Below are 115,343 nucleotides of genomic sequence, written 5' to 3'. Positions count from 1 at the left end.
CAGGTCTGCCCGGAACAGGTCGGCGTCGTCCCGGTCCGCCTCGTCCTCGCTGTTCTGCAACGCGGCGAAGCGTTCCACGGCCGTACCGGTGAACCGGGTGAGCTCGGGGTGGTTGCGCAGGTCGTCGGCCCCGGGGTCGGCGTCGAGCCGGTGGAAGGCGTCGGCGAAGCCCTGGAGCTCCTCCTTGACCAACACGTTCACACCATGCATGACCCGGTGGGCGATGGTGTGCAGGATGTCGGGGTCGGCTTCGGCCGTGACCGCCTGCTCGTAGTAGGGCAGGAAGGAGGCCTTGATGTCCTCGCCGTCGTTGACGAAGTCCAGCACCCGCAGGTCGCTCTGCGACTTGAGGGGGTGCGTGCGGTTGAGCCGGGACAGGGTCTGCACGGCGGCCACACCCTTGAGCGACTTCTCCACGAACATGGTGGTCAACAGAGGCTGGTCGAAGCCGGTCTGGTACTTGTCCGCCACGATGAGCAGCCGGTACTCCTTGCCGTTGCGCGCGACGGCTGCCGGGTCGTCGGCGCGGGTGGCGGCGAAGCGCTTGGGCAGCTCGCTCTCGGAGAAGCGGTTGAGCGAGGCCTCTGTGACCTCCTCGCCCGCCTTGTTCTTGAGCTTGCCGGAGAAGGCCACCAGGGCGCCGGGGTCAGGTGCTCCGCTGTCCTTGAGGTAGCTGTCCACAGCCTCGTACAGGCGCAGGGCGGCCTCGCGGGAGCGGGTGACCACCATGGCCTTGGCCCTACCTCCCATCTGCTTGCGGGTGACGGCGTTGAAGTTCTCCACGATGGTCTCGGCGTGCTGGGCGAGCGTGGAGTCGTGCAGCAGCGCGAACCGGGCCAGCTCCGACTTGGCCTTGCCGGCGTCCACCTCGGGGTCGTCGGTGTTGCCGTTGAGCAACCGGTACTGGGTGCCGTAGGTGATGTAGCTGCGCAGCGGGTCGAGGATGAAGCCCTCCTCGATGGCCTGGCGCATGGAGTAGGTGTGGAAGGGCTCGTACTTGTCGGTGGCCTCGTTGCGGACGCCGAACAGGTTGAGGGTCTTGTGCTTGGGGGTGGCGGTGAAGGCGAAGTAGGACAGGTTGGCGCTGCGGCCCCGGAAGGCCGCCGACTCGCGCAGGGCGTCCTCGGTGGACTTGGGGGCGGCCTCGGCGGCGGTCTCTTCCGTGTCGTCGTCGGTGTCCAGGCCCAGGTCACGCAGGGCCTTCTTCACGTCCTTGGCCGCCTCGCCGCTCTGGGAGGAGTGCGCCTCGTCCACGACGATCGCGAACCGGCCGCCGCGGATCTCGGTGGGCTCGCGCCGCAGGTAGTCCAGCAGGGCGGGGAAGGTCTGGAGGGTGACGACGATGATGCGCTTGGAGGAGGTGGACAGCGCCTCGGCGAGCTGGGAGGACTTGGAGCCGCCCTTGCCGCCGATCCGCCCCACCAGACCTTCGACCTGGGAGAAGTCGCCCACGGTCTCCTGGAGCTGGCGGTCCAGGACCGAACGGTCGGTGATGATGACGGTCTTGTCGAAGACGGGGGTGTTGGGTTCCAGCCCCTTGGCCACGGCGGCCGGGTCCATCAGGGCGGGGTCCGCGGGGGTGTGCAGGGAGGACAGGCGGTGGGCGAGCCAGGCGATGGTGTTGGACTTGCCGGACCCAGCCGAGTGCATGACCAGGTAGTTGTGCCCGGCGCCGTGGCGGGCGGCGTGGTCGACCAGGCTGCGCACGGCGTGCCACTGGTGGTAGCGGGGGAAGATGACGGTCTCGCGCCTGCGGCCCTTGTCGTCCTTGTCGCGCTTGACGTGGACGAAGCGCTCCAGCAGGTCGAGCCAGTTGTCGGGGTCCCAGACCTGTTCCCACAGGTAGGAGGTGCGGTAGTCGCTCTGGTCGGGTGAGGGGGGCGGGTTTCCCGCGCCGCCGGTGCGGCCGGGCCCCTCGGAGCCGGTGTTGAAGGGCAGGAAGCGGGTGCTCTTGCCCGCGAGCTTGGTGGTGAGGAAGACCAGCTCGGGGTCGACGGCGAAGTGCGCCAGGGTGCGCTTGGTGAAGAGCAGTTCGCGCGGGTCGCGATCACGGGCGTACTGGTGCTTGGCGTCGTTGACGTTCTGCCCGGTGAGGGGGTTCTTGAGCTCGGCGGTGGCGACGGGGAGACCGTTGACGAACAGCACCAGGTCCAGGGAGCGACCCTGGTCGCCGTCCTTGGCGGCGTAGCGCAACTGCCGGGTGACGGTGAGCCGGTTGGCCTCGTACTCGGCAAGGGCATTCTCAGCGATGGTGTGCGAGGGCTTGAAGTAGGCGAGTCGGAACTTCAGGCCCTCGGTGGTGACACCTTGGCGCAGAACGTGCAGGGTGCCCTCGGTGTCGATGCGCTTGGCCAGGGTCTTGGCAAAGGTGGCCTGGGCCTTGTCGCGGGAGCCGCCGCAACGGGTGACGAGTTCCTCGAAGACATCGGCCTGGGTCGCCCCGAGGAAGACGAACAGCTCCGAGGTGTCCAGGGCGAGTGCGGGATCGTAGTGGTGGTTGGCGCCCTGGGACCAGCCTCGCTCCAGCATGGAGGAGACGATGTGGTCCTCGAAGGTTCTCTCGTCGTAGACGGGGCTCATGACACATCAGCTCCTCGCGCGGTGGTGACGTCGATCTGCCCGGTGACGGCCGCCGTGATCAGGGCACGCTTGCGTTCTTCCAGGAGGTCAACTTGCCTCTCTGCAAACACCTTCATCTGATCAGCAAACACGCGGCTCTCTTCGAGCTTCTCCGAGACACTCACCTGCTCAGCCAGTGGAGCATTCGGAATCGGCCAGGCCTTGATCTCCTCAGACTTTAGGTTGACCATTGATTGGGAAGTCCCATGCGAAGCCATAGCACAAATCCCTCGAATGCGACTCCCACTGGCAACAAAAACAAGAAATCGAGGATCAATCCCTTCGGATATAGATACGCGGAATATCTTGTCGGAGAGGAGAAGCCTTTCTCGCACCCGAGGCACCAGAGCAGCCGAACCGACCAAGGATGGCGTATTGGCTCGCGTGACCAGAAAATCCCCTTCTCGAATCTCATAGCGAGCCATGCTTTTGGGATTTTCCGGGTAGAGCTTATTTTCTCCCGACCTAAATATCCCTAGCTTCACAGAGCTGACCTTAAGAACCCCCCAAGCACCTTCGGGAGCAGGGCAGTTGTCGCATTGCGGGCTCGACCCCTGCTCCACTTTACCAATGAAACGCCTAAAAGGCAAAACTCCGTATTTCCTGGAAAGCCCGTCCACCTCTAGATCAATCAAAGCCTGATGTCGCTGTACAGAGACATCAGAAACACGGATCCTTCGATCACGAATTCCATCCAGGTGGGCCACTTCAGCATCGAGAAAATCAGCAATTCGCCGCTGCTCCCGAGCGCCAGGAACCGAGACTGGAAGGTTCGCATATCGCTCTGCATTAAAATTCTGAATCGTTGAAGAGACAGCGTCAGAACGAATCAACCCCTGAAATGGAATTGACATGCAGGCGTAGTTCAGAAAACGTGGGTCCACGCCATCCGCTGGGCGAAACCGAACTAGGTAGCCAGCAAAAGTCGAATTTCGCACCCCCTCGGGAACCAAGAGCGATCTTCCCAAGGTTCCACTCCGAGAAAGAAGAATATCTCCTGGCTGAAGTCGATGACGCCGCTCCAACGGGACATCAACGTATACAGGCTCTACGTCGCTCCGCAACCCTCCATATTTATCAATGTCAGATGTCCGAATTAGGCGGGGCCCGAAATCGGAATAGCTATCCGATGCTATATTCAGACCATACTGCCCTGAATCCACGCACACATACTTGAGCCGCGTTGATACCCAGGTCACTTGGTCACCTCTCCCAGGAGTCGCTGGATCTCGGCCTCAAGCTCCTTGAGCTCCGCATCGATCTCCTCCAGCGGCCTTGGTGACGTGTACACGTAGAAGTGCCGCGTGAAGGGAATCTCGTAGCCGATCTTCGTTTTCGTGTGATCCACCCAGGCCTCGGGCAAGTGCGGCAGGACTTCCCGCTCCATGTAGGCGTCGATATCCTCGTCCAGCGGAATGTTCTCGAAGTCGCGCAAATCGGGGTCTGGTTCCGGCTCGTTTTTCTTCTTCTGTACTTCACCCTCAGGTTCGCGTATCGACACCGCGTTCCACACGGCCTTCATCACCGGAGTCGGCGGCTTGGAGACGCCTCCCTCAGCAAATGCCTTCTGCATCCGGTCGGCGAAATCGGTCCTCTTGAAGCACGGCTCACCGCCCAACAGCGACCTCAGCGCATCGATCAGCTCCGTCTTCTGTTCGTACTTGACGGTGGTCTTGCTCTTATCCAACGCGGCGGCCAATTCCACCAACGTCTCCTCAGTGACCTCGAAGCGCAGCTTCAACGGCCGCTCCACGGTGATGCGCTGGTAGCCGAAGTCCTCGTTGCGGAACACCTTCACCTTGCCGTACAGCGGGTGCTCGGGGTCCTCGGCAACCCCTAGGGCGTCCGCGTACAGCCGGGTCAGCTCGGCGATCTGCTCCTTGCCGATCTCCTTGCGCTTCTCCCCCAGGGATTTGCGCATCTTGGTCCAGTGCTCACGTGCGTCGATCAGTTTGACCTTGCCCTCATGGGCCCGGTCCTTGCGGTTCGTCAGCACCCAGAAGTAGGTGGAGATACCGGTGTTGTAGAACAACTGGTCGGGCAGGGCGACGATCGCCTCCAGCCAGTCGTTCTCCAGGATCCACCGGCGGATCTCGGACTCGCCGGACCCGGCCGCGCCGGTGAACAGCGGGGAGCCGTTGAAGACGATGGCGATACGGCTGCCGCCCCTCTTCTCCCCCTCTTCGTCGAGCTTGACCGGCTTCATCTTGGAGATCATGTGCTGGAGGAACAGCAGCGAACCGTCGTTGATGCGCGGCAGCCCGGCTTCGAAGCGGCCCGAGGAGCCCAGCTCGTGCTCGGCCTCGACCTCGTCCTTGACCTTCTTCCACTCCACACCGAACGGCGGGTTGGCCAGCATGTAGTCGAACTTGCCGTAGCGGTGCCGGTCGTCGCTGAAGGAGTTGCCGAACCGGATGTTCTCGGGGCTCTGGCCCTTGATCATCAGGTCGGACCGGCAGATCGCCCATGACTCGGGGTTGAGCTCCTGGCCGAACACCATCGCCTTGGCGTCGGGGTTGAGCGCCCTGATGTGGTCGTGCATCTCGGTGAGCATGCCGCCGGTCCCGCAGGCCGGGTCCAGGATCTCCTTGATGACGCCGGGCCCGCGCAGGGAGTCCTCGTCGGGGGCCAGCAGCAGGTTGGCCATCAGCTTGATGACCTCCCTGGGAGTGAAGTGCTCACCGGCGGTCTCGTTGGAGATCTCGGAGAACTTGCGGATGAGCTCCTCGAACACGTAGCCCATCTGCACGTTGGAGACCCGCTCCGGGCTCAGGTCCAGATCGGCGAACTTGCCCACCACCTGGTAGAGCAGACCGCTGTTGTCCAACTTCCGGATCTGGTTGGGGAACTCGTACTTCTCCAGCACCTCGTATGCGTTGTTAGAGAAGGCGTTGATGAAGTGGCCGAGGTTGTTGGCCGCCTGGGAGGGGTCGGCCGCGATGCGCTCGAAGGTGAGCGGGCTGGTGTTGTAGAAGCTGCGGCCGGACGCCTTGAGCAGGAACTCGTGGTGGACCGGCTTGTCCTTCCACTTCTCGTGGGCGGCCAGCACCTCCTTCTTCTTGGGCTCCAGGACGCAGTCCAGGCGGCGCAGCACGACGAACGGGAGGATCGCCTTGCCGTACTCGGACTGCTTGTAGTCACCACGAAGCAGGTCGGCGACCGACCAGATGAAGCTCACCAGCTCCTGATGGGTACTCGAATTCACCGAAGTCCTTCCGAAGGGGTGTGCGGCGCAGAGGTTTCGCAGCGGGGTCGGTTCAAGTCTGTCTGATTCACGGGATGTCCGTGACCTCTTCCGTGGCCGGCACGGCAGCCGGGGGCGGCGGTGCCAGCAGGCCCGCCCGCAGCCCGCTGGTGAGCCACTCGCCCAGCTCCCCGGCGGCCTCGCGGGCGCGGTCGAGCCGGGTTCGGAACTCGTGCAGTTCCCGGAACGCGGCGCCGTAACGGCGCTGCTCCGCCAACGGCAGCAGGGGCACGCCCAGTCGCCGCAGGTCCACCCGGACGATGGTCGAGCCGAGTCCGGCCCGGCGCAGGTTGTCCTCGTCCTCCAGGAACCCGGCCAGGAACCAGGGGTCGATGTGCGCGGGGTCGGGTCTGAGCAGGTGCAGGTTGGCGCCCAGCACGGATCCGGCATCGGTGTCGGAGACCACCCGGGACCGGGACGGGCCGCGCCTGGCCAGGGCCGAGGGGACGACCACGTCACCGGGCCTGACCTCCACCCGCTCCCGCGTCCGCTCCCCGTGCTCGGGATCGGGCTCGGCGGCCAGACGTGCGCTCGGCTGTCCGCCGCCCAGGACGTCGGAGAGGGTCAGTACCCGGGGACCGACCCCGTCGCCCTGTTCCTCCGCAGGGGAAGGGCCCGCCCCGGAGGACGGTGCCCGGTGCAGTACCAGGGCCCCGGAACGGGCGAGGTCGGCGACGGTGGTCATCCGCCACTCCCCCGCCTCCCGTGTGCTCCACCCCTCCCCGGGCACGGAGGAGCGGGTGTCCTCCAGGGCGCGCAGGAGTCTTCGCCGCGCCTCGCCCGCCCATCTGTGCGCTTCCTGACCGCTCACCTCGGGAGCGGCCACGGGCAGGTGGCGCTGCGGGGTCAGGTCCACGCTGTCGTCCATCAGCTCGATCGCGGGCACCGCCCGGCAGAACCCGGGCACGTCCTCGGTTCCGTCCGGCGCGTCGAGGAAGCCCTGCCAGGCCCGCACCGCGCTCCGGCGCAGCTCCTCCCACTCCACCGGCCGGCGCTCGCCTGCGTCACCGTCCCAACCGTTCGGGCCCTCCCGCTCGACACCGTCTCCGGTATCGGCGGCGGTGTCGACGAACAGCACCCGGGGCGCGGTCGGCGCCGCCGGGTCGGGCTGGTGCAGCACCCACAGGTGCAGTCCCACGTGCACGGGGGCGGCAGCGCCCACCGGTAGGGCGAGCACGGCGCGCAGGGCGCCCCGCCGCAGCAGTTCCCGGCGGACGCGCCGCCCCGAGGGGCGGGATGCGGCGGCCGGGGGCATGAGCACCACGGTCCGGCCGCCGGGGCGGGTGTGGGCCAGGCAGTGCTGGATCCAGGCCAGTTCGGATTCGGCGCGCGGCGGCACCCCGTAGACCCAGCGCTCGTCGTAGGCGAGCCGATCGGCCCCCCAGTCACGCTGGTTGAAGGGCGGGTTGCACAGCACCGCGTCGAAGTGCCGTCCGGGGAAGGCGTCAGCGGTCAACGAGTCTCCTCCGACCACCCCGCCGGGCACATCTCCGGCGGCCAGGGCCAGTCTGGCCCCTGCCATGCGCGCGGTGGAGGTCGCGAGCTCCTGGCCGTGGACCCCCGCCGCGCCCTCCAGCACGGCCGCGCGGAGCAGGGTGCCGCTGCCGCAGGCGGGGTCGAGCACCTCGGCGCCGCTCACCCCGGCCAGGTCGGCCATCAGCAGTGCCAGCGGCTCGGGTGTGACGTGCGCCTTGCCTCCCAGGGCGTCCAGGTAGGCCTCGTGCAGTTCCTCGGCGAGTTCCCGGGCCCGCTCGGGTGTCGGGGCACCGTCCCGGACGGCGCGGAGCAGATCCGCCCCCAGGGGGCTCACCGCCGCCTTTCCCCGCGCCGGTTCCGCGTCCTCCACCGCACCGGAAACCGCACCGGCCAGCGGGCCGTCGAGGGCGGTGCCGTCCCCGGAGAGAGCGAGCAGCGCCTCCTGTACGGCGGCGACCGTCTCCGCCAGGTCGCCGCCGGTCCCGACGTCCGCGCGGACCAGCTCCCAGAGCTGTTCGTACGGTGCGCGTTCGGGCAGGCGGCCGCTGTCGGCGAGCCACTCCTCCACCCCTGCGCGGTCGAAGAGGGCCCTGTTCCCGCTCCCCCCGACCGGCTGCGGAAAGTCCTCGTGGCGCCGACGCCAGTTACTGACCGTGGTCCGGCTCACCCGTGCGATCCGGGCAATGTCGGCCGCAGTGACCTGCGGTGACTCCGCCATCGAGGCCTCCTCTCGTCATGATGGAGACAGTACATCACACCAACGCACGGGTTGACAATGTTTTCATGCCTTCTCTAGATTGACTGCATCGGTGATGTTACCCAGCGCCAACGACACCCCCTGGAGTCGGCCATGTCCATGCCCCTTCCCCTGCCCTTCGAGCAGGAGGAGCCCCGGTCGGACCCCCGGAAGGTCACGCCCCGGCAACTGCTCGACATCCGGGAGAGCGAGTGGCGGCCCCGGCTGGAATCGGTCTCCCTCGTCTCCGAGGCCTCCCTCAACCAGCGCCAACTCGACCAGGCCGCCCAGGCCCTGGGGGCGGTGTTCTCCGCCCAGATGGACGTCTACCAGAGGTCGGGGCTGTCCCGGTGGCCCGCCGTCACCGCCGCCGTCACCGTCGGCGTCGCCACCAGCCGCTACTCCAGCGGCACCTTCTGGCCCCCGCTGTGGGAGACCGCCCGGGTCCCCGCGGCCCGCCAGGACAGCGGGGAGTGGGGCGACGACCTCCTCCGGTCCCTGGAGATCCTGGGAGCGGACACCTTCCCGGGCATGACCCAGAAGTACGTGGGCCCGATCCTGATGCACTCGGGCATCCCCACCTACTGCCTCGGCGACCTCTTCGACCTGCTGCTGCACCGGGCGGCCGTGGCCCCGGGCACCGACGCGCACGAACTCCACCAGTGGGCGATCGCGGGCCGGCACCGGATGAAGGACCTGGACATCCCGGCCCAGCGATTCCTCTCCTCCGGCGGGGACTACGCCCTGGAGACCATCGAACGGTGCACGCACCTGCTCGACTCGCTCCGCGAGGACCCCGACACCAGCGCCCGGGAGGCGGGACTGCCCGAGCGGTTCCAGCTGCCCGCCCTGGAGGCGCTGGAGCGCGCGGCCTCCCGCGGCGCCCTGCCCCAGCGCACGGCCGCCGACACCCCCCGTCCCCGCGCCATGCGGCCCCGGATCCGCCTGGACCCCTTCGTGCACGGCGTGCACGTCGTCCTGCCCACGGTCGGGGACGGCGACGACCTCGACGTCCTGTGGGAGGTCACCACCGACGACGGCACCCACACCGTGCGGGCCCGCCACCGCTGGGGCGCGGGCGCCGCCGAGCGGACCGTGTTCGCCCTGCCCCGACCCACCCGCGCCGTGAGCGTGGCCGCGCGGGGAACACGGGCACGCGAACAGCTGGACCTCATCGACCCCGACGACCCGCTCCTGGTCTTCGACGACTCAGGCGCCCTGGTGGGCGCGGGACAGGCCCTGCCGCCCGGACCCGTGTGGGTGCTGCACCCGAGTGCGCAACCGCTCGCCCGGGCCGAGTCCGCCGAGGACCTCGGGGAGCACGACGTGCCCTACGGATGGGAGGGGTGGACGCTGCTCCGCCTGCGCCTGCGCCGCGACGACTGGATACGCCTCGGCGACAGGCAGGAGGACGCCCGCCGCGTCCAGGGCCGCGAACGGCCCCGGCTGGAGCTCGTCGACCCGGTCACCGGAGTGACCACGGCGCACGGGGCCCCGGTCCACGCGCGGCGGCCGCACGTGGTGCTGCCCGAGGCGGAGGGCGCCCCGGTGCAGTGGCGGGTGGAGGTCCGCTCCGTGGAGGAGGGCCGCGTGCTGTCCCGGGTCCGGGCCGACTCCGGCACCCGGGTGCGGCTCTTCGAGGAGTACGACTCACCCGTCGTGGGGGCCTTCACCGTGCACGTGCGGGGGCCGCTGGGCCGTGGCCTGACCCGCCAGGTCACCCTCGCCGAGGGGTTGGCGGCACGGCACACGCCCGGGGTACGGGTACTGGAGGGGCGGGGCCTGGTCGGAGCCGAGAGCGTGCTCGACCCGATGGACGGTACCGAGGCGGAACCGTCCCGGATCTCCTTCGGACCGGCGGAGACCGCCCGCCAGGCGGTAATGCGGTCGGGGACCTCGGTGCTGCCGGTCGTGGTCGAACCCCCGCACCTGCGGGTCCTGGCCACCGGCGAGCGGGGGCCGCAGTGGCGGGCCGAACCGCTGCGGATCGACTCCGAGTCCGTGCCCGGTACGGGGGACCTGCTCCTCCGGGTGCCCGAGGGCGGGGCGCGCCCCGGTGAACTGTGCGTGATGCAGGGGGAGGAGATCGTCCAGCGGGTGCGGGCCGGTGCCACCCTCGGCCCCGGCACCCACCGCTACTCCCTCGGCCAGATCGTGGAGACGGCCCTGGCCCGGCGCCACCTCAAACTGGTCGTCGGGTACGGCACGGCAGCGGTCCCCGTGGCCCTCGTGCGGCCCCGGCGGCTGGCCGCCGGAGCCGGACTGCGCGACGGTGCCATCGAGTTCGACGGCTTCGCCGGGATCGGGGACGTCACCGCCGCCGTGTACGCGGACGGTGCGCCCTGGCGACCGCCCGTGGTGCTGCCGGTCAGCGCCGAGGGCCGCGCGATCCTCCCGGAGGAACTCCGCGAAGCGGGGGGACTGCGCGTCCTGCTGAGCATCGAGGACCCGTGGTCGATCAGCGAACACCCGCGCTGGCCCCAGCCCCGGGACCCCAACGTCCTGGTCTGCGCGGCCCCGGGGCGGCCACGGGGCTCCGACGCCGACGAGGAACTGCTGTGCGCCGCCTTCACCGAAGGCGAGGGGCTGGACGCGCTCCCGGTCTCCCACGACAACGCGGTACGCCTGTGGCGGGTACTGGGGACCTCCGAACCCCTGCTCCGATCGGGTGTGCCCGCGGCGCGGATCGAGGCCTGCGCCACCGCCCTGGGCCGCGCGCCGCTGCCGGCGCTGCTGGCCCACGGCAGGGCCGAACTGTCGGCGCGGGAGAGCGTGTGGGCGCTGATCACCGGAGGACTCGCGGCCGCCCCCGTCGGCCAGCGCGTCCCCGCCAAGCGCGCGGCCGAGCTGTGGCACCGGCTCCCCGCCGCGGCGGCGCTGGCCACCAGCGACCTGCTGCCCCTGATCGGCGCGGAGCCCGACGAGCCCGATCACGCGGAGCTCCTGGAGCAGCTGGAAGAACACTGCGGGCCCGTGGCGGCCGCCCTGCTCCGGGGCGAGGCGGACCCCGCCGCCGGTTCCGGCCGCTTCGACGCCACCACCGAACTCCTGGCCCGGATGCCCGACGAACAGGTCACCGCGATCTGGCAGGCCGCGCGCGTGGTACCGCGCGCCCTGTTGGACGAGGACTCGCGCACGCAGGCGGCCCTGGGCCTGTTCACCGAACGCAACCGGTCCGAGCTCTACCAGCTGCGCAGCAGGGCCTCCGACATCACCACGGCCGCCCTCCACCTGGTCAAACAGATCCCCGAGACCTATCGGCGCCCAGCGCTGGCCCTGTTGGAGTCCCGCCACGCCCCGGGGGCGTCCCGGTGGCGCAACCTGCCCGCCGCCTCACTCGCCCTGGCCGTGGCGGCGCGGCTGGCCGCCCGCGGCGTGGCTCCGTGCGCCTCACTCGCGCACGGCCAACAGCGGGTCTGGGGAGACCTGGCCCGCTGCGCCCCCGACCTCGTCCGTATCGACATCGTCCTGGCCGAACTCGCCCTCGCCGGGGCCGAACGCGCCCACTTCGCCAAGGAGCACAGCCGATGACCTCCCAGATCGACCCCATCGACGTGAGCGCGATGATCAGCGACGGCTACCGCCGCTACCTGCGCTCACTGCTACCGGTGCGCGACCCGGCAGTGGCCGGGGCGCTCTCGGCGCAGATCGACGGGAGCGAACTGCTCAGCAAGGGCCCCCTGCTGGAGGCCACCCCCGCCTACGAGACCGGCCGCACACCGCGCGAACTCATCGCCGAGGGGGTGCTCTCCGCCGGATTCAACTCGCCCGCCGGACCGGCCGTCCACCTGGACCGCCCGCTGTACACCCACCAGGAGGAGGCGATCCGCAAAGCCCGCCGGGGGCGCAACCTGGTGGTGGCCACCGGAACCGGGTCAGGCAAGACCGAGAGCTTCCTGCTGCCCGTCCTCAACGAACTCCAGGAGGAGCACGAACGCGGCGAACTGGGGCCGGGGGTGCGGGCCATCCTGCTCTACCCGATGAACGCGCTCGCCAACGACCAGCTCAAACGGCTACGGGAGAGCCTGCTGGCGCACAGCCCGCACATCACCTTCGGCCGCTACACCGGGGAGACCAAGGAGACCGAACGGCAGGCGCTGGACTCCTTCCGGGCCCTGCACCCCGGGCTGGAACCGCCGCCCAACGAATACCTCAGCCGCGAGCGCATGCGCAGGGAGCCCCCGCACCTGCTGCTCACCAACTACGCGATGCTGGAGTACCTGCTGCTGCGCCCCGCCGACCTGGACCTGTTCGAGGGCGAGCACGCCGGGCACTGGCGGTTCATCGCCCTGGACGAGGCACACGTGTACGACGGAGCCAAGGCCGCCGAACTGGCGATGCTGCTGCGCCGCCTGCGCGACCGCGTCGCCCCCGGACAGAACCTGCAGTGCATCGCCACCAGCGCGACCGTCGGTGACGACCCGGGCGCGGTCACCAGCTTCGCCGAGCGGCTCTTCGACGCGCCCTTCACCTGGGACGAGGGCGACCCCGAACAGCAGGACCTGATCCGCGCCACGCACCGGGACACCGTGCCCGACCTCACCTGGGGGCCGCTGTCCGCCCTCGACTACCGCACCATCCGCAACGACGACGACCCGGGCCGGGCGCTGCGGTCCGCCGCGTCCCGGCACGGCGCGGAGTCCCCCGATCCGTTCGCCCTCCTGGCCGGGGAGAAGCGCCTCCAGCACCTGCGTGTCCTGCTGGCCCGGGGCGGCCCGCGTCCCCTGGAGACCCTGGCCGAGGACCTGTTCTCGGCCGTCCCCGACACCACCGGGCCGGCCGGGGACCTGACCGCCGGGGACCGGTTGCGGGCCCTGGCCGACCTGGTGTCCCTGGCCAGCACGATCCGCGACTCCGGCGGCAACCCGCTGCTGTCCGCCCGCTACCACCTGTTCACCCGGGCCACCGACGGCGCCTTCACCTGCCTGACCGACGAGGGCCCGCACGTGTCGCTGGCCCGGCACGAGAACTGTGCGACCTGCACCGCGTCCGCCTTCGAGATCGGGGCCTGCAAACGCTGCGGCGACCTGTACCTGGTCGGCAGCATCGAGGCCGACGGGGCCGGCACCAGGCTGCTGCCGCAGAGCCCCCACCAGAAGGCCCCCGACTGGCTGCACCTGGGCAGCACGCCGATCACACTCGACGACGATGACGACACCCTGGAGACCGCCCCCAGGGTCAACCCGCAGACCCGCTACCTGTGCGCGGGCTGCGGCACGCTGTCGGACTCGCCGACCGGCGCGTGCGCGGTCTCCTGTGAACAGCGCTCCCTGCGCGAGGTCCGCCTGATCAGGGGCCGCGGCGACAAGGCCGCGCGCTGCCTGAGCTGCGGCGCGCTCGGCCGCCACACCCTGCGCCGTTTCGAGAGCGGCAACGAGGCCTCCGCCGCGGTCGTGGCGACCGCCCTGTACCAGGCGCTCCCCGAGGACGCCGACGACGAGGTGGCCGACCAGCCGGGAGGGGGACGCAAGCTCCTGATGTTCAACGACAGCCGCCAGTCGGCGGCGTTCTTCGCCCCCTACCTGGAGACCAGCTACCAGCTGTTCCAGCGCCGCCGCCTCATCCTGGACGGTGTGCGGGACATCCACGACCCCGACGACGAACTGCGTGTGGACGACCTGGTCGACGCCACCGCGCGGACGGCCAGGAACGCCGGCCAGTTCGGTCGGAAAGTCTCCAAACGCCAGCGCGCGACCACGGTCGCACCCTGGGTGATGAGCGAACTGGTCAGCACCGACGACCGGCAGTCGCTGGAGGGGCGGGGACTGCTGCGGGTCGGTCTGTCGCGGCCCGAGGGCACCCGACTGCCCAGCGCCTTCACCGACCGGCTCGGCCTGGCCGAGGACGAGGTCTGGGACCTGTTCGGGGAACTGGTACGCACCCTGCGCCAACAGGGCGCGCTGACCATGCCCGAGAACGTGGCCGCCGACGACGAGGTGTTCGCGCCGCGCCTGGGCCCCGTCTACGTGCGCCTGACCGGGTCCGACCGCGCGCGCAAGGTGATCAGCTGGCTGCCGACCTCGGGGCAGAACAGTCGGCTGAACTACCTCCGGAGACTCTTCGAACGGTTGGGGTTGCCCGAGGACCCCAAACTCCCGGCCCTGGTGCTGGAGAAGGTGTGGGAGCTGCTGCGCGGAACGCGCGACGGATGGCTCGTGCCGTCGGAGGTGCGGGTGCTCGGAACGGTCTTCCAGGTGGACCACGAGAGCCTGGAGCTGTCCCTGGTCACCCCGGAGACCGCTCCCCACCAGTGCGACAGCTGCCGCCGCCTGCACCCGGTGTCGGTGCGCGGCGTGTGCCCGACCATGAACTGCCCGGGGACCCTGCGCCCCTACGAGATCCCGGACCCCGACAAGGACACCGACCACTACCGGCACCTGTACCGGACGCTGAACCCGGTCCCGCTCTCCGCCCAGGAGCACACCGCGCAGTGGTCGGCGCGGGAGGCCGCCCGTATCCAACAGGATTTCGTCCGGGGCCGGGTGAACGCCCTGTCCTGCTCGACCACCTTCGAACTCGGCGTGGACGTGGGCGAACTCCAGTCGGTGTTCATGCGCAACATGCCGCCCACCACCGCCAACTACGTACAGCGGGCGGGCCGGGCCGGACGCCGGTCCGACTCAGCGGCCCTGGTGGTGACCTACGCGCAGCGCCGCTCCCACGACCTGTTCCGGTACCAGGAACCCGAGAAGATGATCGCCGGGCAGGTGCGCGCCCCCTACGTACCGCTCGCCAACGTACGCATCGACCGCAGGCACGCCCACTCGGTGGCGCTGGCCGCCTTCTTCCGGTACTGGTTCCAGGAGACCGGCGAGTCCTGGACGAAGGTCGGGCAGTTCTTCCTTCCCTCCGAGGAAGGGCCCGCCCCGGTCCAGCGGGTGGCGGAGTTCCTGTCCCCCGTGCCGGAACACGTCACCGAGGCGCTGCTGCGCATCCTCCCGCCGGAGATCACCGAAGCGATCGACGTGGTCGGCGGGGCCTGGGCCGAAGGACTCGCCGAACTCCTGGAGTCGTTGCGCCTGGAGGTGGACCAGGACGTGGCGGACTTCGAGCGCCGCCGGGTGGAGGCCTTCGAGGCCCGCAAGGACGGGCTGGCCGAACGCTTCGGCAAGACCATCAGGACGGTGGTGGAGCGTTCGCTCATCGGTTTCCTCGCCACCCGCAACGTGCTGCCCAAGTACGGCTTCCCTGTGGACACCGTGGAACTGCGCACCCACCACTCCGGCGAACCGGTGGGCAGGCACCTGGAACTGGCCCGGGACCGCAGCTCGGCCATCTACGAGTACGCGCCGGGCGGATCCATCATCGCGGGCGGCAAGAAGTGGACCTCGGCGGGCATCTACCGGCTCCCCGGCAGGGAACTGCACCCCCACCACTACCGGGTGTGCACCGAATGCGGCTTCTACGCCGAGTCCAAGGACCCTCTGGACGGCGTGTGCGGCTCCTGCGGCGCTCTCGCCCGGGGCGGGCGCACCAAGTACGTCATCCCGGAGTTCGGGTTCGTCGCCGACACCTCCGTGCAACCGGCGGGGACCACGCCGCCGCAGCGCTCCTGGCACGGCTTCACCAGCGTGCTCAGGCTCGCCGCCGACCCCGAGGACCACTCCTGGCCGTTGCCCGGCGGCGGTGAGGTCCTGTGCCGGGCGGGCAGCCGGGGCGAACTCGTGGCCATCTCGGACGGCCCGTCCGGGCAGGGGTACCGGATCTGCGGCTGGTGCGGCTGGGGCAGGGGAACGGCGACCGGGAAGGTGCCCGACGAGCACACCAACCCGATGAAGGGCACACCGTGCGCCGGACCGCTGTCCCACCTGTCGCTGGCGCACCGGTACGAGACCGACATCGTGGAGATCTCCTTCGGCGGCCGGCTGGACGTGGGGCGGGCCTCCGACCAGGTCCGCTACTCCCTGCTGTACTCGCTGCTCGAAGGCGCCTCCTCGGCGCTGGACATCAGCCGGGACGACATCGACGGAGCCACCTTCCGTAGGGCGGCGGGCACGATGGCGCTGGTGCTGTTCGACACGGTCCCCGGCGGTGCCGGAGGCGCGACCCGGATCGCGTCGGCGTTCCCCCGGGTCCTCGAAGCGGCACGCGCACGCGTCGGTTCCTGTGACTGCGGGGCGGAGACCTCCTGCTACGGCTGTCTGCGCAACTACCGCAACCAGCACTTCCACGACCGGTTGCGCCGTGACGCGGCGACCAGCGCCCTGGACGCCCTGCTCTGAGAGGCGACCGGCGCAGGCCGGACCAAATACGAGGGGCACCCGCCCCCGGGGCGGGTGGCAGGCCCGACCACCCGCCCCGGGCCGGAATGTCACTGCGAACCGGGGCGTTCGGTCTCCGGCGGGGCCGGGGCCGCCCGTGCGACTCCTGACGGCACGGGTGCCTCACTGGTACCGGCCCTGGACGCGTCAAGGTCGTCCGCGGTGTACAGGCGGGCCAGCAGACGGTGCACCACGGCGCGGGCATCGTCCATGCCGCTCCGCCCGCGCCAGGCCAGGATCAGCCCTCCGGCCGCGAAGGCGCGTTCAGCGGCGCGTGTGTCGCCCGGCCCCGTCGCGGGCGCCCTCCCAAGGGAGCCAAACGCTGAGAGATGGGGAATACCGGGCTACTGTTACGGCTGTCCGTACAGGGCTCCGTCTTCTCGGTTTTGCCCGGGCCTTCCCGTTCCCACCGGCCGGACACCGCTGGCCGCCTGGCGGCATGAAGCCCTAAAGACAGGTTTAGGTTTCCCTGCCGTGCCAGTTCCGAGAAGGCAAGGCGAGCGGATCATCCCCGGGGCCGCGTTCCACCCCACCGCTTCTTACGTCTCCGAGCAACTGGGAGCTGGGAAGCGCTCTTCACCTCTTCGAAGGCGGCCCTGAAACTCATACCTGTGGAAGTCTTGGCCTTCAGCGACCCCTTGGGCATCCTCAACGCCTCATTGCACACGTCCCGGGCTTTGACAGGCTGTTCGATCACCAATGACCGCGCACGGCTGAGCAGCTTGTGGAGTCTGTCCACATCCGCACCGAGTTTTCGTCCGGGAGACACCCTCGTCACTCGAACGGGGAACCTACGAGACGATCCACTCGCCCGCGGACCCGGTGGGGATGACGACAGGTCCCGAGAGCGATCCGGATCGATCTCCGCCGATCGGTCTCCCCCGACACTGGGCCGGGGGTCGTCGGTCCACCATCCGCTGCCGCTACGCCACGTCTTCTTCCTCGATTTGACCACCGGTTCCCGGCCTCTCCAAGTCGAACACCAAGCACGAGGATCCGAACCGCTCAGGCGCTCGGCCGGGTCCGCAGCAAGCTTTCGTCGCCGATCCAGAATTCCACAACCGGACCACCGGGGCCAGCCTGTATCAGACACGAATCGTCGAGAATAGCCACCAGAGCGCCGTCCCGCCCAGGACCCTCTCACCTGTCCAACCAGACATATAGCGATGTTTAATTCAAAACTGACAGAGAGGGCAGGGGCAGCCCGCGTCCACGACCGCACCCATGCGCGTGACCAGACTCCCCAGCGGGGTCAACGAGAGGTCCGCACACTCCACCAGCGATGCCCCGCCCGGGGGCGGACCTGTCGGTGTGACGTGCGCTCCCCGGGCACCGGAGCCGACCACAGCGTCGGTACCGACTCACCGTTCCGAAGCCGACGGAGGCCCCTCGCCCTGCCGAACGGGCCTCGCGCGGAAGCACCGCCAACAATCGGAGAACCACACCTGTCCCAGCAGGATCTCTGACACTCTGGTTTCTCCCCCGGCAAACGCGTCTTGCTAGGACATCTCTTTGATCAAGCGCATCACCCATGTCAAGGACTTCCGCTGTTACCAGGGTTGGCGGCAGCGTGACAACGCCATCGACTTCGCGAAACTCAACCTGATCTACGCCCCGAACGGAACGGGGAAGAGCACCTTCGCGGAGCTACTGAGCGGTGTCCCGGAGGACCAGGGGTGGTCGCACGGCATGAAAGCCAGGATCCAACCCGGTGAGGACCCCGCGCAAACAGAGAAGGTCGACGGTCCCGGGCACTTGATCTGGAACGACGTTCGGCTCTTCAACGCCGGGTACGTGCGACGCAACCTGCGCTTCGACGCCCATGACGACCAGGTCCCAGGCGCGGACGCACCCGCGCTGATGTACCTGGGTGAACCCACCATCGAGCAGAAGAGGCGCAGAGACGAGGCCCAGGCGGGGTGCGAGGAACTGGTACCGCGGCTGAAGCGCCTGGAGAAGAGCCGACGCTCGGTCGAGCGCCAACGGGAGCAGCTCTGCACCGACCTCGGGCGCAGGGCCAGCAACACGCTGGGGCCGATGAGCGACCGGTTCCACCGCGGTTTCAACAAGAGCCATGTCAAAGAGGCCCTGCGACAGCCGCGCACCGCCTCCTGGGAACTCGGGAGTACGAGGGAGCAGGACCAGAGTCTGCTCAGCGGTTCCTCCCCCGGGGAGGTCTCCCGGGTCAACAGCGGCGGGCTGTCCGCGAACGAGCTCCGGGACGAGGTCGTCTCCCTCCTACAGCACACGGTGGCCTCGCAGGTGCTCGATGAACTGCGGGGGCGGTCCGACCACGAGTCCTGGGTCCGGGAGGGCGTGTCACTGCACAGCGAACGCGGGACCTGTCTGTTCTGCGAAGGCAGGATCAGCGCCGAGCGCAGGCAGCGTCTGGACCGGCACTTCGACGAGGGGTACACCCGGCTGATGGCGGTGATCGGCTCCGCCGAACAGCAGGTGAGGCTGGTTCGCGGGCAGGCCGAGCGGTTCTCCAGCACGTTGCCGGACCGAGGGCTGTTCTTCGAGGACCTGCGCGAGGACTACGACACCGTGGCCAAGGAGGCCGAATCCGCCGTCACCACCTTCCTACAGGGCTTGGACCGGCTCGAACAGACGCTGGAACGGAAACGGGGAGCGATGTTCGCCCCGTTGGAACTGCCCTCCGACGCGTTTCCCGCAGCGGTCGACACCGTGGCTGTGAACCAGGTCATCGAGGAGCACAACCAGCGCACACAGGCGCTGGCGCTGCACCGGAAAGAGGCAGCCGACCGCGAGTTGCAGCGGATGCTGCGCGAGATCGTGGCCCCCTTCCAGCACTACCTGGAAGAAGAGGAGACGTTGGCGCGGGAGATCGGACAGTGCGCGGATCGTCTGCGAGAGCACCAGGCGGTGCTGAGTGAAGTGCCGGCGGAGGGTCAGGACCCCGAGTACTTCGTCGGCACACTGAACGAGGACATCCGCAGCCTGCTCCGACGCTCGGACCTCACTTTCGAACACCGGGAGGGGCGCTACCAGGTCCTGCGCCACAGCCGGCCCGCACACCACCTCAGCGAGGGTGAGAAGACCGCGATCGCACTCGTCTACTTCCTCCAGAGCCTGGAGGAGGATGGGCGCGACCTGGGCCGTTCCATCGTGGTGGTGGACGACCCCGTCTCCAGTCTGGACGAACAGCTCATGTTCGGCGTCTACGCGACGCTGATCAGCAGGCTGGACCCCGGGGCTGGCATGTGCCGCCAGCTCTTCGTACTCACGCACAACACCTCGTTCCTGAGGCACTGGACCAAGGACCTCCAGCGCAGGAACGCCTCCGCGACACTGCACCTGATGAAGACCGTGGGTTTCGGGGCCGAGCGCTCCCCTGCCCTGGACCCGGTGGACCCCCGGAAGAGCCGTGAGGCGGCGATCCTGGAAACGGAGTACCTCCTCCTCTTCCACAACCTCGCCTTCGGTCTCCTGGACTCGGTCGACGAGAGCTCCGTAGGAGCGGACCTGCGCCTGGTCACCTCCGCACCCAACGACGCACGCAAGCTGTTGGAGCACTTCCTGCAGTTCAGAGTGCCCAAGCAGGCTACCGACCTGACCAGCGCCATCAATCACGTGCTCGGCGGCCGGAGCGGCCTCGCCCGGGAAGTGCTCCGCTTCGTGCACAGCAGTTCCCACCGGGCCACGGACTCCGCCGGAAAACCGCTTCTGGACCCCGCCGTCCGCAGGGCGCTCACCGGGGTTTTCCACCTCGTCCGCACTGCCGACACCGCGCACTTCGAGGGTATGTGCCACCGGTTGGGCATCACCGACCGGATGGAGCAGCTGACCTCGCTGTAGCACCAGAGCAGGGACCAAGCCGCGCCCGGGCTGCCACCCCCCACGGCGGCACCGGGCGCGGTTCAGCGTGGGGAACACGTCCGGCGGCACCGGTCACGCACGTGCACGCGGAAGGCGACCGTCAGGATTCAGTCGCCCGACGACTGGTGGGCACCCTGAGGTGAAACAAGGGATTCCTGTCTCGGAACATGCCCCAGAAAACAGGACACGCGGGACCAAAGCCCCTTGAAAAATGGCACTTCTTTCCACAAAGAAGGCCATTTGCCTGATTAATTTTACGCAACAAACACCACTTGCGGACCACCTTGGGAACAGGCGATCGAATACTGCACCAAGAGACGCCTGGAGTGGTCTTGCACAGCAGTTTCACCACGAACCACCAGGCCAGTGGAAGCCCTGCCGCACCGAAGGAACAGACTTCTGACCCATCAGAACACAAGACTCACCGGATACGGAGAGCACCGCCGTGTTATTTTTTCTGAGAGCGTGCTCTCACCCCCCGATTCGAGCACGCGCGGAGGCCAGTGATGACACGCCCGTGGGAGGCAGATCCCGCAGCGGAACTGCGACGCAGGTTAGGAAAGTCCCCAGAGGATTTGGGCACCACCGATCACGTCGGCGGATGCCCCGATATCTGGGAACTCGACAACGGAGACATAGCGGTGATCGGACGCGACCTCACCGAGGTGTACACGGACCGGCTGCCCCGGGGCGCGGCCATCGCCCACGACGAGCGGCTGGTCATCCTGCCGCGTTCCACGGTACTCGCGGCGAAGGCGGACATTCCCGATGCTTGAGCAGATGCACAGCATGCCCGGGGAACGGCTGGCGCTACGCCCCTACCTGGAGGAGTTCGCCGAGCGGTTCTGGGCGGTGCGCAACGGGCCCGTCTGGAAGGTCGAACGGCAGCAGGACTTCGACCAGCCCGAGAGCGAGAGCTGGGTCGCCTTCTCCCAGGGCCGCGAGGAGGAGTCCCTCCGACTACTCGAAAGGAACCGCAGCAGCCTCCGAGGGCAGTTCTCCCGGATCGCGGCAGCGGGTTCGTCCGTACGGAGGGTTCGGGTCGTGGAGGAACCGCTCACCCGCTACCTGCACTGGGAGCTGCACTCGCTGCGGCTACGCGCCCAGTGCGGCGAACGCATCCGCGTCATCGGCCCCGAACGGGTCTCCCCGTTGGAGAACGAGCACCAGGTGCCCGAGATCGTCACCCTCGGCGACTCGGTGACCTACCGGATCCTCTACGACGAGCAGGGCGTGCTGGCAGGAGCCGTACGCTACACCGATCCCGAGATCAACGCCGGATGCCAGAGCGACATCGCCGCACTGTACAAGGGTGCCGAGGACCTGAACGCCTACTTCGACCGGGCGGTGGACCACGCGGGTGCGACCTGTGCCCGGTAGGGAACCCGACGAACACCGGCCGCGACCGGAGGAGAGCGTCCGCTCACGGATATCGGACGTCTCCGGTCGCGCCGTGCAGGCACGCGACGTCCACGGCGGCGTTCACTTCCACGGTCAGGACACCTCGTCCGGTCCGGTGCCCCGGCAGCTTCCCAGCGACGTTCCCGGTTTCGTCAACCGCACCGGTGAACTGGAGATACTCAGCCTCCACCTGTCCCACGAGGCGGGGCTGGACGAACGCGGGAGTGTACGCATCCACGTCATCGCCGGCACCGCCGGCGTGGGCAAGACCGCCCTGGCCCTGCACTGGGCACACCGTGCGCGCGAGCACTTCCCCGACGGCCAGCTCTATGTGGACCTCAGGGGCTACGGCCCGGGACTGCCCACCGGCCCCGACCAGGTCCTGGAGCGTTTCCTGCACGCACTCGGCGTTCCGGCGGACGCCATACCAACCGACACCGACAGCCGCACCACCCTGTACCGCTCGCTCCTGGCGGACCGCCGTGCGCTGATCATGCTGGACAACGCCGCCACGGCTTCCCAGGTCCGCCCCCTTCTTCCGGGGTCCTCGCAATGCACGGTCCTGGTAACCAGCCGCAGCCGCCTGTCCGGCCTGGTCGCCCGCGACGGAGCACAACGACTCACGGTGGGCACCCTGCAGATCGGGGAGGCGGTCGCGCTGCTGGAACTGGTGACCGGCCACTACCGCGGAGGCGACACGGAGGCCGATGTGGCCGAACTCGCCCACCTGTGCGGGTACCTCCCCCTGGCGCTGCGGATCGCCGCCGAACGCGCCGCGAGCCGGCCCCACATGCCACTGGCCGAACTCATCAGCGACCTGCGGGACGAGTCCGGGCTCTGGGAAGCCCTGGCCTCCGATGACGAGGAGGAGGCGGACGCGGTGCGCTCGGTCTTCGCGTGGTCCTACCGAGCCCTGCCCCGGGACTCGGCACGGCTGTTCCGTCTCCTCGCCCTGCACCCAGGCCCGGACTTCGACGTACGGGTCGCGGCCGTACTCAACGACAGCTCCCTGCGCCGTGTGCGCCAACCCCTGGACTCCCTCGTCGGCGCCCACCTCCTGGAGCAGACGGGCCCCGACCGCTACAAGTTCCACGATCTGCTCCGCTCCTACGCCCTGGACCAGGTGAGGACGGAGGAGAGCCCACAGGAGCGCAGACGGGCACTGGAAAACCTGGCGACCTGGTACCTGCGCACGGCCCACACCGCGGTCTCGGTGATGGGCACCCACCTACCGCTCCTGGAACTGCCCCACTTCTCGGACGATCGCGTCCCCTCGTTCAACGCCAACGGGGAGGCGGTCCGGTGGTACGAACAGGAGCGGTCCAACCTCCTCTCCGTCACGCAGGCCGCTGCCGAGGCGGAACTGCACACTCTGGCCTGGCAGCTGCCGGTGGTGCTGCGGCACGTGCACACCTTCCGTGCTCCGGCCCGGGAATGGACCAGCACGGCGCGCATCGGCCTGGAGTCCGCACGGCACGAGAGGGAACAGACGGCCGAGGCCGACCTGCTGGAGAGCCTGGGCATGGCCTGTGTCCAGGCGCAGCGCCCCGAGGAGGCGCTCCTGCACCACACACGGGCGTGGGAACTGAGGCGTGAGGTCGGCGACGTGCTCGCACAGGCGATGTCGCTGAACTCCATCGGCCTGACGCACCTGCGCGCCCGCCGGCTCGAAGAGGCGGCGGAACACTTCGAGCGCGCTCTGGCGCAGGTGCGCGGCCTCGGGGAGCAGGTCTGGGAGGGGATCGTCCTGGGCAACCTCGCCGCCACCGTCCTCGAACTGGGCAGGCCGGAACAGTGTGTCGAGTTCACCGACCTGGCCCTGGAGCTGCACCACAGGTCCGGCAACCAGATGAGCGCCTTCGCCTGCCTGACCACCCGGGGCAGGGCCTGGCAACTACTGGAGGAGCCGCAGGAGAACCTGCGCAGTGTGCAGGCAGCCCTCGACATCGCCCGGGAGCTGGCCAACCCCGTCCGGGAGGCCTACGCGCTCCTGGAGCTCGGTAGGGCCCAGACCCGGCTCGGTGACCTCGAGGAGGCCCTGGAGTCCTTCCACCGCGCTGCCTCCCTGCACAGGGGCATCGCCGACCGTGTGCGCGAAGCGGAGTCCTTCGAGGGTGTGGGAGAGGTCTACCGGGTCCTCGACCGCCCGGAGGAGGCCGCGAAGTTCCACCGGCAGGCGGTCGAGGGCTACCGCCGGGAGGGCCACCGTTGGCGTCTGGCGTCAGGGCTGCACCTCCTAGCGGAATCGGTACGGGCTTCGGGGGACACGGAACGGGCTCTCGGGTACTGGCAGGAGGCGTTGTCTTTGGCCTCGGAGTTCTCCGACCCCGGAGCGGCCCGTCTCCGTGAGGAGATCAGCACGCTGTCGGGGCTGACCTTCGATCCCTGAGGTGGCGTCGGCGGGATTCCCGTCCATGACCATGGTGTTGGCTTCTCCCCGTGCTTCCAGGGTCGAAGGTATCCACCGGTCGGAAGGTAAACGTCCCACGACGCCTCCCCCTGGGCCGCGTGACATGCCACTGACGGGGCAATACCCCCTCTGGACTGTTCGGGGGACCACACTGTACTGCGTTGACCGAGGTCGATTCAGGAGACTTCGTGTGTACGCACCCGGTGCGAGCGGCTATTCCGCTTCAACCCGAGACGAGCCCCGCGGCGGTCTCGGCCGGAACCGGCGTCGGTGAGGCGGTGTCCCCGCCGTGGGAGCCCGGCCTCCGCACTCGGATCCCGCGGCCCGGCGGCCCCAGCGGTGCGAGAACCGGAGGTGGAGGATGGGCGACAGCGGCTGGCCGACGGAGGCCGGCATGTTGCGTGCGGTGTTCGACAGCGTGGGCGCGGGGATGCTCGTCATCGATTCCAACGGCCGCATCACCGCCTCCAACCCCTACGCGCGACAGATCGTCGATCGTTCCCGGGAGCAGCTGCTGGGCGCGGACGTGCACGACCTGCTGCACCGCGACGCGGACGGGAACGAGGTGTCGCGCCGGGAGTGCCCCGTCCTGGGCGTGTTCGACAGCGGCCGGCCGGCCGAGGGAAGCGAGGAGTTCTACCTCGGCGGAGACGGCTCGCTCGTGCCCATCATCTGGGCGGCCACGCCCCTCCAGCACGGGGAGGGCCCGGAAAGTGTCGTCATCGTCTTCCACAACTTCAAGAAGCACCGCGACGCCAGCGAGCAGACGGCGGCGCACCTGGCGACCCTGGAGGAGCTCACCGCCCAGCTGAGCATGGTGGCGGAGGTCTCCGTCCTCCTCATCTCCTCCCCGCAGACCGGAGAGGTGTTGGACAAGCTGGTGCGGCTGCTGGTGCCGGACCTGGGCGACTGGGCGGTGATCGACCTGCTCGCGGAGGGGAACACGGAGAAGGAGATGCGACGTGTTGCCGTGCACTCCCTGGGCGACCACGGCACCGCGGAGTCGTTGAAGGGTCCGCTGCCGCCGCTGTCCCGGACCTCCCGTGCGGCACTGGCGCGCGCCGTGTACAGCAACCGGCCCGTACTGATCGACACAGGAATCCAGGCCGGCGCACCGGACGACCCGCTCGCCCTGGCGCACCGACAACTGTTCGAGCACCTGGGCGAGGGCTGCGCGGTGGTGGTGCCGATGTACACCCGCAGGGGGATCTTCGGCGCGCTGACCGTGGCCCGGACCGGACGGCAGGCCGCCTACACCGACGCCGAGGTCCTGGTGCTGAGCGACATCGCACGGCGCGCCGCGCTGGTGATCAAGAACAACTGGCTCTTCGAGCAGCAGCGCGACATGGCCGAAACTCTGCAACGCCAACTCCTGACCCCCCTGCCTCAGGTCGACCACCTGCAGTTCGCCGCCCGTTACGAACCGGCGAAGCAGACCTCCGAGGTCGGCGGGGACTGGTACGACGCCTTCCTCCTGGCCGACGGTGTCACGTGCATGGTCATCGGTGACGTGGTCGGGCACGACCTCCAGGCCGCCGCGCACATGGCCGAGGTCCGCAACATGCTGCGCGCCCTGGCCTGGGACCGCCAGGAACCCCCCAGCACGATCATGCGGCGGTTGGACGAGGTCATGACCAACACCAGCGACGCGCCCATGGCCACCGCCGTCTTCGCCCGTCTGGACGGACCCGACGGCGGCCCTTGGCACCTGCACTGGGTCAACGCCGGGCATCCCCCGCCCCTGCTCGTCACCGCCGACGGCCGCGCCCACTATCTGGGAGAGGAGCACGGCCCCCTGCTCGGTACGAGCGCCGCCCTGCACCTGGGTCTGGAGTGGCCCGACATCCGCGAGGAACTCCCCGCACGCTCCACCGTGCTCTTCTACACCGATGGCCTGGTCGAGAGTCGCGACCAGCATCTGGACACGGGACTGGACCAGCTGCGCCACCACGCCGCCGACCTGGTCGGCCTCGACCTGGAGGAATTCCTCGACGGGCTCCTCGCCCGGATGGGTCCCAGCGGTGACGACGTCGCCCTACTGGCCATGCGCCTGCCCGAGGCGGGCCAGGGCGCCGACCACGACACGGCGCCACCGCAGCACGCGCACAGCCCCGCCACCACTGATCGGGGAGCTCCCGGCTCTCGCGTCGAGGGAACCCCGGTCAGGGACACCTCCGACCCGGCATAGGACCCCTTGGACCACTGGTCGTCGGTGCGCGGTCCGCCGGAACCGTGTCCGCGTACCGGGGACCGGCCCTGCTTCACGGTGACCGGTTCCCGGGCCCGGCCGGAGGGCCGGGAAACGATCACGGGGTTGCGCTGGCGGCGGTTCAATGGACCCATGCCCTCCTACACACGTGAAGACCTCATCCAGTTGGCCGGCGCGAAGTCCTACCACCGCGGAGTCGGTTACGTCTCCCGGGTGAGGGGGGTGACCGTCGCCGGGAACACGGTGCGCGGAATCGTCTCCGGCACGGACCTCTACCGGGTGGAGCTGACGCCGCGGCGGCGCGGGTTGGAGTGGGACTGCGACTGTCCGTGGGCCGAGGACGGTAACTTCTGCAAGCACTGCGTCGCCCTGGGGCTGGTGCACCTGGAGATGGCCGAGCAGGGCACCGTCCCGCCGAAGGCCCCGAACATGCGCGCCTACCTGGGCTCGCTCGACGGCACCGCGCTGGTGGACCTGGTGCTGGAGGCCGCCGAGGCACTGCCCGAGTTGCGGCAGCGGTTGGAGTTGCGCGCGACCCTGGCGAGCGGGGGCGCGGCCGACGGCGCCGGACGGGCGATGGTCGACGGGGCCCTGCGACTCGGGGATTTCGTGGGGTACGAGGAGGCCCGCGGGTACGCGGAGCGGGTGCACGGGGTGGCCGGAGAACTGGAAAGGCTGCTGGATACGGGGGCGGCGGGCGAGGCCGAACGGCTGGCCCGGCACGCCGTCGGAGTCCTGGACGAGCACGCGGGGATGGTCGACGACTCGGCCGGGTACCTGGGCGGGGCGGGGGCCCGTCTGGTGGAGGCGCACGTGGCGGCGTGCACGGTGGCCGGGCCGGACCCGCTGGTGTTGGCGGGGTGGCTGCTGGACCTGCAGCTGGACGGGTCGGGTTGCCCCGAGCTGCTGTTGGAGACCTACGCGAACGTACTCGGCGAGGAGGGGCTGGAGCGCTACCGGCAGGACCTGTTCGAGGGCGAGCTCGGCGACGCGGCCCGGGGGTGGTCGGTCGAGTTCCTGAGGTCGGAGTACGCGCGGGTGGCCGGGGACACCGATCTGTTGGTCCGGGTGTACGCCTCCGGGGAGCACGTGCACTACCCGGGGATCGTGGCGGCGCTGGAGGAGGACGGCCGGTCCGGCGAGGCGTTGGAGTGGGCGGAGCGGGGACTGCGGGAGAGCGGGACGCATCCCGACGGGCAACTCCTGGACCACGTGGTGCGCGCCTACCGGGACGCGGGGCGCGGGGAGGATCTCCAGGCCCTGCGCTGGGAGGTCTTCGAGCGCTCCCCGACACCGCACACCTACCGGGCCCTTCGCGAGGACTCCCCACGGGACGAGTGGCCCGCCGTGCGTGAACAGGCACTGGCACTGTTGCGCCGGGCCGCGGCCAGACGACGCGCCGCGCACTTCCCGTGCACGCTGGTGGAGGTGCTGTTGGACGAGGGCGACGCCGAGGCGGTCTGGGAGGCGGCCGTGGAGCACGGCTGTGACGACGGCCAGTGGCTTCGGGTGGCCGCTCTCCGGGAGGAGGGTCACCCCGAGGACGCGATCGGGGTGTACCTGCCGCGGGTCGAAGCGAAGGTCGGGCTGACCGACACGCGCCTGTACCCGGAGGCCGCGAGGCTGGCCAGGCGGGTGCACGAGCTGTACGGAAGGCTGGGACGGGCGGACGAGGCGAGGGCGTTCGTGGCGGGGTTGCGGGCCGGGCACCGGCGCAAGCGACGGTTCCTGGCCGAGCTCGACCGAGTGGGTTTGGGGGCCTGACGCCTCGGCAGGAGCCCCGCCCACCGCCGTTCGGGTTCGGGCGCAGGTCCGGGGAGCCTCAGCACTTCCTGTACTGGCGCTCCGATCCGCACCGGCACGGCCTGTTGCGTTCGGGAGTCCACGGCCCCGGCCTCCTCGGCTTCGGCCGCACCACGGAGAGGAGGGCCCCGGGGTGTTCGATCTCCGCCGGGTGCTCGACGGTGTCCGACAGGACGTCCGCCCTCGCCTCGGGAAAGCGGGCCGGGTCGTCCGGAATCTCCTCGGGAAGGTTGGGGTCCCGAACGGTCTCCCACGACTGCGGGGCGAGCGGAGCGTGGTCGGCCGACGGACCCTCGGGGAGGGTTTCCTCCGCCGTGCCGCAACGCCGTGTCCCATCGCCCCGGAGGTGGGCGGTTCGTGTGTCCACGTGTACCCGGGGCGGCCCGGTAGCGTGGGCGCGCGAGGTGGAGCGGACTACGGGGGGTCTCGGGGTGCACGGTTTCGAGCGGCTTCCGGCCCGGATCTTCGACTTCACCTCCGGTAGCCGCCGTGACCTGTACTTCGCGGTCCTGCACGTGTTCAACGACGCCAACGAACGGTTGGAGACGGCGCTGCCTCTGGAGCAGGTCCACGGTCGGCTGGCCGGGACCGGGTTCACCGAGCCGGTGGAGGAGTCGGAGGTGGAGACCGCGCTGCGGCACCTGGAGTCGATCGGCCTCCTGGATTCCTCCCAGAGCTACACCGCGGCCTACGCCACCGCCGCCGAGTTCGAACGCAAGAACGTCCAGTACACACTGACCGCTCGGGGCGAGGCCGAGTTCGCGGGGGTCCGTCTGGTGCTGGAACGGTTGAAGGAGCGGGGCGCCCTGCAGACGGCGGTGCTGGACGCCATCGCCGACCGCCTGGACGGGCTGCACACACTGATGGGCGCCGACGACCCCGCGCAGGACAGCCGGGTGTTCACCACCCTGCAGGAGCTGGAGGGGCATCTGGACTCGCTGCGGGACAACACCAAACGGTTCAACAACGAACTCCAGCGGCTGCTGCGTTCGGGCGGAGCCGATCTGGACACCTTCCACGAGGTCAAACGGGCGACCGTGGGTTACCTGGACGCGTTCGTCGACAACCTGGAGGAGCGCGCCCGCACCATCGCCGACGCGTTGGCGCGGGTGGAGGGCCGGGGTGTGGAGGGGCTGCTGAGCCGGGCCCTGGCCGGGGCGAACCTGCCGCCGAGCGCGACCGGACGGGTCCGCGAGGACTGGTTGGCGGGCCGCCGTACCAAGTGGTCCGGGCTGCGGTTGTGGTTCGCGCCCACGGAGGACGGCCAGGAGGGGGTACGCCGACTGCACGAGGTGGCCCGGCGGGCCATCGGTTCGCTGTTGGAGACGCTGGAGCGGATCACCGAGTCGCGGCGCCGGGCCTCCAGTACGGCCGAGGACCTGCGTACGGCGGCCCGGTGGTGTGCGGCTGCGGGATCGGGCGAGGAGTCGCACGTGCTGTGGTCGGCGCTGACCGGACTCTCCCCCGCCCGGCACGCGGTGCTCGGGCACACGGACGGTGAACTGATCGCTCCGGGAACGCCGTGGGCGAAGGCCGATCCGGTTCCGGTGTCGGCCAACCTGCGCTCCTCGGGGCGTTCGGGGAGGGTCGCCCGGACCGCGCGGGTGCGCGACGTCGCAGAGACGGCACGGCGCCGGAGGGAGAAGGCCCTGGTCCAGCGGGCCGAGGCGGAGCGGGCGCTGGGGAGACTGGCCACCGACGGTCCGGTTCGACTGTCCTCGTTCGGGGAACTGGAGCACGACCTGTTCGAGCACCTGTTGTCCCTGCTCGGGCAGGCGCTGTCCGAACCGGCGCTCGGAGACGGCACCCGACGCGCCCTGACCGCGGACGGGCGGATGGAGATCGTGCTGGGTCCGCCACCGGATCGGCGTGAGGCGGTCCTGCGGACACCGCGCGGGGTGTTCAGCGGACCGGACCACGTGGTGGCGATCAGCACGCCCGGGGCCGCCGGCTGCGAGGGCACGGATCAGGGGCGGGGGATCGGATGAGTGGCCGTCTTTCGGCCCGTGACACCAACCGTGAGGTGAGGCAGGCCAGGGACGAGATGGCGTCGGGCATCCAGGCGATGCTGGCCTCCCCGCTGCTGACAAGGGAGCGGGACGAGGCCGCCTTCACCGCGGTGCGACGCAGGCGTACCGAGTTGACCGCCTGGTTCGACTACTTCTGCGGTTGGGCGTTGACCGTGGAACCCCGGCAGGGTTACGCCCGGTTGGCCAAGGTGCGTGCCACCGACTCCCACGTGGCGGTGCCGCGCCCCGCGCGTCGTGTACGCGGGACGGCTGCCCCCTTCGACCGGCGGCGTTACACGCTGTTCTTCCTGGCCGCGGCGGAGTTGACCGTGTTGAGTCGAACCACCGTCGGTCTGCTGGCCCAACGAGTGGCGCACACGTGCGCCGTGGAGGAGGGCATCGCCGAGTTCGACTCCTCGGTGCGGGCGGAACGGGCCGCGTTGGTGGACGCACTGCTCCTGTTGGAGGACTACGGGGCTCTGACCGCTGTGGACGGCAGTACCGAGTCCTATCTGGCGGGGGCGGACGCGATGGTGCTCTACCGCGCCGACACCGCTCGGCTGGCCCGGCTGCTCAGTACCCCGGTACCGCCCTCCCGGCTGGGCGGGCCCCGTCCCGATCTTTCGGAGTTGCTGGCCGAGGAACGGTACGGCCCCCGCGTGGATGATTCCGCTGACGCCGATCCGAGCCCGGGCGGCGGCCCCACCCGCAACCAGCGCCTGTTGCGTGCCCGGCACTCACTGATGCGGCGCCTGTTGGACGACCCCGTGGTGTACACGGCGGACCTGAGCACGGACGAGGCGGAGTACGCGGCGACCCTGACCGGAAGGGGCCTGTTGCGCCGGGCCGCGGAGGAGGCGGGGTTCCGGTTGGAGGAGCGGGCCGAGGGCTACCTTCTGGTGGATGCCGGGGCGCACGCCACCGAGGACGTGTTCCCGGGTGAGGGCAACGTGAAACAGACCGCCCTGTTGCTGCTCGACGTCTTGTTGGCTACAGCCGGCCCGCTGCCCCTGAGTGCTCTGACCGGTGAGGTGGAGGGGTTGTTGGCCCGAAGGCCCTCCTGGGCGCGGAGTTTTCGCGGTGAGGGCGGGGCTCTTCAGCTGGCCAGGGCCGCTCTCGGGGTTCTGGTCGGGCACGGCCTGGCCAGAGAGGCGCTGCTCGGGGAAGTAGTGGACGGGGGCCCTGCGGGTCCTGCCGACGGGGCCAGGCCCGCGCCCCGGGACGAACCGTGTTATCGGGCGTTGCCCGCGGCCCACCGCTACGCCGTGGACCGCGCCGACTTCGGAGAACAGGCACAGAGCCAGGAAGGTGGACGGGCATGACCCAGGTCCCGGTGGAGCGCACGTCCGACCGGTGGCGTCCGGTTCGCGCCGGCATTCTCAATGTCTGGCGTTACTACCAGGAGGTCTTCACCTTCCACCGGGGACGGCTGTTGTTGCGTGGCCGCAACGGGACCGGGAAGTCCAAGGCCCTGGAGTTGCTGCTGCCGTTCCTGTTGGACGCGAGCCTGCGCGCCCACCGGTTGTCGACCTTCGGCGGCAACGAGCGGGCCATGCACTGGAACATGATCGGGCACGGCTACCCGGGGGCCACCCGGGTGGGATACGTGTGGCTGGAGTTCGAACGCCCCACCGCCGAGGGCACCGAGCACCTCACCCTGGGGGCCCGGCTCCAGGCCACCCGGGACGTCTCCTCCGTGACCCCCACCTACTTCACCTCGACCGCGCGTGTGGGCGAAGAGTTGTCCCTGCTCACCCCCGAGAAGCAACCGCTGACGGTCAAACAGCTCAAGGCCGCGGTCGCCGAACCCGGGCACGGAACGGTCCACACCGGCCCGAAGGAGTACCGGGCCGCGGTCCGCGGGTTGCTCTACCCCCGCCTGGACCAGGCCCGCTACGACGCGCTCATCACCGCGCTGTTGCAGTTGCGCACCCCCAAACTCTCCGAGCGGTTGGACCCGGGGTTGCTGTCCTCCCTGCTCTCCAGCGCCCTGCCCCCGCTGGGACGGGGGGAACTGGCCGACATCGCGGGCGGGTTCGAGCGCCTGGACCGGCACCGGGAGCAGCTCGGGGACCTCGCCGGGGAGGTCGACGCGGCCAAGGCCCTGGCCGACCGCCAGCGCGTGTACGCCTCGCGAGTGCTGCGCGGTGCCGCGGCGGATCTCACCACCGCCGCCGTGGAGATGGGGCAGTGCAACGAGAACCTCCGCGAGGCCCGAACCCGGGTGGAGGCCCTCACGGCGGAACTCACCCGCCTGGACGGGAGGGAGCAGGAGCTGGAGGAACTGTCCGAAACGGTCTCCGGTGAGCTGCGGGGGCTCAGGGACAGCGAGGCCTACCGGGCCGGGAACGGGATCGAGATCCTGCGGGAGCGGGCCGGGACGGCCACGGACGAGGAGAGCAGGCTCGTCGCGGAGGCAGAGCGACGCCGGGCGTTGGCGGAGCGGTCCGACCGGTTGGCCGCGGAGAGTGCCGAGGCGGTGGCGCGGGCCGAACGGGGCGCAGCCGGGGTCCGGGCCGGTGTCGAACGCGCGGCCCAGCGTTCGGATCTGGTCGGGTTGTTCGAAGAGGCCGAGCAGGTCCTGACGGCCCAGGGGCGTGACGGGGTTCAGCAGGCCCGGCGTCTGCTGCGCGCGGCCGTCTCCCATCGGGGGGAACTGATCCGTGCGGTGCACACCTCGTTGGACAGCCTCCGAGGACTGCTGCGGCGCCGGGAGGAGCTGGAGGCGGACCTGGGGGTTCTGACGGAGGAACTCGACACGGCCGAGGAGGACGAGGCCAGGTCCGAGGCCGCTCACGAGACCCGGTTGGCGGACCTGGCCGAGGCTCTGGTGGCGTGGGCGCGTGAGTGCGCCGAACTAACCCCGGCAGACCCGGAGGAACTGGTCGAGGGGATCGACCAGGAGACGGGAGACGGGCCCCACGCGGAGGTGGCCGCCGCCCGGCAGCGTGCCGGCGAGGGGTTGGCGGCTCTGCGCCAGCGGGTCCGGCAGCGCACCGAGCACCTTCTCGAAGAGCGGGCCGGAGTGGCGGACCGAATCGCGGCGCTGGAGGCGGTGGCCGTGGTCGACCCGCCGGTTCCGCACACCCGTACCGCTGACCGGTCGGTGCTCCCCGGCGCCCCGCTGTGGCGACTGGTGGCCTTCGCCGACGGGCTCCCCGAAGCCGCCCGCGCCGGGGTGGAGGCCGCGTTGGAGGCCTCCGGTCTGCTGGACGCCTGGCTGACGCCCGACGGCTCGGTGTCCGGCGTGGCCGGTGACACGGCCCTGGACGCACGGGTACGACCGGTGGCCGGACCCAGCCTGGCCGACGTACTAATCGTGGAGGAGGATGCAGCGGTCCCGGCCGAACACGTGCGCGCGGTGTTGGCTGGGATCGCCTACACGGGCGGGGGTGCGCGCGTGCCGGAACACGACACCGGTGCCCGGGGCGGGGCACTGGGATCGGCCCCGGACGCCCCGGTCATGGCGGGTGCCGACGGCCGTTGGCGACTCGGTCACCTGCACGGCCAGTGGGGCAAGGAGCTGCCCGCGCATATCGGGGAGCAGGCGCGGAAACGCAACCGTGCCCGGTTGATCGCCGGGCTCAACGTCCGGCTGGCGGAGATCGACGATGCCCTGGCAAGCGCGGCCGAGGAGGACCGGGCCCTGGCCGAGCGGCGTCGGCGGCTCGACGCCGAGGTCGCCGCCCTGCCCTCCGACGCCTCGACACGGAGCACGGCCCGTGGACTGCGTTCGGCCCAGGACCTGGTGTCCCACCGGCGCGGAACGCTGGAGCGGCAACGTGAACGCCTGGCCGGACACGAACCCCTGGTGGCGGCGGCCGAACGGGAGCTGCGGGCGCTGGCCGCACGGCACCGGCTGCCCGCGGACGGGGAGGCCCTCAAGATCGCACGGTCGGCGCTGGGTTCCCTGGGTGAGGCCGTGGAGACCTGGTTGGACGGGCAGGTGGAGCTGTTCGAGGCAGTCGGCAGGCGGGGCCAGGCCCAGGAGACCGCCGCGGTGGCCGAGGAGGAGGCCGTTCTGGCCGCGCGGGCGGCCACGGAGTCCGCGCGGGTCGCCAGGGAGCTGAACGCACGCCTGTCCGCGATGGACGCCACCGTGGGGGTGGAGCACCGCAGGGTCCAGGAGCGCATCGCCCGGGGTGAGCGCAGGCTGAAGGAGCTGCGCGACACGCTGGGGTCGGTCCGCTCCGAGCAGCGTGTGTCCCAGGGGCGACACGGTGAGCTGCTCGCCGACGTGCGGGTGTGGGAGGAGCGGGGTACCGCCGCGGTGGTGGCCCGCGACGCCTCGGCCGACCGGTTCCGGGGACTGCTGGACACCTCCCTGTTGGCGGACTCGGGGCTGGAGCCACCCGTAGCCGACGTGTCGACGGTGCGGGGTGCCCTGGATGCGGCGAGGGCGGTCGCGGCCACATCCTCACGGACCGACCACTCCCCCGAGCGGATCAGCGGGGCGCGGGCCAAGGTGGCCGAAGCCATGCACGACGCCCGGGACACCCTGGCCCGGCGGACCTACCTGGAACTCCTGACCGACGGCGAGGTCCAACGGGTCAGCGCACTTCTCGACGGGGTACGGGTGGGGGCCCGTGGCCTGTACGAGGCCCTGGTCGAGGAGCAGCGGGTCCGGTCCGCCGACCTCACCGGGGAGGAACGTGAGCTGTTCGACCGGGTGTTGACCGGGGACACCCGACGCCACCTGGCCGAACGGCTACGGCGGGCCACCGGCCTGGTGGAGGGGATGAACGAGCGTCTGAGCCGGGTGCGGACCGCCTCACGGATCTCGGTACGGCTGCGCTGGGTGGTGGCCCCGGACGCGCCGACCGGTACCGAGCGGGCCCGTGAACTGCTCGTACGTGACCCGCGGAACCTGGGGGACGCCGACCGGAAGGCTCTGCACGACTTCTTCCGAGCGCGGATCGACGATGTGCGCGCGGAGGACTCGGCCGCGGGTTGGGAGGAGCACCTGACCCAGGTGCTGGACTACACCTCCTGGCACCGTTTCACCGTGGAACTGGACCGCGACGACGGCAGGGGCTGGCAGCGGCTGACCCGGCGCGAGCACGGCGGGCTCTCCGGCGGGGAAAAGGCGATCGCGTTGCACCTGCCGTTGTTCGCGGCGGTGGCGGCGCACTACGCCACCGACCCCGGGGCGCCCCGGTTCATCCTGTTGGACGAGGTGTTCGTGGGGGTGGACTCGACCAACCGGGGACAGATCTTCGCGCTCATGGTCGACCTGGGTCTGGATCTGGTATTGACCAGCGACCACGAGTGGTGCACCTACACCGAGCTGGACGGTATCGCCATCCACCAGCTGGTTCCGGGGGAACCGGGCGAGGACGACGACGCGGTGACGACCGTGCGATGGGTGTGGACCGGGTCGGCCCTGGAGGAGGACGAGGCGGAGGCCGACGGGATGGCCGAACCGGGGCCCGGGGAGAGGAAGTGAGTTCCCCCGAGGTGCCGGAACACCTGGGTGAGGGACCGCTGATGCCACTGTGGCGAGCGGTGCACGAGCGGCTGTCCTCCGGCGCCACGGTGCGTTCGGTGACCGTGCGGAACCTGGACGATAGGTCACAGGCGGCCCTGGCCGACCTGCTGGGACTCGCCTCCTACCCGGGCCCGCGGGTGAAGGTGCGCCTGGACCGGTTGGACGGCGCTCTGGCACCGCTGGGAGTGGACGCCCGTGCCGTGGCGAGCGCACTGGTCGGCCCGATCGACGACCGGGCCGCCGACCGGGCTCGTGCCGCCGACGAACGTGAGCGGCTCTGGACGTGGTTGGGATCCCACCCGGTGGTCACCGAGCAGCCCGCGCTGTCGCGCTGGGTGGACCTGCTCCGCGGCGACCGGACGCCCCGAGCGGACACGGAGGTGCTTCGGCGCCGTCTGGAGCAGGCTCTCGCGATTCTCGCCGCCCTTCCCCTGGCCGACGGCCGCCCGCTGCCGACTCTGGCCGCCGAGGTGACCGGGGACCCGCACGCCCTGGACGGCACCAAGGCGCTGCCCGTACTGGTCCTGCGGGCTCTGGCCGTCCTGCACGATGTCGACGCCCCCGAGAACGCACGCGAGCGCCGTGCGCTGTGGAGCGGGTTCGGAGTGGACTGCGACGCCCACTCCACCTCCGTGTTGGTTCTGGGTTTGCGCCCACGGGGGAAGCGCGCGCTTTCCGTGACCCTCCGGACATGGTCTGACGCCGGGCGGGCCGCGGTCCTCACCCTTGACCAACTGTCCGACGGGGAGGCGCTGTCGCAGCCCTGCCCCGTGGTGTTCGTGGTGGAGAACCCGTCGATCCTCGCGCACGCCCAACGCGCCCTGGGCACGCGCTGCCCTCCCCTGGTCTGTGTCTCGGGTTGGCCGAACAGTGCGGCGATCACCCTGTTGCGCAGGCTCTCCGAGGGCGGGGCCGAACTGCGCTACCACGGGGACTTCGACGGGGAGGGACTGCGTATCACCGCCCATCTCATGGCCGTGGCCGGTGTCCTCCCCTGGCGTATGGGGACCGGCGACTACCTGGCGGCGCACTCCCGGGTCCATGAAACCCCGGCGCCCGGACGGGTCACCCCCGCGCCTTGGGACCCGGATCTGGCCGCCACCATCCTCGCGAAGGGGGCCGCCGTCCACGAGGAGAGGGTCGCGGACCTCCTTCTGGAGGATCTCCGGGCCGGGGCCGTCGCTGACCGCACCGCCTGACCGACACCTCGTCGAACGTACGCGGGACGACGGGACGAGGGCCCGGCCCGCGGTCGGGACCCCCGGGCATAAGGGCCGGGGCTGTGGAGGACCGGCCCGGGTTGTCCACAGGCTCTGAGCGGGGATCGCCGATGCGGTTCATGATGGGAGGGCATCCGTTCCACCCCTCCGGGAGCCGCGATGATCACCACGTTCTTCCCCCTCGATCCGAACCCCGCCCGGCTGGAGCGTCTCGCCCGGGAACACGCCCGGCAGTTGGATCTGGACCGTGGCACGGACAGCACCGCAGTCCCGCCGCCACGGCTGGTCGTCAACTATCTGCGCCACGAGTGCACCGACTACGACCTTGACCAGAGCAGAGCGCGACACCGGGTCGCCCGCGAAGCGATCGGGCTGCGGTTCCCCTGGTTGGCCGAGGAGAGCGAACGCCAGATCGCCCAACGCGCGGCACGGGACGCCCTGGCGGAGGAGTGCCGTCAGGCAATGGCAGCGGAGGTACGACGGCGCTGGGAGGAACACCGTGCCCTGGTGGCGCGGTCGCGCGAGGTGATCAGGAGAATGCACGTGGGCCAGCGGGTGAGTTTCCGGTTCGGGCGCTACCGGTACACCGGGGTGCTCACCAGGATCGGCCGGTCGAGGGTAACGGTGGCCTACCGGGTGGCCACCGGCCGTGATCGCGACAGGGTGCGGTTGGTGCACGCCGCACTGCTCACCCCGGTGGAGGAGGATCCGGGCAGCAGACCCAACCTGCCCCGAACCGGGGTTCACGGCCGGTGTCGGCTCGTCCTCCCGCAGCGTACGGAGGTGCGGTGGGCGGGGTCGCGCGGGTGAGTTCTTTAAATTCGTGGCGCGTTGAACACCAAAAGTTGCACAATCGTCACTCTGTAGGTGCAGAGTAAGAGAATGAAGCGCTGCGATTTCTGTGAACTCCCCGTCGGCGAGGGCTGCGCCTGTGCGCTGCCCCGCGACTACATCGGTAACTGTGGGACGGGCACCCCGTTCTCCACCACGAGGCTGTCCCCTTCCGGTGACGCGATCATCATCTCCCTGCGGGGCGTGGCCCACCGGCTCGGCTGCTCGCACCAGGCCGACTCGAACGTCAGGGCCCCGCACTGGGGCTGGATCAACTATCCGGACCCGAAGCTGTGGCAGCGGATCAGCATGACTTCCCCTCTCCGGGCCACCGGGGGCAACACCAAGCGGGCTGCCACCCGCCGGTGCCGGAGCTGCGACCGCTGAGCTCCCCCGAAGCGCGGTGCCCCGGGGAACCCGGTCAGTCGCATCAGGTACAGACCTCACAGCAGTTACAGCAGGTACAGCATTCGCAGACACCGCACCAGGAGTCCCGGGGCTGGCCGGACCAGGGCCCGGGGTGGGGGTCGCGGCAGCAGAACTGACAGGTGCAGCACATGAACAGTGCGGTGGCGCAGCCCGTCAGGAGTCCCCGGTTCCGGGGCGGTTCCTGCAGGGCGGGGGTGTCGCACGCGCAGGCGGTGCAGCATCCTCCCTTGCTCCGGCCTCGGCCGGAGCCGTGGTCCCCGCCATGGCCGCCGGGTCCGTGCTGTCCGCCGTGACCGCCGCCGTCCTGGTGTCCGGGGTGTGGTGAACCGTGGTGGGGCGGTTGGTGACGTCCCCAGCCGGGACCCGGGCCGTGTTGCGGGCCGGGGTGTCCGGCGTGCGCGAAGGTGCGGGCGACGGCGCGCCGCAGTTCCCGGACCAGGAGTACCCGGACCAGGCGGTCGTCACCGAACCCGGTCTCCCGCAGTGCCAGCTCGACACCGAGGACGGCGTCCTCGCAGAGCTCCCGGGCCCGGACGGTCGGGGTGGCGGTGACGGTGAGCGGGTTCCAGGCACCGTTGGCCAGGTCCTCCTCCCGGTCCTCGACGGCGTCCAACAGGTGTGCCACACGGCCGAAGAGGCGGCCCGCCTCGCGCAGGGGTGCGACGTTGGCGGGGGCCCCGGCCAGAACTGCGGTGTGCGCGAAGGCCTCGCCGGTGGCCTCCTCGGTCGGCCGGGTCACGGTGAGCACGTCCGTGCCCTCCCTGGCGGAGAGTTCGGCCTCCCGCTGCCGGTCGACCACGGAGACCAGCGCGCCGCCCTCGAAGCCGAGCCTGTTCCCGGACGCCTGTGCACCGCTGCGCCACCGAGCGGCCACCCGTCCGGCGACGGTGCGCACACCGGGGCGGGCGTAGGGGCCGTCCCCGTCCTCGATGTGGTCGCTGATCTTGGCGGAAGCGAGCATGAGTGACACCGCGGCGGCCAGGTGCGCGCCGGAGCCGTCGGCGACCCGGGCCCCGCGCATACCGCGCAGGGGGCATCGGCCGGCCGTGCGGGTACCGGCGTGCTCCTCGGACTGGGCTGCGGTCAGGACCGACAGCACGAGGCCGTCGTAGTTGGTGGCGACCCTGGAGGCCTGGCCGTGTTCGTCGCGCAGTGCCAGGCACAGCCCGCACATGTGGGACATCCACTCCCGAGCCAGGTCCTCGGACAGGCTGTGCCGACAGGGCCGAAGGATTCCGAACACGAACCGCCACCTCTTCTCCCGGTGCGCCGGGTGCGCACTGACGGAGGTTGTGACTCCCGAACCACCGAACGGGTTCCCGGTTCATCGAACTCGTGACCGTCCAGCCGCGGTTCGGGGTCTGCGCCGTGCCGGTGCGGTTCAGCGCGCCAGTGGGGAGCCGCAGCACTTCTTGTACTTGCGGCCCGAACCGCAGGAGCACGGTTCGTTGCGTCCGGGGGTCGGCGGGGTGGAGCGCTGCCCGGGCCCGGGCCGGGCGGCGGAGTCGGCGGGCCGGGACCGCTCGGGGGCGTTGCCGCCGGGGGTGTCGCCGCTCAGGTCGGCGAGGTTCTCCACCGGGGGCAGGTAGGCGTCGGTGGAGCGGGTCGCCAGGTCGTGGGCGTCCGGGGCCATACCGAGCAGCTCACGCATCCGGGCGCGACCCAGCAGGGGCATCAGACCGAGCCGGTTGAGTTCGGCGACGGTCTCCGGGGGCTGGGCGAGGATGCCCCGGCAGACGACGTTGTAGCAGTGCAGGGCCTTGTCGTACTCGCCCCGGGCGGCGAGGTCCTCGGCGAGGAGGAGGGCCACGCCCCGGTCCAGCCCGGGGCCCGTCAGCTCTTCCAGGAGCTGGTCGGCCTCCGCGTCCCGGCCTTCGGCGCGCAGCATCCCGGCGAGCTGGTTGGTCGCGAACTGGCGGTGTCCGGCGTGGGGTGCGTGTTCGCGCAGGGCCTCGGCCAGGGTCCGTGCGGCGCTGGGGTTCCGCTCGCGGAGCGCGTCCACCGCGTCGAGGAGGATCTCGCCCGCCTCGTCCGGGAAGGAGGTCAGGTCCTTCAGGTGCTGCTCGGACAGGTCGAGGCCGCGGACGGTGTCCCACAACGGCTGCGGAACCGCGGTGGGGGCCGGGGAAGAATCGGTCATGGGACCAGGTTAGGGCGTTTTCGGTGGCTGCCGCCCGTCATGGCGGATGTGGGCGCCCCGGTGGGTCGGGGGTCACAACGCCCGGGTCGGGGCCGGCGTGTCCCCGGCCGCACCCGTACGGGGGCGCGGCCGGGGCGGGGCACAGCGGCCCTCACCCGGAAGAGGTGAGGGGGCGGGCCAGACCGGCCAGGAGTTCGAGAACGCCCTGACCGGTGCGGGCGCCGACCTCCAGTCCCGCGGCGAAGACCACGGCGAGCAGGACCAGGGCGAGGAGGACCAGGGGCCAGCGGCGTCCGCGCTCGGGGTTGGCAGCGGATTCGGCTTCGATCCAGGACTGGTCCAAGCGAGCGATCTCCCTGCGTAGTTCCTGGACCTCGGCGTGGTAGTGGTCGCGTTCGGCGCGGACCCGTTGGAGTTCGGCCCGTTCGGCTCGCACGGCCGCCCGGGCGTCGACGACGTCCTCGTGGGCGCCCGCGGGGCCGCGTTTGGCGTGCCACCGTTCCAGGCGGGAGAGGGGGAGGTCGACGTACTGGGTGGGCCAGTTGTCGTCGGGATCCTCGACTGCTTCCTCGACGTCGGGCTCGGTCTCGGTCGCGTAGTCGGAGGGCTCCTCCTCCATGGTGTCCAGGACCGGGAGGGGCGGGGCGTCGGCGGGGGTGCGGGTCTGCGGCAGGAGGGCCGGGGACTCGGGGTCTCCGGGTGGGCGGGGGTCGTGGGTCTGCGGAGGCTCGGGGGTTTCGGGGTGCTCCGGGGTTTCGTGACTCGTGCCGGGCCGGGGAGACAGTGGGGTCCCTGCGGTGGCGGCGCCGGATTCCGCCACGTCGGGTTCCGAGGGCTCCTCGTCGCATGCCTGCCGAGGGCTGCGCCTGGCCACCCCCAGGAAGGTGCGTGCGCCCACGCCCCGGAAGCCGCCGGCCGGTTCGCTCCAGGCCTCCTGGGCGGAGGTGTCCTGGGGCTGGTCCTCGGCGAAGGGGTCGGGGGCCTCCGCCAGGACGCTCCCGGCCCCGTCCTCGAACCCCGCGTCCTCGACCCCGTCCTCGGGCTCCGGTCCGTTCCCGGCCTCCGGCCCCGGTGTCCGTTCCCGCAGGAGTGCGGGCAGATCCTCAGGGAGCCCGGGCAGGTCCTCCACCGGTGCGGGTGCCTCGACGCGGGGAGCCGCCGTGGGCCGGGGTCTGGGGTCGAACCAGTCGCGGAGCAGTTCCCGGCGGTCGGCGAAGGTGGCGGCCCGCGGCACGCCCCGGGAGTGCAGGTGTTCGGCGAGCGCGTCTCCGCCCTCCTCCCGCAGGACGGTGACCAGCCCGTCGGCGATCCTGAGCTGGTCGAGCGGGGTCGGCGACAGGAAGGGGGACCCCGGGGCCGGGTTCCCGGTGGGCGGCCCGAAGGCCAGATGGGGTCCGTCCTCGGTGCCGAGGAGGGGGTCGTAGGTGGAGAAGGACCAGTGCCATCCCGCGGCGGGGAGGGCGGCGCTCGGGGTGAGGACCTCGTGCAGGGTCCGGTGCACGCCCCAGAGGAAACGCATCTGGACGGCCTGCCACAGGTCGGCGCGGTCGGGGTCCAGGGTGATGTGGATGGGCCGGTCCGGGCGTTCGAGGGCGCGGGCGAGCGCTCCGACGAGGATCGGTTCGTCGTCGATCAGGGTCTCGGTGGCGCGGCGGTCGCGGGTGCGCAGGGCGCCGGGGGCCGCGGTGCGTTCCCAGGGTTCGGGGGCGGGCAGGGCCGACATGGTGGCCCAGCCGGGTGTCGGGGGTCTGCGTGCGGCGGGGCGCGTGTTGGGGTTCTCGTGCAGGGCCAGGATCCGGGAGAACGTCAGCCCCCGGGTGGGGCCGACGATCGCCCAGGCGTGGGCTTCGTGGACGTCGCCGGGCCAGCGGTAGACGAGGGCGCTCTGGCCGTCCGGGTAGTGGCGGGCCCAGAGGGTCTCGGGGTAGGCGGCCGGTTCGGTGTCGGGCAGAGCGGCGCGGTAGTCCGCGGTGAGTGCGGGGACCAGCCGGTCGCGCCAGGAGCGCAGGACCGGCTGGTCCTGTTGCGGGAGGGAGGTCGCCGCCGGTCCGGGACCGACGCGGCCGAGCAGGGTGGGTTCTGCCCAGGCGAAGTGGATCTGATGGTGGGCACCGGGGTCCGCTTCCAACGATGTGCTCTCGGGCAAGTGCCCCTCCCACGATTGACGGATCCGCGGTGCACGTGGCCACTCTCACTGGTTCGCGGACCTGCGGCGCGCGCGACCCCTTCTGGCCGCGCGCCTTCCTAGGGAAGGTATCCGCCGGAAGCGTCAAGAAACCGTGAAAGCGGAGTTATGCGGTTGTTTGCGAGCTTTGAGAAGAAAGGGGTACCACAGGTCGGTGCGAGTCCACGGGGAGAGCTCCCCCCGGGGGCGGAGACCCCGGGGCGGGACCGTCGGCGGGCCGGAGCACGGGCAGGATCCCGGGAACGGGCAGGGCCACGGGGAGCAGGTCGTTCAGTGCGCGGCGGTGAGCCGGGCGTGCTGTTCGGCGGTGAGGGTGAGGTCGGTGGCTTCCAGCGCCTCGTCGAGCTGGGCCGTGGTGCTGACCCCGACCAGCGGGATGATCTGCGGCTCGTGGTCCATCAACCAGGCGAGGACGACCTGGTTGCGGGTGGCGCCGCTCTCCTCGGCCACCCCGTCCAGAGCGGCCAGGCGCGCGGTGGTGCCCGGGTGGTCATAGGCGTACTCCAGTGGCCGGTCGGGGCGGGTGTAGGCACCGGTCAGCAGGGGTGTGTAGGCGACCAGGGCGTACTCGCGGCCCTGGGCCCCCTCGGCGCGGACGAAGTCCAGGAGTTCGGGGGTCAGGTGCCTGTGGCCCGTGGACTCCAGGGGTGCGTCGTGGCGGGGCTGAAGGTAGCTGTAGCGGTACTGGAGCACCCGCGGCCGCGGCCAGCCCCTGGCCTGGGCGGTGGCGCGGGCCCGCTCCAGCCGCCAGGTGCGGTGGTTGCTGATGCCGAGTTCCCGGACGGTCCCCTCGGCGACGAGCTCGGCGAAGGCCCCGACGGTCTCCTCGACGGGTGTCCCCGGGTCCTCCCGGTGGGCGTACAGCAGGTCCAGGGCGTCCACGCCCAGCCGTTCTCGGCTGCGCTCGGCGGCCGTCGCCACGACCTCGGCCGAAAGCCCCTCCTGCGCCTCCAGGCCCGCTCCGGGGACGGTGGGCTGGGCGCCGACCTTGGTGGCGATGACGATCTCGTCGGTGACGCCGCGTTCGCGCCGCCAGCGGCCGAGGAAGGTCTCGCTCTCGTGCCCCTGGCCGCCCTCCACCCAGAACTGGTAGCAGTCGGCGGTGTCCACGAAGGTGCCGCCGGCCTCGACGAAGCGGTCGAGCAGGGCCGCGGATGTGGCGGCGTCGGTCGTGCTGCCGAACTTCATCGCGCCCAGGCACAGGGCGCTGACGGTGCGGCCGTTGACGGTGGTGTAACGCATCAGCTGCCCTCCCCCGCGGAGGCCGTCTCCGGGACGGGCCCGGCACCCGGTGAGGGGAGGGGCTGCTCGGCGGGAGTGGGGTTCTCGGCGAGCACACCGAGGTAGTAGTCGATCTTGTGCTGAATGGTGTGCTGCCTCTCGCGCAGTTCGGCGATGCGCGCGTCGAGGTGGTGCTGGTGGCTCTGCAGCACCTCCAGACGGTCGGGGATGGTGTGGTCACCGTCGCGGACGAGTTCGGCGAAGTCCCGCAGCCGTGCGATGGGCATGTCGGTGTCCCGCAGGCACCGGACCAGGTGAAGCAGTTCGACGTCGTCGGTGCGGTAGCGGCGGTGGCCGCTGGGCGCGCGGTCCACCTGCCGGAGCAGGCCCGCCTTCTCGTAGTAGCGCAGGGTGTCCAGGGTGAGGCCGAAACGCTCGGCGACCTCTCCGGGTGTGAAGTAGTCACTCATCCGGCAAGCATGCGACCTGGAGTGCACTCCAGGTCAAGCCCCGGGGCCCGCTCTCCGCCGGGCCGGTACGGACCCGCGCCGGTTCCGGCCGGGCGGCCCCGGTCAGGTCCCGCTGCCGCGGATGGCGCCGACGACGGCCTCGGTGAGGTCGTCGATGATCTCGGACTCGCTCACCTCCGGGTGTTCGAGCCACCACTCCCCCGCCGCCTGGACCATGCCCACGACGGCGTGCGCGGCGATCTGGGAGCGCAGGCGCCCCCGGATGCGGCGTTCGGTCAGCAGCAGGTCGGCGAGCTCCTCGCCCAGACGGCGCACCATGAGGCCCAGGTCGCTGCGGGTGCGCACGTCCTCGGAGGTGGCCCGGTCCATGAGGAACCGGTAGAGGTTGAGGTTCTGCGAGATCATCGACAGGTACGCGCCGACCGTGGCCCGGGCGCGCACGTCGAAGTCGGTGTGCTGGTACAGCTCGGAGCGGATCGCCTCGATGAGCGGGTCCACGTGGCGTCGGGCCAGCGCGCGGTAGAGGCCGCCCTTGTCGCCGAAGTGCCGGTAGAGGATGGGTTTGCTGATGCCCGCCTCGGTGGCGATGGCCAGCATGGAGGCGTCGGGGCCGTCGCGTTGGATCACCCGGTCGGCGGCGTCCAGGATGGCCCGCCGCCGTTGGGGGTCGCGGCCGCGCCCGCTCCGTCCCTGCCGGGGCGCCGGGGCTTCGTCGGAGGGCTTGCCGGAGGCGCCGTTGTCGGCTGGCACGGTCTGCTGCGTGTTTTCGAAGGCCACAAGGGTTCACCGTAGCGGAGGGTTCGGTGCGGCGGTTCCGGGCTCAGGAGCGGAGCGCGATCCAGGTCGCGCGGGCCTGGGCGAGCAGGCGGCCCGTCTCGTCGTAGAGGGCGCTGCCGGTGTGCACCTTGCGGCCGTCGACGGATTCCAGGTGGCCCATGACGATCGGGGTGGAGCCGACCGCGGGCAACTCCAGGAGCTGCGCGCTCATCCGGCCCAGGACGATGGGGCGGCCGGAGACGTCGCTGGACCAGCCACCGGGGCAGTCGAGCGCCGCCCAGACCTGGGCTGGTGCGGCCCTGCCGTCGCCGCCATCCACGGCTTCCAGGACGTCCCACGTGCAGGCGACGGTGTTGCCGACCCCGTCGGGTCCCCGGCCCGGGCGGACCGAACCCGCGAACAGGCGCAGGCCCTCGCCCTCTGCGCGTGCGGGGCCGCAGCTGTAGCAGCGCGGGAAGGGGTGGTCGGTCAGGCCCGCGTAGCGCTTCCGGGCCTGGGCGGCCTCGTCGACGGTGACCGGGCCACCGGGGATCGGGGCCTCGTCGAAGGGGGCGGTGCGGACGGCTTCGGCGACCAGGCGCGCCTTGTCCTGGGCGGTGGGGTCGACCAGCCGGAGCCCCTCCTCGGGGGTGCCCTCCACCGTCAGCGTCCGGTCCAGCGGCGGCGGGGTGCGCAGGGTGACCTGGACGGCCGGACCGCCCGGGGTGGTCAGCAGGCCGGCGAGCAGGCCTGCGCTGTAGCCTCCGTTGCCGGAGCCGTCGGGGCCGTTGAAGGCCGCCGGGATGGTGAGGGTGGGGGCGCCGTTGCCTGGTGTCATGGCTCACAGGGTAGTCGGAACGGGGTGGGTGGTTTCGGCCGCCCCGACCGGTTCTGCGGCGCGGGTGTTCAGGACGGGGCCAGTTCGGGACGGCCCAGACGGGTGAGGGTCCGAAAGAACCAGGGCCCGGCCGCCGGGCCGCCCCGTCGGACCCATTCCTCGGTGAGTGCCCGGAAGGCCCTCTCACGTGAGCGGTGGCCGCGCCGCGCCCCAGCGGCGAGGACGGCCGTGCCGGCCCCGGCCAGGGCGGGGCAGAGCGCGCGCACCAAGTCCCGGTCAGCCGTGTCCGCGGGTCGCGACCGCATCCGCAGCATGGCCGCGATGAGCAGTCGGGCGGTCGTCCAGGCCTCGGGGGCCAGTGTGCCGCCGGGCGGCTCCGCAGCCGACGGTCGGCGCTGTCGCGTGCGGCGCGGCCTGTGCGGCGATGGTTGCGGGGGCAGTAGGCCGTCCAGGGTGTACCCGCTCTCCCGGGCCCGGTCCGCCATCCATCTCCGCCGGTCCGGTCCGAAGTCGGCCATCCAGACCAGCGCGGCCCGGGCCCGCCGTTCGCGTGCCCGCGCGGTGGGGGCCACCGCCGCCCGGAACAGCGGCAGGGTGTTGTTGTCCCACACGTCCGCGGTCCGCCGGATGGTGGGCCGGTCGTAGGTGTCCGCCGCCTCGGCGATCTGGGCCACGGAGCGGTCGAGGAGGGCGCCCAGCGCTTCGGCCGCACGGGGCCGTGCGGGGCCTGCGTGCGGGGCCTCGCCTTTCCGCACCCGGGACACCGGACACGGCCGGCTACCAGCCCAGAATCTCCCGGGCGGTCTCCACCTGTTCGCGCAGTTCTCCCGCCCGCTCCTCCAGTGCCTCACGGTTCTCCTCGACCTTCGGTTCCTGGAAGGCGCGCTCCTGTGCCACGAAGACGTCGAGGTAGCCGGAGGTGTCCATGCACCCGGCGGACAGGGGCGCGTCGTCGCGCCCCAAACCTTCCCCGGCGCCCAGCGGGGCGCCCTCGTACCCGGTCTCCCGAACGCACTCCCGCCAGTCGGCTTCGGCTGCCCCGACCTCGGGCGAGTCCACCACGGCGAAGAAGGATTCGCTGTGGATCTCCTCGGCCGGCCTGTGCGTCCCGGGAAGCTCGCCCCCCTCGTCCAGATCGACGTAACCCTCGGGGCCTGGGGCCGCGGTCGCGGGGTCGATTCGCAGTCGGGCCTGGTGGCGGCAGCCGCCCTCGGGTACCGGGGCGCCGGAGGGTGTTTCGATCTCGTCACCGGTGTGGGAGAACCCGTCGACGACCGTGCGGGCCTCCTCCCGGTCGGAGCCCTCGGCGAGGAGGTAGGGCTCCCGCCGAAGGTCGTCGTCCAGAGGCACCTCGAAGCCGTACTCCTCGGCGAGGTCCGCGCGGGCCATCCCGTAGCGGCGGTACTCGTGGTGGGGGCCGAAATGGGTGAGCGTCTCCTCGCTGGTCGCCGTATCGGGGTTGACCGAGGCCTCGAAGCCGAGTTCGTTGAGGCACCGCACGACCAGAACGTCCTCGGCCCGGCTGATGGTCCACTGCTCGTAGCCGTCGAGCACGTAGTCGTAGACCGGCAGGTGGAGCCGCTCGCCGAGTTCGGGGTCCGTGACGGCGTAGGGGTCCTCCGGTTCCTCGAAACCCTCGGCCCGGGCCTCCGCCGGGCTCTGTTCGGGGGCGGGCTCCGTGTCCGGTTCCTCCGCCCCGGTGGTGCAGGCGGTGAGGAGGAGGGTCAGGACCGCCACACGGGCGAAGAGGCGGGCGGGGCCGGTACGGGAACCGGCCGGAACCCCGGTGGGGAAGGTCGTGGAACGGTCCGATCCGGGCGGGGGTGAGGACGGGGGCGGTAACCGCACTGAGCTCTCCGGAGGTGGGGGACGAGAGTGGGGCGGCGGGGCAGCGGGGCAGGGCCGGCGTGCCGGACAGGCGCAGGAACCGGCATCCGCGATGGTAACCCGTCCCGGGGCGGCGCTCCGGGCTGGTCCCGGGAAGTGGGACGGAAACAGCCGGGCCCGACCCCCGGCCCGCGGATCACGGGGGTCGGCCCGGTCCGCCTCGTGTGAGTGGTCCTCGGACACCAGGTGCGGAGGGGCCTGGGACAGGGGTCGGACACGCATCGTGTCCGACCCTCCACAGTTCCCGCGCCCTCTCCGTGCCTGTGCCGGCCGGTGCGGCACAGGCACGGAAGACGCTCACGAAAGATACGACCCGAACCGTGCCGACGTCACCGGATCGGCAAGCCCGTGATCTGGCGGCCGATGATGAGTTTTTGGATCTCGCTGGCGCCCTCGAAGATCGTGAAGATGGTGGCGTCGCGGTGCCAGCGCTCGACGGGGTACTCGCGGGTGTAGCCGTTGCCGCCGAGGATGCGCAGGGCGTTCTGGGTGACGAAGGTGGCGGTCTCGGAGGCGAACAGTTTGCTCATGGAGCCTTCGGCGTTGGCGAAGTCCTTGCCGTTGCGGGCCATCCAGGCGGCGCGCCACACGAGCAGGCGGGCGGCGTCGATGCGGGTGGCCATGTCGGCGAGCAGGAAGGCCACGCCCTGGTTGTCACCGATGGGCTTGCCGAACTGCTCGCGCTGGGTGGAGTAGTCACGGGCGTACTCGTAGGCGGCCCGGGCGGTGCCCACGGCCATGACGCCGACACTCGGACGGGAGGCCTCGAAGGTCTTCATGGCGGCCTGGCCCTTGGAGCGTTTGCCCTCGCGGGCGCGGGCGAGGCGTTCGTCGAGTTTGTCCTTGCCGCCCAGCAGGCAGGAGCCGGGGACGCGGACGTCGTCCAGGACGACCTCGGCGGTGTGCGAGGCGCGGATGCCGTGCTTGGCGAACTTCTGCCCCTGGGACAACCCCGGGGTGTTCGGCGGAACGATGAACGAGGCCTGGCCGCGGGAGCCGAACTCGGGTTCCACCGAGGCGACCACGACGTGGACGTCGGCGATGCCGCCGTTGGTGGCCCAGGTCTTGACGCCGTTGAGGACCCACTCGTCCTTGGCCTGGTCGTAGACGGCGCGGGTCCTGATCGCGGAGACGTCGGAGCCGGCGTTGGGCTCGGAGGAACAGAACGCGCCGAGTTTGACGTCGTCGGCGGTGCCGAACATCTGCGGCACCCACTCGAAGAGCTGTTCCTGGGTGCCGTTGGAGGCGACCGAGACGGCGGCCAGACCGGTACCGGTGATGGACAGGGCGATGCCCGGGTCGCCCCAGTAGAGCTCCTCGAAGGCGACGGGGATACCGAGGCCGCTCGGCTCCAGCCACTGGTTGGCGAAGAAGTCGAGCGAGTACAGCCCGATCTTGGCGGCCTCCTGGATGATCGGCCAGGGGGTCTCCTCGCGCTCGTCCCACTCGGCCCCGGCGGGGCGGATGACGTCCTTGGCGAACCCGTGGGCCCAGTCCCGGACGTCGCGGACGTCCTCGCTCAGTTCCAGGCTGAAGGCGGGTGCGGTGGCCTCACTCATGCGCTTACATCCTTTGTCGAACCCTCCGGGGGACGGAGGGGCGGCCTATGCGTGTTACCAACGGTAACAGTTTTGGGCTTCACGGTGGAAGTGGGCATCGACGTCTCGGCGACCACGGGACCAGCACATGGTGCGACGCTGCTGCGAGGCCCCGGGGGGCGCTCGCCCCGGCTCCGGGACCCAGCGGATATTGACACGCGAGCACGTCCGCTCGGATGATGCCGCTCACATCCCCACCCCCTTCCTCGGAGGCGTTCATGGCACCGCGCTACGGCGACTACCAGCTGGAGATCTACCTGAACGGCCTCGCCGGCGTCGTTCCCTCCCACCCGATGACCTTCGCCGAGCTGGAGCAGCGGGCGGCCCGGACACTGCCGCCGTGGGTGTGGTCCTACGTGGCCGGAGGCGCGGGCGACGAGCACACCCAGGACGCCAACGCCGCGGCCTTCCGACGCTGGGGCCTGTACCCGCGGATGTTCGTGGGGGCGGCCGAACGCGACACCTCCGTGGACCTGTGCGGCGTCCGGCTGCCCTCGCCGCTGATGATGGCTCCGGTGGGGGTGGTGGGGCTGTGCGCGCAGGACGGGCACGGCGATCTGGCCACGGCCGAGGCGGCTGCCAGGACCGGGGTCCCGATGATCGCCTCCACCCTGTCGCAGGAACCGATGGAGGAGGTGGCCTCGCGGTTCGGGGACACACCCGGGTTCTTCCAGCTGTACACGCCCACCGACCGGGAACTGGCGGCGAGCCTGGTCTCGCGCGCCGAGGCGGCCGGGTTCCGGGGGATCGTCGTCACCCTGGACACCTGGATCACCGGGTGGCGTCCGCGCGACCTGGCCACCGCGAACTTCCCGCAGCTGCGCGGGCACTGCCTGGCCAACTACACCTCCGACCCGGTCTTCCGCGAGCGGGTGGGGGCGAACGCCTCCCCCGAGGAGGTGGTCGCGCACTGGACCGGCATCTTCGGAAACCCGCTGACCTGGGAGGACCTTCCGTGGTTGCGGTCGTTGACGGACCTTCCGCTGTTCGTCAAGGGCATCTGCCACCCCGATGACGCGCGTCGGGCCGCGGACGGGGGCGTGGACGGCGTCTACGTGTCCAACCACGGGGGCAGGCAGGCCAACGGGGGCATCCCGGCGCTGGAGTGCCTGCCGGACGTGGCCGCCGCCACGGACCTGCCGGTCGTCTTCGACTCCGGGGTGCGGTCGGGCTCGGACGCGGTCAAGGCGCTGGCGCTGGGAGCCACCGCGGTCGCCGTGGGGCGTCCCTACGTGTACGGACTGGCGCTGGGCGGCGCGGACGGGGTGGTACACGTGCTGCGGTCGATGCTGGCCGAGGCCGATCTGCTGATGGCGGTGGACGGCTACCCGTCACTGTCCGACCTGACCCCGCGGGCGCTCAGGGAACTGCGGGGCTGAACGCCCCGGCCCCGGCGGGCGCGCCATTCCCGCCGGAGCCGGGCGGTGCCCGCCGGCTCAGTCCTGGCCGTACCCGTCCTGGCTGTGGTTGTCCAGGAACGTGTAGACGTCGTGTTCGTCCACGCCGGGGAAGGTTCCGGAGGGCAGGGCCGACAGCACGTGGGAGTGGGCGCGGGCCGAGGGCCACACGTTGCCCTCCCAGCGGGTGGCCAGCTCCGCGGGCGGGCGCACGCAGCACTCCCCGTTGGGGCAGTTGGACTTGGTGCGGTTGGTGGTCTCGCGCCCCCGGAACCAGCGGGACTCCTTGTAGGGCACGCCCAGGGTGATGGCGAAGTTGCGCTCCCGGCTGGGGTCGACGTGCGCCACGCACCAGTGGGTCCCGTTGGGCTTGTCCGTGTACTGGTAGTAGATCGAGTACCGGTCCGGCGACTGGAAGACCTGGCGCCCAGACCACTGGCGGCACATCCGCTGGCCCTCGATGGCGCCGGTGTCGTCGGTGGGGAAGACCAGCCCGTCGTTCTCGTAGGCCTTGTAGATGATGCCGGTCTCGTCGTTGCGGATGAAGTGGCAGACCAGGTCCAGGTGGCGGTGGGCCAGGTTGGTGAACCGGTGCGCGGCCATCTCGTAGGAGACGGAGTAGACGTCGCGCAGGTCCTCCACGGACAGGTCGCGGGCCTTCTTGGCCTCCTGGAGGTAGGTGACGGCGGTGCTCTCGGGGATGAGGACGGCCGCCGCGAAGTAGTTGGCCTCCACCCGCTGGCGCAGGAAGTCGCCGAAGTCGCGGGGCCGGTCGTGGCCGAGGATCACGTGGCCCAGGGTCTGGAGCAGGATCGTGCGCGGGCTGTGCATGCCCAGCGTGGTCTCGCGCTTGAGGTAGATGCGCCGGTTGATGTGGTCGGTCAGGGAGCGCACCGAACGGGGGAGGTCCTGTACGTACTTCAGGGAGAACCCGTGGTGGGTGGCGATCGAGAGGATCTGCCCCTGGGAGAGGGGGCCGGCGGTGTAGTTGACCGCGGCCAGGGTCTCGGCGGCCGCGCTCTCGATGTTCTCGAAGTAGTTGCCGCGCTCGCGCATCTGCCGCCGCAGGTCGGCGTTGGCCCGGCGGGCCTCCTCCGGGGTGGCGGTGGGCTTGGCGTGGCGCCGCTTGAGCTCGTCGTAGAGCCCCACGATGTGTTCGAGGACGTCGTTGGGGACCCGCTTGCCCACCTTCAGGTGCGGGAGGTTGAGGCCCTGGTAGAGGGGGTCCCGCTGGGCCTCCTCGACCGAGATCTCCAGCTGCGCGCGACGGCTCGGGGGCTGTTTCGACAGAAGTTCCTCGATCGACACCCCGAGGGCGGAGGCAAGGGACGTGAGCAAGGAGAGCTTGGGTTCACGTTTTCCGTTCTCCAGCAGCGAGAGCTGCGAGGGCGCCCGCCCCACGCGTTCGCCCAGGTCAGACAGGGTCATCCCGCGCGTCTTGCGCAGGTGTCGGAGCCTCTGACCAAAGGTGACGAGATCCAGGTCACCTGTCAAAGACGGTATTTCTTCAGCACCAAAGTACGCCATGGCTTCATCTTACGGAAAGAATCGATGATCTTCACACGATTTTGAGTGGAAAACTCTTGGATCTTCGCTAAGAATCATAGTTACCGGCGGGGAACTTACCGCTCAGGGATCACCCCCTGACCCTGGAAGGCCTCCCTCGACCGGTGCGAACACCTTGGGGACTACACGTAAGGCGGGAACGAACATGAGCACCAGCGCTCGACGTCAGGAAGCCAGCGCCGAACTCCAGCGCGACTGGGAGACCAACCCGCGGTGGGCCGGTATCGAGCGCACCTACTCCGCTGACGACGTCGTCAAGCTGCGCGGTTCGGTCACCGAGGAGCACACTCTGGCCCGCCGGGGCGCCGAGCGTCTGTGGGACCTGCTCCACACCGAGGACTACGTCAACAGCCTCGGCGCGCTGACCGGTAACCAGGCGGTCCAGCAGGTCCGCGCCGGCCTGAAGGCCATCTACCTCTCCGGGTGGCAGGTCGCGGCCGACGCCAACCTCTCCGGCAGCACCTACCCGGACCAGAGCCTCTACCCGGCCAACTCGGTCCCGGCCGTCGTCCGCCGCATCAACAACGCGCTCATGCGCGCCGACCAGATCACCTGGTCCGAGGGTGACGACACCGCCCCCGAGTGGCTGGCCCCGATCGTGGCCGACGCCGAGGCCGGCTTCGGTGGCGTCCTGAACGCCTACGAGCTCATGAAGGGCATGATCGCCTCGGGCGCCGCGGGCGTCCACTGGGAGGACCAGCTCGCCTCCGAGAAGAAGTGCGGCCACCTGGGCGGCAAGGTCCTCATCCCGACCAGCCAGCACGTCAAGACCCTGAACGCCGCCCGCCTCGCCGCGGACGTCGCCGGTGTCCCCTCCCTGGTCATCGCGCGGACCGACGCCCAGGCCGCGACCCTGATCACCAGCGACATCGACGAGCGCGACCAGGCCTTCACCACCGGTGAGCGCACCGCCGAGGGCTTCTACCGCTTCCGCAACGGTGTCGACGCCTGCGTCGCCCGCGGCCTGGCCTACGCCCCGCACTCCGACCTGCTCTGGATGGAGACCGCGACCCCGGACCTGGAGGTCGCCCGCAGCTTCGCCGAGCGCATCAAGGCCGAGTACCCGGACCAGATGCTGGCCTACAACTGCTCGCCGTCCTTCAACTGGAAGCGTCACCTCGACGACGCGACCATCGCGAAGTTCCAGCGCGAGCTGGGCCACATGGGCTACAAGTTCCAGTTCATCACCCTGGCCGGCTTCCACTCGCTCAACCACTCGATGTTCGACCTGGCCAAGGGCTACGCCAAGAACGGCATGACGTCCTACGTCGAGCTCCAGGAGGCCGAGTTCGCGTCCGAGGCCGACGGCTACACCGCCACCCGCCACCAGCGCGAGGTCGGCACCGGCTACTTCGACGCGATCAGCACGACCATCTCCCCCGAGGGCAGCACCACCGCCCTCACCGGCTCCACCGAAGAAGACCAGTTCTCAGCGGCTCACTGACCCTGGTCTTCGTTCCCCAGAGGTCGTCCCTCCCCGCTTTCGTGGCTGGGGCGGGGCGGGACGACCTCGCCCCCTAGCCGTCGGCCATGCGCGATCCGTGTCACACGCGCATGGCCGGCGGCTTTTCCGTGTGCTTTTCCTCCGATTCGCGGCCTCCCCGTCCATGGCGGTGCGACGCGCGTATACGGTGTCTCCAGCAACGGGTAACGAAACAGTCAAGTCCGCCTCGCACCAGGCCTCTCCGGCCGTCGTCGCGAGGCACGGGGGCTCTCCAGCCGACTGACCCGGGGCGTACACCCGCCGACCACACGGAGCTGACGTGAAACTCGAAGACATCAGCAGGGCGACTCTGGCCACGACCCGCCGCGTAGTGGCCTCGGGCGCGATCGCCGCGGTCGCCGTGTTCGGCGTCGCCGCCTGTGAGGGCACCGACGACCTCGAACAGGAAGTCAGGGACGGCGTCGAGGAGGAGATCGAGAACGGCATCGACGACCTGGAACAGGATGTCAGGGACGGCGTCGAGGAAGGCGTCGACGACGCCCTCGGCGGCGGCGAGGACAACTAGTCCGCGAGCCCGGGGCGGTGGCGCGTGGTCACCGCCCCGGCCCTGGTCGGCAGCGCATAGATTCGACGGGTGAGCGACAGAACCCACGGTGACCCGCGTGAATCGGCCCCTTCTCCCGTCGGGGGCGCACCCGCGGCGACCGCAGCCCCGAACCGCCTCCCCGACCGCACCCTGCTGCGCTGGGAGGTGCTGTGCGTACTCGCCCTCTCCCTGGGCGCCGCCGCGGTGTCGGCGACCATCTCCTTCCTCGGCGTGCTCACCGCACCCGAGTCGATGGCCGACCAGACCGCCAGCCTCATCCGGTCCCGCGCCGAGAACCGCCCCTGGCTCGACCTGTCCTTCCAGTTGTACGCGGTGGTCTTCGCGCTCGCTCCGGTCGCGCTGGTGGTGTACCTGCTGCACCGGACCGGCGAGTCGGCGCGCACGATCGGCTTCGACGTGCGCAGACCCGGTTTCGACACCTGGAGCGGGGTGGCCCTGGCCGCGCTGGTCGGCGCCGGCGGACTGGTCGTGTACCTGGTCTCCTGGCAGCTCGGGCTGACCCGCACCATCGTGCCGAGCACGTTGGACGGCAACTGGTGGGACACACCGGTCCTGCTGCTCCAGGCGCTGAAGAACGGGATCCTGGAGGAGGTGATCGTCGTCGGCTACCTGCTGCACCGGCTGGGGCAGGCGGGCTGGTCGCCCTGGAAGGCGGTGCTGGCCAGTTCGGTGCTGCGCGCCTTCTACCACCTGTACCAGGGGGTCGGGATGTTCTTCGGCAACCTGGTCATGGGGCTGGTGTTCGGCTGGTTCTACCTGCGCTACGGCCGGGTGATGCCGCTGGTGGTGGCGCACACGGTGATCGACGTCGTGGCCTTCGTGGGGGCGGTGTACCTGATCGGCCGGATCGACTGGCTGCCGGTCTGAGCCCTGCCCCGCCGGCGCCACCGTGCCTGTTCGGACCGCGGCGGCCCGGACCACCGCGTCCCAGGACCCGTGGGCGGGAGCGGGCGGGCGGTCAGGTACGTGGTTCCCACCGGAAGAACCGGGCGGCCAGCACGAGGGACACGACGACCCAGGCCAGTGTGGGCACCAGGAGCCATAGCGAGTCGGCGACCGCAGCACCGCCGTTCCAGGCGTTGACGACCAGCTCGCTGGCCGAGCCGCCGGGCAGCAGCCGCTTGAGCAGGGTGAGTTCCCCGGTCCCGGTGAACCCCACCCAGCCCGAGACGGCGAGGGTGCCCACCAGCACGGGCAGCGTGGTCACCTGGGCGTGGTCGGGCGAGTTGGTCACCCCGGCCGTGGCCAGCCCCAGGCCGACCATCATGGCCACCACCGAGAGCACGGCCGCGGCCAGCAGGAACGGGTGGGCCGGAGCTTCGGCGAACACGGTCAGCGCACCCAGGACCACGGCCGTCTGGACCAGCGTGATGGCGGTGACCGGAAGCAGCAGCCCGGAGAGGATCTCGCCGTCGCCCACCGCGGTGGAGCGCAGCCGTTTGAGGAAGAGGTTCTGCCGGCGGGAGGCGAGCGTGGTCACCGTGGTGCTGTAGAGCCCCAGGGCCACCACGAGGAAGACGAGGATCGCGGCGGTCGCCCCGAGGTCCAGTGCCGGAACGAGGTCGTACAGGTAGATGTAGAAGGCGCTGAACGCCGCGGGCAGGACGAGCATGGTGACCAGGACCAGGCGGTTCCGGAAGATCTGGATCAGCTCGCTCTGAGCGATCGGGAGCATGGCGGGAATCCTTCTCTGCAGGTACGGGCTCACTGGAGGTGCGGGCTCAGGCATCAGCGGTGTCGAGGGCGCGGAAGACGTCGTCCAGCCGGGTCGGTCCGGCTTCGAGCCCGCGCAGCTCCACCGCGTTGTCCTGCGCCCAGTCGAGCAGGGTGTGCAGGTCCTTCTGCAGGCCGAGCGTCTCGACGAGAAATGACCCGTCGCCCTCGCGCACGACCTGCAGCGGCAGTTCCGGAGCGGTGCGTGGCAGGGAGAAGCGGATCACGGCCGGCAGGGTCCGTGTGAGTTCGGCGACGGTCCCCTCCCTGTGGAGGCTGCCGCGGTGCATCAGTCCGATGCGGTCGGCGCGTTGCTGGGCCTCCTCCAGGTAGTGCGTGGTGAGCACGACGGTGGTCCCCTCCTCGCGCATCCGGTCCACCGCGGCCCACAACTCGTCCCGGGAGTTGATGTCCAGGCCGGTGGTGGGCTCGTCCAGGAAGACCAGTTCGGGTGTTCCGTACACGGCGGTGGCGAAGTCCAGGCGCCGCTTCTCACCGCCGGAGAGCTGGGACACCCTGGTCCGGGCCTTGCGGGTGAGGTCGACGAGGTCGAGCACGCGCCCGACTTCGTCCGTGCGCCGGGTGAGTGCTCCGATCAACCGGACCGACTCCTGGACGGTCAGGTCCGGGGAGAACCCGCTCTCCTGCAGCATGACGCCCGTCCGGGGGCGCACGGCGCGGCGTTCGCGCGGGCTGCGTCCGAACACCCGCACGGTGCCCGAGTCGGCGACCCGGTGGCCCTCGACGGTCTCCAGGGCCGAGGTCTTGCCCGCCCCGTTCGTGCCCAGCAGGGCGTAGAGCTCTCCTTCGCGGACCTGGAAGGACAGGTCCCTGACGGCGTGGAAGTCGCCGTACCTGACGTTCAGACGTTCGACCTCGATGACCGGTGTGTTTGGCATGCCCCCATTCCAGCCGTCCGCGTGCCCCGGCGGCAGTGCCCTCATGTCAGGTCCGCGCCGTGACTTTCACGGGGGCGCGGGCATGACGTGGTGTCACTGGTGGCGCCGCGGTCCTGCGTGAATACTGGGTTCGGTCCCGATCGGTGGAAGGTCACCCATGGTGCGTGAACAGGACGAGGCGACGCCGGGGCAGCTGCGCGCGCTCAGCGTCGGTCTGGTGTCCGCGTCGCTGTCCTCCGTCGGCACGCTGCTGTTGGTCACCGAGGCCGAGAACTGGCGGCAGGCCCTGCTGCTGGCTGTGGGTCTGGTCGCGGCCCTGTTCACCGTCAACCGGTCGACGGACAGGTCCGGTCTCGGGGTGCTGCTGCCGGGTCTGGCGGTCACCGGCGCGGTGTGGTTGCTGGGAGTGCTGTTCGCCGGCTCCTCGACGGCCTCCTTCGGCCTCGCCGTGGTGGGCACCCTGGTGGTGCAGCGGCTCCCCCGCCGCCGACGCGCCGCGGCCCTGGCCATGGCCGCCTTCGGTGCCGCGGTGATCACCGCCGGGGCCCTGTTCCGGGGCCTGTCCCTGACCGACCTCCTGCTGGACCACGTCCTCGCCTCCGCCGTCGTGGCCGTGGTCGGGGTCGTGCTGGTGTCCCTGGTCCGGGTGGTGACGGACCTCGTGGCGGAACTGGAACGGGCCCGGCGGCGTACGGCAGAACTGGCCGTGGCCCGTGAGCGGGTGCGTTTCGCGAGCGACCTGCACGACATCCAGGGGCACACGCTGCACGTGGTCAAGCTGAAGGTCGCCCTGGTCCGCAAGCTGCTGCGCTCCGACCCCGGCCGGGTGGAGCGGGAACTGGCCGAGGTGTACGACCTGGTCGGCGACACCATCGGGCGGACCGGGGAGCTCGCCCACGCGCAACGGCGGCTGAACCTGTCCGCCGAGCTGGAGAACGCCAGGAACCTCTTCGAGGCCGCCGGTATCCGGGTGGCCGTCGACCGCCGGGGCGAGGTCGACCCGCGGGTGGGCGAGCTGCTCGGCCAGGTCCTGCGCGAGACGACGACCAACATCCTGCGGCACGCCCAGGCCGAACAGGTGCGGGTCACCCTGTCGGAGCGGGGCATCACCGTCACCAACGACGGAGTCGGGCGCGAACCGCTCACCGAGCTGCGCGGGCTCTCGGCCCTGCGGGAGCGCGTGGGCGAGCAGGGCGGGGAGCTGACCGCGGAACGCGCCCAGGGGTGGTTCCTCACCTCGGCGGAGTTCCCGGCACCGGGCACCGCACCATGACGACGTGGAAGGACGACCGATGACCACCGTGGTCCTGGCCGACGACGAGGCCCTGCTGCGTTCGGCGCTGGCGGCGCTACTGCCGCTGGTGGGGGACGTCACCGTGCTCGCCGAGGCGGAGGAGGGCGCGTCGGCCGTGGCGGCCACCCTGCGGCACCGGCCCGACGTGCTCGTCATCGACCTGGAGATGCCCGGGGTCGACGGACTCGAAGCCCTCACGCGCGTCCGGCGCGAGCTGCCGGACCAGGTGGTGCTGATGCTGACCCGCCACGCACGCCCGGGGGTGCTGCGCAGGGCGCTCAGGCTCGGGGTGCAGGGTTTCGTCAGCAAGTCGGCGGAGCCGGAGCACATCACCTCGGTCATCCGGACCCTGGCCGGGGGCAGGCGGTGGATCGACCCGGACGTGTCCGCGCTCGCGGTCATCGACGACTGCCCGCTCACCGACCGGGAGCTCGACGTGCTCCGGGGGACCCGGGAGGGGTACTCGGCAGCGGAGATCTCCGGGCAGCTGCACCTGGCACAGGGCACGGTGCGCAACTACCTCTCCAGCGCGATGCACAAGACGCAGACCCGGACCCGCCACGAGGCGGCCCGCTACGCGCACGAGCACGACTGGCTCTGAGCGCGCTCCCCGGCCTCAGGAAGAGCGTTCCGCGGCCTTGGCGGCGAGGGCGTCCTCCAGGTAGCGGGGGCGGCCCACCAGCATGCCCATGACGAGGTTGAGGGCGACGATGCCCATGGCCATGGCCATGGGGGCGTGCCAGCCGCCGGTGAGCTCGTGCAGGAACCCGAAGAGGAAGGGCCCGGCTCCGCCCAGCAGATAGCCCAGGCTCTGGCTGGACGCGGACATGGCCGCGGTGCCCTCGGCGGTGCGGGTGCGTACGGCGAAGATCGTCAGGGCCAGGACGAAGCTGCCCAGGCCGATGCCGATGAGGGTGGTCCACACCCAGGTGCCCGACAGCGGGGAGATCCACAGCCCGGTGAACCCGGCGACGTAGGCGAGGACGAACAGGCCGACGAAGGGCCGCTGGTCGCGTACGCGGACGACGAGCGAGGGCAGTACCAGCGACATGGGGATGCCCAGGGCGGTGAGGTAGGCCAGCATCACTCCGGCCGTCTGGGCGTCCATGCCCTGGTCGCGGAGCATCTGGGCGTACCAGCCGAACATGATGTAGGCGATGGAGGACTGGGTGCCGAAGTACAGGACGCCCTGCCATCCGAGCCCGGTGCTCAGCACCTGGCGGACGCCGAGCGCCTCGCGTGCGTCGCCCGGGGCGGGTTCGTGGCGCAGTGCCAGCAGCCACGGCAGGACGGCGGCCAGGCCGAAGAGGGCGTAGGAGCCCAGGGCGATCCGCCATTGGCCGGTGGCCTGTTCGACGGGGACCGTGGCGGCGGCCGCGATGGCGGTGCCCACGGCCAGCCCGGTGGTGTAGACGGTGGTCATCAGACCGACCCGGTGGGGGAAGTGCTGCTTCACGAGGGCCGGGAGGATGACATTACCGATCGCGCCACCGGACAGTGCCACTGCGCTCAGAGTGAGGAACAGCCAGGGTTCGGGTGCCAGGGCCCGGGTGGTCAGCCCGAGGGTGACGGCGACCAGCGCGTAGACGAGCAGGTGGTGCGAGCCGAGCCGGCGGGCGAGCATCGGGGTGAGTCCGCCGAAGAGCGCGAAGCACAGTACGGGCAGGGTCGTGAGCGTCCCGGCGCCCACCGCGCTCATCCCCAGGCCCTGCGTGACCTCGTCGAGGACGGGGCCCACACTGGTGATGGCGGTGCGCAGGTTGAGCGCGGCCAGGGCGATGGCCACGCCGATCAGCAAAAGCGCCCCGCGCGGGAGCCCCGGGGCCGGGTCGGCCCCGGTCGGAGAGGGGTCCTGCACGGTCTGCTTTCGTGTGGGGGCGGCGCTCATGGGAGGTGGCTCACAAATTCGTAGGATGACCCTATGTACTTCATGAGGATAACGCATTGCCGTTCGGGGCCTATTCCGACGCGCAACTGGTCTAAGCTCCGGCCTTAACCGTTCCGTACCTGTGCGGCTCCGGCCCCGATCCGTTCCGTACCTGTGCGCTGGCCCTGTCATCCGGCGACCCGCCCCTAGGAGGTAAAAAGCGTGCCCCTCGCCTCGACACGCCGGACCGGTCTCGTCGACCAGGTCATCAGTCAGTTAAGAGCCCAGATCGACTCGGGTGAATGGGGCGTGGGAGATCGCATCCCCACCGAGTCGGAACTGTCCGACCAGCTCGAGGTCGGCCGCAACACCGTACGCGAGGCCGTCCGGGCCCTCGCCCACGCGGGCCTGCTGGAGATCCGCCAGGGCGCCGGCACCTTCGTCCGCGCCTCCAGCGAACTCGGCGGGGCCCTGCGCCGCCGCCTGGAACGCTCCCGCCTGCGGGAGAACCTGGAGGTCCGCCGCGCCCTGGAGGTCGAGGCCGCGCGCCTGGCCGCCCTGCGCCACAGCGAGGAGGACATGGCCGTCATCGACCGCGCCATGGGCCTGCGCGAGGAGGCCTGGCGAACCAGGGACATGGGCGCGTTCGTGGAGGCCGACTTCACGTTCCACCGGTCCGTGGTCAACGCCACCCACAACACCCTGCTGATGGACCTCTACGACGACATCGCCCAGGTGGTCTACGCCAGCATCGCGCACACGGCGTACGAACAGAGCGACGAGGCCTCCGACCGCCCCTCCTCGGCCACCGAGGGAATCGACCACAGCGGTCTGACCGAGGCCATCCGGGAGGCGGACGCGAGCCGTGCCGCCCGTGAGGCCACCTGCTACATCGACGAACTGCTCTCCCTCACCGAGGACTGACGCCCCCCCGGGAGCGGCCCGGCCCCGGGTCGGGGCCCGCTCCCCCGCGTTCCCGGCCTCCCGAACCGGCCCAGGGCCGCACGGAGGAGGCACGGAGGAAGGCGGCACGGGGACGATACGGGCCCGGGGCGTCAAATGGCGCCCCGGGCCCGTCAGCGTTCCCGGAACAGAAGCCGGCCGCCCGGGGCGGCCGCCCGTGCCTGCGGTCAGTCGCCGCCGTAGACGTCGCCCACGGCCGACCACGACCCGAACCGCGGACGGGGGTGTCCCTCCGCCGCCCGGCCCTCGCGCCGGGCGTTCAGCGAACGCGGTCGGCCGCGCCGCAGGCCGTGGTCGGGGGCGCCTTCCCAACCGTTCACCCTGGACGGGTCCAGTCCGAGCAGGTCGAGGGTGCTCTCCCCCGCGCAGACCGCGTCGATGATCTCCCGCTCCCGGGTGATGCTGCTCATGGTCTCGGCGATGATCGTGCTGACCTGGCCGCGCGGCAGGCAGACCACGCCGTCGTCGTCGGCCACGATCCAGTCGCCCCTGCGCACCGGCAGCGGCGCGGGGCCGCTCGCGTCCATGTTGATCTGCTGACCGACGGAGCCGCCCGCGTCGTGCCCGGCCTCACGGACCGCGACCCCGGCACTGAAGACCGGGAGCTCGCAGCGGGCGATGGCGGCGATGTCGCGCACGCAGCCGTCCAGGACGATCCCGGCCACGCCGCGGGTCCGCGCGGCCACGGCGAGGATCTCGTCGACGTAGCCGTACTCGGACTCGCCGGCGACGTCCACCACCAGTGCGGCGCCGGGGGGCGCCTGGGCGATCGCGACGTGCAGCGCGAGGTTGTCCCCCGGAGCGCAGCGGACCGGGAAGGCGGCCGCGGCGAACGCGGCCCCCGGCCAGACGGAGAAGAGGTGCGTGCCGAAGGGCCGCCCTCCGCAGCGAGCCAGTGCCACCGTTCCCACAGCCGTCAACGTCTTCGCAAGCGCCACGTCAGCCTCCATTACACCCGCGCCCGGTGCGGCCGGTTCGGACCGACCTCCTCCATACTCACGGGTAACTTAAGCGTGACGCAAGGCATACGGGCCCGAAACACGCAAAAATGCTACCGGCGGTTACATGCGAGGCCCATCCGTGTCCGAACAGCTACCCGACGTGGGGGGGGTCGACGGTGGCCCCGCCGGCCCCCGCGCCCCGCGGGCAGCCGGCCCGGAGGCCGGGTCAGCCGACCGCGGCGACCGCGTCCAGGGCGGCGCGGGCGGCCGCGACGTCATGCACCCGGAAGACTCGGGCACCCTCCCGGGCGGACATCGCCAGGGTCGCCAGGGTCCCGTCACCGCGCTCGGTCAGCCCCACCGCCAGGGTCTCGCCCACGAAGTCCTTGTTGGAGACCGCCACGAGCACCGGCCAGCCGGTGGCGGCCAACTCCCCGAGTCGGCGGGTGAGTTCGAGCGAGTGGTAGGTGTTCTTGCCGAAGTCGTGCGTGGGGTCGATCATCACCCCGTCGGGGCGCACCCCCACCGACACCGCGCGTTCGGCCAGGGCGCACACACCGGCCACCACGTCGGCGACCACGTCCTCGTAGCGGACCCGGTGGGGGTCGGTGCGCGGAGCCAGCCCGCCGCTGTGACTGCACACCAGCCCGGTCCCGTACTCGGCCGCCACCCGGGCCAGGTCCGGGTCGGCCCCGGCCCAGGTGTCGTTGATCATGTCCGCCCCCGCCTCGGCGCAGGCACGCCCCACACCGGCCCGCCAGGTGTCCACCGAGATCACCACCCCGGGGTGACGGTCGCGCAGTTCACGCACGAACGGCACCGTCCGGCGGATCTCCTCCGTCTCGTCCACGTGTGCGCCGTACCCGGCCTTCACCCCGCCGACGTCGATGATGTCGACGCCCGCCGCCACGGCGTGGTCGGCGGAGGCCAGCGCCGCGTCCAGGGCGTAGGTGGCCCCACGGTCGTAGAAGGAGTCGGGGGTCCGGTTGATCACCCCCATCACCGCGTAGCAGCGGCCCGCGAACGTCCGCCCGCGCAGCCGCAGTGTCCCTGTCCCCTCCGGCACCGCCGGACCATCCGTCACCATGGGTCCCATCCTGGGGCAGGCCGGGGGCGGGCGGCCACCCGCCCCCGTTCCCGGATCAGCCGGAGCCCCAGTTCCCGGCGCGTTCCCCGCCCCGGCGCTCCTTGCGGACCCGGAGGTGGTCCCAGGTCTCCACGTGGCCGACGCCCGCGGTGGCCCTGATCACCTCCAGTGCCTCGACCAGCTGGTGGCGGTCCGGCGCGGTCAGGGTTCCGATCACGTCGTACCGACCGAAACCGCTGGCCAGGAACGAGATCCTGGACATGTTGGCCATGGCGGTGCCCAGCGCGTCGGCGTCGCCCCGGCAGCGCAGGCCGAAGCCGAGCTGCTCGTTGGCGCCCACCGCCGACGGTTCCACGAGCGCGGTCACGTGGACCACGCCCGAACCGAGCAGGCGCACCACCCGGGACCGGGCCGCCGCCTGCGACAGGCCCACCTGTCGGGCCAGGTCGGCGTACGAGGCGCGCCCGTCCTTGAGCAGCCTGCGAACCAGGCGCCAGTCCAGGGCGTCCAACTCGATCTCGCGCAGTTCGCGCACGCTGCTGTGGGCGTCCTTGTACACGGCGTTGGCCCGGAAGACCTCCGCGCCGTCCACACCGGGCAGCGAGCGCAGGTCGGCCAGCTCCTTGGTGAGCGCGGCGTCGTCGGCCACCCGCACCTGCGCGATGGCCGGGAACCTCCCGGCCGACTGCGCCGCGAAGGTCACGGCCTCGCGTTCACCCAGCGCTTCGAGCAGCGGACCGGTCGGCCCGCTGACACGGAAGGACACGTGGCCGAGGACCTCCATGCCCACCACGCCGGCGTGCAGCACCCCGACGATTCTGATCGCCCCCGACTGCACGAGCTGGCGCACTCTGGCGCGTACCGCAGTCCGGGACAGGCCCACCCCGTCGGCCAGGGCCTGGAACGTCGCTCTGCCGTCCCCCTGCAACGCCCGCATGAGCGCAGCGTCAACCGCATCGAGCACGATGGTTGCCTTTCGTTCCCATGACGCCGCCCTTACCCCCGGACGGCGCCCCCTCCTCCGGCCAGATCATCGCAGTTGTGGCGCCGGTCCACTACCGATCGCCAAAGAAATCGGTTGATTCACCCCTTTGACCGGCCCGGAAGCCTCAGCCAATGCCCCATCGGCCACCTCCCGGCCACATAACAGACTTGTATAGAACATCCCCTGTGAGGTGGTCGCCGTGCATACAAACCTGACAAAGCGCCACACTGATCTCACGGGTTCGTGTGACACCCCTGGAACCGGACGCTCCCTCGCAGGCGTATGACCGAGAAGGGGTGTACAACCGGAAAGTGACCGCCACCCAGCGATCGTGGCGAGGGTTACAGGACCAGAGGACGGGGCGGCCGTGACCGCCCCGCGGCTTGAGAGGAATCACTGGTGGCTGCGGAGGACGAGCGGCGGGACGAGGCACCCACGCGCCTGAGCACGGGAAGGGCGCTGCTGTGGACCGCCGCGTCGCTTCCCCTCCCCGGTGCGGCACACCTGCGCATGGGGCGCAGGGTCGCCGGAGCCGTGGCCCTCGGTGTCTACCTGTTGGGTATCGCCGCCCTGGCCCTGTGGTTGTACCGGCTGGACGCCCACGAGTCGGGTTCCCTGACGGTCCTGGCCGGTATGGCCGTACAGGACCGCTGGCTGCTCGGCGGCATGGCCGCCGTGTTCGTGGTCACGGTGCTGTGGCTGGCCGTCATCGTGCACTCCTGGACGATCACCCGGCCCGAGGGGGCCAAGTTCGGCCAGCGGTTCCTCGGCGGTTGCGTGGTCCTGCTGCTGTGCCTGACCGTGGGCGTCCCCGCTGCGTGGGCGCTGCACGGCGGTTACACGGCCTACGACACGCTGGGCGAGGTCTTCAACGCCCCCGAGCGCACGGACCTGCCCCCGCACGACGCCAGGGACCCCTGGAACGGCGCGGACCGGGTCAACGTGCTGCTGATCGGGTCGGACTCGGCGGACAACCGCTACGGGACGCGTACCGACTCCATGATGGTGGCGAGTCTGGACACCGAGACCGGGGACGCGGTCCTGGTGGGCCTGCCGCGCAACCTGGAGAACGTGCGCTTTCCCGAGGGCAGCGCACTGGCCGAACGCTATCCCGAGCCCTACGGCTTCGACCTGCTGCTCAACGACGTCTACCAGACGGTCGCCGAGGACCCCGAGGAGCTGGCGCTCGCCCCGGAGGCCGCCGACCCCGCCGCCGACACCCTGAGGAAGGTGATCGGGCACAACGTCGGCCTGGACGTGGAGTACTACGTGATGGTCGACATGAGGGGCTTCCGCGACCTGATCGACGCCGTGGGCGGAGTGCAGGTGCGCATCGAGGAACCCATCCCGTACGGGGTGCACGGCGGGGTGCTGGAACCCGGTCTGCGCCGTCTGGACGGGCACGAGGCGCTCTGGTACGGCCGTTCCCGCGTGGGCTCCGACGACTACGGACGGATGGGCCGCCAGGGCTGCCTGATCAAGTACGTGGCGGAACAGGTGGAGCCGACCACCGTGCTGACCAGCTACCGGAAGCTGGCCGGGGCCACCAAGAGGACGCTGAGCACCGACATCCCCCAGTCGAAGGTGCCCGCGTTCATCGACCTGGCGGACCGGGTCGCCGAAACCGGGAGCATGAGCGCGCTCCAGCTGTCCCCGCCCCAGGTGTTCACCGGCAACCCGGACTGGGACAAGGTGCGGGAACTGGTCGGGGAGGCGATCGGGGAAGGCTCCGAACAGGGCGACGACCCCTCCGACACCCCTTCCGCCTCCCCCTCCGGCGGCGAGGCCGCCTCAGACCGCCCCGAGGACCCGACCGAGGAGGAATGGGCGGAGTGGGACGAGAACCAGCGGACCGAGTGGCAGGAGTACACCGGTCTGGACGAGCCCTCCCCCGCCGACCCGGGCCGCCAGGTCGGCTCCGAGGCCAGCGACCTCGACGCCCTGTGCCCGTGACCGTTCCCGGGCGGGGCTGAGGTACCCGCCCCGGGGCCGGATCCACTGCCCCGCGGCTGCTCCGGCAAACCCCGGTGGCCCCGGGTGACCGGTGTCGGTCAACCCGTCACCGGACGTTGCCACCCCCTACGGGGCGTGTGACGCTGGCGCCGTGACCGCAGCACAGCTCTGGACTCTCGTCGCTCTGGGCGCCTTCCACGGGCTACACCCCGGGATGGGGTGGTTGCTCGCCGTCGGCAGGGGTTTGCAGGAGGGCGGCCGGGCCCAGGTCCTGCGCTGCCTCCCCGCGATCGCCGCGGGGCACGCGGCCAGTGTCGCGGTGGCCGCGGTGGCGATCACCGTCACCGGTTCGGCCACCGTCTCGGTCCTCTTCCCCGTGCTGGGCGGTGGGGCCGTCGTCCTGGCTGGGCTGGTGATGCTGCTGTCCCGCAGGCACTTCCACTGGCGCGGGGTGCGTCTGCCCCTGTGGCAGCTGACCGCCTGGTCCTTCCTGATGTCCTCGGCGCACGGGGCAGGCCTGATGCTCATGCCGGTCCTGGCCGGACAGCTCAACCACACGCACGTGGACGGCGGCCACCAGGGGCACGGGGCGGGGGCCGGCGCCGGCGCCGCGGAGGCGACCGCTGTCGGCGCGGGGGGCGGGCCCGCTGCGGGACCGGGCGCGGCGGAGGCGGCCCAGGGGGCGTGGAGCCTGTGGGACGCCACTCTGCTCGGGCTCGCCGCCACCGGGGTGCACACCCTGGCGATGCTCGTGGCCGCCGGGGTGGTGGCGCTGGTCGCCTACGACTTCCTCGGTGTGCACGCGCTGCGCTGGAAGGGCGTGACGATGGACCGGATCTGGGCACTGACCCTGATTCTGGGCGGCCTCTTCGTCCTCTGGTCGGTCCTGTGAGGGGGCCCTCCGCGCAACCTCGCTCCCCCGATCGGCTTGACCTCGACCACAGTCGGGAATGAGAAGAAGGCCCGTTATGTCCAATAGACGGAGCACTCTTCGAGGGAGCCTACAGACATTGGCGCCCGGGACGTCGGCACGGCCGCCCGTACCCGGCGTGAAGGGGCGGAGTCAATGGCACACAGATCCACCGACGTGGTTCACCGACGATGGCACGGGCTGGTCCTGTCCGTGGCGATCCTGGCCGTCCTGGCCATGATCGGCGCGCTGACCGCCCGTTGGGTGGCACAGCACCAGGAGGTCTTCCCGATCTCCACACCGTGGGGGCCGGACTGCTCGGTGTGGACCGGGGACGAGCAGGTGCGGCTCGACCGCGACCAGGCCAAACGGGCCAGCACCGCGGCGGCGGTGATCGCCCAGGGCGACAGCGCCCCGATCGAGCAGCCGAACGTGGACGACATCCCCGACGGGGTGATGGACGTCCTCGTCGAGGGCCCCGAAGAGGACGCGGGCCCCTCGATGAGCTGCCGTTACACCGGCGAGGAGGTCGAGTTCGAGGAGGAGGAGCCCTCGGGCCTGACCCCGCGCGCCACCGCCCTCAAGGCGGGTATCGAGAACGACTTCGCCGGCACCAGCATCGGCGGGTACGTACCCGGCGGCTACGACACCGGGCACGGTGAGGACTCCGCGCACTACGAGGGCCGCGCCCTGGACGTCTTCTACCGCCCGGTCAACGAGGACAACCGCCGTGAGGGATGGCTGCTGGCGCACTGGCTGATCGCGCACGCCCCCGATTACCAGATCGACGTGATCATCTTCGACGACAAGATCTGGAGCACCCGGTACCCGTCGATGGGGTGGCGCCACTACGAGGCCGACCCCGACAACGAGATCCTCCGCCACCTGGACCACGTCCACGTGGACGTGCTGCGCGGACCCGAACCCGGCGACGACGCCTGATCCGCGCCGGGCGACGACGGGGAGTGGCCTCCTGGCACGGTGGGACGGCGGCCGGAGGCATCGGTCCAGGGGCATCAGTGGCCGGAACCCGGACAGCGAGGGGCCCGGGCCGTGAGCCGGTCCGGGCCCCTCGCACACCCCGCGTGTGCTCCGGTCACTCCTCCAACCGGAAGCCGACCTTGAGGCCCACCTGGAAGTGGGCGACGTCGCCGTCCTCGATGTGGCCGCGGACCTGGGTGATCTCGAACCAGTCGAGGCCGCGCAACGTGGCCGAGGCCCGTTGGATTCCGTTGCGGACGGCCTGGTCGATACCGTCCGGTGAGGTCCCGACGATCTCCGTGACGCGGTAGGTGTGGTCGGCCATGGGTACCCCCTGCGTAGTCGGTGGTGCGGGCCGCGTGAACACGAGCCCCGCTTCCCTGCCTCCCCCCGATCCCCGCCGGCCACACGGGCATGCCGTTTTCCGCCGGAACCTTTCCTACGGAAGGGGCCGGGGCGCTTTGCCGTTTCTTTCTGGAGACCTTGGTCCCGGTTGGAACCTGCTTGACCGTGGAATCGGGCGCTCCTACAGGGAAAAAGGCGCGAAGGAAAGAAGAGAGGGGCGCCAGATTAGTCCTGACCTGGCACTAAGAGCCCTCCTTCGGCGGGACTCTCCCGAGACAACGTCGTAACTGACTCTTGACGTACCCCGGGGGGCTGCGGTGTACATTGGGTTGTAGCGCTTCGGTCCCCCGTCGAAGCGCGGACGATGTTTCGAGCCCCCGTCGGAACATCGCGTGCGACGCCGGGTGGTTTGCCCCCGTAACCACCCGGCGTCGCCTTTTGTCCCTGCCGGTCGGCGCGAATACCCGTCCGTGGCCGGGGCTTGACCACCGAATCCGCTTTGTCGCCTGGGGACCAGCATTGGGTAATACCGCACCGGACACGCACTGCTCGCGCAGGGACTGCCGGGCCACCGCCGACTGGGCGCTCGTCTGGAACAACCCCAAGATCCACACCCCCGACCGGCGGAAGGTCTGGGTGGCCTGCGACGAGCACCGCGAGTACCTCGCCAACTTCCTGGACATGCGCGGCTTCCTCCGGGAGACCGTCCCCATGGCCGAGTTCAAGGGTTAGGGCGTGTCCGGTGGGCAGTGCCCACCGGACAGCCCACAGGACGCACTCCGGTACCGGGTCCGCGCACCTGGCCGGGGCCGAGCGGGGTCGGACTCGGCGGAAGCTACAGGAGCGCCGCTCGCCAGGCGGCGACGCGGACCTCCCCGTGCGGTGAACGGCCCAGGTCGGCGACGAGGCCACCCCAGGGTCCGGTCCAGCCCCGCTGTTCGCCCCGGCGGGCGGCGAGGGCGACGGCGACCAGGCCGACCATGCAGCCCGCCGGGGTGGTGTCCCGGGCGGCCAGCTCGGTGAGATGGCGTATCAGCGCGGCCAGGTGGTGGGGGTCCGGTTCGGCGCCCCAGCCCTGCAGAACGGTCTCGGCCGCCGTGCGCGGCGCGGCGGTTTCGAGCCCGGGAAGCCGGGCGGCCAGCACCGCCCAGGCCACGACCCTGGCACCGAACAGGTCAGCGGGAAAACCGCGGTGGCCCGGCCGGCTGAGCACGGGCAGGTCGGCCAGGAGCAGGGTCAGTGCCTCCACGCACAGGCCCGGGTGGGCCGCCAGCCGCCGCACGGCCCGGTCCAGACCCGGCACCCCCCGCTCCGGATCGTGGCGCCCGCGCACCCGCTGGGCGAGCATCCGTACCGTACGCGAGACCCTGCGGGACGGGTCGGGGCCCCGGTCCGCCTCAGGCACCCTCGGAGGCACCCCCTCCACGGGGTCGGGGCACAGGTCCACCAGGGCGGCCACCACGTCGGGGAGCCGGTCCGCGTAACGCCGCTCCCGGAGCAGCCCCTCGAAGGTGCGCAGCACCCGTTCGTCGGGCAGCGCGAGGTCGAACAGGTCCCCGACCAGGCCGTCCGCCAGTTCCTCGTCGCACAGCGCCCAACCCGCGACCCGACGGCACACACGGGCGTGCTCGTCGGCAGCGGGGTCCCCGCTCGCCGGCAGGGACAGCATGAACCGGGCGGCCCGCGGCCGCAGCCGGGGCGGCAGGCCCGAGGGCGGATGGGACAGCAGGGCGGACCTGGCGGCGGGGTCGGTGAAGGACGTGCGCCGCTCCTCCAGCGCGGCCAGGACCTCCGGCCGGTCGCCGTGGGCCAGGAGGGCCCCGAGCGCGGCCGCGCGCACGTCCCGGTGCGGCCTGTCCTGGTCGAGCAGGCCGACCAGGACCCCGACCGCGCCGGGCGGCCGCACCTGGCCCAGGACACGGGCCGCGGTCTTGCGCACACTCACCCTGCCCGGCGCCGCCAGGACCGCGCCCAGCTTCTCCAGCAGGGCGGAGGGCCGCACACGACGGGCGCAGGAGCCGAGCACGGCCACGACCGCCCGGGAGGAGGTGCCCTCGTCGACGCGGTCCAACAGCACCCCGAGCGCACGCTCCGGCTCACCGGCCCGGGCGATCCGAACCAGTGCGGCCTCGCGGAGCCAGGGGTCGCCCTCGTCGAGCCAGGGCGACAGCAGGTCCACGGCGCCGGACAGGCCGCTCAGCCCCTGGAGCGCCTCGGCGCGCGCGACGTTCTCCTCGGCCGGGTCGGCGGCGGTGTCCCACAGGTACTCCGCGGCGCGGCTCCGCTCCGCCGCCAACCAGTTTCCGGTCAGGCCCCGGCTGACCCGCACGGACCGGCCGGGCAGCCGCCCGCCCCGGGCCCGCAGCCGGTCGGCCGTGTCCAGGGCCTCACCCACCAGGTCGGGCCGAAGGCGGGCCAGGCACTCCCAGACCGGGGTGATCAGCACCGCGGCCGGTGTGGTGCGGAACAGGTGTTCGGCTCGCTCGCCGGGGCGGGGGCCGCGCAGGTGCGCCCGGGCGGCCTCGAAGGCCGTGGAGGCGGCCGGGTCCGCGGCGACGACCTCGCTCAGGTCGCGGTCGAGCAGGTCGGGGATGCCGTACAGGTGCCGGCCCAGGGCCTGGGCCAGGAGGACGGTGGAGCGGTGCGCGCCCCGGGAGCGGTGGCGGGCCAGGGCGGGGGCGAGACGGGTGTACAGCTCCTGCGCCTGTTCGGGGGTGAGCGCCTCTGCCAACGTCCAGGGCCGACCCGTGGTGGGGCGGCGGTGCCGGCGCTCGTATCCGACGGTGAAGTGACCGTGGGAGGAGATCCCGCTGCCCGGGTGCCGTTCGATCAGCCCGGTGAGGGCGGTCAGCGCCCAGTCGGCGAGATCGGCGCGCCCCCGCCCGGCCGGGTGGTGCAGGACGTGCACCGCGAGACCGCCCAGTGCCTGCCTCGTCTCGGCGGTGGTGTCCGGGGCGGCGAGGTTGTCGTCGAGCATGCGGTGCAGGGCGGGCAGGGCTTCGGGGCCGAGCAGGCCGGGGCTGAGGACGCCCAGGGCCAGGGGCAGGGAGCGGCGGACGTGGTCGCGGTCCGCGGTGGAGCGCGCCAGCCGGCCGGAGAGCACCCGGGCCAGGTCGGCGGCACCGCTGCGCCCGGCCGCCACCGTCAGCCAGTACAGTGCGTGTTCCCTGCGGCCCGGGTCGGGGTCGCCCGCGGCCTCGGTGAGGAGGGGCTCGGCCTCGCCGAAGGGCAGGTGGGCCAGTGCCTCGGTGTCCCGGTGGGTGTGGTCGGGGTCGACGGCGCGGACCCGTTCGAGGTGGTCCAGGATCCGTCCCGCCTCGGCCGCCGCCCGGTCCGGGGACAGCAGCCCCAGGTAGGGCAGCAGTGCGGCTCCCGTCCCGCCGCCCTCGGCGAGGAACCTGTCGATGACCGGGGCACGGTCCGAGCGACGCATGACCCGCAGGACGACGAGGGCCCGGGGTTCGGCGCGGGCCATGGCCCCGAGCAGACCGCGCACGTCGCGGCGGCCGTGCGCGTACGCCGGGTACCGGGCCGGGTAGTGCAGCGCGTCCCCCGGTGCGTACAGGAGCCTGCGGGCCCCGGCGAAGGGCGGGCGGGGGGTCTCGGGCTCGGGGCGGCCGCGCAGGAACGGCAGGAGCAGTTCGGGTGCGCGGTCCTCCAGGGCCAGTGCCGCGGCGTACCACGGGCGGTCCCAGATCCGTTCCGGGTCCGGGGCCGTGTCCAGTTCCCGTTCCAGACGTGTCGACAGCAGGCCCGGGTGGCGGCGGGCCAGCCGGTTCCAGCCCTCGACCCGGTGGGCCAGTCCGTCCAGGTGTTCGTCCACGGCCGGGGTGGAGCAGGCGGGCAGCAGGACGGCCGCCTCGTGCTCGCCGTGGCGGTCACGTACGAGGGGCAGGAGCCGGTCCGCGGCCTCCGTCCGATGGTCCCGGTACAGAGCGGTGTAGAGCGTGCGGCGCAGCTGGTGGGGCGCGTCGTCCAGGAGCTCCTCGAAGGCGCGGTCCGGCAGGGCCAGCCCGGGAGTGCGGCGCAGCACGGATCGGCGCAGGTCTTCGTCGGGACCGTTGAGGTAGCCGGTCACGAGGCCGGTGTCGCGTGCGGCCAGGGCCATGTGTGCGCCCAGGTCCGCCTGGCCCAGTGCGTCGAGCCCGGCCACGGTCTCGGCCAGCAGCGGGCCCGCGCGGTGTTCGCGGGCGTACCGGGCCAGGTGCCGCATACGTGCGGGGCCGGTGAGGGGCGCGGTCTCGGCGAGCAGGCGCCGGGCCGGCCCGTGGTCGGGGGTGTTCTTCGGCATGCCGCTCACCCTTGCGGTGTCCCGGTACCGCGGGCAAGTGGATTGTCAGGGCCTCGGGTGTTCGGGGCGGTCGGTCGGGCCGAGTTCGGCGCGCACGCGCTCCAGCGCCTCGGGGGTGTCCACGTCGAAGTCCCCGGGGCCGTCGGCGAGCGGGACGCGGGCCGGGTCGAGGGGTTCCAGCAGCCCGTACAGGGAACGCCCTCCGTAGTCCGCGAGCGCGGTGCGCAGGGCCTCGGTGCGCCAGACCCCGGTGAGCCACTGCGCACGGCCGGCGGCGTCCACGAGCACCGCGCCGTCGTGCCCCGGCGCCGCGGCGCCCAGGGCGGCGAGGTGCTCAGGGGCCAGGTGCGGCAGGTCGGCGGCGAGCAGGGCGAACCAGGGGGCGTCCACGTGGGGCAGTCCGGCGCGCAGGGCCGGTACGGGGCCGCCGCCGGGCGGGTCCTCGCGCACGTAGCGGGCATGCGGGCGGTCGCGTTCGGGGCCGACCACCGTCACGCGGGTGCCCGGGCGGTGGTCGCGCACGGCGTCCACCACGCGTTCCAGCAGGGTGCGTCCGGCGACGTCCAGGCCGGGTTTGTCGGCGCCGCCCATACGGGCCGCCGCGCCCCCGGCCAGGACCACCGCGTCCAGGTTCTCGATCACGCTCCCAGCATGCCGTACCCGGCTGCCGCCGGGTGGGCGCCCCGGGTCCCGGGCCCGGCCCCGCGCCCGGGACCGTTCAGCCCTTGACGCACACCACCTGGCGCAGGTGGGCGACCACCTCGACCAGGTCGGTCTGGGCCTCGATCACCGACTCCAGGTCCTTGTAGGCGGCGGGGATCTCGTCCACCACTCCGCGGTCCTTGCGGCACTCCACGCCCCTGGTCTGCTCGACCAGGTCGGCCTCGGTGAAGGTCCTGCGCGCCTTGTTCCGGCTCATCCGGCGTCCGGCGCCGTGCGAGGCGGAGTTGAAGGAGGCGGTGTTCCCGAGTCCCTTCACGATGTACGTACCGGTGGCCATGCTGCCCGGAATAACCCCGAACTCCCCCGAACCAGCACGAATCGCTCCCTTGCGGGTGACGAGGACGTCCACGCCGTCGTAGGTCTCCTCGGCCACGTAGTTGTGGTGGCAGGAGATGCGCTGTTCGACCGTGGCGCCGGGGACCCGTTCGGCCAGGACCTGGCAGGCCAGGGCCATCATGACGTCGCGGTTGCGGCGGGCGTAGTCCTGGGCCCAGAACAGGTCCCGGCGGTAGGCGTCCATCTCCGGGGTGCCGGTCAGGAAGACGGCGAGGTCGCGGTCGGGCAGGTCCTGGTTGTGCGGCAGGGACTGCGCCCGGCCGATGTGGTGGTCGGCGAGCTCCTTGCCGATATTGCGGGACCCGGAGTGCAGGACCAGCCAGACGGTTCCGGCGTCGTCCAGGCACACCTCCAGGAAGTGGTTGCCGCCGCCGAGGGTGCCCATCTGGCGCTGGGCACGGGTGTGCCGGGGGTGCACGGCGGAGGCGAGTGCGTCGAACCCGTCCCAGAAGCCGTCCCAGCCGGTGCTGCGCAGGCCGGGGACGCGGGTGGGGTCGACGGGTTCGTCGTGGGCGTGGAAGCCGACCGGGACCGCCGCCTCCAGCGCCGAGCGCAGGGGGCCGAGGTCGTCGGGCAGCCGGTCGGCGGTCAGGCCGGTGCGGACCGCGGTCATACCGCAACCGATGTCGACGCCGACCGCGGCCGGGCTGACGGCGTCACGCATCGCGATCACGGAGCCGACCGTGGCGCCCTTGCCGTAGTGGACGTCGGGCATGACGGCCAGCCCGTGCGTCCAGGGCATCCGGGTGACGTTGCGGAGCTGGTCCATGGCGGCGGACTCGACCTGTGCGGGGTCGGCCCACATCCGGATCGGTACGCGGTCGCCGGGGACTTCGGTGTAGGACATGGGGCCACCTCCCGTTTCTGTCGGGCCCCGGGGCAGTGGTGTGTGCCCCGGACCATCAAGCCAGAGGGAGCGGGGAGGCGGCAACCGGGTTTTCCGGTCCGGGCGGGGCCGCCGGTCCGGGGCGGGTGCGGTTTCCCGGACCGGCCGGTCTCAGCCGCCGATGGCGGACATGGGGCGTGCGGGTTGGAGGAAGCTGGGGTCGTTGATGCCGTGGCCGGGGAGCTTGGCCATGACGGCCTTCTTCCAGCGCTCGGCGATCTCGTCGTCGGTGGCGCCCTCGCGCAGGGGCGTGCGCAGGTCGGACTCCTCGCGGGCGAAGAGACAGTTGCGGATCTGCCCGTCGGCGGTGAGCCGGACCCGGTCGCAGGCCCCGCAGAACGGTCGGGTGACCGAACCGATGACCCCGACGGTGGCGGGTTCGCCGTCGGGGAAGCGCAGGCCCCGGACGTGGAAGAGTTCGGCGGGCGCGCTGCCGCGGGTCCCGGTGTCGGCGGCGTCGAGCGTGAACTCGGTTTCGAGGCGTCCGAGGATCTCGTCCGCGGTGATCATGGTGTCGCGGCGCCAGCCGTGCTGGGCGTCGAGCGGCATCTGTTCGATGAAGCGGAGTTCGTACCCGTGTTCCACGCAGAAGCGGAGGAGGTCGGCGGCCTCGTGGTCGTTGACGTCGCGCATGAGCACGGCGTTGACCTTGACCGGGGTGAGTCCGGCGCTCGCGGCGGCCGCCATCCCCTCCAGGACGTCGTCGAGGCGGCGGCGTCGGGCGAGTTTTTCGAACACGACGGGGTCGAGGGTGTCGAGGGAGACGTTGACCCGGTCCAGCCCGGCCTCGGCCAGGGCGGACGCCGTTCGGGCGAGTCCGATCCCGTTGGTGGTCAGGGCGGTGTGTGGTCGGGGGGTGAGGTCGGTGCTTCCGGCGATGATGCCGGCCAGCCCCCGCCGCAGCAGGGGCTCGCCGCCGGTGAAGCGGACCTCGGTGATACCGAGGCGGGTGGTTCCGATCCGGATCAGGCGGAGGAGTTCGTCGTCGGTGAGCAGCTCCGGTTTGGGGAGCCACTCCAGACCCTCCGGCGGCATGCAGTACGTGCATCTGAGGTTGCATCGATCGGTGAGCGACACGCGCAGGTCTGTTGCCACGCGGCCATAGGAGTCGGCCAGCACGGGCGTCACCCTCTCCAGTCTGAATTGCCGAGCAGGCAGTACGCCAAATTGCACCCACCCGAGGGATACCCACTCTTAAGCGTAGAAGATCCACTTTCACGATGAGTAGCCTGCATCACACCTTTTGGTACATTTCGTCAACAGACACGAGAGAACAGGGCTGTACATGGCTTTTGGCCCAAGCCGGCGGCCTCAATCGTTACCCGGCCGACGCCTGCGCCCGGTCCCGGCCCGTGCCCTAGGGTGACCACTCCGGCGGCGGCCATCCGATCGTCGCAGACGGACACGGGAGCAAGGAGGCAGGACACGGTGATCAGCACACGTGAGTGGGGGCTGGCGGGGGGCCCGGACGGGTCCGGGAAACTGGCCGCGCGGGCCTGGGCGCCCACCGAGGGCGAACCGTCCTGGCTGGCCGTGCTGGTACACGGCTACGGCGAACACCTGGGCCGCTACGAGCAGGTCGCCGAGGACCTGTGCGCCGCCGGGGCCGTGGTCTACGGCGCCGACCACCGGGGCCACGGCCGCTCCTCCGGGGAACGGGTCCTGATCGAGGACTACGCAGAGGTCGTCGAGGACGTGCACCGCGTCCTCACCCAGGCCCGCACCGCCTACCGCACCCTCCCCCTGGTGATGATCGGCCACTCCATGGGGGGCCTGATCGCCACCCGCTACGCCCAGGTCCACCCGGGCTCGGTACAGGCACTGGCCCTGTCCGGCCCGGTCCTGGGCCGGTGGAGGGCGCTGGAGGAGATCGCCGCGGCCGAGGAGATCCCCGACGCACCCATCGACCCCGCGACCCTCTCGCGCGACCCGGCGGTCAGCGAGGCCTACGCGGCCGACGAACTGGTCTGGCACGGCCCCTTCAAGCGCGCCACCGTGAACGCCCTGGCCACCGAGCTGGAGCGGGGCAACGCCGCGGGCAGCCTCGGTTCCCTGCCCCTGCTGTGGGTGCACGGCCACGAGGACCGGCTCGTCCCGGTGTCGGACACCAGGGTCGGCATCGAGGCGGTGGCGGGCGAGGACGTCACCGTGCGGATCTTCCCCGGCGCCCGACACGAGGTCTTCAACGAGACCAACCGTGACGAGGTGATCGCCGAGGTCGTCCGCTTCGCCGGGCGCCTCACCCGCTGACCGAGCTCACAGGTACAGCCGGCCGCGCGGTTGCGAGGGGTGGGCCAGGGTCTCGGCGTAGGCCGCGGCCAGCCGCTCCACCGCGTCGGCCAGCACGTCCGGCGGTCTGGTGTAGGCCAGGCGGAGATAGCGCTCCAGGGTGCCGTCGACGCCGAAGACCGGCCCGGCGGCCGGGTGCACCCCGTGCCGGACCGCCGCCTCGGCCAACGAGGTGGCGACCGGCTGGGGCAGGGACGCCCACAGCACCAGACCGCCGCCGGGCACGCTGGGGCGCCAGCCCGGCAGCCGCTCGCGCAGGGCCGAGAGCAGCGCGTCCCGGTTGCGGCGGAGCTGACGGCTGCGCTCCGCCCGGATGCGCAGTACGTCGGAGAGCAGGTGGGTGGCGGTGAGCTGGTCGTGTACCGACCCGGCCAGGTCGAAGCGCTGGCGGACGGCCATGAGCCGGGTCACCATCGGCGGGGTCGTGCGCACCCAGCCCACCCGCAGCCCGCCCCAGAGCAGCTTCGCCACCGAACCGACGGTCAGCACCCGCCCGTCGGTGTCGTGCACGGCCACCGGGCTGGGCAGGTCGCCGGAGTCGATCGCCAGCTCCGCCCCGGACTCGTCGATGATCAGGTGCGTTCCGGCGCGGCGGGCCTCACGGACCAGGATCCGGCGCTCCTCGTCGTCCATCAGCGCTCCGGTCGGGTTCTGGAAGTCCGGGATCATGTAGGCCGCGGCGGGCCTGCGCTGGCGGAAGGAGTCCACCAGGTACTCCATGTCCCAGCCCTGCGGGGTCACCCCGGTGGTGCGGATCCGCGCCCCGTTGCGGCGCGCGGCGTCCAGGCCGTGCGGGTAGGTGGGTGACTCCAGCAGAACCTCGTCTCCCTGCTGGACCAGCAGGTCCATGGCCAGGGTGATGCCCTGTTGCCCGCCGCTGGTGACGAAGATCTGCTCGGGCGCGGTGGGCAGTCCGCGCTCGACGTAGCGCCGGGCGATGGCGTGCCGTAGCTCGGGCAGGCCGTACGGGTAGTAGCCGATCCCGCCCACGTGCGCGGCGAGCTGCTCCGAGGCGTGGAAGGAGGCCTCGCGGAGCCCGTCGACCGCCGGCGGCGCCGCCACGCCCAGGTCGATCTGCTCGGCGGCGGGGGTGAAGGGCGCGGAGCCCCGGGTGCCGGAGTCGGGCAGGACCGTCCAACTGCCCGCGCCCTGCCTGCTGTCGAGGAAGCTGTTGTCGCGCAGCCAGGCGTAGGCCGCGGTGACGGTGTTGCGGCTGACGCCCAGGGCAGCAGCCAGGTCGCGCTCGGCCGGGAGCCGGGTGTGCGTGGGAACCCTGCCGTCCAGGACGAGCCCGCTCACGGACCGGGCGATCGCGAGGTAGTAGGGACGTTCGACGGGCGCCTCGCCGATCAGCCGGGCGAGCAGACGGCCGTTGATCCTCCGGGTGCCGCCACCGGTACCGGGGCGGTCGGTGCGCTGCCTCGCCATGGGGTTTCACCTCGTCGGGGGAGAAAACGGGCCAGTTGCTGGGATTGGCTCTTCAATACCGGCACCAACTCAGCCACCATACCGATGTGGCCCCACCGATGGACGGTCACCCGATCACCCGATGAATCAGTTCCGGTACGGATCCCGCGCACCCGGAAGAAGAGGTCGTCCTTGTCCGATCAACCCCCGCGCCTCGCCTCCGCCCTGGTCCGCAGGCTGCTGATCACCCCGGTCCTGCCCCGCCCCCGGCTGCGCCGCCTCGCCCAGCTCTACCTCGGCCTGTACATGTACGGCCTCAGCGGCGCCCTGCTCATCCGGTCCGACCTCGGCGCGATGCCCTGGGACGTGCTGCACCAGGGGCTCTCCCTACAGACCGGGCTCTCCATCGGCACCTGGAGCGTGATCGTGGGCGCCCTGCTGATCCTGCTGTGGATCCCGCTGCGCCAGAGGGCCGGGCTGGGCACCCTGAGCAACGTCATCGTGGTCGGCATGTCCGTCGACCTGTCCCTGTGGCTGCTCCCCGCCACCGACTCCCTGCCGGTCCGGATACTGCTGCTGGCGTCGGGGGTCCTGGTGTGCGCGGTCGCGACCGGGTGCTACATCGGCGTGGGCCTGGGCCCGGGGCCGCGGGACGGGCTGATGACCGGGCTGGCGGCGCGCGGGCTCTCGGTCCGCCTGGCACGCACCCTCATAGAGGTGACCGTGGCCCTGGCCGGGTTCCTGCTCGGCGGGACCGTGGGGGTGGGGACGCTGGTGTTCATGGTGGCGATCGGACCCCTGGCACAGGTGTTCCTGCCGCTGATGCGTATGCCCGAGGAAGCACCGGAAAACCCCGCTCTGTCGGGCCGTTGGCCATGCTGACATCGTCGGTTGATCACCACGTCATAACTTCTCCCCGACAAAAGACCCCTATTCCCTGACAAACCTCCCCGCACGTTCGGATGCACGTGCACTCTCGGGTAGCCAGGGCCCGGCGAAGCATGGAAGATGGGGACCGCGGTAAACGGCACAGGGCCGGGTTCGGGCGCTTTCCGCCACCGTCCTTTTCGGCTGCCCTCACCTGGGCACATACCAGGTAAAGGCAGTGGCGGGCGGTCTGGGGGAGGCATGACCCGAACGGCGCTCCGACCTGGAGGCGGGTCGGGTGGGAGACCCCGAACGGGACGCGCACACGCGTGTGCGCGCGGCGGCTCGCAAAGAAGCGACGCGACCCGTACCAACGGGGCGACTCGCGCTCCGCGCAGGACCATGACGACGTGTTGGGGGTGAGCCGCGTGCCCGGCTGGATTGAAGACTACGCAATGATCGGCGACATGCAGACCGCCGCGCTGGTCGGACGCGACGGTTCCATCGACTGGGCCTGCCTGCCCGACTTCGACTCCTCCGCCTGTTTCGCCGCCGTCCTGGGCGACGAGCAGAACGGATGCTGGACCCTGCGTCCCGCCGAGGGCGATCCCCGGGCCACCCGGCGCCACTACCGGGGCGAGACCCTCATCCTGGAGCAGGAGTGGGACACCGGGGAAGGAACCGTACGGGTCATCGACTTCATGCCGCCTCGTGGCGGGGCCCCGCACATCGTGCGGATCGTGGAGGGGCTGAGCGGCACGGTACGGATGAGCACCACCGTGCGCCTGCGATTCGACTACGGCCACGTGGTCCCCTGGGTGCACCGCGCCGGAACCGAACTCGTGGCCATCGCCGGGCCCGACGCGGTCTGGCTGAGCACCCCCGTGGTCCTGCAGGGCCACAACTTCACGCACGACGCCACCTTCACCGTCACCGCGGGCCAGCGCGTGCCCTTCGTGATGACCTGGCACCCCTCCCAGATGGAGGAGTCCGACCACCTCGACGCCGAGAAGGCCCTCTCCCGCACCGAGCGCTTCTGGGAGAAGTGGGTGAACCAGTGCAGCTACGACGGCCCCTACCGGGAGGCCGTCGTGCGCTCCCTCATCACGCTGAAGAGCCTCACCTACCGGCCCACCGGCGGGATCGTGGCCGCCCCGACCACCTCCCTGCCCGAGGAGATCGGCGGGGTCCGCAACTGGGACTACCGGTACTGCTGGCTGCGGGACGCCACCATCACCCTGGAGGCGCTGATCCGCTCCGGGTACACGGACGAGGCGCTGGCCTGGCGTGAGTGGCTGGTGCGCTCGGTCGCCGGTGAACCGCAGCTGATGCAGATCATGTACGGCATCCGGGGCGAGCGCCGCCTCACCGAGTGGGAGGCCGACTGGCTTCCGGGCTACGAGTCCTCGAGCCCGGTCCGGATCGGCAACGCCGCTGTGGGCCAGTACCAGCTCGACGTGTACGGCGAGGTCATGGACGTGCTGCACCTGGCCCGGCGCTCGGGCCTGCGGGGCAGCGACTATCTGTGGGGACTCCAGCGGACGCTGGTCAACTACCTGGAGTGGTGCTGGGACGAGCCCGACGAGGGCCTGTGGGAGGTACGCGGCCCCCGCCAGCACTTCGTCCACTCGAAGGTCATGGCGTGGGTGGCCGCCGACCGTGCCGTGCGCAGCATCGAGGAGTTCGGCAAGGAGGGCCCCATCGAACGGTGGCGGTCCCTGCGGGACACCATCCACGCCGAGGTGTGCGAGTACGGTTACGACCCCCAGCGCAACACCTTCACCCAGTACTACGGCAGCAAGGAACTGGACGCCGCCCTGCTGCTCATCCCCGAGGTCGGTTTCCTCCCCTACGACGACCCGCGCGTGGTCGGCACCATCGAGGCGGTCCGGGAGGAGCTGATGGTGGACGGCTTCGTGCTGCGCTACCGCACGGACCTGGAGAACTCCGCCGACCAGCTTCCCGGCGACGAGGGCGCGTTCCTGGCGTGCAGCTTCTGGATGGCCAACGCCCTGCTGTCCATCGGCCGCCACGACGAGGCCCAGGAGCTGTTCGAGCGTCTACTGGCACTGCGCAACGACGTCGGGCTGCTCGCCGAGGAGTGGGACCCCCGGATCGGCCGCCAGGTCGGTAACTTCCCCCAGGCGTTCAGCCACGTGCCCCTGGTGACCACCGCACTCAACCTGGCCCAGCGCCAGGGCGGCTGGCGCGCCGAGTAGGCGCCTCGAAGCACAGCCCGTCCCGGCGAACACACGGACGCCCCCGCGCCACCGCGCGGGGGCGTCCGCCGTTTCGGTAACGGGCGGAGAGGTAGCCGAATGTGGCCGCTCCCGAAGCGATGGGGAGCGGTCGCCGGGCCGGCGCTGAGCAGCGCAGACAGCCGAAGCTCCCGAGCCCGGGCGGCTTCGGGGCGCACTGCCGCGGGATCAGGTGGTCAACGTGGGGTCGGCCCACACCGGGTAGATGCCCGTGTCATCGCTCTCGACCTCGATGCGCAGGCGCAGGGCGTCCTCGACCCCCACCTCGATCTCCTTCACCTCGCCCAGGCGCAGCGTCTCGGTGGCCTCCGGCTCACCGTCGACGAGAACGGTGAACGTGGTCGTCGCCTCGGAGCTGGAGGTGTCCTCCACACCGATGGTGGCGGTGAAGGTCGTCCAGCTCCGGCCGAGGTTGTAGTCCACCCAACCCGTGCACGAGGAGCTGAACTGCTTGCAGAACCCGGAAACGATGGCGCGGTTGTAGGACTGGCCGTCGATGTCGGCGCGCCCGGTCTCGGGTTCCCAGTAGGTGGTGCTCGACTCGTCGACGATCTCCATCTGGGTGAGCAGCGTGGAATCGTTCTCCGGTTCCCGGGCCTCGTCGTCTCCCAGTACCGACCCGGGGGCTCCACTGCTCTCCTCGGCGGGAGGCGGGGTGGTCCTCTCGGGTTCGGGGCCGGCGCTCTGGGTCTCGGGCCCGGTCGGCTCACCGGTGGCCTCGGGCCCGGCCGGATCCGCGACCTCGACGGAGGCGGTCTCCACACGGTCCATGACGTAATAGGTGGCTCCCCCGCCGGCGATCAGACACAGCACACCGAACACGGCGAACCCGACCAGGAGAGGCTTGCGGGACCTTCGTCTCTGCTCGGGCACGGGAGCGACGAAGGCCGCGCCGGAGTGCGGGGCCCCGTTCCACGAAGGCTGAGAACCGGTGTGGGGCAAGCCCTGGTAGCCCGGGGCCGAGTGCGTGTGGGGCGGTCGGTGCGGAGGGGGACCACCCGGCTGGACCACCGGAGCGGACACGACCGTCTGTGCCGGTGGCGCCGTTCGCGGAGGCGGTGCGCTCTGGTTCCCCTGGACCGGACGCGGCGGCACGCCCTGTGGCCGCGCCACGGAAGACCCCCCGCCCCCAGGGGGCGCGGGCTCGGCAGCCGACACCGCCGGGAGGCTCTCCGGCGGAGGCCCCGGGACCCGTCCTCCCCGCGGTGCCCCGCCGGGCACGCCCGGGCCGGAGGGCACACCAGGGCCGGAGGGCTCGGCCGGGCCGGAAGGGGCGCCCAACCCGTCGGGCTCGGCCACCGGCCCCGTCCACGGCACGGACGTGGCCAGAGAGCGCAGTGCGCGCACCCATTCCGAGGGTTCCGGGCGTTCACCGGACTCGACCGAGAACATGGACATGATCAGCGCCCGCTGCCGCTCACCAGCACCCGCGACCAGCGGCAGCGCGCCGAAGCGTTCCCGCATCTGCTCGGGGGCGGGCGGCGGGTCCTCACCGGTCAGGGCGAAGAAGGCGATGGCGCCGAAAGCGTAGCGGTCGGTGGCGGGCGAGTACTCACCGTTGAAGATCTCCGGAGCCGCGTAGCCGGGGGTGAACCAGGGGCGAGCCGTCATGTGCCGGGCGGCGATCCGGCTGAGGCCGAAGTCGACCAGCGTGGCCTGGCCCTCGTCGCTGATCATGATGTTGCCGGGTGAGAGATCGCCGTGGACCACCACTCTTCTGGAAGGGGTGGCCCGCCCCGAGTGCAGCACGTCCAACACCAGAGCGACCTGTTCGAGGTAGCTCAGTACCTCACGCTGGCCACGCGGTCCCTCCGTGGCGTGCTCAACACGCCAGTCCCGCAGGTCTACGCCCTGCACGTAGTTCATGACCAGGTACAAGGCCCGGTCGGTGCACTCGTCGGCGCTGTCGGCAGCATGCTCGGGGGCGCCCTCGAAGTGCTCGCGGACGCCGACCACTCCGAGACGGTTGATGAAGCGGAGGAGTTCGGCCTGCTCACCCCACTTGGCACTGAGCTCGGCGAACTGCTCCTCGTTCACGGTCACGTCGGAGTTGAGGACCTTGACCACGACGGGTTCGGTCTGCCCGGCAAGATCGACCTCCGCCAGGTAGAGCGTGGCCTCTCCGCCACGCCCCACGGACCGGACCAGGCGGTACTTGTCCGGTTGGGAGTCCGGACCAACGTAGAGATTCAGGCTCACGGCTCTGACACTCATTCCAGAGGGGGCTCACGGGGGTTCTGTATGCCGAGGGCACAGGGAACACAGTAACGGCAGCGGTTGTACGCTTACGTCCTGTACCCCCAGGTGGCCGATGGCGGTCAGGCGGGTCCCACATCCCGAAACAGGCCGACGGTAAGGGGCACGGGTGCCGGAGGAACAGGTCCTGGGCGGCCGTTACCGCCTCCTCTCCCGCCTGGGTGCGGGCGGAATGGGCGAGGTCTGGAAAGCCGTCGACGAACTTCTGGACCGCCCGGTGGCGGTGAAACTGATCCAGCCCGAAAGAGTGGACTCGGCGGAGGCCTCGGCCCGATTCCGCCGCGAGGTCCGGTTGACCGCACGGCTGGCGGGACACCCCAACGTGGTGATCCTGCACGACTTCGGCCATGACGCTGATGACGGGCATGCGGCAGGTGCGGTCTTCGCGGTGATGGAGCTGGTACAGGGGCGCTCCCTGACCGAGGTACTGCGGGAGAGCGGCCCCATGCCGCTTGCCCGGGCCGCCACCCTGGCCTCACAGGCGGCCTCCGGCCTGGGCGCCGCGCACGCGGCGGGGATCGTGCACCGCGACGTCAAGCCCGGAAACCTCATGGTGATCGAGGGCGGCAGTTCCGAGGGCACCCTGAAGGTCCTGGACTTCGGCATCGCGGCGTTGACCGCCGCCACCCGAACCGACCGCATCACCCGGACCGGCCAGGTCGTTGGCACCCCGCTGTACATGTCGCCGGAGCAGATCCGTGGCGACCAGGTGGACCGGCCGAGCGACCTGTACTCGCTGGGCGCCATCCTGTTCCAACTACTGACCGGCAAGCCGCCGTTCCGAGACCCCAACCCGTTGACGGTGCTGCGGATGCACCTCACCGACGCCCCTCCATCGGCCGCCACGGTGCGCCCGGAGGTCCCCAGGGAACTGTCGGGCCTGGTCACCGGGCTTCTGGCAAAGCGGCCCGAGGACCGGCCCGCGCACGCCGAGGAGGTCCGGGAGCGGCTGGCGCCGTTCCTGCCGCCGCTGCGCCCCTCTCCGACTCCCTCCCCTGTCCCAGCTCCGGCGCCGGCCCCCACGCGCCCCTACACCGAGGAGGCCCCGCGGCGCCCCGTGCCGGGAACCGCCGTGCACCCGAACCGCCTGCGCGAACTGGTGGAGGCGGCGCGCGCCCGGGCGGAGGCGGGCGAGTACGGCCCGGCCGCCGAGGAACTGCGTGCCCTGCTGCCCCTGATGCGGACCGCCTTCGGCAAGGACCACCCGGACACCCTGCGGGCCCGGCGCAGAGAGGCGTACGCGACGGGCAAGAGCGGCGACCACGCCCGTGCGGTGCGGGGGTTCGAGGCGCTACTGCCCGACCTGCTCCGGCTGTACGGACCGCGCCATCCGGAGACCCTGGCGGTCCGCTACTACCTGGCCACCAACGCGGGGCGGGCCGGTGACCACGCCCTGGCCGCCCGCACCCACGCCGGCCTCCTGCCGGACCTGGTGTCCGTGCACGGAGAGGACGCGGAAAGGGTGCTGAGCACACGCCTGTACCTGGCCTTCGAGCTGGGCGAGTCCGGAGAGCCCGGCCGCGCGGTGGAGTCGCTGGCCTCCCTCGTCCCGGACCTGGCCCGGCTCCGTGGTGGGGACGACGCCCTCACCCTGAGGGCCCGCCACTACCAGGCCGCCTACCTGGGCCACTCCGGCCGCCCGGAGGAGGCCGTCCGCCACTACGAGGCTTTGGTTGCCCACTACGCCCGCCTACACGGCGAAAACGCCACCCGAACCCGCACCATCCGCTCCCACCTGGCCCAATGGCAAAAACGCATCCGCCGCTGACCGTCTGGCAGGGCCAGGGCAACCGGGCCCGGAACCTGGCGCGGCGGCGTGTGTGACGGGGACGGCCGTCCGAAACGGCTGTGGCTGTCACTGTCTGGCGCTAGTGTTCTGGCCATGCCGAACAGGGACCTGAACGAGATCATGGACAGCGGCTGGGCGAAAGCGTTGGAGCCGGTCGCCCCGCAGATCGCCGCTATGGGTGACTTCCTCCGCAAGGAGGTCGCCGAGGGGCGCACCTATCTGCCTGCGGGCGAGAACGTGCTGCGCGCCTTCCAGCAGCCCTTCGACGAGGTGCGTGTGCTCATCGTGGGTCAGGACCCCTATCCGACCCCCGGCAACGCGGTCGGGCTGAGCTTCTCGGTGGCACCGGACGTGCGGTTGCCCGCCAGTCTGCGCAACATCTACAAGGAGATGGTCGACGACCTGGGCGTCCCGATGCCCCCCAACGGTGATCTCACACCGTGGACGAAGCAGGGCATCCTGCTGCTCAACAGGGTGCTGACGGTGGCGCCGGGCAGCTCCGGCTCGCACCGGGGCAAGGGCTGGGAGGTCGTCACCGAGCAGGCCATCCGGGCGCTGGCCGAGCGTGACAAGCCCCTCGTGGCGATCCTGTGGGGCCGCGACGCCCGCAACCTGCGACCGCTGATGCCGGGTGTCCCGTGTGTGGAGTCCGCACACCCGAGCCCGCTCTCGGCCCGCAACGGCTTCTTCGGTTCCAGGCCCTTCAGCAGGACCAACGAGCTGTTGAGGGAACAGGGCGCCGAACCGGTGAACTGGCAGTTGTCCTAGGGCGTCACACACCACACCCCCTCCCGTAGGACTCTCCCCCGTATTCGCAAAACCCCTTCTGACGTGCGGACTCGGTACCTGCCCCGGTACCGGGTCCGACCGCGTTCCCGCCCCTGTCAGCCCCCCGGACGTGGAAGAGGCCCCGACCCGATGGCTAAACGGCTCAGCTACAGCGACGCGTTGAAGATGCTCGGCAAGAACGACTCGGAGGTGCTGGACCTCGCGGAGAAGGTGGCCGACGGCGGTTTGGGGCTGGTGGGCGTACCGGACCTGTTCGGGGTACGCGGTGCCCTGGTGAGCAGGGGACGCAGGGCTCTGGAGGGGCTCGGCGGCAGGCTGCGGGGCGAGAGCAGGCTGGCCCGGACGGAGAGGATCGAGGCCGCGTACAGGGTCCTGGTGATCACGACCTTCTTCGAGGCGGTCGAGGAGGCCCTGCGGGAGCTGGAGGCGCCCTTCGAGTTGAAGGACCTGGAGATCACCGCCGAGGAACAGTTCTCCGTCTTCGCGAAGCAGCTGGACGCCGTCGACTACATGTCCCCCGCCGACAGGGTGAACGCTTCCGCGAAGGCCCTGGGCAAGCACGCCGAGGACGTCTTCTCCGCCCTGACCGACGCCTTCGTGGAGTTCGCCCTGGGGCTGGAGGTGGCGGAGCGGCACGGGCTGACCCCGCAGAGGCACACGGTGCTCGGCAAGCTCCACGACTTCGTCCCTCTGCTCGCCCGCCACGGACTCGACGAGGCCCTGCTGCGGCTCGCCGCGGAGGCGCCCGAGTTCGGGCTGTGGCTGCACGTGCAGGAACACGCCAAAACCCGGCGGGAGATCGGCACCGGGCTGAACGGGCTGTACAGGGAGCTCTCGGCCCTCGGCTCGGGCCGCGCCGCCACCCGCCGCAGGCAGGAGCTCACCGCCGCCTACCAGGCGGTCCTGGGCCGCCCGGTACTGCGATCGGACGACGTCCCGGCGGGGCTCACCCTGCCGCCGCTGCGCGACGCCTACATCCCGCCGCGCGGCCGGATCTCGCAGGTGACCACGAGCGGGGACGCCCCCTCCCGCGACGAGTGGTGGGAGCAGAGGAGGGTCCAGGACGACCTCCAGCCGTTCGTGGCCGCCCTGCTCACCCACCCCTCGGCCACCGAGAGGCCCGTGGTGATCCTCGGGCATCCCGGAGCGGGCAAGTCCAAGTTCACCGAGATGCTCGCCGCCCAACTGCCACCGGAGGACTTCCTGCCCGTCCGGGTGGAGCTGCGGGCGGTCAGCCCGAACGCTCCCCTGCACGTCCAGATCGAAGAGGGCCTCGCCGCGGACCTGCACACCTCGGTCTCCTGGCGGGAGCTGTCCGACGACTCCGACGGCGCGCTCCCGGTGATCATCCTGGACGGGTTCGACGAACTCCTCCAGGCCACCGGGGTGGACCGCTCCGACTACCTGGAACGGGTCCAGGAGTTCCAGGAGAAGCAGGAGAACATGGGCCGACCGGTGGCGGTGGTCGTCACCAGCCGGACCCTGGTGGCCGACCGGACACGCTTCCCCACCGGAACCACCATCCTCCGGCTGGAGCCCTTCGACGACGGCCAGATCGAACAGATGCTCCAGGTGTGGAGCCGGGCCAACGCCGGCGCCTTGAGTTCTTCCGAGCTGAGCCCGCTCACCGCGGACGTCGTCCTCCGCTACCGCGAGCTGGCCGAACAGCCCCTACTGCTGCTCATGCTGCTCATCTACGACGCCCATGACAACGCCCTGGTCAGGGCCTCGGAGACGCTCTCCCACGGACAGCTCTACGAACGCCTGCTGCGGATGTTCGCCCGGCGGGAGGTGGACAAACACCACCCCGGCCTGGGCGGCCGGGCCCTGGACCGGGCGGTCGAGGACGAGCTGCGCCGGCTGGAGGTGGCCGCGACGGCGATGTTCGTCCGGGGTCGGCAGAGCGTGCGCGCCGAGGAACTGGACCAGGACCTGGCCGTGCTGATGCCCGAGGCCGCCCGGGTCCCGGACGACGCCGACCTGCACGGGCGGATCGCCCCGGCCCACCAGGTGCTGGGCCGGTTCTTCTTCGTGCACGAGGCGCGGTCCAGGAGCACCGACGGCACCAACAGCGCCTTCGAGTTCCTGCACGCCACCTTCGGCGAGTACCTGGTGGCCCGCATGGTGGTCGCGGTTCTGGAGGAGCTGGCCGAGGACCGCGCCCGGGCCTCCCGGCGCCGGAGCAGGGCCGCGCACCTGGACGACGGCGAACTGTACGCCCTGGCCTCCTTCGCCGTCTACGGGGGCCGCGACAAGGTGGTGGCCTTCCTCGACGAACTCCTGGGCCGTCTCCTGGCGCAGGACCCGGGCCTGCGCCAGGAGCTGCGTGCGCTGCTGGTGGAGCTCTTCCAGGAGGCGCCCTTCCCGGCGCCCAACCGCTCCTTCGCCGAGTACGAACCCGTCCGGCTCCCGGTCACCGTGCGGGAGAGCCACTACACCGCGAACCTGGTGATCCTTCTGGTCCTGCTCAGTGAGGAGTCCGTTCCACTGGAGGAGCTCTACCCCGCTGACACGCCGGACCCCTGGCAGGCATGGCGGCGGACGGTGTCGCTGTGGCGGGCCCTGCCCTCCTCCCAGTGGTTCGGGCTGATGGACACCGTGCGCCTGCGTCACCTGGGGTACTGGGAGGCGGAGAACCCGGTCACCGTGCTGGAACGTGAGCGGGGCGGTCCCTTCAACCTCGGGGAGTGCGTGGGTTTCGAGCTGCGCGCGGACGTGGAGGGCAGTACCGCGAACCTCAACCCCTACGAGGTGACGGTCCCCTCGGGGACGGTGACCTCACGGCTGCTCAGGTCCATCGCGATGCGCGCCAACGGGACCGCCTCCCGGCTGGCCCTGATCCTGACCCCCTATCTGCGGTACGTCTCCGACGACCTGGGGACCTGGTACTCGGGTTCCGGCGACGGCAGGAGCTGGGTCGAGGCCCACGAGGTGCTCCGGCTGCGGCTGGAACCGATCGACCAGCTCAGCGACGCGCAACTGGCCCAGCGCCTCGGCAGCTACGCACGCCTGCTGGACACCGCCGCGCTGGGCAGGATCGAACTGCTCACCCTGCGGCAGGCGGCGGAGGACCTGAGGCTGTGGTCAGGGCGCGGGGACGTGAGGAACGCGTTGGCACAACTCGTGGACGCCTTCCTCCGCAGGTGCCGGGAGATCATTGAGGGCCCCCAGGTCAGCCGCGAGACGCTGCACGTCCTCCTGGAGGAGCTGGAACCGCACACCGGCATCCCGGCGTGGAAGCTCGTCAGCAGGTGGGAGTCGGAGGGGCGTGCCCGCGAAGACGTCCCGGAGACCGACCCCTCGGTCCCCTTCCTGGTGGGAAGACTGCCCGAGTCCCCCCACGGCTCCACCGGTCCCCTGAGCTGACGTCTCACCGGGGTTGTCCACAGCCCCCGGGAACCCCTTCTGTGCCTTTCCCGTCACATTTAGTGTGGGAAGTGAGCAGGAGCCCGTGCACGGCCTGCCTCCCCGACCTCCCGCATCGCCCCCCATGACCCTGGTGGAGCACCGCCCGAAGAGCACCCGGAACCGAACGCATACGGAAGGGTCACCCCCTCGATGGCGAAGCAGCTCAGCTACGCGAACGCGCTGAAGAGACTCGGCGGGCAGGACCGGCCGTTACTGGACCTCGCGGAGAAACTGACCAACGAGGGGATGGACGCGGCCGGGGTGCCCGGGCTTTTCGGGCTCCGGGAGTTCGTGGTCGGTCACGGACGCAGGGGCCTGGAGAACCTGGGGGACAAACTCCGGGGCACCAGCAGGCTCTCCCGGATGCAGCGGATCGAGGCGGCCCACAGGCTCCTGCTCGTCGTCTCCTTCTTCGAGCCGTTGGACGCCTGCCTGTCCGAGGCCGGGGTACGTCTGCGCTCCGAGGATCTCGAACTGACCGCGGACGAACAGGAGGGGCTCCTGGAGCGCGCGCTCCGGGCGGAATCCGTCTACGCCCCCGCCGGGGACTTCGTGTGGGACCGGGAGAACCTCTTCGACCGGGCCGAAGCGGTTTTCACGGCCGATTCCGAGATACTGCTCCAACTGGTCCAGGGCCTGGCGGCGACCGAGCGCGCCGGGATCGACGCCGGACACGGCGGCAGGCTGGCCACGGCGCTGAGGGAGGACCTTCCCCGGCGGGCCCTGGCCGCCTACCGGGACCACTACCTGGAGCTGTGTACCGAAGCCCCCGAGTTCGGCATGTGGGCGCAGTTGCGCGAGCACGAGAAGACCCGCAGGGAGATCCAGCAGGTGGGGGACGCCTTCGCCGGGCTGCACGAGAGGCTGTCCCGAATCGGCTCGAGCAGAGAGGTGGGCGCGCTGCGGGGCCGGCTGGCCCGCAAGTACCAGGCGCTGCTGCGCAAGCCGGTGCTCCCGGTGGAGGACGTGCTCCCCGAGGACCTGCCCGCCGGGATGGTCATCCCGTCCCTGAGCGACTGCTACGTGCCGCCGAGCGCCCGTGTGGCCCGGGTCTCCCAGGGAGACGCCCCTTCCGCCAGGGAGTGGTGGCAGGAACAGGCACTCCTCCCCGACCTGCAACGGTTCCTGGCCGCCCGGCTCACCCATCCGGACATGACCAGGTACCCGACCGTGCTCCTGGGCGAACCGGGGGCGGGCAAGTCCAAGCTCACCGAGGTTCTGGCCGCGCAACTGCCCGAGGAGGACTTCCTGGCGGTCCGGGTGGAGTTGCGCTCGGTCAGCGCGGACGCAGCCGTGCACACCCAGATCGAGGAGGGGCTCGAACACGACCTGCTCACCGGGGTCCGCTGGACCGAGCTGCTGGCCGAGGCCGAAGGCGCCCTGCCGGTGATCATCCTGGACGGTTTCGACGAACTCCTCCAGGCGGCCGGGGTGGAGCGGTACAACTACCTGGAGCAGATCCGGGACTTTCAGGCCCATCAGGAGGACATGGGGCAGCCGGTGGCGGTGATCGTCACCAGCCGCACGCTCAGCGCCAGCCGGGTCCGCTTCCCCGAGCACAGTACGGTGATCCGGTTGGAGCCGTTCGGTGAAGGACAGATCGAGCGGGTGCGGAGGGTCTGGAACCACGCGAACTGGGAACTGTTCCGCTCCCCCGGACGCCGCTCTCTGAGCCTGGACCGGTTGATGGCCTACCCGGAGCTGAGCCGGCAGCCCCTGCTGCTGTTGCTGCTGCTGGTCTACGACGCGCAGGACAACGACCTGCAGCAGGCCCCGGACTCACTGTCCCTGGGAGAGCTGTACGAGCGGCTACTGACCACCTTCGTCCGCCGACAGGTCCGAAAACACCGTGACTCCCTCGCGGAGAGGGATCTGCGGCGGGAGGTCCAGGGCGAGCTGCGCCGTCTGGAGGCGACGGCGCTGGCGATGTTCACCCGTCAGCGGCAGAGCGTGGGTTCGGCGGAGCTGAGCGAGGACCTCAAGGCGCTCAAGCTGGACGGCCCCCGACCGCAGGCGGAGACCAGCACCAGCCTCCCGATCAAAGCGGCCGACCTGCTGCTGGGCCGGTTCTTCTTCGTGCACGTGTCCCGGGCCAACGCCGGCGGGCCCGACGAGGCCCCCCTCAGCGCGTACGAATTCCTGCACGCCACCTTCGGCGAGTACCTGACGGCACGGATGGTGCACCGGGCACTGCGTGCCCTGGTCAACGAGCGTGTGCGCCACGAGGAGGAGGATTCCTGGGGTGAACCGCCGAACGACGGCCTCCTGTACGCCACCTCCTCCTTCGCCTGTTACTCGGACCGGGAGCGGACCGTCGACTTCCTCCGGGAGCTGATCGGGAAGGACATCGGCGGGGACGAGGGACGGCGCGCGCACTACTGTGCACTGCTGGTCGAACTCTTCCGGCAGGCCCCCTACCCGTCCCCCGACCGCCTGCACTCCGCCTACCAGCCCCGGCGCCTCCCCCTGACCAGCAGACAGGCGCTCTACACGGCCAACCTGCTGGTCCTGTTCCTGATCGCGCGGGGCGAGCCGGTGGACATCCGTGAGCTCTTCGCCGACCCCGACGGAGAACCGCCCGCCCTGCACCGATGGCGTTCGGTCGCCGCCCTGTGGCGCGCCCTGCCCTCGGCCGACTGGTTCACCGTCCTGGACACCCTGAGGCTGCGTCACCACGAAGGCGGCAGGGCCTTCCTGGAGCTGGAGGTCGGATCCCCCGTCAGGGTCGGTGAGAGCACCAGGTTCGAACTTCCGGAAGGCATCCATACGACCGAGTCGGGCCCCACACCAGCGGGCGAGGCCCACTCACGGACCGTGCCGTACAACGGGCCCAGCGGCCAGATGCTGCGGTCCATGGCGCTGCGGGTCAACGGCACCGCCGCCCGGCTGACCGTGGACCTGTTCCCCTACATCGAACTGCACCCGAACGACCTGGGTACATGGTCCGGACAGTGGTCCAGTCGCCGGGCCTCCGAGGAAGTCTGGTCCCGCACCCACGAACTCCTCCTGCTGCGCCTGTCCCCTGCCGCAGAACGGCCCGCGCGCAGACTGGACGCCTACCGCAGGGTCCTGAGCTACACGATGGACGCATCCGGCCTGTTGGCCCTCAAACAGGCGGTCGAGGACCTCCGGAGCCCGACGGTGGACGAGGAGTACCGGGCAGAGCTGTGCCGCATGCTGAAGATCTACCTGAATGACACGGCCCAGCTGGGACACATCCGCCCCCACAGCGGCGAGACGAAACTGGTCCTCGACCAGCTCTCCCCGTATGTGCCACCGGGCGCGGTCGAACAGGTACTGGCCAAGCTCGAGGCCTCGGAGGACGTGCCGGCCCCCGAGGAGACTCTCGCCTCGGGCGGGCTCACGGGATCGGAGAACAGCGTGGTGGACCTCAGGCCCTTCGTGGACGAAGCGCACCAGGACCCCTGGTCCACCCTCCGTGAGAACCCGTCTAACCCGCCAGAGCCCTTTTGACCAGGGCCGGGACGACGTCACCGATGGGGTCGTGCAGGACCGCGCCGGCGTAGTCGTCGTAGGGGGTGGGTTCGGCGTTGACGATGAGCAGCGACGCCCGCGCCATCATGGCGACGTCGCACAGTCCGGCCACCGGGTGAACGGTCAGGGAGGTGCCCACCGCCATGAAGACGTCGCACTCGCGGGCGGCCTGCGCGGCCCGTTCGATGACCTCGGGGTCGAGGCGCTGACCGAAGGAGATGGTGTCGGACTTCTGGATCCCTCCGCACTGCGCGCAGCGCGGATCGGACTCGTCGTCGAGGCGGGCGAGCACCGCGGCGCTGGGGGTGCGCAGCCCGCAGGCCATGCACATGACCCGGAGCATGGTGCCGTGCACCTCGACGACCTCGTCGTCGGGGACTCCGGCGCGCTGGTGCAGGCCGTCGATGTTCTGGGTGATGAGCGCGTGCAGGCGCCCGGAGGAGGCCAGGTCGGCCAGCGCCTGGTGGGCGGCGTTGGGTTCGGCCTCCCAGACCTGGTGAGCGCGGCGGGCCAGCCAGGTCTGGCGGCGCACGTCCACGTCGCCCATGTAGGTGTCGATGTCCGACATCGCCTGGGCGTTGGGGTTGGTGGTCCACAGCCCCTGAGGGCCGCGGAAGTCCGGGATTCCGGAGTCGGTGGACACTCCGGCACCGGTCAGGACGGTGATGCGTCGGGCGGACGCCAGCAGCTCGGCAGCCTGTTCGTACCCCTCCGGGTCGGCGAACGGCGCGGTGTCGTCGGTCATCGAGGCCATACCCCATTCTTACAGCGAGTTTGCGCGACTTTCCCAGGGCTTGGTCCGCCGTGACCGTCTCCGGGCTCTTCTTGGCCTTAACCTCGGGGAACGCGTGGGGCACGCGGGTGTAAGACCCGGCCGATGCACACGAGAAGGGCAAAGGGTGCAAAAATCGACACAATCATGAAGCAGCCGTCCTACATCCTCGTGGTCAACGGGACCAAGGTCCAGCGCCCCGTCTTCGTCCTGGGCGCTCCCCATTCCGGGGTTCCGGTGATCGCCCGCGCCCTGTCCCGCGCCCCCGGTTTCCACCTGGGCGCGGGCTCGTCCGGGGTGCTCAACGCCGTCTACGCCGTGGCCCGTCGCCCCTCCCTGGCGTTGGAGAAGGTCTCGGGGACCGCGAGTCTGCTGCGCGAGGCCTACGCCGAGGCCTGGCAGCTCACCCCCCTGACCTGTCCCAGATGCCCGGGCCCCGGCGCCCGTGTCCCCGCCAACACCGCCGCCGAGCCGTGCGAGCACAGCGCCGAGGCGCGCCGCTACGGTGACGCCAGCGCCGACCTCCTCTACTCCGCGAGCGCCCTGCACGCGGCCTTCCCCGACGCTCTCTTCGTCCAGATCATCCGGGACGGCCGTGACGTGGTCGCGGACATGATGGAGGACGAACGGTCGCTGGCCTGGCTCAAACCCAGCTTCATGAAGCTGGAGCACGAGTTCCCCAACCACTTCTTCGGGCTGGAGGAGGAGTCGGACCTGACCGACTTCACCGACGGCTCCACCGCGACCAAGTGCGCCATGCGCTGGCGGGGAGCGGTGCGCATGTCCGCGCGGCTGCGCCGGGAGATCGGTCCGGAGCAACTGCTGACCCTGCGCTACGAGGACGTGCACGGCGGGGAGGTCGAGACCGCCGAACGGCTCCTGGAGTTCACCGGGGCCCGGGTCTCGGCCAGCGCGCTGCTGACGGAGCGCTCGTGGGGTGTGGGCTCGTGGCGGGAGCGGTTGGACCGCGGGGACCACGGTGACGTGCACGGGGTGGCCCGCAACGAACTCTCCCGCCTGGGCTACCTGTAGGGGCCGCGGGCCCGCCCCTGCTACACCCCCTCGGGGACTCCGTGCGCGGTGAGCAGGGTGTCCGCGGCGGTGCGCGCGGTACGCGCGGCGTCGGTCACGCCGGTGACGTTGCGGGCCACCACGGCGCCCTCGTGCAGCATGGTGAGGGCGTCGGCCAGTGTTTCCGGATCGGCGGCCCCCGCCTCCCGGGCGAGCGCGGTGTACAGGCCGCGCAGCCACCTCTTCTGTTCCTCGGCCACGGCGCGGCCGGGGTGCTCGGGGTCGGAGAGTTCGGCGTAGGCGTTGACCATGGCGCAGCCGCGCGGGTTCTCGGCGCCCATCCAGGCGTCCAGGGCCTCGAAGGTCGCGCCGATCCGGGCCCGCGGCGCGGTCTCCGGAGCCAGGCGGGCGTCGAGGAAGTTCCGCCAGCGGGCGTCGCGGGCCCGTAGGTAGGCGACGACCAGTTGCTGTTTGGAGCCGAACCGGTCGTAGATGGTCTTCTTGGTCACCCCGGCCCGTTCGGCGACCAGCTCCATGCCCACGGTGTTGATGCCCCGGGTGTAGAAGAGATCGGTGGCCACGTCCAGGACGCGGCGGGCGGCGGGGGTGAGCGGCCGTTCGGCGGTGATGCCGCGCGGGGCGATACCCATGGTGTGCTCCTACGGTTCTCGGTCGCGGTCTCCGACTACATTGTGAGTATACCGACCGGTGTGTTTACCTCATGCCCATGGACATCTCCACGCGTTCCCTTCCCGCCCGTTCCCGCCCCCGGACCCGCCGCGGGGACCGGCCCCTGGTTCCGTTCCTGCTGGCGGCCGGCCTGGTGGTGATGTGGAGTTCCGGTTTCGTCGGGGCCGAGCTGGGCGCCCGGCACGCGCCGGCGACCACCCTGCTGGCCTGGCGGTTCCTGGTGGTGGGCGGGCTGCTGGTGGCCTGGCTCCTGTTCCGGGGGCCGCGGATGCGCGCCCGCGAGCTGGCCCTGCACGCGGTGCTCGGGGCCCTGGCCCAGGCCGGGTACCTGTACGGGGTCTTCGCCGCCGCCGAGGCGGGGGTGGCCGCGGGGACGAGCGCGCTGGTGGCCGCGCTCCAGCCGATGGTGGCCGCCGCGGTCGCCGTGCCCCTGCTGGGGGAACGGGTCCGGGGCCGCCAGATCCTCGGGCTGGCCGTCGGCTTGGCGGGTGTGGGACTGGTGGTCGGCTCGGACCTGCTCCGGCCGGGGGCCGCCCCCTGGTGGGCGTACGCACTTCCGTTCGGCGCGATGCTCTCGCTGGTGGCCGCCACCCTGGTGGAGCGGCGGACCCGCCCCGGCGGAGACCTGCTGGAGGCCCTCGCCGTCCAGTGCGGGGTGAGCGCGGTCCTGTTCACCGGGCTGGCCGCCGCGACCGGGACGCTGGCCCCGCCCGCCGACCCCGGGTTCTGGGGCGCCGTGGCGTGGGTGGTCGTCCTGTCCACCCTGGGCGGTTACGGGCTGTACTGGGCCAACCTGGCCCGCACCAGCGTGGCGCGGGTGTCGGCGCTGCTCTACCTGACCCCGCCGACCACCCTGGTGTGGACCTGGCTGATGTTCGGCGACCCGGTGGGGCCGGGGGCCCTGGCCGGGACGGGGGTGTGCGTGGCGGCCGTGTGGCTGGTCCGCGGCCGGGAGCACTCCGGAAGCCGGGAGGCGACGCGGCGGTGACGGTTCAGTCGCGTGCCCTCTCCGGTCCCTCGGCGGGGCCGCCGAAGCCGCGCGGACGGTCGGTGAAGGCTTCGTCGACCTCCTCCACCAGCTCCCTGGGCGCCCCCTCCTCGAGTTCCCCGTGCCGGTGCGCTTCGGGGACCACCGCCGTGCACTCCAGTTCGACCAGGGCGCCGGCCTCCAGCAGTTCGGTGACGCCCACGACCGACATCGGCGGGTAGTAGCGGCCCATGTGGCGCCGGTACACCGAACCCAGGGCCTTGAGGTTGACCCGGTAGACGCCGACGGAGGTGGTGTGGATCCGCATGTTCACCACGTGCGCGGGTTCGGCGCCCGCCGCTCGCAGTGCCTCCACCATGTTGGCGAGGGCCTGGTCGAACTGCTGCACCACCGAGTCCCCGGTCAGCGCGCCGTCGGGACGCCGGGCGGCCTGCCCGCCCACGTACACGGTGCGGCCCGGGGTGACCACGAGGGCGTGCGAGTAGCCCACCGGATCGGCCAGGGTGAGCGGGTTGACGATCTCGTGCGGTGTCCGGTCCATCGACGGCCCCTCCGTGTCACTCGGCGCCCCGCCGCCCCTCCCGGAGTGGCGGATCCCCTGGAAGCGCCTTTCCGGGCATGCGGCTACGATGAGCGCATGATCTCTTTTGTGCTGTCCGCCCTGGCCCTGACCGTCGTGGTCGGGCTCATCCTCGCGATCTTCGTCGCCGGCGGCGTCTACGCCAACCGTGTACGCAACAACGGCATCGACGCCGTTCTCGCGGGTGCCCGCAAGCACCGCGAACTGCGCTGATCCCGACCACCGGCGGACCGGACCGCTGAGGGTTCGGCCCGCTGACGGCCATTCGTCCGCCGGTCCCGGGGACCGCCCGACGGTCCGGCTCAGCCGTCGAAGCCGTCCGGGTCGGGTCCGAACCGGCGGTTCTCGTTGAGCGCGCTGATCCGGGCGACGTCCTCGTCGGGGAGCTCGAAGTCGAAGACCTCGAAGTTGGAGCGGATGCGCTCGGGTGTCACCGACTTGGGGATGACCACGTTGCCCAGTTGGACGTGCCAGCGCAGCAGGATCTGCGCGGGGGTGCGTCCGTGCGCCTGGGCCAGCTCCGTGATCAGCGGGTGGTCGAGGAACTCGCCCCGGCCCAGGGGGCTCCACGCTTCGGTGGCGATGTTGTGTTCGGCGTCGAAGGCACGCAGCTCCTCCTGGGTGAGGAGCGGGTGCAGTTCGATCTGGTTGACCATGGGGGCGATCCCGCCCTCCTCCATGACCCGCTCCAGGTGCGAGGGCTGGAAGTTGGACACGCCGATGGCGCGCACCCGGCCCTCCGCGTAGAGGCGTTCCATCGCCTTCCAGGTGGGCACGTAGAGGTCGCGCTGGGGCAGCGGCCAGTGGATGAGGTACAGGTCCAGCACGTCCAGGCCGAGGCGTTCCAGGCTGGCGTCGAAGGCGCGCAGGGTGGAGTCGTAGCCCTGGTCGGGGTTGGCGAGCTTGGTGGTGACGAACACCTCCTCCCGCTGCAGCTCCGAACGGCGCAGCGCCTCCCCCACGCCCTTCTCGTTGCCGTAGGCGGCAGCGGTGTCGATGCTGCGGTAACCCGCCGTCAGGGCGTGTGAGACCGCCTCGACCACGGCGTCGTCGGGCACCTGCCACACACCGAAGCCCAACTGCGGGATCCGCACGCCGTTGTTCAGTGTGATGCCGGGAACCGTCATCGTTCTCATCCCCTGTCTCCCCCGTCAGGCCCTTCGTTCCCGGTCGGCCGAGACGGCCGCCGCGACCGGAGCCGACCACCGCGACCGGCCCGCCGTCGCTGTCGTCTCCGTGTTCGGTTCCTACTGATTACCGGGCCACTGTGCGCATACTGCCATGTCAGAGGGGGGCTAGTCCCTATGCTGCGCCGCAGTTGCGCGCGCTTTTACCCGGATGGCCGGTCCCGGCCGGCGATGCGGCTGCGCGCTAGGCTGCCCACCCCAGGGCGAAGCATGCCAGATCTGGACAGAGGGAACGAATGGGACAGGAAGAGCGCGTTCGGGTCAGCGCCGAGTTGCGGCGGGACCGGACGGGTCTGGTGGACCGGATCGTCGCCGAGGTCTACGCGGAGGTTCCCGCCTACCGTGCGCTGCACGGTTCCCAGCTGGAGGAGGTCCGGGCGATCACCGGGTGGCTGGTCACCCGGTCCCTGGAACTGTGGGCGCGCGACGCCGCCCGACTGCCCGCCGAGGACGTGGAGCGGCTCCGCGGGATCGGGCGGGCACGGGCTGCCGACGGGCGTTCGATCGGCGCCGTGGTGCGTGCGCACCGGGTCGGTTCGGCGGCAGCGGTACGGATTCTGCGCGAGCAGGCGGGCGAACGACTCGACTCCCGGGACGTGTTCGCTCTGAGCGAACTCTGGTTGGCCTCCATCGACCAGATCTCCGAGAGCCTGACGAGGGGCCACGCCGAGGCCGCCGAACAACTGGACGCGGACCGCGAACGCGCCCGGCGCGCCCTGCTCGACGACCTGCTCATCGGCCGCCAGGCCTCCCGGGGCGCGATCCGGGACCGGGCGCGGACCCTGGGCATCGCCCCGCCCGACCCAGCGGCGCTGGTGGTCGCCGAACCGGGTCGGGAGTCCGCCGGACGGGAACGGCCCCCGTCGGAGAACGTCACCGTGTCGGCGGGGCTGGAGCTGTTGGCCGCGGCCGCTCCCTCCGGGACCGACCCGCTGGTGACCACCCGCTCGGGCCGGGTGGTGGTGCTGGGCTCGGCCGAGAACGCCGAGGAGGTCACCGGAGAGCTGGTCAGGCGGGGATGGCGCGGGTGCGTCCTGGAACCGCGCGGACTGACCGACATGTCCGCCGCCTACCGGCTGGCCGACGGGGCCCTGGAGACCGCGCCCGCGCACGCCTTCGGGGCGGACGGTCTGCTGCGGGACCCCGACGCCTGTGTACTCGCTCTGCTCAACGGGGGCACGATCGCCCCGGTGACGGTGCGCAGGGCGGTGCTGGGGCCCTTGCTGGCACCCGACAACCGGCACCTGTTGGAGACGCTGTGCGCCTACTTCCGGGAGGGAGCGGCGACCACGGCCGCGGAGGTACTGCACGTGCACGCCCAGACCCTGCGTTACCGGCTGCGGCGGGTGCGGGAGCTGACCGGCCAGGACCCGCACCGCCCCTGGCACCGGTTCGTCCTGGAGACGGCGTGCGCCATCGCGGCCTAGCAGCTGCGCCGCCGCGGCCCGGAAGGCGGTTCGGCGGCGCCGCAGTCGACTCCCGGGGACGACCGCGGCGCCCGGAACCGGGCCGGCCGCATCCGGCCAGGGGCCGGACGCCGCTCGCAGGGGGCCGACGGGCTGTGCGGGTAGGAACGACGCGGACCCAGCCACACGGAGAGAAGGCCGACGATGACCACCGAGCCCCCCGCCCTGCACGGACCCGAGTTCGAGTCCGACCCCCACCCCGCCTACCGGTGGCTGCGTGAGAACGACCCGGTGCACCGGGTGGACCTGCCCGGTGGAGCGTGGGCGTGGGTGGTGACCCGACACGAGGACGCGCTGCGGGTGCTCACCGACCCGAACATGCTCAAGGACCCCGCACGGGGCCACGAGACCTGGTACAGGGCCGGGCTGGGCCTGCCGTACGACCACCGCCCCAGCCTGGTACGGAGCATGGTGAACGCGGACGGCCCCGACCACGTCCGGCTGCGGAGGGTGGTGAGCGGCGCCTTCAGCCCCAGACGGGTCCGGACGCTCCGGGAGCGCGCGGAAGGGATCACCGACGAACTCCTGACCGCGATCGAGGCCTCCGAGGAACCCGACCTGGTGCGCGACCTCGCCTACCCGCTGCCCATCACGGTCATCTGCGAGATCCTCGGGGTGCCCGAGGTGGACCGGCCGGAGTTCCGGCGGCAGGCATCGGTGATCGACTCCGCCTCCTACGACGAGGTCCAGGCGATCGCCGGGGCCACGGACTGGTTCGACTCCTACCTGGGCGACCTGGTGGACACCCGGCTGGCGCAGCCCTCGGACGACCTGTTGGGCGACCTGGTGGAGTCCCACCGTGCGGGGGAGCTGTCCCGGGACGAGGTGACCTCCACGGCGTTCCTGCTGTTGGTGGCGGGGCAGGAGACCACGCTGGCGCTGATCGGCAACATGCTGCTGACGCTGCTGCGCAACCCCGGGGCCATGCGTCGGATCAGGGACGACCGCTCCCTCCTGGACCCCGCGATCGAGGAGTCCCTGCGGTTGGAGAGCCCCCTGCAGAACGCGACCTGGCGGTTCCCCGCGGAGCCGACCACCGTGGGCGGGACACGCCTGGAGGCGGGTGAGCCGGTACTGGTGTCGCTGCTGGCCGCGGGACGCGACCCCGAGCGGTACGAGGACCCGGACGGGTTCGACCCCGGCCGCGGCGCCGCGCACCTGTCCTTCGGCCAGGGGGCGCACTTCTGTGTGGGCGCCCAACTCGCCCGAATGGAGGCCCGAGTGGCGGTCGGCGCGGTACTGGACCGGTTGCCGGGGCTGCGCCTGGCGGTGGAGGAGACCGGGCTGCGGTGGTGGCCGAGCATGATCATGCACGGGCTGTTCGCGCTGCCGGTCGACTTCGACCGGCGAAAGGAATAAAGCCTTGCCCGGACATGGCGTGCGTTTTCTCTTCCGACAACGGTCGGTGACCAAGACTGGCTGACGGAGCCTGACGGCTCCGCGCGACACACCGAACCGGAGGGGGAACCAACCGTGACGACCGCTGACCAGCGTTCGAGCCAGACACCCAGGCCCCGGAGCAGCCAGCCGTGGCTCCACCAGAGGGGTGAGGAGGTCCAGCAGTTCGGGACGGTCCGCCAACTCCCCGTGGGCCTGTCCTACGACGCCCGGATGTACTCGTGCCAGCGGCTCAACCAGGTGCTGTGCGACCTGCGGATCCTGCACGACATGTACAAGAAGCACCACTGGCTGATGCGCGGGCAGACCTTCTACCAGCTGCACCTGCTGATGGACAAGCACGCCGAGGAGCAGACCTCGCTCATCGACACCGTCGCGGAGCGGGTCCAGACCCTGGGCGGTGTGGCGGTCGGCGACCCGAGGCACGTCGCGGAGATCACCAACATCCCGCGCCCGCCGAACGGCGTCGAGGAGGTCCCCGCGATGCTCTCCCGCCTGTTGGAGGCGCACGAGACCGTCCTGGAGGAGGCCCACGACGCGGCCGCCCGCGTACAGGAGATGGGTGACGACGGCACCAACGACGTACTGGTCTCGGACGTGATCCGCACCAACGAACTCCAGGCCTGGTTCGTGGCCGAACACCTGGTGGACACCCCGTTGGTGCACACCTGACCGAACGCACGCCGCGGGGGCCGGGCCGGATGCCCGGCCCCCGCGGTGCGCGCGGCGCCCCGGTCCGACAAACAAGGGCCCACGGGGGGAGTCGAATCACAGACACGGGTAGGTACCCGGGCGTTGAGCCGTGCCCCCCGGTTTCCCGGGGCAGGCCCCGACACCCGTACTCCCGACCCCCGGAGGTACCGACGTGACCGCTTCCATCGCCCTGCCCCGCATCCTGCGTGTGGGCGCGGGAGCCTCGGCCGAACTGGCCGGGGTCCTGGACTCCCTCAAACTGTCCCGCCCGTTGCTGGTGAGCGACCCGTTCGTCGTCGAGCGCCCCTTCTTCCAGGCGCTCATGGCCGACCTGAAGGAGGCTGGCCTCTCCCCCGGAGTGTTCGCCGAGACCGTGCCCGACCCCACCACCACGGTGGTGGAGGAAGGGGTCCGGGCCCTCCGGGAGGGCGGCTTCGACTCCGTGCTCGGGGTGGGCGGCGGCAGCCCCATCGACACGGCCAAGGCCGTCGCCCTGCTGAGCACGCACGGCGGGAGGATGCGGGACTACCGGACACCGGTGGTCACCGACGCGCTCGCCCTGCCGGTGGTGGCGGTGCCGACCACCGCGGGCAGCGGGTCGGAGTGCACCCGCTACAGCGTCGTCACCGACGCGGAGACCGGTGAGAGGATGCTCTGCGCCGGACTGGCCATGCTGCCCCGGGCCGCGCTGGTGGACTTCGAACTCACCCTGGACGTGCCGCCGCGGTTGACGGCCGACACGGGGTTGGATGCCCTGACCCGCGCGATCGAGGCGTACGTGAGCGCGCGGGCCAACCCGGTCTCCGACGGTCTGGCCCGGGAGGCGATGCGCACGGTCTTCACCCACCTGCGGGCCGCGTACGCCGAACCGGGCGATCGGGCGGCCCGCGAGGCCCTCATGGTGGGCGCCACCCAGGCCGGGATGGCGTTCTCCAACTCCGGCGCCGCCCTGGTGCACGGGATGAGCCGCCCGGTCGGCACGCACTTCGGGGTGGCGCACGGGCTGTCCAACGCCATGCTCCTGCCGACGCTCACGGAGTTCTCCGTGCCCTCGGCCCCCGGCCGCTACGCCGAATGCGCCCGCGCGATGGGCCTGGCCGGTCCGAACAGCACCGACGGGGAGGCCACCGGCGCGCTGGTGTGGGAGCTGCGGCTGCTCAGCCAGGACCTGGAGGTGCCGACCCCGCGCGGCTACGGGATCAGCGCCGAGCGCTGGTGGGGGCTGGCCCCGCTGATGGCGGAGCAGGCCCTGACCTCCGAGGAGGCCGCAGACGGCCCGCGGATGCCCACCGCGGAGGAGGCCGTGGAGCTCTACCACGCCGTGTACGGCTGAGCCCCGCCCCGCCCGCGCCCGGGGTGCTCCCCCGCCCGGTCCTGACCGCAGAACCCCGGTCAGGACGGGGCGATCCCCCACCGGCGGCGCAGGGAGCGGTCCGCCCAGTTGAAGAACACGTCGATCATGATGCCGATGACCAGCACGATGATGATGTAGCTGAGCAGCCGGTCGGCGTCGTTGAGCTGGCGGGCCTGGCTCAACGCCCACCCGATCGAGTTCTCCTGATTGATGATGACCAGCAGCTCCCCGGCCATCAGGGAACGCCAGGCGAAGGCCCAGCCCTGTTTGAGCCCGGTCACGAACATCGGCAGCGCCGCCGGGACGATCAGCAGCGAGTACCGCTGGACTCCGCGCAGGCCCATGACCTGGCCCGCCCGCAGCAGTGACGGCGACACGTAGTCGATGCCCGAGGTCAGGCCGCCCGCGATGGAGGGCGCGGCGCCCAGGATGATCACGAACATGATCGCCGACTCGCTGATGCCGTACAGCAGCATCGCGAACGGGAACCACACGATCGACGGCATGGTCTGGAGCCCGGTGACCAACGATCCGATCGCGGATCTCAGCGGCCTGAACTGCGACACCGCGAGGCCGACCACCACACCCACGGCCAGGGCCAGGGCGAAGCCGACGAAGGCCCGGCGCATGGTGACCTGGACCGCAGACCAGAACGCGGGGTCGGTGACCTCGTTCAGCAGGGCGGGCAGCACCCGGTCCGGCCCCGGGAAGACGTACTCCGTGCGCCATCCGGACCACACAACCGCCTGCCAGGCGGCCAGGACGATGACCACGGCGACCGCCTTGGGCCAGGTCGCGGCCCAGATCCTGCCGGCGACCCCGGCTGCGCCGCGGTCGCCGGCACTCTTCCCGGGCTGGAGCTCAAGCGCGTCGAGCCCTTGGACCTGGCGGTTTCGGGCGTCGGTCTCAGGCATGACGCGAGACCTCCTCACGCAGTCGGTCGGTGATGGCGGCGGCCTGCCCGGCGATCAGCGCGGAGTCGATCCGGCGAGGGCGCTCTCCCTCCACCGGGAACTCCTTGATGACCCGTCCCGGACGGCTGGACAACAGGACGACCCGGTCGCCCAGGCGCACCGCCTCCCGCACGTTGTGGGTGACGAAGAGGATGGTCAGCGACCTCTCCCGCCAGATCCGCTCCAGTTCGTCGTGCAGGATGTCGCGGGTCATGGCGTCCAGGGCACCGAAGGGCTCGTCCATGAGCAGGACGTCGGCGTCCTGGGCCAGGGCGCGGGCCAGGGCCACGCGCTGGCGCATGCCGCCGGAGAGCTCGTGCGGGCGCTTGCGCTCGAAACCGGACAGTCGGACCAGGTCCAGGAGTTCGATCACGCGTTTCCTGCGCTCGGCCTTGGGGACCCTGTTGACCTTCATGGGGATCTCGATGTTGGCGCCCACGGTCAGCCACGGGAAGAGCGCGGCCTCCTGGAACATCATGGCCACGCGGTGGCCGCCGACGTCCACGGCCCCGGTGGTGGGCTCCTCCAGACCGGCGACGAGGGAGAGCAGGGTGCTCTTGCCGCAGCCGGAGGCGCCGACGATGGCCAGGAACTCGCCGGTACCGACGGTGACGGTCATGCCGTCGATCGCGGTCACGGCGCTCCCGCCGTGACCGAAGACCTTGGAGATGTCGTCGATCTCCAGGGCGTTCGTACCGGTACGGGTCTCGGTAATGGTGGTCATGGGGCCCTTACCCTTCCAACTCGGCGACCAGCTCGTGCCCGGCCTCGGCCAGGGCATCGTTGAGCGGGTCGAGGGCGTAGATTCCGTTGAGGTCGACGGGGTCCAGCAGACCGACGGCCTCGGCTTGTCCGGCCTGGGCGAGCAGCGAGGGTGCCGCGGGGTCGACGGTGAACGTGACGTTGTCGAAGGCGGCGGCGGTGAGCTCGGGATCGAGTTCGCCGCCGGTGAGGTCCTCCAGGTGGGTGCGGGACACTTCTGCGGCCTCGTCGGGGTTGGCACCGATCCAGTCGACGGTCTCGATGTGGCCGCGCAGCAGGTCGTCGACGACCTCCGGGTGGTGTTCCAGGAAGTCGGCGTTGACGATGAGGAGCGTGGTGACGTACTGGCCGTCGGTCCGCGCCCACAGGTCCGGCTCGTCGACGAGCAGGCGGGCGTCGTCCTCGGCCAGGACGCGGCTCAGGTGGGGCTCGGGGAGCCACGCGCCGTCGATCTCGCCGGCCGCGAAGGCGTTGACGGTGTCGGGGTTGTCCTGGGGGAGGATCGAGAGGTCCCCTCCCCCGGCCGTGTCGACCTCCCAGCCCTGTTCCCGGGCGAACCAGCGCAGCGCCACGTCCTGGGTGCCGCCCAGCATCGGGGTGGCGAGGGTGGTGCCGGGCAGTTCGTCGACGGTCTCGATGTGGTCCCGGACCACGAGCCCGGTCCCCTGGGTGGCGGCTCCGGCGATGATGTGCAGGGCCTGGCCCTCCGACTGCGTCCAGCCGTTGACGGCGGGGTTGGGACCGACGAAGGCCGCGTCGATCTCACCGGAGAACAGGGCGTTGATGGTGTCCGGGCCCGCGTTGAACGTCTGGGTGGCCAGCTCCACGCCGCCCAGGGCCCCGTCGAGGATCCCGTTCTCCACGCCGACCAGGGCGGGCGCGTGGGTGATGTTCGGGGAGTACCCGAGGGTGAGGACGGAGCCGGCGGTCTCCCCCTCGCCCGCGCACCCGGCTGCGGCCAGACCCAGGGCCAGGGCAGCCGCGGCGGCTCTCAGCGGGAGCGGGCGAACACGCATCTCGGGGGTCCTTTTCGGGGTGTCGACGGAGGTACGGGAGAAACTCTACTTAATAAGTAGGTTTTGTGGAAGCACCACCCCGGTGATTCCGACCGCGATGACCTGCCCGAACTCGTGCCCGTCACCCGCGGTGAGTCCCAGCCGGCGGGAAGTCGCAGCTCAGGAGGTCACCGCCCGGAACAGCCGCGAGGGCGTGCCGTCACCCTGCGCAGCGCCCGGCGCCCGCTCCCGCACCGGGACGGCCCACCGGGTGCGACGGAGATCACAGCCTGCGGGGCCGGGCCCCGCCCCCGGGACTCGCAACCCCGGGGCGCGCGGCCCCGGACGGCATCGGGACGGGCGCGACCGGCGGACACCGGCAGCGGGCGCAGGGGCGACGGACGCACCGACAGCGGCCGCAGGGGGGACAGGCGCACGGGCGGTGGGCGAACACGCGAAAAGGGCGGTGGAGCCGGAGGAGGCTCCACCGCCCTCGGCGGGGGGTGGGAGGGCGCCGGGTCAGGCGCCGCGGGAGGCTACTCCGTGATGACGCCCTCGGCGTCGACCGCCAGGACCACACCGCGCCAGGTCTCCTGGACGTACTCCAGGACCCGCTCGTCGTGGAGCAGCTCGGCCAGCAGCTGGACGCGCTCGTCGTCGGCGTTCTCGTCCAGGGCGACCAGGCCGTTGGCGTAGTTCTGGACGTAGTCCTCGCCCTCGGGCTCCCAGGCCAGGACGTTGGACTCCTCGGGCAGGTCGGCCTCGATGGCGTAGTTGCCGTTGACGACCGCCGCGTCGACGTCGGCGATCGAACGCGGGAGCTGGGCCGCTTCCAGCGGGGTGACCACCAGGTCGTTCGGGTTGTCGGTGATGTCGTTCTCGGTGGCGTTCTCGCCCGCCTCGGGGTCGACGGTGATCAGCCCCTCGGCCTCCAGGATGGACAGCGCCCGGTTGAGGTTGGCGGGGTCGTTCGGCACCGCGATCTCGGCCCCGTCGGGCAGGTCGTCGGTGCTCTCGACGCTCTCGGAGTACAGCCCCAGCCGCTCGATGTGGACGTCGGTGACGTAGGTTAGTTCGGCGTCGGGGCCGTTCTCCAACCACTCGTTCATGAACGCACGGTGCTGGAAGTAGTTGGCGTCCAGCTCCCCCTCGACCAGCGCCGCGTTGGGCGTGTTGTAGTCGGAGATCTCCTCGATCTCCAGCTCCAGGCCGGCCTCCTCGGCGAGGTTCTCGTCGATGAAGGCGAGGATGTCGCCGTGCGGCACCGGGCTGACCCCGACCCGGAGCACGTCTCCCCCGTCCGCGGCGGATTCGGAGGCCTGCTCACTGGGGGCACCGCAGGCGGCGAGGCCCAGGGTGAGGGCGGCCGCGCCGATGACGGTCGAGGTCGTGCGCATGGTGCACTCCTTCGTGATCGTGGGATGGAGGATCGCGGGGGGAGGCCTGCGCCGGAGGAAGATCCGACACGGGAGCTCGGGCGCCCTAGTGGGACGCGGGCGAGCTGACCAGAGACTACTCCACCTTCTTGGTAGGAAATGTCCCTTTTGCGGACGTGTCATACGTGGCTTTTGCCACAACACCGGACCCCGCCGACCGTTCCGGCGACCACTCAACCCGCGGGAGCGACCAGACTCCGGAGCCGATCGGCGAAACGGGCGAGTGCGGCGCGCAGGCGGCCCGCCCAGGAGGTGCGGCGCAGGCCGGGACGGACCGCCACCGGGGCCGGGTCCACAAGCGGCGCCACGACGGTGAGGCCGTTCGGGGTGCGGTGCAGGGAGGGGTGTCCGACAGGAACCTCCAGGGGCACCCGGCACAGAACCGAGCGATCCGCACTCCGCACGAACACGAGGGCCCCCGCCTCCCTGACGACCAGGACCTCGCGGGGATCGACCACGGGCCCGAGTTCGACGCCGACCACCAGGTCGCCGCCCCGACGGCCGCTGTCGATCCGCACCACGGGCTCGGCGGCGAGCTGTGCCCACAGGGCCTCCTCGGCCCGGTCGAAGACGTCCGTCACGCGCATCGAAGCACTCCCATCGACTTGAGTTGTCTGGACTCAAGTTTATTGATGCGCCAATGCGGGGGCAAGGGCAGCCCACTGCAGCACCCGGCACAGTGACGGGGGTCACGAGAATGCGAGAATGAGCGGCGCCGCCCCCACGGCTTCGGACCCTCACCCACACGGAGCGAACATGGCATTGGTTGCCGGAATCGACAGTTCGACCCAGTCCTGCAAGATCGTGGTCTGTGACAGCACCACCGGGAAGGTGCTGCGCGAAGGCCGCGCCCCGCACCCCGACGGCACCGAAACCGACCCCGCCCACTGGTGGTCGGCGCTGACCACCGCCTCCTCCGGCCTGCTCGACGACGTCTCCGCCGTCTCCGTCGCGGGGCAACAGCACGGCATGGTCGTGGTCGACGAGGACGGCGAGGTCGTCCGGCCGGCCCTGCTGTGGAACGACTCCCGCTCCGCCGGGGCCGCACACGACCTCGTCACCGAACTGGGCGGCCCCAAGGCGTGGGCGGACGCCGTCGGCAACGTGCCCGTGGCCAGCTTCACCGTCAGCAAACTCCGCTGGTTCGCCGAGCACGAGCCCGAGCTCGCCGCCCGCGCGCGCGGCGTCATGCTGCCCCACGACTGGCTCACCTGGCGGCTCAACGGCTCCCGCAGCGCACCCACCACCGACCGGGGCGACGCCTCCGGAACCGGCTACTGGTCGCCCGCCGACAACGCCTACCGCCCCGACCTGCTCGTCCGTGCCTTCGGCCGCGAGCTCGACGTGCCGCGCGTGGCCACACCGGCCGAGGTCGTGGGCCACACCTCCGAGGGCGCGGTGATCGCCCCCGGCACCGGGGACAACATGGGTGCGGCGCTCGGCCTGGGCCTGCGCCCCGGGGACGTCGTCGTCTCCCTCGGCACCAGCGGCACCGTGTTCGCGGCGCACGGCCGGGCCGTACACGACCCCAGCGGGGCGGTGTGCGGATTCGCCGACGCCACCGGCGGCCACCTGCCCCTGGTGTGCACACTCAACGCCGCCCGGGTACTCGGATCCGCCGCAGCGATGCTCGGCACGGACCTGGCCGGGCTCGACCACCTCGCCCTGGGAGCGCGCCCAGGAGCGGAGGGCGTCGTCCTGCTGCCCTACCTCGACGGGGAACGCACCCCCGAACTCCCCGACGCCGCCGGCTCACTGCACGGGCTGCGCCGGGACAACATGGTCCCCGCCAACATCGCCCGCGCCGCCGTGGAGGGCATGCTGTGCGGTCTGGCCGACGGCCTGTCCGCGCTCGCCGACCAGGGCGTACCGACCGAACGCGTACTGCTGGTGGGCGGAGGCGCCCGCTCCGCCGCCGTGCGCGCCATCGCCCCCCTGGTCCTGGCCGCGCCCGTGGTCGTCCCTCCCGCCGCCGAATACGTGGCCCTGGGCGCCGCCCGCCAGGCGGCCTGGACCCTCGCCGGAACCACGGAGCCGCCCACCTGGACCCTGGGCGCACCCGAGGAGGAGTCCGCCCACACCCCCGAGGTCGGCGCGCGGGTCCGGGAACGCTACGCCGATTACCGCCGCACCACACACGGCGTCTGACCCGGGCCCGGCGCTGCCGGCCGGGCCCCGCGAGGGCCCGGGTCAGCTGCCGCCCCGCCACTTGCGCTCGACGAACTCGTCGACGTCGTAGGGCATGAGGTTGAGCGGCGGACCGGGGACGGAACTCGCGTTCATCTCGCGGATCTTCTTGTTCAGGCCTTCCAGAAGATCACGCACCCGCTTCTCCGTCCCGGCCGTGCGGGCCTGCTCCAGGGTGACCTCGGCCTCCCGGCGCAGACGCAGGGTGGGCGGCAGCAGGGAGACGTTCTCGCTCCGGAGCTTCCTCTTGATCCACCAGTTCTCGTCGTAGGGCTTGTCGATGTCGGGGATCGGTTTGCCCGCACCGGGGAGGTCGTCGAAATCACCCCGTTCCCGGGCGCGCCGTACCTGGGCGTCGACCCACGACTCGAACTCCATGCCCGCAGGTTTGCGTTCCGTCATCGAACCGCCTCCTCGAGGTTGCGTCACCGGACGTCCGCGGAAGCGGGTCAGGGCCCCGTCACCATGATGCAGCGTCCGCCCCGAAAACGTTCGTGACCCCCGGGCCCGATTCCTCTAGCTTGGGAGCCGAATCAACGGCTCCCCCATCGGGAACACACGGAACGGTGAGCATGAACGACACCCACCTGCGCCGACTCGGCGGATCCGACCTGCGGGTATCCCCGTTGAACCTGGGCGGCAACGTTTTCGGGTGGACCGCGGACGAGGCCACCTCCTTCGCGGTCCTGGACGCCTACCGGGACAGCGGCGGCAACTTCGTCGACACCGCGGACGCGTACTCGGCCTGGGCACCGGGGCACACCGGCGGCGAGTCCGAGCGGGTCATCGGCGCCTGGCTCGCCGCGCGCGGGCACGACGACATGGTGATCGCCACGAAGGTCAGCCAGCACCCGGACTTCCCGGGCCTGTCCGCCGGCAACATCAAGGCCGCCAACGAGGCCTCGCTCGGACGGCTCGGAGTGGAGGCCATCGACCTGTACTACGCCCACTTCGACGACCCCGACACCCCGCTGGCCGAGAGCGCCGAGGCCTTCTCCGCCCTGGTCGACCAGGGCAGGGTCCGGTACGTGGGCCTGTCCAACCACAGCCCGGACCGTATCCGCGAGTGGCTGGCGCTGTGCGACGAGAACGGCTGGCACCGCCCCGTGTGCGTGCAGCCGCAGTACAACCTGGTCGAGCGCGGCATCGAGCGGGACCTGGTGCCACTGGCCCTGGCGGAGGACCTGGCGCTGCTGCCCTACTTCGGGCTGGCCCGGGGCTTCCTCACCGGCAAGTACCGGCCGGGTCGCGCCGAGGACGAGAGCCCCCGCGCCGCCAAGGCCCGCGCCTACCTGGACGACCCGCGCGGCGAGCGGGTGCTGGCCGCGCTGGACGCGATCGCGGCCGAGCGCTCCGCGGAGCTGTCCACGGTCGCGCTGGCCTGGCTGGTGGAGCGCCCCGGCGTGGCCTCGGTGCTCTCCAGCGCCCGGAACCTGGACCAGTTGCGGGGGCTGCTGGCCTTGAACGACCTCCGGCTGACGGCCGAGGAGACCGCCCGTCTGGACGAGGCCTCCGCCTGACCGGGCCCGCCGGCGGTGCCCCGGCCGGATGCTCCCGGAGCGGGGCCCGTGCGGAGCGCCGTGCGTGTGTGAGGGGGCGGCCGGGGAGGAAGGCCGAAGAGGGGGAGCGGGTCCTCCCGCACCCGAGGTCGTTACCGACCGACATACCGGAATCAACGTAGGGTAATTGAACAACTACTCCAGCCTGTCATCGCACCGGCTTGTCAACACCACGGGGGACGACACGACATGAGCACCGACTTTCCCGACGGCCCGGGCGGCGACCCCGGTTCCTTCGACGAGTTCCTGGCACGGTTCCTCGGCGGGTCCCGTGGGCCCGTCCGCCGCGTCGACCTGTCCAAGCTGATGAGCCCCGAGGCGCGACAGGTCGCCGACGCCGCCGTCCGGCGCACCCTGGAGGCCGGAGGGACCGACGTCGACTCGGTCCACCTGCTGTGGTCGCTGCTGCGCTACCCGCCCGTCCGCGAACTCCTGGGACGCACCGACGCCGACCTCACGCCGTTGGAGAACGTCGTCGACCAGGCCGTCGCCCAGACCCCGCGCTCGGTGCGCGGCGGTTCGGCCCGGCTCACCCCCGCGGCCAAGCGCGCCTTCCTCGACGCCCTCCAGATCGCCCGCGCCACCGGCAGCACCAGCATCACGCCCGAGCACCTGATGTTCGCGCTGGCGGTCAACACCGACGCCCCGGTCGGCCAGCTCCTGCGCGACACCGGCATCACCCCGAAGGCACTGCAGAAGTCGGCCGGTCCGGCGCCCGCCGGGGAGCAGCCCGAGGCGGAACCGTCCAGCACCCCGCAGCTGGACGAGTTCGGCACCGACATGACCGCGCTGGCCGCCGAGGGGCGGCTGGACCCGGTGGTCGGCCGGGAGGCCGAGGTCGAGCAGTGCATCGAGGTGCTGGCCCGGCGGCGCAAGAACAACCCGGTCCTCATCGGCGACCCGGGCGTGGGCAAGACCGCGATCGTGGAAGGCATCGCCCAGCGCATCTTCGACGACGACGTCCCCCAGACCCTGCGCGGACGGCGCCTCGTCCAGCTGGACCTGTCGGGCATCGTCGCGGGCACCCGGTACCGGGGTGACTTCGAGGAGCGGCTCAACGCGATCGTGGACGAGATCCGCGCCCAGTCGGACCGGCTGCTCATCTTCATCGACGAGGTCCACACCCTGGTCGGCGCGGGTGCCGCCGAGGGGTCGACCAGCGCCGGGAACATGCTCAAACCCGCGCTGGCCCGCGGGGAACTGCACATCATCGGCGCCACGACCGTCGACGAGTACCGCAAGAACATCGAGAAGGACGCCGCGCTGGAGCGCCGGTTCCAGCCCATCCAGGTGCCCGAGCCCTCGGTGGAGGACACCGTCGAGATCCTGCGCGGGCTGCGGGACCGCTACGAGGCCCACCACCAGGTGCGGTTCGGCGACGACAGCCTGGTCGCGGCGGCCGAGCTGTCCGACCGCTACATCACCGACAGGTTCCTGCCGGACAAGGCCATCGACCTCGTCGACCAGGCCGGGGCGCGGGTCCGTCTGCGGCTCAGCAGCTCCAGCTCCACGCTGCGGGAACTGGAGAAGAAGCTCAAGGAACTGGAGGAGCAGAAGGAGCGGGCCGTCCAGGAGGAGGACTACGAGAAGGCCTCCCGGCTGCGCGACGAGATCAACACGGCCAAGGGCAGCATGCACCAGGCGCGCGGCACCGGTTCGTCCGTGCCCGAGGTGGGTCCGGACGACATCGCCGAGGTGGTCTCCCGCAGCACCGGGATCCCGGTGACCCAGCTGACCCAGGAGGAACGGGACCGGCTGGTGAACCTGGAGGAGGTGCTGCACGACCGGGTGATCGGCCAGGAGGAGGCGGTCACCGCCGTCTCCGAGGCGATCCGTCGCAACCGGGCCGGTCTGGGCGACCCCGACCGGCCGGTGGGGAGCTTCCTGTTCCTGGGGCCGACCGGCGTCGGCAAGACCGAACTCGCGCGGGCACTCGCGGAGGCGCTGTTCGGTTCCGAGGAGGCCATGGTCCGGATCGACATGAGCGAGTTCCAGGAACGGCACACCACGAGTCGGCTGACCGGGGCGCCCCCCGGTTTCGTGGGTTACGAGGAGGCCGGTCAGCTCACCGAGGCGGTGCGGCGGCACCCGTACTCGGTACTGCTGCTCGACGAGGTCGAGAAGGCCCACCCGGACGTGTTCAACCTGCTGCTGCAGCTGTTGGACGACGGTCGGCTCACCGACGGCCAGGGCCGGACCGTGGACTTCCGGAACACGGTGGTGATCATGACGAGCAACCTGGGGTCGGAGGTCATCACCGGCGGCGCCCCGATGGGTTTCAGCGCCGACGGCCAGATGGACCCCGACACCGAGCGCCGCGTCATGCGCCGCCTGAAGGAGGAGTTCCGGCCGGAGTTCATCAACCGCATCGACGAGGTCATCGTCTTCCAGCAGTTGGGGGAGCAGGAGCTCGCGCAGATCACCCGTCTCATGCTGGAGCGGACCGAGGAGAGGCTGAAGGCCCAGGACATCCAGGTCCGTTTCACCGACGAGGCGGTCGGGTGGCTGTCCCAGCGCGGCTACCAGCCCGAGTTCGGCGCCCGTCCCCTCGCCCGGACCATCCAGCGCAACGTGGGCAACCGGATGTCGAGGATGGTGCTGGACAAGCAGGTGGTCCCCGGCGACCACGTGGTGGTGGACGTGGACGGGGACGACCAGCTCACCATCGCCACCGTGCCGTCCTTCTGACCCTCCCGGGGCGGGCGGCCCCTCCTGGCGGAGGGGTCGCCCGCGGGCGCGGCCCCGGGACCGGCGCCGAGGTGCCGGTCCCGGGTCCGTCGTACCGGGGTCAGGCTCCGGTGCCGCTGGTGCGGATCCGGTCGCGGATCCACTCCCCCGCGGGTTTGAGCGCGCCGGTTCCGGCGAAGGGCCCGCCGGCGTGGCAGGTTCCGGGTTCGAAGGCGGCGCCGGAGCGGAAGTCGTCCGAGAAGTTCCAGTTGACCCAGCTGATCTGCTCCTCGGCCATGAAGTCGAGATAGGCCTGCGCGGAGGCGAAGTCGTCGGGACCGTCGCCGGTGTACTCCTGGGTGCCGAACTCGGTCACGAACAGCGGCAGTTCCCGGGCGGCTTGCCGGAAGACGTCGAAGTGCACCCCGTCGTGTGAGGCGGCGTAGAAGTGGTAGACGTACATGATGTTGTCGGCGGCCACCGGGTCGGCGGCGATCTCGGTGTGGTCAGAGCCCTCCGAGACGCCCAGCGACGACCACGCCCGCGTGCCGACCAGGACGACCGCTTCGGGGTCCCGGGCACGGATCACCGGGATGACCTCCTCGGCGTAGCCCTTGATCGCGCCCCAGGAGACCCCGTTCGGCTCGTTGGCGATCTCGTACAGGACGTTGTCCTTGTCGGCGTGGACCGAGGCGATCTCCGCGAAGAAGTCCAGCGCGAGGCCGGTGTTGTGGTTGGGGTCGCCGGGCGTCAGCATGTGCCAGTCCACGATCACGTAGAGGCCACGTTCGGTGGCCTCCCCGATGAGCTCGTGCACCCGGTCGGTGAAGCCCCGCGGGTCGGTTTCGTAACCGCCCTCCTGGACGTACGTGGACACCCGTAGGACGTCGGCGTCCCAGTCGTGGGCGAGGGCGTCGAGTGAGGCGTCGGTGAGGCAGTGGTCGAACCACTGGAGCCCGTGCGAGCTCATCCCGGTGAGCTGGACCGGTCGGCCGTTCTCGTCGCAGAGCTTGAGCCCGCACACCTGGAGCCGGCCGTGTGCCCCGGCGGGGCCCTGGGAGGCGCCGTCGGCGACGGGGGCGGCGCCGGCCCGGTCGGCCGGGCCCTGGGCGAGCAGGGACGCCCCGAGTAGGAGCGCTCCCACAGCGGCGGGGCCGAGGGTGCGGAAGGGGTTTCTTCGGACGGGGGTGGTGCGGTGACGCGCCAAGGGTGCCTCCGGCGGGGTGCGGACCGGCCGTGCGGCGGGGGTCTGGGAGTTCGCACGGCCCGGATCCGGAAGGGTTGTTTACCGACGAAGCTAAGTTCCCGTCGCCCAGACGTCAAGGTTGGATACCCAGAGTCACCACACCGGCCCGGCCGGGCCACGGGGCACACCGGCGGGGTGCGCCCCGGGACGAGCCCTGCCTCCGTCAGGCGGGCCTCAGGCGGGCTCCGGTTCGGGTTCGGGGCCCGGCGGGTCGGGGATCGGGCCGGGCGGCCCGGGTTCCGGGTCCGGTTCGGGACCCGGGTCCGGGGGTACCGGCCCGGGCGGCATCGGCGCGGGCGGGAACGGGTCCGGCGGCATGGGGTCGGGGTGGCGCAGGGTCCGGTCCGTACTTGACGCACTCATGCGGATTTCCTCCTCTCGACGGTGTCGCTTGCCGGTGGGCCCGGGGCCGGTGGCGGGCACCGGGCCCGTTACGGGTCCGACGGTCATCCCGGACACGTCATCCTCGGAGTCCTCTCCGCCCTGGCACCCGGAAGGCGGCCACGGGCTGTGCGGTACTCGGCCGATTCGGTACTGGACCTCCCGGTACGTCGAGGTGCCTGCTCTCCACGTGACCTACCC

Annotated in this window: 84 protein-coding genes (2 of these 84 running past the window's edge); 42 read left to right on the top strand and 42 right to left on the bottom strand. The window is 71.2% G+C overall.

Annotation, left to right across the window (positions count from 1 at the left end; all coding sequences use genetic code 11):
* From ACUKCB_RS04000 to ACUKCB_RS03985, 4 genes are all read right to left on the bottom strand, one after another.
* Positions 1-2,580, bottom strand: the 5' portion of a protein-coding gene (locus tag ACUKCB_RS04000) for a type I restriction endonuclease subunit R (RefSeq protein ID WP_473039097.1). The gene continues 591 nt to the left of window position 1, outside the view; only the first 2,580 of its 3,171 coding nucleotides appear in the window; it begins with the start codon at positions 2,578-2,580; its stop codon lies beyond the left edge, outside the window.
* On the bottom strand, positions 2,577-3,782 hold the full coding sequence (locus tag ACUKCB_RS03995) for a restriction endonuclease subunit S (RefSeq protein WP_473040915.1): 1,206 nt from the start codon (positions 3,780-3,782) through the stop codon (positions 2,577-2,579). The genes ACUKCB_RS04000 and ACUKCB_RS03995 overlap by 4 nt, the downstream gene beginning before the upstream one ends.
* 32 nt (positions 3,783-3,814) lie before the next feature.
* On the bottom strand, positions 3,815-5,824 hold the full coding sequence (locus ACUKCB_RS03990; RefSeq protein WP_473039096.1) for a type I restriction-modification system subunit M: 2,010 nt from the start codon (positions 5,822-5,824) through the stop codon (positions 3,815-3,817).
* A gap of 67 nt (positions 5,825-5,891) precedes the next feature.
* The gene (locus ACUKCB_RS03985) at positions 5,892-8,057 is read right to left on the bottom strand and encodes an N-6 DNA methylase (RefSeq protein ID WP_473039095.1); all 2,166 of its coding nucleotides are present in this window, start codon (positions 8,055-8,057) and stop codon (positions 5,892-5,894) included.
* A 132-nt stretch (positions 8,058-8,189) separates the two neighbouring features.
* On the opposite strand from ACUKCB_RS03985, the gene ACUKCB_RS03980 reads away from it, so the two are divergent.
* Positions 8,190-11,606: a hypothetical protein gene (locus tag ACUKCB_RS03980; RefSeq protein ID WP_473039094.1), complete on the top strand. Its 3,417-nt coding sequence runs from the start codon at positions 8,190-8,192 to the stop codon at positions 11,604-11,606.
* Positions 11,603-16,297 carry a DEAD/DEAH box helicase gene (locus ACUKCB_RS03975; protein ID WP_473039093.1) on the top strand — a complete coding sequence of 1,565 codons (4,695 nt, stop codon included), beginning with the start codon at positions 11,603-11,605 and terminating at the stop codon, positions 16,295-16,297. Before ACUKCB_RS03980 ends, ACUKCB_RS03975 begins: the two co-directional genes overlap by 4 nt.
* A gap of 89 nt (positions 16,298-16,386) precedes the next feature.
* On the opposite strand, the gene ACUKCB_RS03970 is transcribed toward ACUKCB_RS03975, so the two are convergent.
* Positions 16,387-16,548 (bottom strand): hypothetical protein, encoded by a 162-nt coding sequence (locus ACUKCB_RS03970; protein WP_473039092.1) that lies wholly within the window; start codon positions 16,546-16,548, stop codon positions 16,387-16,389.
* Positions 16,549-17,848: 1,300 nt separating this feature from the next.
* Between ACUKCB_RS03970 and ACUKCB_RS03965 the strand changes: the two genes are divergently transcribed.
* The 12 genes from ACUKCB_RS03965 to ACUKCB_RS03910 all read left to right on the top strand — a co-directional run bounded on the left by ACUKCB_RS03965 (position 17,849) and on the right by ACUKCB_RS03910 (position 37,934).
* Positions 17,849-20,155, top strand: coding sequence for an AAA family ATPase (locus ACUKCB_RS03965; RefSeq protein ID WP_473039091.1), 2,307 nt, complete (start codon positions 17,849-17,851; stop codon positions 20,153-20,155).
* 527 nt (positions 20,156-20,682) lie between these two features.
* The gene (locus ACUKCB_RS03960; RefSeq protein ID WP_473039090.1) at positions 20,683-20,952 is read left to right on the top strand and encodes a hypothetical protein; all 270 of its coding nucleotides are present in this window, start codon (positions 20,683-20,685) and stop codon (positions 20,950-20,952) included.
* On the top strand, positions 20,945-21,556 hold the full coding sequence (locus ACUKCB_RS03955) for a DUF6879 family protein (RefSeq protein ID WP_473039089.1): 612 nt from the start codon (positions 20,945-20,947) through the stop codon (positions 21,554-21,556). The genes ACUKCB_RS03960 and ACUKCB_RS03955 overlap by 8 nt, the downstream gene beginning before the upstream one ends.
* Positions 21,546-23,966: an ATP-binding protein gene (locus tag ACUKCB_RS03950; RefSeq protein ID WP_473039088.1), complete on the top strand. Its 2,421-nt coding sequence runs from the start codon at positions 21,546-21,548 to the stop codon at positions 23,964-23,966. The genes ACUKCB_RS03955 and ACUKCB_RS03950 overlap by 11 nt, the downstream gene beginning before the upstream one ends.
* A gap of 415 nt (positions 23,967-24,381) precedes the next feature.
* Positions 24,382-26,175, top strand: coding sequence for a SpoIIE family protein phosphatase (locus ACUKCB_RS03945; RefSeq protein WP_473039087.1), 1,794 nt, complete (start codon positions 24,382-24,384; stop codon positions 26,173-26,175).
* A gap of 153 nt (positions 26,176-26,328) precedes the next feature.
* Positions 26,329-27,960 (top strand): SWIM zinc finger family protein, encoded by a 1,632-nt coding sequence (locus ACUKCB_RS03940; protein ID WP_473039086.1) that lies wholly within the window; start codon positions 26,329-26,331, stop codon positions 27,958-27,960.
* A gap of 470 nt (positions 27,961-28,430) precedes the next feature.
* Positions 28,431-29,987, top strand: a complete 1,557-nt coding sequence (locus ACUKCB_RS03935) for a TIGR02677 family protein (protein WP_473039085.1) — start codon at positions 28,431-28,433, stop codon at positions 29,985-29,987.
* Positions 29,984-31,330, top strand: coding sequence for a TIGR02678 family protein (locus tag ACUKCB_RS03930; protein ID WP_473039084.1), 1,347 nt, complete (start codon positions 29,984-29,986; stop codon positions 31,328-31,330). Before ACUKCB_RS03935 ends, ACUKCB_RS03930 begins: the two co-directional genes overlap by 4 nt.
* Positions 31,327-35,454, top strand: a complete 4,128-nt coding sequence (locus ACUKCB_RS03925) for a TIGR02680 family protein (RefSeq protein WP_473039083.1) — start codon at positions 31,327-31,329, stop codon at positions 35,452-35,454. Before ACUKCB_RS03930 ends, ACUKCB_RS03925 begins: the two co-directional genes overlap by 4 nt.
* Positions 35,451-36,695: a TIGR02679 family protein gene (locus ACUKCB_RS03920; protein ID WP_473039082.1), complete on the top strand. Its 1,245-nt coding sequence runs from the start codon at positions 35,451-35,453 to the stop codon at positions 36,693-36,695. The genes ACUKCB_RS03925 and ACUKCB_RS03920 overlap by 4 nt, the downstream gene beginning before the upstream one ends.
* Positions 36,696-36,875: 180 nt before the next feature.
* Positions 36,876-37,526: a hypothetical protein gene (locus ACUKCB_RS03915; protein WP_473039081.1), complete on the top strand. Its 651-nt coding sequence runs from the start codon at positions 36,876-36,878 to the stop codon at positions 37,524-37,526.
* A gap of 72 nt (positions 37,527-37,598) precedes the next feature.
* Positions 37,599-37,934: a hypothetical protein gene (locus tag ACUKCB_RS03910; protein WP_191271906.1), complete on the top strand. Its 336-nt coding sequence runs from the start codon at positions 37,599-37,601 to the stop codon at positions 37,932-37,934.
* 43 nt (positions 37,935-37,977) lie between these two features.
* Here ACUKCB_RS03910 and ACUKCB_RS03905 read toward each other — a convergent pair whose 3' ends face one another.
* The 10 genes from ACUKCB_RS03905 to ACUKCB_RS03860 form a co-directional block, all read right to left on the bottom strand.
* The gene (locus tag ACUKCB_RS03905) at positions 37,978-39,219 is read right to left on the bottom strand and encodes a DUF5685 family protein (protein ID WP_473039080.1); all 1,242 of its coding nucleotides are present in this window, start codon (positions 39,217-39,219) and stop codon (positions 37,978-37,980) included.
* A 138-nt stretch (positions 39,220-39,357) separates the two neighbouring features.
* Complete coding sequence (locus ACUKCB_RS03900) at positions 39,358-40,116, bottom strand: SEC-C metal-binding domain-containing protein (protein WP_473039079.1); 759 nt, start codon at positions 40,114-40,116, stop codon at positions 39,358-39,360.
* Between the two features lie 151 nt (positions 40,117-40,267).
* Complete coding sequence (locus tag ACUKCB_RS03895; RefSeq protein WP_473039077.1) at positions 40,268-42,262, bottom strand: hypothetical protein; 1,995 nt, start codon at positions 42,260-42,262, stop codon at positions 40,268-40,270.
* Positions 42,263-42,571: 309 nt separating this feature from the next.
* Positions 42,572-43,543, bottom strand: coding sequence for an aldo/keto reductase (locus tag ACUKCB_RS03890; protein ID WP_473039076.1), 972 nt, complete (start codon positions 43,541-43,543; stop codon positions 42,572-42,574).
* Positions 43,543-43,992 carry a MerR family transcriptional regulator gene (locus ACUKCB_RS03885; RefSeq protein ID WP_473039075.1) on the bottom strand — a complete coding sequence of 150 codons (450 nt, stop codon included), beginning with the start codon at positions 43,990-43,992 and terminating at the stop codon, positions 43,543-43,545. The genes ACUKCB_RS03890 and ACUKCB_RS03885 overlap by 1 nt, the downstream gene beginning before the upstream one ends.
* A 102-nt stretch (positions 43,993-44,094) precedes the next feature.
* The gene (locus ACUKCB_RS03880; RefSeq protein ID WP_473039073.1) at positions 44,095-44,769 is read right to left on the bottom strand and encodes a TetR/AcrR family transcriptional regulator; all 675 of its coding nucleotides are present in this window, start codon (positions 44,767-44,769) and stop codon (positions 44,095-44,097) included.
* Between the two features lie 43 nt (positions 44,770-44,812).
* A complete protein-coding gene (locus ACUKCB_RS03875) occupies positions 44,813-45,586 on the bottom strand; it encodes a hypothetical protein (RefSeq protein WP_473039072.1) in 774 nt (257 codons plus the stop codon).
* Positions 45,587-45,654: 68 nt separating this feature from the next.
* On the bottom strand, positions 45,655-46,341 hold the full coding sequence (locus tag ACUKCB_RS03870; RefSeq protein ID WP_473039070.1) for a hypothetical protein: 687 nt from the start codon (positions 46,339-46,341) through the stop codon (positions 45,655-45,657).
* Between the two features lie 22 nt (positions 46,342-46,363).
* Positions 46,364-47,323: a hypothetical protein gene (locus ACUKCB_RS03865; protein WP_473039069.1), complete on the bottom strand. Its 960-nt coding sequence runs from the start codon at positions 47,321-47,323 to the stop codon at positions 46,364-46,366.
* Between the two features lie 479 nt (positions 47,324-47,802).
* Complete coding sequence (locus ACUKCB_RS03860; RefSeq protein ID WP_473039068.1) at positions 47,803-49,032, bottom strand: acyl-CoA dehydrogenase family protein; 1,230 nt, start codon at positions 49,030-49,032, stop codon at positions 47,803-47,805.
* A gap of 257 nt (positions 49,033-49,289) precedes the next feature.
* Here ACUKCB_RS03860 and ACUKCB_RS03855 point away from each other — a divergent pair, with 257 nt between their 5' ends.
* Positions 49,290-50,450, top strand: a complete 1,161-nt coding sequence (locus ACUKCB_RS03855) for an alpha-hydroxy-acid oxidizing protein (protein ID WP_473039067.1) — start codon at positions 49,290-49,292, stop codon at positions 50,448-50,450.
* A 57-nt stretch (positions 50,451-50,507) separates the two neighbouring features.
* On the opposite strand, the gene ACUKCB_RS03850 is transcribed toward ACUKCB_RS03855, so the two are convergent.
* Positions 50,508-51,962, bottom strand: a complete 1,455-nt coding sequence (locus tag ACUKCB_RS03850; RefSeq protein WP_452542079.1) for a helix-turn-helix domain-containing protein — start codon at positions 51,960-51,962, stop codon at positions 50,508-50,510.
* Between the two features lie 217 nt (positions 51,963-52,179).
* On the opposite strand from ACUKCB_RS03850, the gene aceA reads away from it, so the two are divergent.
* From aceA to ACUKCB_RS03835, 3 genes are all read left to right on the top strand, one after another.
* Positions 52,180-53,478, top strand: coding sequence for an isocitrate lyase (aceA, locus tag ACUKCB_RS03845; protein WP_191271940.1), 1,299 nt, complete (start codon positions 52,180-52,182; stop codon positions 53,476-53,478).
* 319 nt (positions 53,479-53,797) lie between these two features.
* Positions 53,798-54,043, top strand: a complete 246-nt coding sequence (locus ACUKCB_RS03840) for a hypothetical protein (RefSeq protein WP_473039066.1) — start codon at positions 53,798-53,800, stop codon at positions 54,041-54,043.
* A gap of 69 nt (positions 54,044-54,112) precedes the next feature.
* Entirely contained in the window at positions 54,113-54,952 is an 840-nt protein-coding gene (locus ACUKCB_RS03835; protein ID WP_473039065.1) for a CPBP family intramembrane glutamic endopeptidase, read from the top strand.
* 91 nt (positions 54,953-55,043) lie between these two features.
* Here ACUKCB_RS03835 and ACUKCB_RS03830 read toward each other — a convergent pair whose 3' ends face one another.
* A complete protein-coding gene (locus ACUKCB_RS03830; protein WP_473039064.1) occupies positions 55,044-55,760 on the bottom strand; it encodes an ABC transporter permease in 717 nt (238 codons plus the stop codon).
* 46 nt (positions 55,761-55,806) lie between these two features.
* The gene (locus ACUKCB_RS03825) at positions 55,807-56,697 is read right to left on the bottom strand and encodes an ABC transporter ATP-binding protein (RefSeq protein WP_473039063.1); all 891 of its coding nucleotides are present in this window, start codon (positions 56,695-56,697) and stop codon (positions 55,807-55,809) included.
* Positions 56,698-56,854: 157 nt separating this feature from the next.
* Between ACUKCB_RS03825 and ACUKCB_RS03820 the strand changes: the two genes are divergently transcribed.
* Both ACUKCB_RS03820 and ACUKCB_RS03815 read left to right on the top strand, forming a co-directional pair.
* Positions 56,855-57,970, top strand: a complete 1,116-nt coding sequence (locus ACUKCB_RS03820) for a sensor histidine kinase (RefSeq protein ID WP_473039062.1) — start codon at positions 56,855-56,857, stop codon at positions 57,968-57,970.
* A 19-nt stretch (positions 57,971-57,989) separates the two neighbouring features.
* Entirely contained in the window at positions 57,990-58,592 is a 603-nt protein-coding gene (locus tag ACUKCB_RS03815; protein ID WP_473039061.1) for a response regulator, read from the top strand.
* A 15-nt stretch (positions 58,593-58,607) separates the two neighbouring features.
* Here the strand turns inward: ACUKCB_RS03815 and ACUKCB_RS03810 are convergent, their stop codons facing one another.
* Positions 58,608-59,879, bottom strand: a complete 1,272-nt coding sequence (locus ACUKCB_RS03810; RefSeq protein ID WP_473039060.1) for a CynX/NimT family MFS transporter — start codon at positions 59,877-59,879, stop codon at positions 58,608-58,610.
* 201 nt (positions 59,880-60,080) lie between these two features.
* Between ACUKCB_RS03810 and ACUKCB_RS03805 the strand changes: the two genes are divergently transcribed.
* The gene (locus tag ACUKCB_RS03805) at positions 60,081-60,782 is read left to right on the top strand and encodes a FadR/GntR family transcriptional regulator (protein ID WP_191271955.1); all 702 of its coding nucleotides are present in this window, start codon (positions 60,081-60,083) and stop codon (positions 60,780-60,782) included.
* A gap of 206 nt (positions 60,783-60,988) precedes the next feature.
* Here ACUKCB_RS03805 and ACUKCB_RS03800 read toward each other — a convergent pair whose 3' ends face one another.
* The 3 genes from ACUKCB_RS03800 to ACUKCB_RS03790 all read right to left on the bottom strand — a co-directional run bounded on the left by ACUKCB_RS03800 (position 60,989) and on the right by ACUKCB_RS03790 (position 63,813).
* Positions 60,989-61,732, bottom strand: a complete 744-nt coding sequence (locus tag ACUKCB_RS03800; protein WP_473040914.1) for an RraA family protein — start codon at positions 61,730-61,732, stop codon at positions 60,989-60,991.
* Positions 61,733-61,988: 256 nt separating this feature from the next.
* Complete coding sequence (gene folP, locus ACUKCB_RS03795) at positions 61,989-62,849, bottom strand: dihydropteroate synthase (protein WP_473039058.1); 861 nt, start codon at positions 62,847-62,849, stop codon at positions 61,989-61,991.
* Between the two features lie 55 nt (positions 62,850-62,904).
* Positions 62,905-63,813 carry an Lrp/AsnC family transcriptional regulator gene (locus ACUKCB_RS03790; RefSeq protein WP_473039056.1) on the bottom strand — a complete coding sequence of 303 codons (909 nt, stop codon included), beginning with the start codon at positions 63,811-63,813 and terminating at the stop codon, positions 62,905-62,907.
* Between the two features lie 420 nt (positions 63,814-64,233).
* Between ACUKCB_RS03790 and ACUKCB_RS03785 the strand changes: the two genes are divergently transcribed.
* The 3 genes from ACUKCB_RS03785 to ACUKCB_RS03775 all read left to right on the top strand — a co-directional run bounded on the left by ACUKCB_RS03785 (position 64,234) and on the right by ACUKCB_RS03775 (position 67,639).
* Positions 64,234-65,787 carry an LCP family protein gene (locus ACUKCB_RS03785; RefSeq protein WP_473039055.1) on the top strand — a complete coding sequence of 518 codons (1,554 nt, stop codon included), beginning with the start codon at positions 64,234-64,236 and terminating at the stop codon, positions 65,785-65,787.
* A gap of 151 nt (positions 65,788-65,938) precedes the next feature.
* Positions 65,939-66,679, top strand: coding sequence for a cell wall anchor protein (locus tag ACUKCB_RS03780; RefSeq protein WP_473039054.1), 741 nt, complete (start codon positions 65,939-65,941; stop codon positions 66,677-66,679).
* Positions 66,680-66,853: 174 nt separating this feature from the next.
* Positions 66,854-67,639, top strand: coding sequence for a VldE C-terminal domain-containing protein (locus tag ACUKCB_RS03775; RefSeq protein WP_473039053.1), 786 nt, complete (start codon positions 66,854-66,856; stop codon positions 67,637-67,639).
* Positions 67,640-67,793: 154 nt separating this feature from the next.
* Here the strand turns inward: ACUKCB_RS03775 and ACUKCB_RS03770 are convergent, their stop codons facing one another.
* Complete coding sequence (locus tag ACUKCB_RS03770; RefSeq protein WP_473039052.1) at positions 67,794-68,003, bottom strand: dodecin; 210 nt, start codon at positions 68,001-68,003, stop codon at positions 67,794-67,796.
* A gap of 539 nt (positions 68,004-68,542) precedes the next feature.
* Between ACUKCB_RS03770 and ACUKCB_RS03765 the strand changes: the two genes are divergently transcribed.
* Positions 68,543-68,755 (top strand): hypothetical protein, encoded by a 213-nt coding sequence (locus ACUKCB_RS03765; protein ID WP_473039051.1) that lies wholly within the window; start codon positions 68,543-68,545, stop codon positions 68,753-68,755.
* Positions 68,756-68,858: 103 nt separating this feature from the next.
* Here ACUKCB_RS03765 and ACUKCB_RS03760 read toward each other — a convergent pair whose 3' ends face one another.
* The 4 genes from ACUKCB_RS03760 to moaA form a co-directional block, all read right to left on the bottom strand.
* Complete coding sequence (locus ACUKCB_RS03760) at positions 68,859-72,314, bottom strand: HEAT repeat domain-containing protein (protein ID WP_473039049.1); 3,456 nt, start codon at positions 72,312-72,314, stop codon at positions 68,859-68,861.
* A gap of 45 nt (positions 72,315-72,359) precedes the next feature.
* Complete coding sequence (mobA, locus tag ACUKCB_RS03755) at positions 72,360-72,956, bottom strand: molybdenum cofactor guanylyltransferase (RefSeq protein WP_473039047.1); 597 nt, start codon at positions 72,954-72,956, stop codon at positions 72,360-72,362.
* Positions 72,957-73,032: 76 nt separating this feature from the next.
* Positions 73,033-74,220: an RtcB family protein gene (locus ACUKCB_RS03750; protein ID WP_473039046.1), complete on the bottom strand. Its 1,188-nt coding sequence runs from the start codon at positions 74,218-74,220 to the stop codon at positions 73,033-73,035.
* A 150-nt stretch (positions 74,221-74,370) separates the two neighbouring features.
* The gene (gene moaA / locus ACUKCB_RS03745; RefSeq protein WP_473040913.1) at positions 74,371-75,378 is read right to left on the bottom strand and encodes a GTP 3',8-cyclase MoaA; all 1,008 of its coding nucleotides are present in this window, start codon (positions 75,376-75,378) and stop codon (positions 74,371-74,373) included.
* A gap of 309 nt (positions 75,379-75,687) precedes the next feature.
* On the opposite strand from moaA, the gene ACUKCB_RS03740 reads away from it, so the two are divergent.
* Positions 75,688-76,509: a lysophospholipase gene (locus ACUKCB_RS03740; protein WP_473039045.1), complete on the top strand. Its 822-nt coding sequence runs from the start codon at positions 75,688-75,690 to the stop codon at positions 76,507-76,509.
* A gap of 6 nt (positions 76,510-76,515) precedes the next feature.
* Here the strand turns inward: ACUKCB_RS03740 and yczR are convergent, their stop codons facing one another.
* A complete protein-coding gene (gene yczR, locus ACUKCB_RS03735; protein WP_473039044.1) occupies positions 76,516-77,976 on the bottom strand; it encodes a MocR-like transcription factor YczR in 1,461 nt (486 codons plus the stop codon).
* 171 nt (positions 77,977-78,147) lie between these two features.
* Between yczR and yczE the strand changes: the two genes are divergently transcribed.
* Both yczE and ACUKCB_RS03725 read left to right on the top strand, forming a co-directional pair.
* Positions 78,148-78,837, top strand: a complete 690-nt coding sequence (yczE, locus tag ACUKCB_RS03730) for a membrane protein YczE (protein WP_473039042.1) — start codon at positions 78,148-78,150, stop codon at positions 78,835-78,837.
* A 398-nt stretch (positions 78,838-79,235) separates the two neighbouring features.
* Positions 79,236-81,041 carry a glycoside hydrolase family 15 protein gene (locus tag ACUKCB_RS03725; protein WP_473040912.1) on the top strand — a complete coding sequence of 602 codons (1,806 nt, stop codon included), beginning with the start codon at positions 79,236-79,238 and terminating at the stop codon, positions 81,039-81,041.
* Between the two features lie 207 nt (positions 81,042-81,248).
* Here ACUKCB_RS03725 and ACUKCB_RS03720 read toward each other — a convergent pair whose 3' ends face one another.
* Positions 81,249-83,279: a protein kinase domain-containing protein gene (locus ACUKCB_RS03720; RefSeq protein ID WP_473039041.1), complete on the bottom strand. Its 2,031-nt coding sequence runs from the start codon at positions 83,277-83,279 to the stop codon at positions 81,249-81,251.
* Positions 83,280-83,445: 166 nt separating this feature from the next.
* Between ACUKCB_RS03720 and ACUKCB_RS03715 the strand changes: the two genes are divergently transcribed.
* The 4 genes from ACUKCB_RS03715 to ACUKCB_RS03700 all read left to right on the top strand — a co-directional run bounded on the left by ACUKCB_RS03715 (position 83,446) and on the right by ACUKCB_RS03700 (position 92,796).
* Positions 83,446-85,104, top strand: a complete 1,659-nt coding sequence (locus ACUKCB_RS03715) for a serine/threonine-protein kinase (RefSeq protein WP_473039040.1) — start codon at positions 83,446-83,448, stop codon at positions 85,102-85,104.
* 114 nt (positions 85,105-85,218) lie between these two features.
* Positions 85,219-85,893: a uracil-DNA glycosylase gene (locus tag ACUKCB_RS03710; RefSeq protein WP_473039038.1), complete on the top strand. Its 675-nt coding sequence runs from the start codon at positions 85,219-85,221 to the stop codon at positions 85,891-85,893.
* 150 nt (positions 85,894-86,043) lie between these two features.
* Complete coding sequence (locus ACUKCB_RS03705) at positions 86,044-89,280, top strand: NACHT domain-containing protein (RefSeq protein WP_473039037.1); 3,237 nt, start codon at positions 86,044-86,046, stop codon at positions 89,278-89,280.
* A 192-nt stretch (positions 89,281-89,472) separates the two neighbouring features.
* Positions 89,473-92,796 (top strand): NACHT domain-containing protein, encoded by a 3,324-nt coding sequence (locus ACUKCB_RS03700; RefSeq protein WP_473039036.1) that lies wholly within the window; start codon positions 89,473-89,475, stop codon positions 92,794-92,796.
* On the opposite strand, the gene ACUKCB_RS03695 is transcribed toward ACUKCB_RS03700, so the two are convergent.
* Positions 92,774-93,571: an SIR2 family NAD-dependent protein deacylase gene (locus ACUKCB_RS03695; RefSeq protein ID WP_473039035.1), complete on the bottom strand. Its 798-nt coding sequence runs from the start codon at positions 93,569-93,571 to the stop codon at positions 92,774-92,776. The genes ACUKCB_RS03700 and ACUKCB_RS03695 overlap by 23 nt on opposite strands.
* A 165-nt stretch (positions 93,572-93,736) precedes the next feature.
* Between ACUKCB_RS03695 and ACUKCB_RS03690 the strand changes: the two genes are divergently transcribed.
* Positions 93,737-94,621: a sulfotransferase family protein gene (locus ACUKCB_RS03690; protein ID WP_473039033.1), complete on the top strand. Its 885-nt coding sequence runs from the start codon at positions 93,737-93,739 to the stop codon at positions 94,619-94,621.
* A 20-nt stretch (positions 94,622-94,641) separates the two neighbouring features.
* On the opposite strand, the gene ACUKCB_RS03685 is transcribed toward ACUKCB_RS03690, so the two are convergent.
* On the bottom strand, positions 94,642-95,250 hold the full coding sequence (locus ACUKCB_RS03685; RefSeq protein WP_473039032.1) for a TetR/AcrR family transcriptional regulator: 609 nt from the start codon (positions 95,248-95,250) through the stop codon (positions 94,642-94,644).
* Between the two features lie 77 nt (positions 95,251-95,327).
* On the opposite strand from ACUKCB_RS03685, the gene ACUKCB_RS03680 reads away from it, so the two are divergent.
* On the top strand, positions 95,328-96,278 hold the full coding sequence (locus ACUKCB_RS03680; RefSeq protein WP_473039031.1) for a DMT family transporter: 951 nt from the start codon (positions 95,328-95,330) through the stop codon (positions 96,276-96,278).
* A 4-nt stretch (positions 96,279-96,282) separates the two neighbouring features.
* On the opposite strand, the gene ACUKCB_RS03675 is transcribed toward ACUKCB_RS03680, so the two are convergent.
* A complete protein-coding gene (locus ACUKCB_RS03675; protein ID WP_473039030.1) occupies positions 96,283-96,819 on the bottom strand; it encodes a RidA family protein in 537 nt (178 codons plus the stop codon).
* Positions 96,820-96,915: 96 nt separating this feature from the next.
* Between ACUKCB_RS03675 and ACUKCB_RS03670 the strand changes: the two genes are divergently transcribed.
* Entirely contained in the window at positions 96,916-97,071 is a 156-nt protein-coding gene (locus ACUKCB_RS03670) for a hypothetical protein (RefSeq protein WP_383879098.1), read from the top strand.
* A gap of 89 nt (positions 97,072-97,160) precedes the next feature.
* Here ACUKCB_RS03670 and ACUKCB_RS03665 read toward each other — a convergent pair whose 3' ends face one another.
* Positions 97,161-97,985 (bottom strand): aldo/keto reductase, encoded by an 825-nt coding sequence (locus tag ACUKCB_RS03665; RefSeq protein ID WP_473040911.1) that lies wholly within the window; start codon positions 97,983-97,985, stop codon positions 97,161-97,163.
* Between the two features lie 296 nt (positions 97,986-98,281).
* Here ACUKCB_RS03665 and ACUKCB_RS03660 point away from each other — a divergent pair, with 296 nt between their 5' ends.
* From ACUKCB_RS03660 to ACUKCB_RS03645, 4 genes are all read left to right on the top strand, one after another.
* On the top strand, positions 98,282-99,472 hold the full coding sequence (locus ACUKCB_RS03660; protein ID WP_473039029.1) for a PucR family transcriptional regulator: 1,191 nt from the start codon (positions 98,282-98,284) through the stop codon (positions 99,470-99,472).
* Between the two features lie 183 nt (positions 99,473-99,655).
* Entirely contained in the window at positions 99,656-100,870 is a 1,215-nt protein-coding gene (locus ACUKCB_RS03655; protein WP_473039028.1) for a cytochrome P450 family protein, read from the top strand.
* 114 nt (positions 100,871-100,984) lie between these two features.
* Entirely contained in the window at positions 100,985-101,581 is a 597-nt protein-coding gene (locus ACUKCB_RS03650) for a Dps family protein (RefSeq protein ID WP_452542033.1), read from the top strand.
* 193 nt (positions 101,582-101,774) lie between these two features.
* Positions 101,775-102,935: an iron-containing alcohol dehydrogenase gene (locus tag ACUKCB_RS03645; RefSeq protein WP_473039027.1), complete on the top strand. Its 1,161-nt coding sequence runs from the start codon at positions 101,775-101,777 to the stop codon at positions 102,933-102,935.
* 59 nt (positions 102,936-102,994) lie between these two features.
* Here the strand turns inward: ACUKCB_RS03645 and ACUKCB_RS03640 are convergent, their stop codons facing one another.
* The 5 genes from ACUKCB_RS03640 to ACUKCB_RS03620 form a co-directional block, all read right to left on the bottom strand.
* On the bottom strand, positions 102,995-103,870 hold the full coding sequence (locus ACUKCB_RS03640; RefSeq protein WP_473039026.1) for an ABC transporter permease: 876 nt from the start codon (positions 103,868-103,870) through the stop codon (positions 102,995-102,997).
* The gene (locus ACUKCB_RS03635; protein ID WP_473039025.1) at positions 103,863-104,633 is read right to left on the bottom strand and encodes an ABC transporter ATP-binding protein; all 771 of its coding nucleotides are present in this window, start codon (positions 104,631-104,633) and stop codon (positions 103,863-103,865) included. Before ACUKCB_RS03635 ends, ACUKCB_RS03640 begins: the two co-directional genes overlap by 8 nt.
* Before the next feature lie 7 nt (positions 104,634-104,640).
* Positions 104,641-105,687, bottom strand: a complete 1,047-nt coding sequence (locus tag ACUKCB_RS03630; protein WP_473039024.1) for an ABC transporter substrate-binding protein — start codon at positions 105,685-105,687, stop codon at positions 104,641-104,643.
* A 515-nt stretch (positions 105,688-106,202) separates the two neighbouring features.
* Positions 106,203-107,063: a MetQ/NlpA family ABC transporter substrate-binding protein gene (locus ACUKCB_RS03625; RefSeq protein WP_473039023.1), complete on the bottom strand. Its 861-nt coding sequence runs from the start codon at positions 107,061-107,063 to the stop codon at positions 106,203-106,205.
* Between the two features lie 212 nt (positions 107,064-107,275).
* Entirely contained in the window at positions 107,276-107,689 is a 414-nt protein-coding gene (locus ACUKCB_RS03620; RefSeq protein ID WP_473039022.1) for a hypothetical protein, read from the bottom strand.
* A gap of 169 nt (positions 107,690-107,858) precedes the next feature.
* Between ACUKCB_RS03620 and xylB the strand changes: the two genes are divergently transcribed.
* Entirely contained in the window at positions 107,859-109,250 is a 1,392-nt protein-coding gene (xylB, locus tag ACUKCB_RS03615; protein WP_473039021.1) for a xylulokinase, read from the top strand.
* Positions 109,251-109,292: 42 nt separating this feature from the next.
* Here xylB and ACUKCB_RS03610 read toward each other — a convergent pair whose 3' ends face one another.
* The gene (locus tag ACUKCB_RS03610; protein ID WP_473039020.1) at positions 109,293-109,691 is read right to left on the bottom strand and encodes a DnaJ family domain-containing protein; all 399 of its coding nucleotides are present in this window, start codon (positions 109,689-109,691) and stop codon (positions 109,293-109,295) included.
* A 170-nt stretch (positions 109,692-109,861) separates the two neighbouring features.
* Between ACUKCB_RS03610 and ACUKCB_RS03605 the strand changes: the two genes are divergently transcribed.
* Positions 109,862-110,809 (top strand): aldo/keto reductase, encoded by a 948-nt coding sequence (locus ACUKCB_RS03605; RefSeq protein ID WP_473039019.1) that lies wholly within the window; start codon positions 109,862-109,864, stop codon positions 110,807-110,809.
* 228 nt (positions 110,810-111,037) lie between these two features.
* Positions 111,038-113,536: an ATP-dependent Clp protease ATP-binding subunit gene (locus tag ACUKCB_RS03600; RefSeq protein WP_473039018.1), complete on the top strand. Its 2,499-nt coding sequence runs from the start codon at positions 111,038-111,040 to the stop codon at positions 113,534-113,536.
* A gap of 100 nt (positions 113,537-113,636) precedes the next feature.
* Here the strand turns inward: ACUKCB_RS03600 and ACUKCB_RS03595 are convergent, their stop codons facing one another.
* The 3 genes from ACUKCB_RS03595 to ACUKCB_RS03585 all read right to left on the bottom strand — a co-directional run.
* A complete protein-coding gene (locus ACUKCB_RS03595) occupies positions 113,637-114,722 on the bottom strand; it encodes a glycoside hydrolase family 5 protein (protein ID WP_473039017.1) in 1,086 nt (361 codons plus the stop codon).
* A gap of 213 nt (positions 114,723-114,935) precedes the next feature.
* Complete coding sequence (locus ACUKCB_RS03590; protein ID WP_473039016.1) at positions 114,936-115,124, bottom strand: hypothetical protein; 189 nt, start codon at positions 115,122-115,124, stop codon at positions 114,936-114,938.
* Between the two features lie 213 nt (positions 115,125-115,337).
* A protein-coding gene (locus tag ACUKCB_RS03585; protein WP_473039015.1) for an SDR family NAD(P)-dependent oxidoreductase crosses the window boundary here: on the bottom strand, positions 115,338-115,343 show its final stretch. 1,143 nt of this gene lie beyond the right edge of the window; 6 of the gene's 1,149 nt are visible here — the last part of the coding sequence; its start codon lies off the right edge, out of view; its stop codon occupies positions 115,338-115,340.

It is taken from the genome of Nocardiopsis moroccensis (genome assembly GCF_055763695.1).
The sequence above is the reverse complement of the archived record's forward strand: the minus strand, read 5'-3'. Positions and strand labels throughout refer to the sequence as shown.

What these genes read in the sequence shown, in the direction of transcription:
- ACUKCB_RS03985 (WP_473039095.1), bottom strand. Translation starts at nt 8,057, where the DNA reads ATGGCGGAGTCACCGCAGGTCACTGCGGCCGACATTGCCCGGATCGCA.
- ACUKCB_RS03980 (WP_473039094.1), top strand. Translation starts at nt 8,190, where the DNA reads ATGTCCATGCCCCTTCCCCTGCCCTTCGAGCAGGAGGAGCCCCGGTCG.
- ACUKCB_RS03975 (WP_473039093.1), top strand. Translation starts at nt 11,603, where the DNA reads ATGACCTCCCAGATCGACCCCATCGACGTGAGCGCGATGATCAGCGAC.
- ACUKCB_RS03970 (WP_473039092.1), bottom strand. Translation starts at nt 16,548, where the DNA reads ATGGACGATGCCCGCGCCGTGGTGCACCGTCTGCTGGCCCGCCTGTAC.
- ACUKCB_RS03960 (WP_473039090.1), top strand. Translation starts at nt 20,683, where the DNA reads ATGACACGCCCGTGGGAGGCAGATCCCGCAGCGGAACTGCGACGCAGG.
- ACUKCB_RS03955 (WP_473039089.1), top strand. Translation starts at nt 20,945, where the DNA reads ATGCTTGAGCAGATGCACAGCATGCCCGGGGAACGGCTGGCGCTACGC.
- ACUKCB_RS03945 (WP_473039087.1), top strand. Translation starts at nt 24,382, where the DNA reads ATGTTGCGTGCGGTGTTCGACAGCGTGGGCGCGGGGATGCTCGTCATC.
- ACUKCB_RS03940 (WP_473039086.1), top strand. Translation starts at nt 26,329, where the DNA reads ATGCCCTCCTACACACGTGAAGACCTCATCCAGTTGGCCGGCGCGAAG.
- ACUKCB_RS03930 (WP_473039084.1), top strand. Translation starts at nt 29,984, where the DNA reads ATGAGTGGCCGTCTTTCGGCCCGTGACACCAACCGTGAGGTGAGGCAG.
- ACUKCB_RS03925 (WP_473039083.1), top strand. Translation starts at nt 31,327, where the DNA reads ATGACCCAGGTCCCGGTGGAGCGCACGTCCGACCGGTGGCGTCCGGTT.
- ACUKCB_RS03915 (WP_473039081.1), top strand. Translation starts at nt 36,876, where the DNA reads ATGATCACCACGTTCTTCCCCCTCGATCCGAACCCCGCCCGGCTGGAG.
- ACUKCB_RS03910 (WP_191271906.1), top strand. Translation starts at nt 37,599, where the DNA reads ATGAAGCGCTGCGATTTCTGTGAACTCCCCGTCGGCGAGGGCTGCGCC.
- ACUKCB_RS03900 (WP_473039079.1), bottom strand. Translation starts at nt 40,116, where the DNA reads ATGACCGATTCTTCCCCGGCCCCCACCGCGGTTCCGCAGCCGTTGTGG.
- ACUKCB_RS03890 (WP_473039076.1), bottom strand. Translation starts at nt 43,543, where the DNA reads ATGCGTTACACCACCGTCAACGGCCGCACCGTCAGCGCCCTGTGCCTG.
- ACUKCB_RS03885 (WP_473039075.1), bottom strand. Translation starts at nt 43,992, where the DNA reads ATGAGTGACTACTTCACACCCGGAGAGGTCGCCGAGCGTTTCGGCCTC.
- ACUKCB_RS03875 (WP_473039072.1), bottom strand. Translation starts at nt 45,586, where the DNA reads ATGACACCAGGCAACGGCGCCCCCACCCTCACCATCCCGGCGGCCTTC.
- ACUKCB_RS03860 (WP_473039068.1), bottom strand. Translation starts at nt 49,032, where the DNA reads ATGAGTGAGGCCACCGCACCCGCCTTCAGCCTGGAACTGAGCGAGGAC.
- ACUKCB_RS03855 (WP_473039067.1), top strand. Translation starts at nt 49,290, where the DNA reads ATGGCACCGCGCTACGGCGACTACCAGCTGGAGATCTACCTGAACGGC.
- aceA (WP_191271940.1), top strand. Translation starts at nt 52,180, where the DNA reads ATGAGCACCAGCGCTCGACGTCAGGAAGCCAGCGCCGAACTCCAGCGC.
- ACUKCB_RS03830 (WP_473039064.1), bottom strand. Translation starts at nt 55,760, where the DNA reads ATGCTCCCGATCGCTCAGAGCGAGCTGATCCAGATCTTCCGGAACCGC.
- ACUKCB_RS03825 (WP_473039063.1), bottom strand. Translation starts at nt 56,697, where the DNA reads ATGCCAAACACACCGGTCATCGAGGTCGAACGTCTGAACGTCAGGTAC.
- ACUKCB_RS03820 (WP_473039062.1), top strand. Translation starts at nt 56,855, where the DNA reads ATGGTGCGTGAACAGGACGAGGCGACGCCGGGGCAGCTGCGCGCGCTC.
- ACUKCB_RS03815 (WP_473039061.1), top strand. Translation starts at nt 57,990, where the DNA reads ATGACCACCGTGGTCCTGGCCGACGACGAGGCCCTGCTGCGTTCGGCG.
- ACUKCB_RS03810 (WP_473039060.1), bottom strand. Translation starts at nt 59,879, where the DNA reads ATGAGCGCCGCCCCCACACGAAAGCAGACCGTGCAGGACCCCTCTCCG.
- folP (WP_473039058.1), bottom strand. Translation starts at nt 62,849, where the DNA reads ATGGTGACGGATGGTCCGGCGGTGCCGGAGGGGACAGGGACACTGCGG.
- ACUKCB_RS03775 (WP_473039053.1), top strand. Translation starts at nt 66,854, where the DNA reads ATGGCACACAGATCCACCGACGTGGTTCACCGACGATGGCACGGGCTG.
- ACUKCB_RS03770 (WP_473039052.1), bottom strand. Translation starts at nt 68,003, where the DNA reads ATGGCCGACCACACCTACCGCGTCACGGAGATCGTCGGGACCTCACCG.
- ACUKCB_RS03760 (WP_473039049.1), bottom strand. Translation starts at nt 72,314, where the DNA reads ATGCCGAAGAACACCCCCGACCACGGGCCGGCCCGGCGCCTGCTCGCC.
- ACUKCB_RS03750 (WP_473039046.1), bottom strand. Translation starts at nt 74,220, where the DNA reads ATGTCCTACACCGAAGTCCCCGGCGACCGCGTACCGATCCGGATGTGG.
- yczR (WP_473039044.1), bottom strand. Translation starts at nt 77,976, where the DNA reads ATGGCGAGGCAGCGCACCGACCGCCCCGGTACCGGTGGCGGCACCCGG.
- ACUKCB_RS03710 (WP_473039038.1), top strand. Translation starts at nt 85,219, where the DNA reads ATGCCGAACAGGGACCTGAACGAGATCATGGACAGCGGCTGGGCGAAA.
- ACUKCB_RS03705 (WP_473039037.1), top strand. Translation starts at nt 86,044, where the DNA reads ATGGCTAAACGGCTCAGCTACAGCGACGCGTTGAAGATGCTCGGCAAG.
- ACUKCB_RS03700 (WP_473039036.1), top strand. Translation starts at nt 89,473, where the DNA reads ATGGCGAAGCAGCTCAGCTACGCGAACGCGCTGAAGAGACTCGGCGGG.
- ACUKCB_RS03695 (WP_473039035.1), bottom strand. Translation starts at nt 93,571, where the DNA reads ATGGCCTCGATGACCGACGACACCGCGCCGTTCGCCGACCCGGAGGGG.
- ACUKCB_RS03690 (WP_473039033.1), top strand. Translation starts at nt 93,737, where the DNA reads ATGAAGCAGCCGTCCTACATCCTCGTGGTCAACGGGACCAAGGTCCAG.
- ACUKCB_RS03685 (WP_473039032.1), bottom strand. Translation starts at nt 95,250, where the DNA reads ATGGGTATCGCCCCGCGCGGCATCACCGCCGAACGGCCGCTCACCCCC.
- ACUKCB_RS03680 (WP_473039031.1), top strand. Translation starts at nt 95,328, where the DNA reads ATGGACATCTCCACGCGTTCCCTTCCCGCCCGTTCCCGCCCCCGGACC.
- ACUKCB_RS03675 (WP_473039030.1), bottom strand. Translation starts at nt 96,819, where the DNA reads ATGGACCGGACACCGCACGAGATCGTCAACCCGCTCACCCTGGCCGAT.
- ACUKCB_RS03670 (WP_383879098.1), top strand. Translation starts at nt 96,916, where the DNA reads ATGATCTCTTTTGTGCTGTCCGCCCTGGCCCTGACCGTCGTGGTCGGG.
- ACUKCB_RS03665 (WP_473040911.1), bottom strand. Translation starts at nt 97,985, where the DNA reads ATGACGGTTCCCGGCATCACACTGAACAACGGCGTGCGGATCCCGCAG.
- ACUKCB_RS03660 (WP_473039029.1), top strand. Translation starts at nt 98,282, where the DNA reads ATGGGACAGGAAGAGCGCGTTCGGGTCAGCGCCGAGTTGCGGCGGGAC.
- ACUKCB_RS03655 (WP_473039028.1), top strand. Translation starts at nt 99,656, where the DNA reads ATGACCACCGAGCCCCCCGCCCTGCACGGACCCGAGTTCGAGTCCGAC.
- ACUKCB_RS03640 (WP_473039026.1), bottom strand. Translation starts at nt 103,870, where the DNA reads ATGCCTGAGACCGACGCCCGAAACCGCCAGGTCCAAGGGCTCGACGCG.
- ACUKCB_RS03635 (WP_473039025.1), bottom strand. Translation starts at nt 104,633, where the DNA reads ATGACCACCATTACCGAGACCCGTACCGGTACGAACGCCCTGGAGATC.
- ACUKCB_RS03630 (WP_473039024.1), bottom strand. Translation starts at nt 105,687, where the DNA reads ATGCGTGTTCGCCCGCTCCCGCTGAGAGCCGCCGCGGCTGCCCTGGCC.
- ACUKCB_RS03625 (WP_473039023.1), bottom strand. Translation starts at nt 107,063, where the DNA reads ATGCGCACGACCTCGACCGTCATCGGCGCGGCCGCCCTCACCCTGGGC.
- ACUKCB_RS03620 (WP_473039022.1), bottom strand. Translation starts at nt 107,689, where the DNA reads ATGCGCGTGACGGACGTCTTCGACCGGGCCGAGGAGGCCCTGTGGGCA.
- xylB (WP_473039021.1), top strand. Translation starts at nt 107,859, where the DNA reads ATGGCATTGGTTGCCGGAATCGACAGTTCGACCCAGTCCTGCAAGATC.
- ACUKCB_RS03610 (WP_473039020.1), bottom strand. Translation starts at nt 109,691, where the DNA reads ATGACGGAACGCAAACCTGCGGGCATGGAGTTCGAGTCGTGGGTCGAC.
- ACUKCB_RS03605 (WP_473039019.1), top strand. Translation starts at nt 109,862, where the DNA reads ATGAACGACACCCACCTGCGCCGACTCGGCGGATCCGACCTGCGGGTA.
- ACUKCB_RS03600 (WP_473039018.1), top strand. Translation starts at nt 111,038, where the DNA reads ATGAGCACCGACTTTCCCGACGGCCCGGGCGGCGACCCCGGTTCCTTC.
- ACUKCB_RS03590 (WP_473039016.1), bottom strand. Translation starts at nt 115,124, where the DNA reads ATGAGTGCGTCAAGTACGGACCGGACCCTGCGCCACCCCGACCCCATG.